Origin of the sequence: Saccharopolyspora kobensis (assembly GCF_900108315.1) — a bacterium.
Classification (GTDB): Bacteria; Actinomycetota; Actinomycetes; order Mycobacteriales; family Pseudonocardiaceae; genus Saccharopolyspora; species Saccharopolyspora kobensis.
Genome location: NZ_FNVB01000006.1, coordinates 82,180 through 192,623 on the forward strand (window position 1 = coordinate 82,180; position 110,444 = coordinate 192,623).

Annotated in this window: 111 protein-coding genes, 3 tRNA genes and 1 other RNA gene; 52 read left to right on the top strand and 63 right to left on the bottom strand. The window is 70.8% G+C overall.

Features of this window, described 5'->3' with window-relative positions; all coding sequences use genetic code 11:
- Positions 1–26: 26 nt before the first annotated feature.
- Positions 27–497 carry a GatB/YqeY domain-containing protein gene (locus C4T78_RS20755; protein WP_093356043.1) on the bottom strand — a complete coding sequence of 157 codons (471 nt, stop codon included), beginning with the start codon at positions 495–497 and terminating at the stop codon, positions 27–29.
- Positions 498–566: 69 nt separating this feature from the next.
- Between C4T78_RS20755 and C4T78_RS20760 the strand changes: the two genes are divergently transcribed.
- Both C4T78_RS20760 and C4T78_RS20765 read left to right on the top strand, forming a co-directional pair.
- Positions 567–1,529, top strand: coding sequence for a metallophosphoesterase (locus C4T78_RS20760; RefSeq protein ID WP_093356045.1), 963 nt, complete (start codon positions 567–569; stop codon positions 1,527–1,529).
- 52 nt (positions 1,530–1,581) lie between these two features.
- Positions 1,582–1,655: transfer RNA gene (locus C4T78_RS20765), tRNA-Pro, on the top strand.
- A gap of 49 nt (positions 1,656–1,704) precedes the next feature.
- On the opposite strand, the gene C4T78_RS20770 is transcribed toward C4T78_RS20765, so the two are convergent.
- Positions 1,705–2,115, bottom strand: a complete 411-nt coding sequence (locus tag C4T78_RS20770; RefSeq protein ID WP_093356047.1) for a hypothetical protein — start codon at positions 2,113–2,115, stop codon at positions 1,705–1,707.
- A 119-nt stretch (positions 2,116–2,234) separates the two neighbouring features.
- On the opposite strand from C4T78_RS20770, the gene C4T78_RS20775 reads away from it, so the two are divergent.
- The 3 genes from C4T78_RS20775 (at position 2,235) to C4T78_RS20785 (ending at position 3,979) form a co-directional block, all read left to right on the top strand.
- Positions 2,235–2,861, top strand: a complete 627-nt coding sequence (locus C4T78_RS20775; protein ID WP_093356048.1) for a TetR/AcrR family transcriptional regulator — start codon at positions 2,235–2,237, stop codon at positions 2,859–2,861.
- 115 nt (positions 2,862–2,976) lie between these two features.
- A complete protein-coding gene (locus C4T78_RS20780; protein WP_093356316.1) occupies positions 2,977–3,402 on the top strand; it encodes a VOC family protein in 426 nt (141 codons plus the stop codon).
- A 10-nt stretch (positions 3,403–3,412) separates the two neighbouring features.
- Positions 3,413–3,979, top strand: coding sequence for a TetR/AcrR family transcriptional regulator (locus C4T78_RS20785; protein ID WP_093356051.1), 567 nt, complete (start codon positions 3,413–3,415; stop codon positions 3,977–3,979).
- Between the two features lie 38 nt (positions 3,980–4,017).
- Here the strand turns inward: C4T78_RS20785 and C4T78_RS20790 are convergent, their stop codons facing one another.
- Positions 4,018–4,875, bottom strand: a complete 858-nt coding sequence (locus C4T78_RS20790; protein ID WP_143185944.1) for a hypothetical protein — start codon at positions 4,873–4,875, stop codon at positions 4,018–4,020.
- 86 nt (positions 4,876–4,961) lie between these two features.
- Between C4T78_RS20790 and C4T78_RS20795 the strand changes: the two genes are divergently transcribed.
- The 3 genes from C4T78_RS20795 to C4T78_RS20805 all read left to right on the top strand — a co-directional run bounded on the left by C4T78_RS20795 (position 4,962) and on the right by C4T78_RS20805 (position 8,024).
- Positions 4,962–5,594 carry a TetR/AcrR family transcriptional regulator gene (locus C4T78_RS20795; RefSeq protein ID WP_093356056.1) on the top strand — a complete coding sequence of 211 codons (633 nt, stop codon included), beginning with the start codon at positions 4,962–4,964 and terminating at the stop codon, positions 5,592–5,594.
- Between the two features lie 65 nt (positions 5,595–5,659).
- Complete coding sequence (locus C4T78_RS20800) at positions 5,660–6,142, top strand: DUF1203 domain-containing protein (RefSeq protein WP_093356060.1); 483 nt, start codon at positions 5,660–5,662, stop codon at positions 6,140–6,142.
- Positions 6,143–6,191: 49 nt separating this feature from the next.
- Positions 6,192–8,024, top strand: coding sequence for a prolyl oligopeptidase family serine peptidase (locus C4T78_RS20805; RefSeq protein WP_093356062.1), 1,833 nt, complete (start codon positions 6,192–6,194; stop codon positions 8,022–8,024).
- Between the two features lie 47 nt (positions 8,025–8,071).
- Here the strand turns inward: C4T78_RS20805 and C4T78_RS20810 are convergent, their stop codons facing one another.
- Positions 8,072–8,566 (bottom strand): DUF1059 domain-containing protein, encoded by a 495-nt coding sequence (locus C4T78_RS20810; protein WP_093356063.1) that lies wholly within the window; start codon positions 8,564–8,566, stop codon positions 8,072–8,074.
- Complete coding sequence (locus C4T78_RS20815; RefSeq protein WP_235863705.1) at positions 8,551–9,309, bottom strand: class I SAM-dependent methyltransferase; 759 nt, start codon at positions 9,307–9,309, stop codon at positions 8,551–8,553. Before C4T78_RS20815 ends, C4T78_RS20810 begins: the two co-directional genes overlap by 16 nt.
- A 64-nt stretch (positions 9,310–9,373) precedes the next feature.
- On the opposite strand from C4T78_RS20815, the gene C4T78_RS20820 reads away from it, so the two are divergent.
- Entirely contained in the window at positions 9,374–11,224 is a 1,851-nt protein-coding gene (locus C4T78_RS20820; protein ID WP_093356069.1) for a glycoside hydrolase family 35 protein, read from the top strand.
- Positions 11,225–11,228: 4 nt separating this feature from the next.
- Here C4T78_RS20820 and C4T78_RS20825 read toward each other — a convergent pair whose 3' ends face one another.
- Entirely contained in the window at positions 11,229–11,741 is a 513-nt protein-coding gene (locus C4T78_RS20825) for a GNAT family N-acetyltransferase (protein WP_093356071.1), read from the bottom strand.
- 75 nt (positions 11,742–11,816) lie between these two features.
- Between C4T78_RS20825 and C4T78_RS20830 the strand changes: the two genes are divergently transcribed.
- From C4T78_RS20830 to C4T78_RS20840, 3 genes are all read left to right on the top strand, one after another.
- Positions 11,817–12,347, top strand: coding sequence for a TetR/AcrR family transcriptional regulator (locus tag C4T78_RS20830; RefSeq protein WP_093356072.1), 531 nt, complete (start codon positions 11,817–11,819; stop codon positions 12,345–12,347).
- Between the two features lie 51 nt (positions 12,348–12,398).
- Positions 12,399–13,463: an NADH:flavin oxidoreductase/NADH oxidase gene (locus C4T78_RS20835; RefSeq protein ID WP_093356073.1), complete on the top strand. Its 1,065-nt coding sequence runs from the start codon at positions 12,399–12,401 to the stop codon at positions 13,461–13,463.
- Positions 13,464–13,633: 170 nt separating this feature from the next.
- Positions 13,634–14,167: a DUF3558 family protein gene (locus C4T78_RS20840; RefSeq protein ID WP_177247711.1), complete on the top strand. Its 534-nt coding sequence runs from the start codon at positions 13,634–13,636 to the stop codon at positions 14,165–14,167.
- Between the two features lie 24 nt (positions 14,168–14,191).
- Here the strand turns inward: C4T78_RS20840 and C4T78_RS20845 are convergent, their stop codons facing one another.
- Together C4T78_RS20845 and C4T78_RS20850 are read right to left on the bottom strand one after the other, a co-directional pair.
- The gene (locus C4T78_RS20845) at positions 14,192–14,665 is read right to left on the bottom strand and encodes a Dps family protein (RefSeq protein WP_093356077.1); all 474 of its coding nucleotides are present in this window, start codon (positions 14,663–14,665) and stop codon (positions 14,192–14,194) included.
- Positions 14,666–14,817: 152 nt separating this feature from the next.
- A complete protein-coding gene (locus C4T78_RS20850; RefSeq protein WP_093356082.1) occupies positions 14,818–15,366 on the bottom strand; it encodes an NADPH-dependent FMN reductase in 549 nt (182 codons plus the stop codon).
- Between the two features lie 162 nt (positions 15,367–15,528).
- Here C4T78_RS20850 and C4T78_RS20855 point away from each other — a divergent pair, with 162 nt between their 5' ends.
- Positions 15,529–16,584 carry an alpha/beta hydrolase gene (locus C4T78_RS20855; RefSeq protein ID WP_093356085.1) on the top strand — a complete coding sequence of 352 codons (1,056 nt, stop codon included), beginning with the start codon at positions 15,529–15,531 and terminating at the stop codon, positions 16,582–16,584.
- 41 nt (positions 16,585–16,625) lie between these two features.
- On the opposite strand, the gene C4T78_RS20860 is transcribed toward C4T78_RS20855, so the two are convergent.
- Positions 16,626–17,120 carry an RrF2 family transcriptional regulator gene (locus C4T78_RS20860; RefSeq protein ID WP_093356088.1) on the bottom strand — a complete coding sequence of 165 codons (495 nt, stop codon included), beginning with the start codon at positions 17,118–17,120 and terminating at the stop codon, positions 16,626–16,628.
- A gap of 60 nt (positions 17,121–17,180) precedes the next feature.
- Between C4T78_RS20860 and C4T78_RS20865 the strand changes: the two genes are divergently transcribed.
- Positions 17,181–18,608, top strand: coding sequence for an MFS transporter (locus C4T78_RS20865; RefSeq protein WP_093356090.1), 1,428 nt, complete (start codon positions 17,181–17,183; stop codon positions 18,606–18,608).
- Positions 18,608–19,705, top strand: coding sequence for an FAD-dependent monooxygenase (locus tag C4T78_RS20870; RefSeq protein WP_093356094.1), 1,098 nt, complete (start codon positions 18,608–18,610; stop codon positions 19,703–19,705). The genes C4T78_RS20865 and C4T78_RS20870 overlap by 1 nt, the downstream gene beginning before the upstream one ends.
- 1,077 nt (positions 19,706–20,782) lie before the next feature.
- Here C4T78_RS20870 and C4T78_RS20875 read toward each other — a convergent pair.
- A complete protein-coding gene (locus C4T78_RS20875; protein ID WP_235863706.1) occupies positions 20,783–23,215 on the bottom strand; it encodes a LuxR C-terminal-related transcriptional regulator in 2,433 nt (810 codons plus the stop codon).
- A gap of 22 nt (positions 23,216–23,237) precedes the next feature.
- Positions 23,238–24,602: an Hsp70 family protein gene (locus tag C4T78_RS20880; protein ID WP_093356095.1), complete on the bottom strand. Its 1,365-nt coding sequence runs from the start codon at positions 24,600–24,602 to the stop codon at positions 23,238–23,240.
- Between the two features lie 286 nt (positions 24,603–24,888).
- On the opposite strand from C4T78_RS20880, the gene C4T78_RS20885 reads away from it, so the two are divergent.
- The 4 genes from C4T78_RS20885 (at position 24,889) to C4T78_RS20900 (ending at position 30,306) form a co-directional block, all read left to right on the top strand.
- The gene (locus tag C4T78_RS20885) at positions 24,889–26,136 is read left to right on the top strand and encodes an IniB N-terminal domain-containing protein (protein ID WP_093356098.1); all 1,248 of its coding nucleotides are present in this window, start codon (positions 24,889–24,891) and stop codon (positions 26,134–26,136) included.
- A gap of 153 nt (positions 26,137–26,289) precedes the next feature.
- Complete coding sequence (locus tag C4T78_RS20890; protein WP_093356100.1) at positions 26,290–28,101, top strand: dynamin family protein; 1,812 nt, start codon at positions 26,290–26,292, stop codon at positions 28,099–28,101.
- Positions 28,098–29,807 carry a dynamin family protein gene (locus C4T78_RS20895; RefSeq protein WP_093356103.1) on the top strand — a complete coding sequence of 570 codons (1,710 nt, stop codon included), beginning with the start codon at positions 28,098–28,100 and terminating at the stop codon, positions 29,805–29,807. Before C4T78_RS20890 ends, C4T78_RS20895 begins: the two co-directional genes overlap by 4 nt.
- A 37-nt stretch (positions 29,808–29,844) precedes the next feature.
- The gene (locus C4T78_RS20900) at positions 29,845–30,306 is read left to right on the top strand and encodes a GNAT family N-acetyltransferase (RefSeq protein WP_093356105.1); all 462 of its coding nucleotides are present in this window, start codon (positions 29,845–29,847) and stop codon (positions 30,304–30,306) included.
- 6 nt (positions 30,307–30,312) lie between these two features.
- Here C4T78_RS20900 and C4T78_RS20905 read toward each other — a convergent pair whose 3' ends face one another.
- On the bottom strand, positions 30,313–31,098 hold the full coding sequence (locus tag C4T78_RS20905; RefSeq protein WP_093356107.1) for a DUF1963 domain-containing protein: 786 nt from the start codon (positions 31,096–31,098) through the stop codon (positions 30,313–30,315).
- 150 nt (positions 31,099–31,248) lie between these two features.
- Between C4T78_RS20905 and C4T78_RS20910 the strand changes: the two genes are divergently transcribed.
- Both C4T78_RS20910 and C4T78_RS20915 read left to right on the top strand, forming a co-directional pair.
- On the top strand, positions 31,249–31,857 hold the full coding sequence (locus tag C4T78_RS20910; RefSeq protein WP_093356110.1) for an RNA polymerase sigma factor: 609 nt from the start codon (positions 31,249–31,251) through the stop codon (positions 31,855–31,857).
- Positions 31,847–32,749, top strand: coding sequence for a CU044_5270 family protein (locus C4T78_RS20915; RefSeq protein WP_093356112.1), 903 nt, complete (start codon positions 31,847–31,849; stop codon positions 32,747–32,749). The genes C4T78_RS20910 and C4T78_RS20915 overlap by 11 nt, the downstream gene beginning before the upstream one ends.
- A gap of 245 nt (positions 32,750–32,994) precedes the next feature.
- Here C4T78_RS20915 and C4T78_RS20920 read toward each other — a convergent pair whose 3' ends face one another.
- From C4T78_RS20920 to C4T78_RS20935, 4 genes are all read right to left on the bottom strand, one after another.
- Positions 32,995–34,440 (bottom strand): catalase, encoded by a 1,446-nt coding sequence (locus tag C4T78_RS20920; protein WP_093356115.1) that lies wholly within the window; start codon positions 34,438–34,440, stop codon positions 32,995–32,997.
- Positions 34,441–34,543: 103 nt separating this feature from the next.
- Entirely contained in the window at positions 34,544–36,019 is a 1,476-nt protein-coding gene (locus C4T78_RS20925) for a gluconokinase (protein WP_093356117.1), read from the bottom strand.
- Between the two features lie 449 nt (positions 36,020–36,468).
- Complete coding sequence (locus C4T78_RS20930) at positions 36,469–37,521, bottom strand: aspartate-semialdehyde dehydrogenase (protein WP_093356119.1); 1,053 nt, start codon at positions 37,519–37,521, stop codon at positions 36,469–36,471.
- Positions 37,521–38,786 (bottom strand): aspartate kinase, encoded by a 1,266-nt coding sequence (locus C4T78_RS20935; RefSeq protein WP_093158057.1) that lies wholly within the window; start codon positions 38,784–38,786, stop codon positions 37,521–37,523. Before C4T78_RS20935 ends, C4T78_RS20930 begins: the two co-directional genes overlap by 1 nt.
- A gap of 425 nt (positions 38,787–39,211) precedes the next feature.
- Here C4T78_RS20935 and C4T78_RS20940 point away from each other — a divergent pair, with 425 nt between their 5' ends.
- On the top strand, positions 39,212–40,300 hold the full coding sequence (locus C4T78_RS20940; RefSeq protein ID WP_235863707.1) for a putative hexosyltransferase: 1,089 nt from the start codon (positions 39,212–39,214) through the stop codon (positions 40,298–40,300).
- Between the two features lie 65 nt (positions 40,301–40,365).
- Complete coding sequence (locus tag C4T78_RS20945) at positions 40,366–40,986, top strand: nitroreductase family protein (protein WP_093356124.1); 621 nt, start codon at positions 40,366–40,368, stop codon at positions 40,984–40,986.
- A 27-nt stretch (positions 40,987–41,013) separates the two neighbouring features.
- Here C4T78_RS20945 and C4T78_RS36795 read toward each other — a convergent pair whose 3' ends face one another.
- Together C4T78_RS36795 and C4T78_RS36800 are read right to left on the bottom strand one after the other, a co-directional pair.
- Positions 41,014–41,685 carry a response regulator transcription factor gene (locus C4T78_RS36795; protein ID WP_218161662.1) on the bottom strand — a complete coding sequence of 224 codons (672 nt, stop codon included), beginning with the start codon at positions 41,683–41,685 and terminating at the stop codon, positions 41,014–41,016.
- On the bottom strand, positions 41,682–42,812 hold the full coding sequence (locus C4T78_RS36800; RefSeq protein WP_235863708.1) for a sensor histidine kinase: 1,131 nt from the start codon (positions 42,810–42,812) through the stop codon (positions 41,682–41,684). Before C4T78_RS36800 ends, C4T78_RS36795 begins: the two co-directional genes overlap by 4 nt.
- Before the next feature lie 142 nt (positions 42,813–42,954).
- On the opposite strand from C4T78_RS36800, the gene C4T78_RS20955 reads away from it, so the two are divergent.
- Positions 42,955–43,638, top strand: coding sequence for a hypothetical protein (locus tag C4T78_RS20955; RefSeq protein ID WP_218161663.1), 684 nt, complete (start codon positions 42,955–42,957; stop codon positions 43,636–43,638).
- Between the two features lie 73 nt (positions 43,639–43,711).
- On the opposite strand, the gene C4T78_RS20960 is transcribed toward C4T78_RS20955, so the two are convergent.
- Positions 43,712–43,951 carry a DUF3817 domain-containing protein gene (locus tag C4T78_RS20960; protein WP_093356129.1) on the bottom strand — a complete coding sequence of 80 codons (240 nt, stop codon included), beginning with the start codon at positions 43,949–43,951 and terminating at the stop codon, positions 43,712–43,714.
- Positions 43,952–44,398, bottom strand: coding sequence for a hypothetical protein (locus C4T78_RS20965; RefSeq protein WP_093356130.1), 447 nt, complete (start codon positions 44,396–44,398; stop codon positions 43,952–43,954). It lies immediately after the preceding gene.
- Positions 44,399–44,473: 75 nt separating this feature from the next.
- On the opposite strand from C4T78_RS20965, the gene C4T78_RS20970 reads away from it, so the two are divergent.
- Positions 44,474–44,803, top strand: a complete 330-nt coding sequence (locus C4T78_RS20970) for a helix-turn-helix transcriptional regulator (protein ID WP_093158067.1) — start codon at positions 44,474–44,476, stop codon at positions 44,801–44,803.
- Positions 44,800–45,441, top strand: a complete 642-nt coding sequence (locus C4T78_RS20975) for a permease prefix domain 1-containing protein (protein WP_093356133.1) — start codon at positions 44,800–44,802, stop codon at positions 45,439–45,441. The genes C4T78_RS20970 and C4T78_RS20975 overlap by 4 nt, the downstream gene beginning before the upstream one ends.
- Positions 45,442–45,521: 80 nt before the next feature.
- Here C4T78_RS20975 and C4T78_RS20980 read toward each other — a convergent pair whose 3' ends face one another.
- The gene (locus C4T78_RS20980; protein ID WP_093356320.1) at positions 45,522–46,472 is read right to left on the bottom strand and encodes a helix-turn-helix transcriptional regulator; all 951 of its coding nucleotides are present in this window, start codon (positions 46,470–46,472) and stop codon (positions 45,522–45,524) included.
- Positions 46,473–46,534: 62 nt separating this feature from the next.
- Between C4T78_RS20980 and C4T78_RS20985 the strand changes: the two genes are divergently transcribed.
- Together C4T78_RS20985 and C4T78_RS20990 are read left to right on the top strand one after the other, a co-directional pair.
- Positions 46,535–47,089, top strand: a complete 555-nt coding sequence (locus C4T78_RS20985; protein WP_093356136.1) for a DinB family protein — start codon at positions 46,535–46,537, stop codon at positions 47,087–47,089.
- A 17-nt stretch (positions 47,090–47,106) separates the two neighbouring features.
- Positions 47,107–48,198, top strand: coding sequence for a winged helix DNA-binding domain-containing protein (locus C4T78_RS20990; protein ID WP_093356139.1), 1,092 nt, complete (start codon positions 47,107–47,109; stop codon positions 48,196–48,198).
- A 350-nt stretch (positions 48,199–48,548) separates the two neighbouring features.
- On the opposite strand, the gene C4T78_RS21000 is transcribed toward C4T78_RS20990, so the two are convergent.
- Both C4T78_RS21000 and C4T78_RS36120 read right to left on the bottom strand, forming a co-directional pair.
- A complete protein-coding gene (locus C4T78_RS21000) occupies positions 48,549–48,869 on the bottom strand; it encodes a hypothetical protein (protein WP_177247701.1) in 321 nt (106 codons plus the stop codon).
- Positions 48,773–49,015, bottom strand: a complete 243-nt coding sequence (locus tag C4T78_RS36120; RefSeq protein WP_107916097.1) for an HC3 family zinc finger protein — start codon at positions 49,013–49,015, stop codon at positions 48,773–48,775. The genes C4T78_RS21000 and C4T78_RS36120 overlap by 97 nt, the downstream gene beginning before the upstream one ends.
- A gap of 131 nt (positions 49,016–49,146) precedes the next feature.
- Between C4T78_RS36120 and C4T78_RS21005 the strand changes: the two genes are divergently transcribed.
- Together C4T78_RS21005 and C4T78_RS21010 are read left to right on the top strand one after the other, a co-directional pair.
- Positions 49,147–50,004, top strand: a complete 858-nt coding sequence (locus C4T78_RS21005) for a helix-turn-helix domain-containing protein (protein ID WP_093356143.1) — start codon at positions 49,147–49,149, stop codon at positions 50,002–50,004.
- Positions 50,001–50,189, top strand: coding sequence for a DUF397 domain-containing protein (locus C4T78_RS21010; protein ID WP_093158078.1), 189 nt, complete (start codon positions 50,001–50,003; stop codon positions 50,187–50,189). Before C4T78_RS21005 ends, C4T78_RS21010 begins: the two co-directional genes overlap by 4 nt.
- A gap of 114 nt (positions 50,190–50,303) precedes the next feature.
- Here C4T78_RS21010 and C4T78_RS21015 read toward each other — a convergent pair whose 3' ends face one another.
- The 6 genes from C4T78_RS21015 to C4T78_RS21040 form a co-directional block, all read right to left on the bottom strand.
- On the bottom strand, positions 50,304–51,515 hold the full coding sequence (locus C4T78_RS21015; RefSeq protein WP_093356146.1) for an RNA polymerase sigma factor: 1,212 nt from the start codon (positions 51,513–51,515) through the stop codon (positions 50,304–50,306).
- Entirely contained in the window at positions 51,512–51,874 is a 363-nt protein-coding gene (locus tag C4T78_RS21020; protein WP_093356148.1) for a YciI family protein, read from the bottom strand. Before C4T78_RS21020 ends, C4T78_RS21015 begins: the two co-directional genes overlap by 4 nt.
- Before the next feature lie 132 nt (positions 51,875–52,006).
- Positions 52,007–52,402 (bottom strand): DUF3224 domain-containing protein, encoded by a 396-nt coding sequence (locus C4T78_RS21025; RefSeq protein ID WP_093356151.1) that lies wholly within the window; start codon positions 52,400–52,402, stop codon positions 52,007–52,009.
- Positions 52,403–52,413: 11 nt separating this feature from the next.
- Entirely contained in the window at positions 52,414–53,265 is an 852-nt protein-coding gene (locus C4T78_RS21030; protein ID WP_093356152.1) for a Vgb family protein, read from the bottom strand.
- Entirely contained in the window at positions 53,262–53,903 is a 642-nt protein-coding gene (locus C4T78_RS21035) for a CatB-related O-acetyltransferase (RefSeq protein WP_093356155.1), read from the bottom strand. Before C4T78_RS21035 ends, C4T78_RS21030 begins: the two co-directional genes overlap by 4 nt.
- A complete protein-coding gene (locus C4T78_RS21040; protein ID WP_093356157.1) occupies positions 53,900–54,268 on the bottom strand; it encodes a nuclear transport factor 2 family protein in 369 nt (122 codons plus the stop codon). The genes C4T78_RS21035 and C4T78_RS21040 overlap by 4 nt, the downstream gene beginning before the upstream one ends.
- Before the next feature lie 85 nt (positions 54,269–54,353).
- Between C4T78_RS21040 and C4T78_RS21045 the strand changes: the two genes are divergently transcribed.
- On the top strand, positions 54,354–57,014 hold the full coding sequence (locus C4T78_RS21045) for an AAA family ATPase (protein ID WP_235863709.1): 2,661 nt from the start codon (positions 54,354–54,356) through the stop codon (positions 57,012–57,014).
- Between the two features lie 20 nt (positions 57,015–57,034).
- On the opposite strand, the gene C4T78_RS21050 is transcribed toward C4T78_RS21045, so the two are convergent.
- On the bottom strand, positions 57,035–57,916 hold the full coding sequence (locus C4T78_RS21050) for an NAD(P)-dependent oxidoreductase (protein WP_093356161.1): 882 nt from the start codon (positions 57,914–57,916) through the stop codon (positions 57,035–57,037).
- Between the two features lie 49 nt (positions 57,917–57,965).
- Here C4T78_RS21050 and C4T78_RS21055 point away from each other — a divergent pair, with 49 nt between their 5' ends.
- A complete protein-coding gene (locus tag C4T78_RS21055) occupies positions 57,966–58,367 on the top strand; it encodes a MerR family transcriptional regulator (RefSeq protein WP_093356164.1) in 402 nt (133 codons plus the stop codon).
- Here the strand turns inward: C4T78_RS21055 and C4T78_RS21060 are convergent.
- The gene (locus tag C4T78_RS21060) at positions 58,364–59,533 is read right to left on the bottom strand and encodes an FAD-dependent oxidoreductase (RefSeq protein ID WP_093356166.1); all 1,170 of its coding nucleotides are present in this window, start codon (positions 59,531–59,533) and stop codon (positions 58,364–58,366) included. The two genes, C4T78_RS21055 and C4T78_RS21060, sit on opposite strands and share 4 nt — an antisense overlap.
- Positions 59,534–59,587: 54 nt before the next feature.
- On the opposite strand from C4T78_RS21060, the gene C4T78_RS21065 reads away from it, so the two are divergent.
- Positions 59,588–60,190: a PadR family transcriptional regulator gene (locus tag C4T78_RS21065; RefSeq protein ID WP_093356169.1), complete on the top strand. Its 603-nt coding sequence runs from the start codon at positions 59,588–59,590 to the stop codon at positions 60,188–60,190.
- Positions 60,191–60,199: 9 nt separating this feature from the next.
- On the opposite strand, the gene C4T78_RS21070 is transcribed toward C4T78_RS21065, so the two are convergent.
- The 3 genes from C4T78_RS21070 to C4T78_RS21080 form a co-directional block, all read right to left on the bottom strand.
- Complete coding sequence (locus C4T78_RS21070) at positions 60,200–60,532, bottom strand: nucleoside triphosphate pyrophosphohydrolase family protein (protein ID WP_093356171.1); 333 nt, start codon at positions 60,530–60,532, stop codon at positions 60,200–60,202.
- 67 nt (positions 60,533–60,599) lie between these two features.
- Positions 60,600–62,294 carry an adenine deaminase gene (locus C4T78_RS21075; protein ID WP_093356173.1) on the bottom strand — a complete coding sequence of 565 codons (1,695 nt, stop codon included), beginning with the start codon at positions 62,292–62,294 and terminating at the stop codon, positions 60,600–60,602.
- A 55-nt stretch (positions 62,295–62,349) separates the two neighbouring features.
- Entirely contained in the window at positions 62,350–63,666 is a 1,317-nt protein-coding gene (locus tag C4T78_RS21080; protein ID WP_093356176.1) for an NCS2 family permease, read from the bottom strand.
- A 106-nt stretch (positions 63,667–63,772) separates the two neighbouring features.
- On the opposite strand from C4T78_RS21080, the gene C4T78_RS21085 reads away from it, so the two are divergent.
- Positions 63,773–64,735, top strand: coding sequence for a LacI family DNA-binding transcriptional regulator (locus tag C4T78_RS21085; RefSeq protein ID WP_177247712.1), 963 nt, complete (start codon positions 63,773–63,775; stop codon positions 64,733–64,735).
- A gap of 93 nt (positions 64,736–64,828) precedes the next feature.
- A complete protein-coding gene (locus C4T78_RS21090) occupies positions 64,829–65,977 on the top strand; it encodes an aminotransferase class V-fold PLP-dependent enzyme (RefSeq protein ID WP_093356178.1) in 1,149 nt (382 codons plus the stop codon).
- Positions 65,978–65,984: 7 nt separating this feature from the next.
- Here C4T78_RS21090 and C4T78_RS21095 read toward each other — a convergent pair whose 3' ends face one another.
- On the bottom strand, positions 65,985–67,088 hold the full coding sequence (locus C4T78_RS21095) for a hypothetical protein (protein WP_093356179.1): 1,104 nt from the start codon (positions 67,086–67,088) through the stop codon (positions 65,985–65,987).
- Between the two features lie 630 nt (positions 67,089–67,718).
- Between C4T78_RS21095 and C4T78_RS21100 the strand changes: the two genes are divergently transcribed.
- Positions 67,719–68,390, top strand: coding sequence for an L-2-amino-thiazoline-4-carboxylic acid hydrolase (locus tag C4T78_RS21100; protein WP_093356181.1), 672 nt, complete (start codon positions 67,719–67,721; stop codon positions 68,388–68,390).
- A 122-nt stretch (positions 68,391–68,512) separates the two neighbouring features.
- On the opposite strand, the gene C4T78_RS21105 is transcribed toward C4T78_RS21100, so the two are convergent.
- The 3 genes from C4T78_RS21105 to C4T78_RS21115 form a co-directional block, all read right to left on the bottom strand.
- Positions 68,513–70,345, bottom strand: coding sequence for an FUSC family protein (locus tag C4T78_RS21105; RefSeq protein ID WP_235863710.1), 1,833 nt, complete (start codon positions 70,343–70,345; stop codon positions 68,513–68,515).
- Positions 70,346–70,563: 218 nt separating this feature from the next.
- Entirely contained in the window at positions 70,564–70,926 is a 363-nt protein-coding gene (locus tag C4T78_RS21110) for a hypothetical protein (RefSeq protein WP_093356182.1), read from the bottom strand.
- Between the two features lie 27 nt (positions 70,927–70,953).
- Positions 70,954–71,235, bottom strand: a complete 282-nt coding sequence (locus tag C4T78_RS21115; protein WP_093158091.1) for a hypothetical protein — start codon at positions 71,233–71,235, stop codon at positions 70,954–70,956.
- Between the two features lie 249 nt (positions 71,236–71,484).
- On the opposite strand from C4T78_RS21115, the gene leuA reads away from it, so the two are divergent.
- The gene (gene leuA, locus C4T78_RS21120) at positions 71,485–73,278 is read left to right on the top strand and encodes a 2-isopropylmalate synthase (RefSeq protein ID WP_093356183.1); all 1,794 of its coding nucleotides are present in this window, start codon (positions 71,485–71,487) and stop codon (positions 73,276–73,278) included.
- Between the two features lie 189 nt (positions 73,279–73,467).
- Here leuA and C4T78_RS21130 read toward each other — a convergent pair whose 3' ends face one another.
- Positions 73,468–74,109: a DedA family protein gene (locus C4T78_RS21130; RefSeq protein WP_093356324.1), complete on the bottom strand. Its 642-nt coding sequence runs from the start codon at positions 74,107–74,109 to the stop codon at positions 73,468–73,470.
- 192 nt (positions 74,110–74,301) lie between these two features.
- Here C4T78_RS21130 and C4T78_RS21135 point away from each other — a divergent pair, with 192 nt between their 5' ends.
- The 4 genes from C4T78_RS21135 to C4T78_RS21150 all read left to right on the top strand — a co-directional run bounded on the left by C4T78_RS21135 (position 74,302) and on the right by C4T78_RS21150 (position 78,635).
- Positions 74,302–75,426 carry a mandelate racemase/muconate lactonizing enzyme family protein gene (locus tag C4T78_RS21135; RefSeq protein WP_093356184.1) on the top strand — a complete coding sequence of 375 codons (1,125 nt, stop codon included), beginning with the start codon at positions 74,302–74,304 and terminating at the stop codon, positions 75,424–75,426.
- Between the two features lie 650 nt (positions 75,427–76,076).
- On the top strand, positions 76,077–76,631 hold the full coding sequence (locus C4T78_RS21140) for a sugar O-acetyltransferase (protein WP_093356186.1): 555 nt from the start codon (positions 76,077–76,079) through the stop codon (positions 76,629–76,631).
- A 151-nt stretch (positions 76,632–76,782) separates the two neighbouring features.
- Complete coding sequence (locus C4T78_RS21145; protein ID WP_235863711.1) at positions 76,783–76,989, top strand: hypothetical protein; 207 nt, start codon at positions 76,783–76,785, stop codon at positions 76,987–76,989.
- Between the two features lie 11 nt (positions 76,990–77,000).
- Positions 77,001–78,635: an alpha-amylase family protein gene (locus C4T78_RS21150; RefSeq protein ID WP_093356188.1), complete on the top strand. Its 1,635-nt coding sequence runs from the start codon at positions 77,001–77,003 to the stop codon at positions 78,633–78,635.
- Positions 78,636–78,879: 244 nt separating this feature from the next.
- Here C4T78_RS21150 and C4T78_RS21155 read toward each other — a convergent pair whose 3' ends face one another.
- Positions 78,880–79,482 carry a TetR/AcrR family transcriptional regulator gene (locus C4T78_RS21155; protein ID WP_093356189.1) on the bottom strand — a complete coding sequence of 201 codons (603 nt, stop codon included), beginning with the start codon at positions 79,480–79,482 and terminating at the stop codon, positions 78,880–78,882.
- Positions 79,483–79,542: 60 nt separating this feature from the next.
- Here C4T78_RS21155 and C4T78_RS21160 point away from each other — a divergent pair, with 60 nt between their 5' ends.
- Positions 79,543–79,950 (top strand): RidA family protein, encoded by a 408-nt coding sequence (locus tag C4T78_RS21160; protein WP_093356191.1) that lies wholly within the window; start codon positions 79,543–79,545, stop codon positions 79,948–79,950.
- On the opposite strand, the gene C4T78_RS21165 is transcribed toward C4T78_RS21160, so the two are convergent.
- Positions 79,951–80,850: a LysR family transcriptional regulator gene (locus C4T78_RS21165; RefSeq protein ID WP_093356192.1), complete on the bottom strand. Its 900-nt coding sequence runs from the start codon at positions 80,848–80,850 to the stop codon at positions 79,951–79,953.
- Positions 80,851–81,035: 185 nt separating this feature from the next.
- Between C4T78_RS21165 and C4T78_RS21170 the strand changes: the two genes are divergently transcribed.
- Complete coding sequence (locus C4T78_RS21170) at positions 81,036–81,938, top strand: EamA family transporter (protein ID WP_177247713.1); 903 nt, start codon at positions 81,036–81,038, stop codon at positions 81,936–81,938.
- A gap of 123 nt (positions 81,939–82,061) precedes the next feature.
- Here the strand turns inward: C4T78_RS21170 and C4T78_RS37075 are convergent, their stop codons facing one another.
- The 8 genes from C4T78_RS37075 to C4T78_RS21210 all read right to left on the bottom strand — a co-directional run bounded on the left by C4T78_RS37075 (position 82,062) and on the right by C4T78_RS21210 (position 89,933).
- Positions 82,062–82,190, bottom strand: a complete 129-nt coding sequence (locus C4T78_RS37075; RefSeq protein WP_258958353.1) for a hypothetical protein — start codon at positions 82,188–82,190, stop codon at positions 82,062–82,064.
- 123 nt (positions 82,191–82,313) lie between these two features.
- A complete protein-coding gene (locus C4T78_RS21180) occupies positions 82,314–83,420 on the bottom strand; it encodes an ABC transporter ATP-binding protein (RefSeq protein ID WP_093356195.1) in 1,107 nt (368 codons plus the stop codon).
- A 217-nt stretch (positions 83,421–83,637) separates the two neighbouring features.
- The gene (locus C4T78_RS21185; protein ID WP_093356196.1) at positions 83,638–84,633 is read right to left on the bottom strand and encodes an ABC transporter ATP-binding protein; all 996 of its coding nucleotides are present in this window, start codon (positions 84,631–84,633) and stop codon (positions 83,638–83,640) included.
- Between the two features lie 12 nt (positions 84,634–84,645).
- Positions 84,646–85,578 (bottom strand): ABC transporter permease, encoded by a 933-nt coding sequence (locus C4T78_RS21190; protein WP_093158113.1) that lies wholly within the window; start codon positions 85,576–85,578, stop codon positions 84,646–84,648.
- A gap of 4 nt (positions 85,579–85,582) precedes the next feature.
- The gene (locus C4T78_RS21195; protein WP_093158114.1) at positions 85,583–86,593 is read right to left on the bottom strand and encodes an ABC transporter permease; all 1,011 of its coding nucleotides are present in this window, start codon (positions 86,591–86,593) and stop codon (positions 85,583–85,585) included.
- Positions 86,594–86,691: 98 nt separating this feature from the next.
- Positions 86,692–88,386 (bottom strand): ABC transporter substrate-binding protein, encoded by a 1,695-nt coding sequence (locus tag C4T78_RS21200; RefSeq protein ID WP_093356197.1) that lies wholly within the window; start codon positions 88,384–88,386, stop codon positions 86,692–86,694.
- A 289-nt stretch (positions 88,387–88,675) separates the two neighbouring features.
- Positions 88,676–89,272 carry a recombination mediator RecR gene (gene recR, locus C4T78_RS21205; RefSeq protein ID WP_093158117.1) on the bottom strand — a complete coding sequence of 199 codons (597 nt, stop codon included), beginning with the start codon at positions 89,270–89,272 and terminating at the stop codon, positions 88,676–88,678.
- A 325-nt stretch (positions 89,273–89,597) separates the two neighbouring features.
- Entirely contained in the window at positions 89,598–89,933 is a 336-nt protein-coding gene (locus C4T78_RS21210) for a YbaB/EbfC family nucleoid-associated protein (RefSeq protein ID WP_093356199.1), read from the bottom strand.
- 171 nt (positions 89,934–90,104) lie between these two features.
- Between C4T78_RS21210 and C4T78_RS21215 the strand changes: the two genes are divergently transcribed.
- Complete coding sequence (locus C4T78_RS21215; RefSeq protein ID WP_093356200.1) at positions 90,105–91,907, top strand: alpha/beta hydrolase family protein; 1,803 nt, start codon at positions 90,105–90,107, stop codon at positions 91,905–91,907.
- 223 nt (positions 91,908–92,130) lie between these two features.
- On the opposite strand, the gene C4T78_RS21220 is transcribed toward C4T78_RS21215, so the two are convergent.
- The 3 genes from C4T78_RS21220 to C4T78_RS21230 all read right to left on the bottom strand — a co-directional run bounded on the left by C4T78_RS21220 (position 92,131) and on the right by C4T78_RS21230 (position 95,086).
- On the bottom strand, positions 92,131–94,449 hold the full coding sequence (locus C4T78_RS21220; RefSeq protein ID WP_093356201.1) for a DNA polymerase III subunit gamma and tau: 2,319 nt from the start codon (positions 94,447–94,449) through the stop codon (positions 92,131–92,133).
- A gap of 60 nt (positions 94,450–94,509) precedes the next feature.
- An RNA gene (gene ffs, locus C4T78_RS21225) (signal recognition particle sRNA small type) lies at positions 94,510–94,604 on the bottom strand.
- 113 nt (positions 94,605–94,717) lie between these two features.
- Positions 94,718–95,086: a hypothetical protein gene (locus C4T78_RS21230; RefSeq protein WP_143185949.1), complete on the bottom strand. Its 369-nt coding sequence runs from the start codon at positions 95,084–95,086 to the stop codon at positions 94,718–94,720.
- A gap of 132 nt (positions 95,087–95,218) precedes the next feature.
- On the opposite strand from C4T78_RS21230, the gene C4T78_RS21235 reads away from it, so the two are divergent.
- Positions 95,219–95,304: transfer RNA gene (locus tag C4T78_RS21235), tRNA-Ser, on the top strand.
- Positions 95,305–95,405: 101 nt separating this feature from the next.
- On the opposite strand, the gene C4T78_RS21240 is transcribed toward C4T78_RS21235, so the two are convergent.
- A complete protein-coding gene (locus C4T78_RS21240; protein WP_093356204.1) occupies positions 95,406–97,196 on the bottom strand; it encodes a DUF8508 domain-containing protein in 1,791 nt (596 codons plus the stop codon).
- Positions 97,197–97,345: 149 nt separating this feature from the next.
- On the opposite strand from C4T78_RS21240, the gene C4T78_RS21245 reads away from it, so the two are divergent.
- Positions 97,346–97,675, top strand: a complete 330-nt coding sequence (locus C4T78_RS21245) for a hypothetical protein (protein ID WP_093356205.1) — start codon at positions 97,346–97,348, stop codon at positions 97,673–97,675.
- A 40-nt stretch (positions 97,676–97,715) separates the two neighbouring features.
- Here the strand turns inward: C4T78_RS21245 and C4T78_RS21250 are convergent.
- The 5 genes from C4T78_RS21250 to C4T78_RS21270 form a co-directional block, all read right to left on the bottom strand.
- A tRNA-Ser gene (locus tag C4T78_RS21250) sits at positions 97,716–97,801 on the bottom strand.
- Between the two features lie 44 nt (positions 97,802–97,845).
- Positions 97,846–98,403, bottom strand: a complete 558-nt coding sequence (locus tag C4T78_RS21255) for an RNA polymerase sigma factor (RefSeq protein WP_235863712.1) — start codon at positions 98,401–98,403, stop codon at positions 97,846–97,848.
- Between the two features lie 113 nt (positions 98,404–98,516).
- Entirely contained in the window at positions 98,517–98,732 is a 216-nt protein-coding gene (locus C4T78_RS21260; RefSeq protein WP_093356206.1) for a CsbD family protein, read from the bottom strand.
- A 69-nt stretch (positions 98,733–98,801) separates the two neighbouring features.
- Entirely contained in the window at positions 98,802–99,290 is a 489-nt protein-coding gene (locus tag C4T78_RS21265) for a nucleoside deaminase (protein WP_093356207.1), read from the bottom strand.
- A complete protein-coding gene (locus C4T78_RS21270) occupies positions 99,287–99,775 on the bottom strand; it encodes a tRNA adenosine deaminase-associated protein (RefSeq protein ID WP_093158132.1) in 489 nt (162 codons plus the stop codon). Before C4T78_RS21270 ends, C4T78_RS21265 begins: the two co-directional genes overlap by 4 nt.
- A 123-nt stretch (positions 99,776–99,898) precedes the next feature.
- On the opposite strand from C4T78_RS21270, the gene C4T78_RS21275 reads away from it, so the two are divergent.
- Entirely contained in the window at positions 99,899–100,870 is a 972-nt protein-coding gene (locus C4T78_RS21275) for a prephenate dehydrogenase (RefSeq protein WP_093356208.1), read from the top strand.
- 499 nt (positions 100,871–101,369) lie between these two features.
- Here the strand turns inward: C4T78_RS21275 and C4T78_RS21280 are convergent, their stop codons facing one another.
- The gene (locus C4T78_RS21280) at positions 101,370–101,552 is read right to left on the bottom strand and encodes an antitoxin (RefSeq protein ID WP_093356216.1); all 183 of its coding nucleotides are present in this window, start codon (positions 101,550–101,552) and stop codon (positions 101,370–101,372) included.
- Between the two features lie 206 nt (positions 101,553–101,758).
- Here C4T78_RS21280 and C4T78_RS21285 point away from each other — a divergent pair, with 206 nt between their 5' ends.
- Together C4T78_RS21285 and C4T78_RS21290 are read left to right on the top strand one after the other, a co-directional pair.
- Positions 101,759–102,448, top strand: a complete 690-nt coding sequence (locus C4T78_RS21285) for a TetR/AcrR family transcriptional regulator (protein WP_093356217.1) — start codon at positions 101,759–101,761, stop codon at positions 102,446–102,448.
- Positions 102,449–102,482: 34 nt separating this feature from the next.
- The gene (locus C4T78_RS21290) at positions 102,483–103,667 is read left to right on the top strand and encodes a cytochrome P450 (RefSeq protein WP_093356219.1); all 1,185 of its coding nucleotides are present in this window, start codon (positions 102,483–102,485) and stop codon (positions 103,665–103,667) included.
- Here the strand turns inward: C4T78_RS21290 and C4T78_RS21295 are convergent.
- Complete coding sequence (locus C4T78_RS21295; protein WP_093356220.1) at positions 103,642–104,892, bottom strand: MFS transporter; 1,251 nt, start codon at positions 104,890–104,892, stop codon at positions 103,642–103,644. The two genes, C4T78_RS21290 and C4T78_RS21295, sit on opposite strands and share 26 nt — an antisense overlap.
- Positions 104,893–105,350: 458 nt before the next feature.
- On the opposite strand from C4T78_RS21295, the gene C4T78_RS21300 reads away from it, so the two are divergent.
- Together C4T78_RS21300 and C4T78_RS21305 are read left to right on the top strand one after the other, a co-directional pair.
- Entirely contained in the window at positions 105,351–105,947 is a 597-nt protein-coding gene (locus C4T78_RS21300) for a class I SAM-dependent methyltransferase (protein ID WP_093356221.1), read from the top strand.
- Between the two features lie 55 nt (positions 105,948–106,002).
- Positions 106,003–106,473: a YbaK/EbsC family protein gene (locus C4T78_RS21305; protein ID WP_093356223.1), complete on the top strand. Its 471-nt coding sequence runs from the start codon at positions 106,003–106,005 to the stop codon at positions 106,471–106,473.
- 113 nt (positions 106,474–106,586) lie between these two features.
- Here C4T78_RS21305 and C4T78_RS21310 read toward each other — a convergent pair whose 3' ends face one another.
- The 3 genes from C4T78_RS21310 to C4T78_RS21320 are packed head-to-tail and all read right to left on the bottom strand — an operon-like array spanning position 106,587 to position 109,111.
- Positions 106,587–107,363 (bottom strand): SDR family NAD(P)-dependent oxidoreductase, encoded by a 777-nt coding sequence (locus C4T78_RS21310; RefSeq protein WP_093356224.1) that lies wholly within the window; start codon positions 107,361–107,363, stop codon positions 106,587–106,589.
- A gap of 55 nt (positions 107,364–107,418) precedes the next feature.
- Positions 107,419–108,084 (bottom strand): O-methyltransferase, encoded by a 666-nt coding sequence (locus C4T78_RS21315; protein ID WP_093356225.1) that lies wholly within the window; start codon positions 108,082–108,084, stop codon positions 107,419–107,421.
- Between the two features lie 22 nt (positions 108,085–108,106).
- Positions 108,107–109,111, bottom strand: coding sequence for a GlxA family transcriptional regulator (locus C4T78_RS21320; RefSeq protein ID WP_218161664.1), 1,005 nt, complete (start codon positions 109,109–109,111; stop codon positions 108,107–108,109).
- 45 nt (positions 109,112–109,156) lie between these two features.
- Between C4T78_RS21320 and C4T78_RS21325 the strand changes: the two genes are divergently transcribed.
- Positions 109,157–110,404 carry an MFS transporter gene (locus C4T78_RS21325; RefSeq protein ID WP_093356227.1) on the top strand — a complete coding sequence of 416 codons (1,248 nt, stop codon included), beginning with the start codon at positions 109,157–109,159 and terminating at the stop codon, positions 110,402–110,404.
- Positions 110,405–110,444: the final 40 nt, after the last annotated feature.

The following is a 110,444-nucleotide window of genomic DNA, read 5'->3' on the forward strand; positions in this document are numbered from 1 at the left end:
TCAGCCGGAGGGATCAGCCGGAGGGATCAGCCGGCGAGCTTGGCCTTGACGAGGGCCGCGACCTTGCCGCCTTCCGCGCGGCCCGCGGCCTTGGCGTTGGCGGCCTTCATGACCTGGCCCATCTGCTTCATGCCCGGGCGCTCGCCCAGTTCGGCCTCGACCTCGCCGATGGCGTCGGTGACCAGCTGCGCCAGCTCGTCGTCGCCGAGCGGCTTCGGCAGGTAGCGGCGCAGGATCTCCGCCTCGCGCTCCTCGGCGTCGGCCTGCTCCGCGCGCCCGGCGCCGCGGAAGGCCTCGGCGGCCTCGTCGCGCTTCTTGGCCTCCTTGCTCACCACGCGCAGCACCTCCTCGTCGGAGAGCTCGCGCGCCTGCTTGCCGGCCACCTCCTCCTTGCCGACCGCGGCCAGCGTCATCCGCAGCACGCCGGTGACGACGGTGTCGCGTTCCTTCATCGCGGCGGAGAGGTCCGCCCGCAGCTTGTCCTTGAGCTCGGCCATGTGTTGATTATCGCGCTGAGCGCGCACGCGGTCCGCCGCGGGCACGCGTGTCGTCGTAGGGTTGGTGGGGTGAAAAAGTTCGGGCGATTTCTGCTCAGCGCGAGCGCTCTCGGCGCCGCGACGGTCACCTACTCGGCCGCGATCGAACGGCGGCACTGGACGCTGCGGCAGGTCTCGCTGCCGGTGCTCGACGAGGGCACTGCCCCGCTGCGGGTGCTGCACATCTCCGACCTGCACATGACGCCGAACCAGCGGTCCAAGCAGCGGTGGGTGTCCGACCTGGTGGACCTCGACCCGGACCTGGTGGTCAACACCGGCGACAACCTCGCGCACCCGCAGGCGGTGCCCGCGGCGCTGCGCGCGATGGGGCCGCTGCTGGACCGGCCCGGCGTGTTCGTCTTCGGCAGCAACGACTACTTCGGTCCGACCGCGAAGAACCCGGCCCGCTACCTGCTGCCCTCGGCCAAGACCAAGCGCATCCACGGCGAACCGCTGCCGTGGCGGGACCTGCGCGCGGCGATGGCCGAGCGCGGCTGGCTGGACGCCACGCACCGGCGCCACGAGATCGAGGTCGCCGGAGTCCGCATCCACATCGCGGGCCTGGACGACCCGCACCTGCACGCGGACCGCTACGACCTGATCTCCGGCCCGCTGCCCGAAGGTGTGCAGCTGCGCCTCGGCGTGACGCACTCCCCCGAGCCGCGCGTGCTGGACAGCTTCGCCGAGGACGGCTACGACCTGGTGCTGGCCGGGCACACCCACGGCGGCCAGCTGCGCCTGCCGGGCTACGGCGCGCTGGTGACCAACTGCGATCTCGATCGCGCCCGGGCGCGCGGCGCGTCCACCTGGGGCGAGCGGATGCACCTGCACGTCTCGGCCGGGCTGGGCACGTCGCCGTACGCCCCGGTGCGCTTCGCCTGCCCGCCGGAGGCGACCTTGCTGACTCTGCTGCCCCGCTCCGAAAAACCGGCCCTGAACAGCGAAAACGCCAGTAAGAGGACCCCCTTCGGAACCGGCGAAAGCGTCCGGTAAGCTATCTTCAGCGGTTGGGGCGAGCACCCGAGATGCTCCTCCGCTGAAGGATCGGGGTGTGGCGCAGCTTGGGAGCGCGCTTCGTTCGGGTCGAAGAGGTCGTGGGTTCAAATCCCGCCACCCCGACGCAGAGAAGGGCCTTGGCCGGAAACCGGCCAAGGCCCTTCTCCTGTTTCTAGGCAGGTTCGGCCAGGAAGGTTCGGGCTGCTTCTCTGATGGCCGGTGGGTCGAAGCGGCTCTGTTGCCAGGTTTTCGTGCGGAGGGCTCCTCGGTCGCGGTAGGCGCGCATGATGCGGACGTGATCCGCTCGGGCCACGAAGCGGTGGAGGTCCGCTTCGGTTCGCCACACCGAGATCGCGCCTGATCGGGGGCGCCGGAGGTCGGGCGTCAGCCACAGCCACATCCCGATCGCGCCTTCGAGGCCCGGCCACGTCTTGCGGAGGGCCATCCCGCGGGTTGCGACGCCGAAGGCCGTCCGCGGTCGGTGCGGCGTGAACTCGGTGACGCTCACGATCACCGGATCGCCGCTGCTCGCGAAGGCCCTCGCAGCCCCGGGCTTCCAGCGCGCGAACCAGATGTCGGTCATGGTGGCTCCTCGGCAAAAGAAACAGCACGGTCGTTCGTGCTTGTTTATACGCAAGTGACCGCACGGTCGTCCACCTTTTCTCGCTAGACTCGGCCGCTCCCGAGGCAGGAGGTGGGCACGTGGCCGATCGGCGGATCGAGCGCGGCAACCGGACCCGTCAGCTGGTCCTGCGGCGCGCCGTGGACCTGGCTTCCGTCGAGGGCTTGGACGGGCTGTCGCTCGGGCGCCTCGCCGGCGAGCTCGAACTGAGCAAGAGCGGCGTGTTCGCGCTGTTCGGATCCAAGGAGGACCTGCAGCTCGCCACCATCGGCGCCGCCACCGAGGTCTTCGTCGAGCACGTGATCGAGCCCGCCAACGCCGCACCGCCGGGCATCGACCGGTTGTGGCGCACCTGCGACGGCTGGCTGACCTACTCCCGGGACCGGGTCTTCCCCGGCGGCTGCTTCTTCTACGCCGCCTCGGCCGAGTTCGACGCGCGCAGCGGCAAGGTCCACGACGCGCTGGTCGCCGCCCGCGCCAACTGGTCCCGCCACCTCGAACGGACCGCGCGGGACGCGCAGCGGGCAGGCGAAGTGGCACCCGGCACCGACATCCCGCAGCTGGTCTTCGAGCTCGCCGCGTTCCTGGAGATGGCCAACGCCGAATCGGTGCTGCACGACGAATTCACCTGCTACGACAAGGCTTCCCGCGCCGTGCTGAACCGCCTGCGCGCCGCGGCGACCGACCCGGCGGCGCTCCCGGAGTGACGGCGGTTCCGGCACGTCCGCGTGCTGCCCGTCGAACAGCCGCGACGGCGAACGCCGACCCGGGAACAGCCGAATCTCCACCAACCATATCGGTACACCATGTACCGTTATGGTCATGACCACGACACCCGCCGAATGGCCGTCCGGACTCGACGTCGCGCAGGTCCGGGTGGCCCGGCCCACCGACCGGCTCGCCGAAGTCGAGCAGTTCTACGCCGAGGTCATCGGCCTGCCGGTGATCGGCCGGTTCGAGAACCACGCCGGTTACGACGGTGTGATGCTCGGCCTGCCCGGCACCGGCCACCACCTGGAGTTCACCTCGCACGCCGACGGCAGCCCGTGCCCGGCACCGACCGCGGAGAACCTGCTGGTCCTGTACTTCCACGGCGACGCGCGGATGTACGACGTGGTCGAGCGACTGGCCGAGGCCGGGCACGAACCGGTCCCGGCGGAGAACCCGTACTGGGCCGGCGTCGGCGCCCTGACCTTCGAGGATCCGGACGGCTGGCGGGTCGTCCTGGTACCCGCACCGGTCTTCTAGGGTCCGGCGCATGGCCCGCACCAGAGAAGCCCGGATCGACGACGCCGTCCTGGCCGCCGCGGTCGATCTGCTCAGCGACGTCGGCTACCGGCAGCTGACCATGGGTGCGGTGGCGGCCAGAGCCGGCGTCCACCGGCCCGCGGTGTACCGGCGGTGGCCGTCCAAAACGCACCTGGTCGTCGACGCGGTGGCCCGCCGGATGGGGCTGACTCCCACGCCCGACACCGGAGACCTGCGCAACGACCTCGTCACCGGCATGTCGACGCTGGTGCGCGCGCTGTCGGGAACACCGCTGGGTCATGCGCTGCCCGGGCTGATCGCCGACCTCGCCTCGGACACCGAGCTGGCCACCGAGTTCCGCCGCCGCGTCTTCGACGCGCGCCGGGAAACGACCGCCAACGCCTTGCGCTCGGCGATCCGGCGGGGCGAGATCCAGCCCGACACCGATGTGGAGTTCGTCCTCGACGCCCTGGCCGCGCCCCTGTACTACAGCGTGCTGTTCGGGCACCGGCCGCTCACCGACGACCTCGCCGAGCAGTCCGTCGACCTCGTCCTGGCGGCCATCCGCGTGCGATGACACCCCGGTGCGGCCACCGGCCTGGTCGCCATTCCGGGTCATTCCTCCTGGGCCGGTGCGCTCAGCGCGGCGAGAACGGCCTGGATGGCCAGGGCCACCGGCCCGATCGGTGGCAGATCGGGCCCGGCTCCGAACGCGATCGCACCGGCCCACGACACCCCCAGGGCAGCCACCAGCACGGCGAGGTAGCGGAGGAGGAACCGGCAGGCCGCCGAGGAGGTCCGCAGCGACCGGGCCATGGTCACCGCGACCGCGCAGAACAGCACGCAGCTGAACAACCACATCGCGTACAGCGTCAGCTTGGGGCCGGTAGCGGTGTCGCTCGCCAGCAGCTCGGCGGGCCAGGACATCAGCGTGCCTTCGACGGTGTGGAAGACCGCGTTGAACACGGCGTTGACCAGCGCGACCCACAGCAGCACCAGTCGTCCTCGACCGCGGCGGGGCCGAGTCGCCGGAGCACCTGGAGATCGGGCCGGGCGGGCCAGCCAGGCCAGGACCGCGACCGCTGCGGGCAACGCCCATTCCGGAACCGAAAGCGGCCCGCGCACCACCCAGAGGCCGGTCACCGCGTACAGCACCGCTTGGGATCCGTTCAGCAGCGCAAGACAGCCGAGCACCGGCCTGGTCACGGACGCCGACCGGTTCCGCAGCAGCACGAGGACCAGGGGGTAGGTCCAGAAGATCGCCGTCATGCCGTGCCACATCATGCGCAGCGCCTGCCGGGACTCGGCGGGAGCGTCGCTTGCCATCAGCGCTTCGATGACCGGTTCGGTCTGCACGAACGTGCGCAGCACCGCGGTCACCGTCGCCAGGGCCACGGCGGTGACCAGCGCCCACATCCGCAGAAGAGACGCCGCCTCGCTCGAATCCGCCCTCGTCTTCAGCGGGTTGCTCATGTCATCCCCTCGATCCGACCGACAAGGCGGAACCGCTAGTTACGGAACCAACGGTTTCGATACTCGTGGTCTCGTATGATGCACACATGCCTGCGCGGAATCAAGCTCGGAACCAGGGGGGCCGCCCTCGGGACAGCCGCGTCGACGACGCCATCGCCTCCGCTGTTCTGGAGCTGCTGAGCGAGGTGGGGTACGCGCGGCTCACGATCGCCGAGGTGGCCGCAAGAGCCGGCGTGGGCAAGGCCGCGATCTACCGGCGCCACGCCACGAAGCAGGAAATGATCTTCGACGTCCTCGTGCAGGGCCAGTTCCTGGACGTGGCGCCCGACAACGGATCCCTCCGCGCCGACCTGGCGGCCGTGCTCGCCGACATCGCGGACAAGATGGCCGCCCCGCCACCGGGAACGCTTCCCGGCCTGCTCGCCGACATCCACGCCGACCCCGTGCTGCTCGACCGGTTCGACGAGAAGTACCTCGGAGCCCAGCGCCGGACGCTCGCGGAGATCCTGGACCGCGCGGCCGCGCGCGGCGAGGTCGCCACCCGGCCCGACCCGACCGCCCTCAACGCCCTGCTCGTCGGCCCCGTCTTCGCCTGGCTGTTCCTGCTGTCCGAATCCCCCGACCGGCTCCCCGCGCTCACCTCCGCGCTCCTCGACGCGGCACTCGCCCTCACCGGGCCTTCCGGCAGCGGGACGCCCGACCCCGGTCCGCCGGACTAGACCCGCGACCACGCGACGGCGGTTTCCCGCCAGCTTCCGCACTGTTCCGGCGCGACGATCGAGGCATGACATTCCGCGTGCTGCCCATCGAAACCGGCGTGCTGGACGAGCTCCGCAAGTCCGATGACGCCGGGCGGGAACCACGGGTCCACATCGAGGACGACGAGTACGGACAGCCGCTGCGGTGCTGCTTGCGGCGGAGCAAGCCCGGCGAGCGGCTGATGCTCGTCGCCTACGCCCCGCTGCGGCGCTGGGCCCGGGACAACGGCGCCGAACCCGGACCGTACGAAGAAGTCGGGCCGGTCTTCATCCACGCCGAGACCTGCGACGGGCCGGAGAACCCGGAGTGGCCGGAGGCGCTGCGCGGCAGCCGCCGGGTGCTCCGCGCCTACAACGGCAACGGCGAGATCCTCGGCGGCAGCCTGCTCGACGGGCGGACCGAGCTCTCCGAGCGCACCGCCGACGACCTGCTGCGGGACCCGGAGGTCGCGCTGGTGCACGTGCGGGCCGTCGAATTCGGCTGCTTCCTGTTCGAAGTTCGGCGCTGATCGCCTGTCGCGTCCGCAGGTCGTGGGGCCATCGGGCACTATCGACGGGGTGAGCACCTACCCCGAGGCGAAGATCCCCGAGAAGCTTTTCGACGACCCCGAGCGGGAGGCTCGGTGGCGGGCCCGCTTCAGCGCGCCGCGCGTGTCGTTGCCGGACTGGGCGCGCGATGCCCCGCAGCGCAGCCTGTACGTGTCGAACTTCAGCGGCACCTGGGAGCTCTACGCGTGGGACCGCGACGCGGACAAGCACCGCCAGGTCACCGACCGCCCGAACGGGACGTTCCACGGCACGCTGTCCGCCGACGGCGAGCAGATCTGGTGGTTCGACGACACCGACGGCGACGAGTTCGGCAGCTGGCGGGTCGAGCCGTTCGCCTCGGGCGAGGCCCGGCCCGCGCTGCCCGGCACGCACCCCGGCTACCCGGCAGGCCTGGAGCTCGGCCGGTCGGTGATCGGCATGGGCATGTCCACCGATGACGGCGTGACGGTCTGGGTGGTGCGCGACGGCAAGCCCGAGGTGCTCTACGAGCACGAGCAGGACGGCGGGCTGTCCGCGATGTCCTGGGACGAGTCGATGCTGGTGATCTCGCACTCCGAGCACGGCGACAGCCGCCACCCGGCGCTGCGGGTACTGCGCACCGACGGTTCCGAGGTGGCCGAGAAGTGGGACGGGCCGGGCAAGGGGCTGGACGCGCTCGCCTTCGCGCCGGTCACCGGCGATCCCCGGCTGCTGGTGCTGCACGAGCGCCGCGGCAAGGAGGAGCTGCTGATCTGGGACGTCGTCGCGGACAGCGAGACGGAGATCGAGCTCGACCTGCCCGGTGAGGTCTCGGCCGACTGGTACCCGGACGGCGAGGCGCTGCTGATCGCGCACACCCACCACGCGCGCACCACCATGCACCGCTACGACCTGGCCGCGAAGACCCTCACCGAGCTCGCCACGCCGCCGGGCACGGTGGCGGGCGCGTCGGTGCGGCCGGACCACGCCGTGGAGTACGTGTGGTCGTCAGCGGCGACGCCGTCGCTGATCCGCACGGTCTCCGCCGACGGCGAGGACCGCGTCCTGCTGACGCCGCCCGGTGACCGGCCGCCGGGTTCGGAGGCCCTCACCGACGTGTTCGTGGAGGTCCCGTACGGGCCGAACGACACGGTGCACGCGCTGGTGGCGCGCCCGGCCGGTGCTCCCGACGGGCCGCTGCCGACGGTGTTCAACCTGCACGGCGGCCCGCACGCGGCGGACGAGGACCGGTTCTCGGCCTACCGCGCGGCCTGGCTGGACGCCGGGTTCGCCGTGGTGGAGATCAACTACCGGGGCTCCACCGGGTACGGCTCGGCCTGGCGCGACGCCATCGAGGGGCGGCCGGGGCTGACCGAGCTGGAGGACGTCGCGCGGGTGCACGACTGGGCGATCGAGGCCGGGCTCACGACGCCGGCGCAGAGCGTGGTCGCCGGCGCGTCCTGGGGCGGGTACCTGACGCTGCTGGCGCTGGGCACGCAGCCGGAGCGCTGGGCGGGCGGTGTCGCCGGGGTCCCGGTGGCCGACTACGTCTCCGCCTACGCCGACGAGATGGAACCGCTGCGGGCCTACGACCGCGCGCTGTTCGGCGGCTCGCCGGAGGACGTGCCGGACGTGTACGAGAAGGCGTCGCCGATCACCTACGTCGACCAGGTGAGGGTGCCGACGCTGGTGCTGGCCGGGGACAACGACCCGCGCTGCCCGATCCAGCAGATCCTGAACTACCTGGACCGGCTGGGGCAGCGGGACGTCCCGTTCGAGTTCTACCGCTACGACGCGGGCCACGGCTCGCTCGTGGTGTCGGAGACGCTGCGCCAGGTCGCGGCGGAGATCCACTTCGCCCGCCGCGCCGTCGGCCTGGGCTGAGCGCTGAGCGGTGGGCCGCGGTTCCGATCGCGGCCCACCGCGGGCAGTCACAGGGCTTCGGCCCGGACGACGTCGAGGTCGTGGAAGGTGGGCCCCTCCTCGCAGAGGTCGCGCATCTTCCGGGACAGCGCGTCGGTCTCCGGCAAGCGCGAGTTGCGCATCGCTTCCTCGTAGGACGGGAACTCCACGAACTCGTAGTAGATCCCCGGCTTCTCGTGCTCCTGGGTGAGCACCGTCCGCGTCGCGGTGCGCTTGCCGCCGGTGGCCTCCTCCCACTCGTCGAGCAGGTCGCCCAGCTGCTCGCGCTTGCCCGTCTTGAACTCGATGAGCTGCACGAAGTTCATGCCGTCCGGTCCCGTGGCGTGCTCGTCCTCCAGCAGCCCCCGGATCTGCTCGCGCAGCTGCGGGGTGTCGTCGTGCTGGTGCACCGACACGGCGTGCTCCACCGCGGCGCGGAGCACCTCCGCCTCCTCCCCGACGAGGGTGAGCGTGCAGCCGGACTCGCTGGGGAACCTGCGGCAATCGGCTACCTTCCTGGCCATGGCGGCTCTCCTGTCCTGCGGCCGGAGTGGCGCAGCCATCCCAGCTCGCGCTCGTACTGCGGGTCGGGGTGGGTCGCGACGCCCTGCACCAGCGGGGCGCGCACGTGCGCGGCGGGCCAGAACCACTCGGCTCGGCGCACCACCAGCCCGGCCAGCTGCACCTGGATCAGCACTTCGACGTTGAGGCGGCAGCGGCGAGTTCCGCGGAGCATCTCCTGCGCCTTGTCCTGGGCCTGCCCGACCACGCCTGGCGCACGGGTGTGCTCGAGGAAGAGCAGCTGGCCGATCGGGCGGAGCACGCGGCTGATCTCCAGCAGCACTGCGCGCGGTTCTTCCGCGCAGCACAGCGAGAACCGGTTGACGACCACGTCGAAGGCGCCGTCCGGGAACGGCAGCCGAGCCGGGTCCGCTTCGACCTGATCCGCCGCGAGGTCACCTCGGGCGCGGCGCGCTTCGGGCGTGGCGCCGAGCAGGGCCAGGTACCGGATGTGGCGGTAGCCGAGCAGGTCTTCGGGGGCGAACGCGCCGATGTCGAGCACCTGGCCGGCCGCGCGCTTGCCGGTGAGGGCCCGGAACCGGTGGAGCACCCCGACCGGTGCGGGCACGTCCGCCCGCTTGTAGTGGCACCGCACGCGCACGGCGCGGGCCTGCGACTCCATGTCCGCAGCATGCGCGCCGCGCAGGTCTCCTACCAGGGGATTCCGGCCCACCGACTGGTCCGTTCCGGTGGTGGTGCTGGTCAAGTTTTGATCGAAAACGCAAGAATGGTGGCCATTTCACTCAACACCGAGCAGGCGAGGTGGGGAAATGGCAGGCGTCAGCAGACGGGGCTTCCTGGGCGCGGTCGGCGTCGGTGGTCTCGCCCTCGGCATGTCCGTCGGCACCAACCGGGTGCTCGCGCAGGCGCAGGAGCGGACCGGGTTGACCGTGCGCGGCGACGAGTTCCTGCTCGGCGGCGAACCGTTCCGGATCATCGCCGGGGAGTTCCACTACTTCCGCACCCACCCCGACCAGTGGCGGGACCGGCTGCTCCGGATGCGCGCGCTCGGCCTCAACACCGTGGACACCTACGTCGCGTGGAACTTCCACGAGCCGCGGCGCGGCGAGGTGGACTTCACCGGCTGGCGCGACGTGGTGCGCTTCGCCGAGCTCGCCGGCGAGGTCGGGCTGAAGGTCGTCATCCGGCCCGGCCCGTACGTCTGCGCCGAGTGGGACTTCGGCGGCCTGCCCGCCTGGCTGCTCGCCGACCCCGACCTGCCGCTGCGCTGCGACGATCCGGCCTACCGGGAGCTGGTCGACGCGTGGTTCGGCGAACTGCTGCCGCGGCTGGCACCGCTGCAGGCCACCCGCGGCGGCCCGGTGATCGCGTTCCAGGTGGAGAACGAGTACGGCAGCTACGGCAACGAGCAGCAGCACCTCGCGCACCTGCAGAAGACGCTGCGCGGCAACGGGATCGACAGCCTGCTGTTCTGCTCGAACGGCCCGTCGGAGTACATGCTGCGCGGCGGGAACCTGCCGGACGTGCTGGCCACGGTCAACTTCAGCGGCGATCCGACCGAGCCGTTCGCCGCGCTGCGCCGCTACCAGCCCGAAGGCCCGATCTGGTGCACGGAGTTCTGGGACGGCTGGTTCGACCACTGGGGCGAGCAGCACCACACCACCGATCCCGTCCAGACCGCCGCGGACGTGTCGAAGATGCTGGCCGCCAACGCCTCCGTGACGCTGTACATGGGCGTCGGCGGCACCAACTTCGGCTGGTGGGCGGGCGCGAACTACGACGACGCCGCCGACCGGTACCAGCCGACGATCACCAGCTACGACTACGACTCCCCCATCGGCGAGGCCGGGGAGCTGACCGAGAAGTTCCACCGGATCCGCGAAGCGATCGCCGAGCACGCGCCGGTGCCCGGCGAACCGCTGCCAGCGCTGCCGCCCCGGCTCCGCGCGCAGAGCGTGCGGCCCGACGCCTCGGTCGGCCTGCTGGAATCCCTCGACGTGCTGAGCGAACCGGTGCACCGGTCGGCGCCGGTGCACATGGAGGCGCTGGGGCAACCGCACGGCCTGATCCACTACCGCACGCGCATCCAGGGCCCGCGCGAGACGGCGGGGATCAAGGTGCGCGGGCTGGCCGACCGGGCGCTGGTGTTCGCCGACGGCGAGCTGCTCGGCACGCTGGACCGCAACGAGCCGCAGGGATCGGTGGAGGTGCCGGTGCCCGGCGAGTCCGTGCGGCTGGACCTGCTGGTCGACCCCGGCGGCCGGATCAACTTCGGGCACCGGCTCAACGATCCCAAGGGCATCACCGACCGCGTGCTGCACGGCGCGCAGGCCCTGTTCGGCTGGGAGATCCGCCCGCTGCCGCTCGACGACCTCACCGGCCTGCGCTTCCGCCCCGGCACCACCACCGGGCCCGCCTTCCACCGCGCGACGCTGCGGATCGGCGAGCCCGCGGACGGGTTCCTCGCGCTGCCGGGCTGGACGAAGGGACTGGTGTGGCTGAACGGGTTCCTGCTCGGCCGCTACTGGTCGATCGGCCCGCAGCGCACCCTGTACGCACCGAGTCCACTGTGGAGGAACGGGGACAACGAGCTCGTGGTGCTCGAACTCCACGAACCCGGCAGCACCCTCGAACTCCGCTCCGAGCCCGACCTCGGTTGAGCGGTCAGCGCAGGTCGAGGCGGTAGTCCAGCTCGTCGAGGTGCTGGCCCCACTGGCGGACGGACCTCCGCTCGGTGCAGCGGAAACCGGCGTCGAGGTAGAGGTGCGCGGCGGCTTCCAGCTGACCGACGGTCGAGAGCAGGATCCGCTCGAAGTCGCGTTCCCGCGCGTACTCCAGCAAGGCGCGGATCAGGCGCTTGCCGACGCCGGAACCGCGCACCTCGGGCGAGACCAGGAACCACCGCAGCTTCGCGGTGCCCGCCCCTTCGTCGGTGAGGCCGACGGTGCCCACGACCTCGCCGTCGCGCTCGGCGAGCCAGAGCCGCCCCGGTTCGGCACCCGGCTCGTCGCGGGCTTCGCCCAGCGCCTCGGCGAAAGCGGCCAGGCCCTTGGCGACGTGCGCTTCGAAGCGTTCGTCGAAGGAGTGCTCGCGCGCGTAGAAGCTGCCGTGCATGGCCAGCACGGTGCCGAGGTCGCCGGGCCTCGGGCCGACGCGAACGGTGATCTCGGAAGGCATCTCAACTCCCGCCGGTGAAACAGTCGTTTCACTCGTACGCTAGCAGTCCGACCGACACCGGAACAGAAGGCGACGATGACCGAGCGGGACACGGGACGCCGGAGCGAACTGCTCGCGAAGCTCCTGGACTACTCCGCCACGCACGGCCTGTCCGAGGTCTCGCTGCGCCCGCTCGCAGCCGCGGTCGGTTCCAGCCCGCGGATGCTGCTGTACTTCTTCGGATCGAAGGAAGGCCTGGTCCGCGAGGTGCACCGGCACGCACGCGACGTCCAGCTCCAGCTGCTCGCCGACACCCTCGCCGACTGCCACGACCGCACCGAGGCGCTGCGCGCGCTGTGGCGGTGGCTGAGCTCCGCAGCGCACCACGACGTGATCCGGTTCTTCTTCGAGAGCTACGCGCGCTCGCTGCGGGGCGGCGCCTGGGAGGGCTTCGGCGAGGCCAGCGTCCGCGAGTGGCTGCCGCCGCTCCAGCGCGCGCTCGGCGGCTCAGAGGCGGAGGCCACGCTGGTGCTGGCCGCGCTGCGCGGGCTGGTCCTCGACCTGCTGGCCACCGGTGACGCGGCGCGCGTGGACAGCGCGTTCGAGGCCCTGCTCGCCAACATGTGAAATAGTCGCTGACGCGGAATATCTGCCTCCGCGTGCTTGTCCGTGTCTGACGTGAGCCATCTCTTCGAACCGATCAAGCTGCGCGACCTCGTCATCCGCAACCGCGTGTGGGTCTCCCCGATGTGCCAGTACTCGGCGACCGACGGCGTGCCCAACGACTGGCACCTGGTGCACCTCGGCCAGTTCGCCACCGGCGGTGCCGGGCTGGTCATCTCCGAGGCGACCGCCGTGGTCCCGGAAGGCCGGATCAGCCCGCAGGACACCGGCCTGTGGAACGACGAGCAGGTCGCCGCCTGGCGGCGCATCAACGACTTCCTGCACGCGCAGGGCGCGGCCACCGGCGTGCAGCTCGCGCATGCCGGGCGCAAGGCGTCCACCTCCGCGCCGTGGGAGGGCGGCCAGACCGTTCCGGCGTCCGAGGGCGGCTGGGAGACCGTGAGCTCCACCGCCAACGCCTTCGGCACCAACGCCGCGCCGCGCGCCCTGACCGAAGCCGAGGTCGCGGAGCTGCCCGCCCAGTTCGCGGCCGCCGCACGCCGGGCCGAGGAGGCCGGCTTCGACGTGGTCGAGCTGCACTTCGCGCACGGCTACCTGGCGCACCAGTTCTACTCGCCGCTGGTCAACGACCGCACCGACCGCTACGGCGGCGACTTCGACAACCGGGTGCGGGTGCTGCTGGAGATCACCGAGGCGGTCCGCGAGGCGTGGCCGGCGGACCGGCCGCTGTTCGTCCGGATCTCGGCGACCGACTGGGTCGAGGGCGGCTGGACCGGCGAGGACTCGGTGCGGCTGTCCCGGCTGCTGGCCGAGCGCGGCGTGGACCTGGTGGACGCCTCCACCGGTGGCGCGGTGCCGAAGGCGGACATCCCGATCAGCGCGGGCTACCAGGTGCGGTTCGCGCGCCAGGTGCGCAACGAGGCGGACGTCCCGACGGCGGCCGTCGGCCTGATCACCTCGCCCGAGCAGGCCGAGGAGATCGTCGCATCGGGTTCGGCGGACGCGGTCCTGCTCGGCCGCGAGCTGCTCCGGGACCCGCACTGGCCGCTGCGCGCGGCCGACCGCCTGCACGCGGACAACATCTGGCCGAAGCAGTACGAGCGCGCCCGCCGCATCTGACCGGCGGTTCGAGGGGATATTCCGAGGTGGCGGGCGCCTTCGCCGGCGGCGCCCGCCACCGCACAGCACGTCCATTGTGGATTCACCCGGGAGCTTTCCGCCGAAGTTGACCGGGCTGGGCCCGACTCGCGTAATCTCGGCTCAGGAATCCGCCGGACGTGAAGATGGACATGCGTACAACACCAGTCACAGCAGCCGCGGCGCTGGCCCTGACCGGCCTGCTGCTCTCGGGGTGCGCGACCGCGGACAGCGACGCTCCTGAATCGGAGGCGGAACCGCTGGTCGGACCGTCGCTGACCGGGTTCGACCCGTGCTCGGCGCTCTCCCAGAGCGATCTCCAGCACGTCGGCGTCACCCAGCCCGGGGAGCAGGTCGACGAGAACGGCGAGATCGGCTGCGACTTCCGCGGCGACGACGAGTTCCTGCTGCGCATCTCGAAGGCGGAGACCACCGACATCGCGGCCTGGAAGCAGCAGCGCGGTGGGTTCAGCAGCTTCGAGCCGAACACCGTCGGCGCCCGCGAGGCGATCAGCGCGGTGCCCGCCGGAGCACCGGAGTTCTCCTGGTGCAGGCAGATCATCGCCGTCGGCGACGGCTCGGTCTCGGTGGAGATCAAGTACAACGCCGACACCGGGCGGGCGGACCCGGAAACCTGCGCGAAGGCACTGGACATCGCGCAGGTCCTGGAGCCCGCCCTGCCCTGACCCGGGATCAGCGTCCCGGAGCGGTCACGACGCGAGCTGCGACTGCCACATCCAGTGCGCCTTCTCCAGCTCCGCGGCGATGGCGATGAGCAGGTCCTGGGTCACCAGGTCGGTCTTGTCGGACTCGTCGATGCGGGCGCGCAGGCGGCGGATCAGCTCGCCGAGCGACTGGACCATCGCCTCGATCACGGCCTTGTCGCTGCGCCAGTCCGACTCGAACTTCGGCAGGCCGGAACCCGACGCCACCGTCGCCGCGCGGCCGTCCGGCGATACGCCGATGGCCGCGGCGCGCTCCGCGACGTCGTCGGCGAAGCCGCGCGCGGTGGTGACCAGTTCGTCGAGGTGCAGGTGCACGTCGCGGAAGAAGCGCCCGACGACGTTCCAGTGCGCCTGCTTGGCCACCAGGTGCAGGTCGATCAGGTCGAGCAGCGTCGCCTGCAGCAGCTTGCCGGTGATGTCCTGGTCCTGGTCGTTGAGCGGGCTGGTGATCGGAGCCATGAGCGGTACAACCTCCTCGGACGCGAGGTGCTTCACCTCTGAGGGTGCTGCCTCCCGGGCACCGACGCACTTCGAGGAGCAGTCACGTGCGTCACGGCCACTCCGCTACCCGCACCGCCACGCAGGACGAGCCCGGAAACTCCGGAGGGAGATCAAGAGGCGAAGTCGACGACTTGGCGGCCGATGGTGCGCAGGACGTTGGCGACCTTCTGGTCGGCGCACTCGCCGCCGGACTCGAACTGCGTCTCCGCCGAGTTGACCGCGCCGCCGAGCGGCGTCGGCCAGCCGCGCAGCGCGTGCACGACGGAGCGCAGCGCTTGCAGCGTGGTGACGGTGGCCTGCCAGCCGTGCGCGATGCCGATGCAGCCGACCGCGCGTCCGTCCAGGTAGGGGCGCTCGTCGCCGCGCAGGTCCTCGGCGTAGTCCAGGGCGTTCTTGATCAGGCCGGAGACGGTGCCGTGGTAGCCGGGCGAGGCGAGGATGACTCCGTCCGCGTTGCGCAGTGCGTCCACCAGCTCCAGCGCGTTGTCGGTGCGCTCGGTCAGCTGCGGGTCGTAGAACGGCAGCACGAGGCTGCTGCCGGTGATCGCGTGGACCTTCGCACCTGCTTCGCGGGCGCCCGCCAGCGCGGCGTGCAGGGCGCGCTCGGACTGCGAGTCCGGTCGTACCGAGCCACCGATTCCCACCACGGTCAGCGTCATGCGCAAATCCTTCCACCCGCTCGCCGCGCCTGTCTTCCGGCGGACGGGGTCACGCTACGACTTCGAGTCCGGTCGAGGTCAAAGCGGAACGTCGGTGTCTTGAAACACACCTACTTGCAGGTAACCTCAAGGACGCCCTGCTGCCTCCCGGGAAGGCCCACGATGTCCAAGGTCCGCGAACTCGTGGAGGCCGCGGCGCTGCGCGGCGTCTTCGCGCTGCCCCGCCCCGCCCGACGACTCATCGCCGGGCGGCCCATCCGCCTGGACGGCCAGGAGCTCGCGCTGGACGCGCAGCTGCTGCTCAAGCTGCAGAAGCTCAGCGGGCAGGAGCGGCTGTCCGCGCCCACTCCGGAGCTCGCGCGCGAGGGCATGCGCCGGGCCACCCGCCTCGTCACCACGTCACAGGTGAGCGGCGTCGTCGTCGCCGACCGGACGATCCCGACCGAGGACGGCTCCCTGCCCGCCCGGCTGTACCGGCCGCGCGAGCTCACCGGCACCAGCCCGCTGCTGGTGTTCTTCCACGGCGGCGGCTGGGTCATCGGCGACCTGAACAGCCACGACGACGTGTGCCGGTTCCTGGCCAAGCACGCGGGCATCCGGGTGCTGTCGGTCGGCTACCGGCTGGCCCCGGAGTTCCGGTTCCCGACCGCGCTGGACGACAGCCTCGCCGCCTACCGGTACGCCGTCGACAACGCCGCCGAGCTGGGCACCAGCCGCGATTCGATCGCGGTCGGCGGGGACAGCGCGGGCGGCAACCTGGCGACCTCGGTCGCCCTGCACGCCACCCGCTCGGAGCTGGCCGACCCGGTGTTCCAGCTGCTGATCTACCCGACGGCGGACGGCACCACGCGCCGCCGCTCGCGGGAGCTCTTCGGCACCGGTTTCCTGCTCACCGACGCGGACATGACCTGGTTCATCGACCACTACCAGCCCGACGTGGAGCTGCGCGCCGATCCGCGCCTGTCGGTGCTGCTGGCCGAGGACCTGAGCGGGATGCCGCCGGCCTACGTGGCCACGGCCGGGTTCGACCCGCTGCGCGACGAGGGCGAGGAGTACGCGCAGCGGCTTGCCGACTCGGGCGTGCCGGTGATCAGCCGCCGGTTCGAGGACCTGATCCACGGCTTCGTCAACGCGCGCCAGGTGGCTCCCCGGTTCCAGGAGGCGCTCTTCGAGATCGTCGGCGCGCTCCGCGCGGGGCTGTCGCTGCGGAAGGCCTGAGAACCGTGAGCGCTTCGGGGTGCTGCAACACCCCGAAGCACTCACGACAAGGGCGGCGGAGGCGTGGAGGGGTCTGCCAGCCACGCCCTCGCCCGAGCGCGTGCGGATTCGGATATCCGATCGCTGATGTCGGCGAGCGTGACCGCGCGCAGCGAATCCCGCCAGGCCCGATCCGCGTCGAGCATGATCCGCGCAACGGGGCACGGCTCCGCGCACCGCTCCCGCGGCACCGCGCAGACACCGCGCTGCCGGATCTCGGTGCACACGAACGAAGGCGTGGCACCCTCGATCGCTTCGACGACGTCGAGCACGGTGATCTGCTCCGGCGCCCGGGCCAGGCGGAAGCCACCGCGCGGCCCCGGACTGGCGACCAGCACACCCGCGCGCACCAGTGATTTCAGGTGCTTGGCGAGGTAGGCCTCCGGCAGGTCGTAGTACCCGGCCAGGGTGCGGCGCGAAGCCAGATCGCCGGCGTCGGCCTCCGCGAGGGTCACCGCGCAGTGCAGCGCCCACTCCACGCCCTGCGACAGCTTCATACCCGGAACCCTACTTGGCCGACATCATGGATAACGAATATCCATGATATCTATCTATCCATGATCCGAAGCGCCGAGCGCTCGCAGCTCGCTCCGCGGGCAGGCCGCCCCGCCGCACGCCAGTGGTTCGCCCTGGGAGTCGCCCTGACCGGCACCTTCCTGGCGACGTTCGACCTGTTCGTGGTGAACATCGCCGTTCCGTCGCTGCGCGCGGACCTGCGCGCCGGTGACGCGGCCGTCGAGCTCGTCGTGTCCGGCTACGCCTTCGCCTACGCGGCCGGTCTGGTGACCGGTGGGCGCCTCGGCGACCGGTTCGGCTACCGGCGGACGTTCGCGCTCGGCATGGTGGCCTTCACCGCCGCCTCGCTGCTGTGCGGGATCGCCGCGACGCCCGGTCAGCTCGTCGCCGCGCGACTGCTCCAGGGACTCGCCGCCGCCGCGATGGTTCCGCAGGTGCTCTCGCTGATCACGGTGACGTTCCCGGCCGAGCACCGGGGCCGCGCCACCGCCTGGTACGGCGCGGTGAGCGGGATCGCCGCGCTGGCCGGGCAGATCCTCGGCGGGATGCTGCTGGCCTCCGGGCTCGGCTGGCGGATGATCTTCCTGGTCAACGTCCCGTTCGGACTGGTCGCCGCGGCGCTGGCGGCACGCCGGCTGCCCGCGGGCAGCGGCCGGATGGCGCGGTTCGACCCGATCGGCGCGGTCACGGTGTCGCTGACCCTGGCAGTGGTGCTGGTGCCGTTGGCGGTCGGCCGCGAAGCCGGTTGGCCCTGGTGGACGTGGGCGTGCCTGGTCGCGGCCGCACCGATCGGCCTGCTGGCGGTGCGCACGCAGCTGGGCCTGGCGCGGCGCGGCGGGGAGCCGATCATCGACCCGCGGCTGTTCGGCAACCGGCGATACCTCGCGCTGCTCGTCGCGAGCGCCCTGTTCCAGCTCTACTTCGGGGCGCTGATGTTCACGCTGACCATGCTGCTGCAGGGCAAGCTCGGGAACAGCCCGGTGACCGCAGCGCTGGTCTTCCTGCCGCAGGGCGTGCTCTTCACCATCAGTTCGATGCTCGGCGGACGGCTGGCCGCCCGGTACGGTGTCCGGGTGCTGCTGAGCGGTGGGGGCATGGCGATGGCCGGGCTGGTCGCGCTCGCCGGAACGCTGGCGGCCACCGACGGGCAACTGCCGAGCTGGTGGCTGGCACCGCCGCTGGCGCTCGTCGGGCTGGGCAACGGTTTCCTGCTGCCTCCGCTGATCGGCGCGGCGTTGGCCCAGGTGCGACCGGAGCAGGCCGGTGCGGCGTCCGGCGCGTTCACGACCACCCAGCAGTTCGCGAACGCGCTCGGCGTCACCGTGCTCGGGACGCTGTTCTTCGCCCTGGCCGGGCCCCGGTTGGTCACCGCCGACATGGCCACGGAGGTCCTGTGCGCGGTGTACGTCGTGCTCATCGCAGCCGCACTCGTGCTCATCGGAGCCCGCGGCAGGGAGGGAGCAGCCTGATGCGCAAGGCCGTCGTCGTCGGTGGCGGGATCGGGGGTCTGGCCACCGCCGCCGCGCTGGTCCGGCACGGCTGGCGGGTGGAGGTGCTGGAACGGGCACCGGAGTTCGCCGAGGTCGGCGCCGGGATCTCGGTGTGGCCGAACGCGTTGCGCGCCTTGGACGCGCTGGGGCTGGGCGATGCGGTGCGCGAACGCTCGGTGCTGTCCGGGCAAGCGGGTTTCAAAGACTCCGACGGCCGTTGGCTCTCGCGCGTGGACACCGCCGAGGTCCAAGCGCGCTTCGGGCCGATGGTGATGCTGCACCGCGCCGAGCTGCTCGACGTTCTGCGCGCCGCAGTCCCGCCTGAAGCTCTGCGCAGCGGGATCGAGGTGCAGCGGGTGCGGGCGGACGGGACCGTCGTGCATTCCGCCGGGGAATCCGGGGCCGATCTGATCGTGGGAGCCGACGGCATCCGCAGCGCCGTCCGCACCTCGGTCTGGGGCGGTTCTCCCGCTCCGCGCTACGCCGGTTACGCCGCCTGGCGGATGATCACCGCGCCGGTCGAGATCGAGGACAGCGGTGAGTCCTGGGGTCGCGGCGAGCGGTTCGGATTCGCGTCGCTGCCGGACGGGCGGGTCTACTGCTTCGCGGTGGCCAACGCCCCGGAGGGCGCCGCTCGCACCGGATTGGCCGAGCTGGAGCGGCGATTCGGGTCGTGGCACGAACCGATCCCGGCTCTCCTCGCCGCCACGAGCGAGGATTCGGTGCTGCACCACGACCTGTACGAGATGCCGCCGCTGCGCACCTACGTGGCGGGCCGGGTCGCGCTCGTCGGCGACGCGGCACACGCGATGACGCCCAACCTCGGCCAAGGAGCCTGCCAGGCGCTGGAAGATGCGGTCGTCCTCGCGGAGACCGCGACCGGCGCAGACCTTTCGGCCTACGACCGGGAGCGCCGTCCTCGCACGCAGCAGATCGCGAAGCGCTCCCGGCAGATCGGCGCGATCGCGCAGTGGTCGTCGCGGCCCGCCGTGGCGCTGCGCAACGCGGCCCTGCGCTTGGCACCGAACTCGGCCTCGCTCCGCTCGCTGGAGCCGGTCCTCGACTGGCACCGCTGAAGCCACTGCAGACACCTGCCGCGCTCGTCCAGCCCCGTTCCCAGGAAGATTCCGCCCTGGAACGGAGACGCTTGCAGCGCTGCGCGGGCGCCGGTATCAGAGGGCGCTTTGGCGTGCTCGCACGTCGATTCGCCCATTCACAACAGCGATCACACATCGGTGATCAGAATTTCGCCGCTCCTGGTGATCCGAGATATTTTTCCGAGCTCTCGGGTTTCTCGGTGCGCTCCGCAGCCGCCGCGCATCCCACGAGTCGACCTGGCCGTCAGGCTCGGTTGTCTCTGCTAACCCGGCATTCTCGGCCGTCGTTGTCCTTGTGCGCGGGGAATTTGCCGTTCCGATTCAGGGTGAACCGCCGGTCGCAGCCTGGGCACCGCCGACGGCTGCGAGGGCGAGCGCACCGCTCCACACGGACGGCGAACCGCGTAGTTCCCGAGGCCGGGCAGCGTTTCTGCGCCCAGCCGATCAGGGGGATGTCTTCGAGGTAGTGGACCGGCACCGTGCCGGCCTTGGTCTTCCGCATCGGCAGGCAGCATTCCGAACAGTGCACCCCGGCCCCCTTGTCCCGTCGACACCTGCCTTTCGGATCATGCCCGGTTCGGTCGCGGTCGAGCAGCGGCCAAAGGGGGGACTACGGTCGAGTGCCCATGCAGCAGCTCAGGCTGATCTCGGGCGGATTTGGCTCGACCAGTGGGTTTGGTTCTGTGCTGTCGTACAGCAGCGTCCCTGGCCGACCTGTGGCCCGTGTTGGACGCGGTGCACGACCATGCGAGCGTCCCTGCGGTCGACTGACCATGAGGTGGGACTCGCTGGTCGTTCCCGCCCAGAGCATCGCCGACCTCCTGCCCGCCCTGGACGACTGATGATCTTAGTGAACCCGTGCGCCATCCGGGCCGAGTCCTCGCCGGCTCAGGGACGTGGTTCGACCGCGTTCGGCGGAGGCCGTCCAGAACCCTTTGACAGGTCGGGTGCGCCGCCGTAAGCGACCGCAGGTCACCAAATACGGCGACGCTATGGCGCCACGAAGCGCTCACGGTTCCTGCGGGAACCGGAGCCGACGGTGGCGGCGTTCGGTCGCTACTGGCCGAGGAGTTGGCGGAGGCGGTTCAGGAGGTCTTCCCTGCTGGTCGCGCCCAGGCGTTGCTTGATGCGGCTGATGTGGTGCTCCACCGTTTTCGCCGAGATGAAAAGGCGCTTGCCGACCTGCTTGTAGGTCAGGCCCGCCAGGACCAGCTCTGCGACTTCCTTCTCCCGCTCGCTGAGCATTCCGTTCTCGTCGCCGCCAACCGCTCGCGGGCGAGGAGGTTTGCCCTGCAGCGCCCGGGCGCATTCCAGCAGCGCCAGCATCGCGCGGCGGTCTGCGGTCCGGATCGCCGCTTGCCCCGCCAGCCTCGCTCCGTCCCAGGCGAGCCCGGCCGCGTGGAGGGCTCGGGCGGTTCGCTCCGCTTCGTCCTGGTCCACCCGACCGTCGAGGATTCCCAGCCACACCCGGGCCGCTTCGGCCATCGCCGCCGCCAGCGGGTTGTGGTGGGCCATGCCGGCGAGTTCCGCCGCGCGCTGCTGGGCCGTGTCCAGCTCGTCGAGGACGATCGACGCCTGGAGGCGCTTCCAGGTCAGCATCGAGGTCCACAGCGGCGGGTTGCCCAGGCGGTCGAGCAGGGCCAGCGCTTCGGTCAGGTAGGGCTCGATCCACTCCTGGTCGCGCAGGCGGGCCGCGGCGATCAGGAGTTCGCCCAGCGGGAGCAGGGAGAACAGGTCCACCGAGTGCTCCGCGACGACCTGGCGGGCTTGCCCGCGGGCGGCCGCGAGGGCGGCCATGTCGTTGTCGCGGCTGGCGATCCCGGCTTCGATCGCCGTCGCGACCAGGCGGTCGCGGGCGGTCATCTCGCCCTTCGGGAGCTTCGCCCGCGCGGCCACCGTGTCGCCTCGCACCAGCGGCAGCCACGCCGCCAGCAGGCGGTGCCGGTGGTGCAGCAGCGGGCCTCCCGTGCCGGTGTCGATCGCCCGGTCCAATGTGGACTGAGCGACGTCCAGCTCACCGCAGTGCAGGGCGACCAGGGCGGCCACCGAGGCAGGCGAGTCGGGCAGCAGCACGCCGCGCCCCACCGGTTCCGACAGCGACGCCGAGCGCACCAGCGTGGAAAGCGCGATGGAAGCCGATCCGGTGACGGACTCCCGCACGCCGGCGGCCAGTTGCACAGCGGCGCCGGTCATCGACGTCGGCGGCCCGGCGTCGTCGGAGGAGTTCAGCAGCTCGTCGGCATCGGCCAGCCGACCGGACCCGATCAGGCCGACGGCCGCGAAAGCCCGGTCGCCCGGCCAGCGCAGCCGCCCGACCGACCAGCGGCACATCTCCGCCGAGCGCTCCAGCAATCCGCGCTGGGCCAGCACGCTCGCCGCGACCTGCACGCCCAGCTCGCGGTCCGGCACCGCCGCGTCGACGATCACCTGATCCGCCAGCCGCAGCGCCTCGTCCAGCTCACCCGCCACGGCCGCGGCCCGCGCCCGCCGCGCAGCGACAGAAGTGGCGGGAGCACCCGCCGACACCGCCGCGTCGAACAGGCGCGGGGCCAGCTTCGGCGCATCCAGCATCGCCTCTTCGCCGGCCTGCTCGAACGCCTTGGCCAGCGTCGCTTCCGGGAGCAGCGCTATCTCGGCGCCCAGCAGCGGACTGACCAGGGGCAGCACCGGGCCGCCCCGGGCCAGCTGCGTTTCGACCAGGCGGCGGGTCACCCGGAGCCGCCGCTCCCACGGCGTCAACCGCAGCACGGCAGCGCGCACGATCGGCAGCAGCACGTCGTTCGCCGCCACCAGCCCACCGGCGCGCACCGCCAGCAGCGCGGCGCCGACCGCGGCGGCGTCGAGGTCGAGCAGCGACGCGAGCAGATCCGGGTGCGGTGTCGCGCCGACGGCCATCGCCGTCACGCACGCCTGCCCGGCCTCGCCGAGCTGGTCCAGGTCGTGCTGGAACTGGTCGAGCGCCCGCGCGGGCAGCTGCATGACGCCCGGTTCGACGGTGCTCAGCACGCGGCTGACGTAGCGGGGAACGCCGCCGGTCTGCGCGTGCAGCCAGCGGATCCAGTCCGCGGAGGCGGTCCCGACCTGCATCGCCAGCTCTTCCGGGCTGAGCGCGGAGAGCAGCACCGGCGCACCGAGTTCGCCGATCAGCTCGGCGAGCGCATCGGGCCGCGGGCCCGGCCGGTAGGCGACCAGCAGGCGGGCCCCCGGCTGCCGGGCGAGCTCGACCAGCCGGGCGAGCACGGGCTCGTCGAGGCGGTGCGCGTCGTCGACCAGCACCGCGCCCTCGTCCGCGCGGTCCAGGTCGGTCGCGCCGAGCACCGGGACGCCGGCGGCGCGGTAGGCGTGCGCCAGCTCGGCCAGCAGCGCGGTCTTGCCGTAGCCGCCGGGGCCTTGGACACCTGCGGTGATCGGCGCGGACGGGGAGGTGGCGACCGCCGACCGGAGCCCGGTCGCGTGCCCGTCGAGCAGGGAGGTCGTCGAGTGGTTCACGCCTGCCGTCCTTGTCGGCCAGTCATTGGCTCATCAGCTGGAAGAGGCCCAGCATTCCGCCGCCCTTGGAGGAATCCGGCCAGAGGAAGGTGAGCAGCAGGCCGACGATCACCAGCACCGCCGCCGCGGACAGCTTAATGATCTTGATTCGCCGCGCGCGATCCTCGTCGGGGGGCTCCAGCGGCAGCGGCTCCACGTCGATCGGCGGACGCGGCGCGTCCGGGATCTCGGGTTCCTCCTCATCGAAGTCCGAGCCCTCGATGCGCACCAGCACGCTGGTCTCCGAGATCGACCCCTCATCGCTGTCGGTCGAAAGCAGCTGCACCGCCGCCGAAGCCGCACCGCAGGCGGCCGCCAGCTCCGGCGAGACGTCGACCTGCGGCGGCACCTTCAGCCGCTCGGCGACCAGCTGCTTGAGCAGCGGAACCCGCGCCGTGCCGCCGGCCAGCACCAGCGCGTCCAGGTCGTCCGGGGCCAGCGTCGCCGACTGCACCGCCTGCAGGACCAGCTCCGGCACCCGCTCGAGGTGCGGGCGGGCGAGCTGCTCGTAGCGCGATCGGGACAAAGCGAATTCGGTTCGCACACCGGGCAATTCCACCCGGATCTGCGCGCCGGACCGCTGCGACAGCGCCTCCTTCGCCCGGACGCATTCGGCGCGCAGGTGCGCCAGCGCGGCCCGCTGGTTCAGGTCGGCGAGGTCCAGCGCTTCCAGCTGATCGCCGAACTCCGCGCGCACCGCCGCGAAGATCTCGTCGTCCAGGTCCTGACCGCTGGGGTGATCGGCGGCCAGCGTGGAACCGACCACTTCGAAGCCGCGCTGCCTGCGGCGCAGCACCGTGGCGTCCATCCCGCTGCCGCCGATGTTGGCCACCGCGATCGGCTCGTGCTCGGGAACGCGCTGCTTGGCCGCGTAGTCCAGGGCCACCGCCAACGGCTCCGGCACCATCGTGACCTCGTTCAGCCCGAGCTGCGCCAAGGCCTGCTGCACCAGGCGGATCCGGTGCGGGCCCCAGGTGGCGCTGTGCGCGATCGCGATGTGCTCGGCCGGGTGCCCCTGCCTGCCCGCCACCACGTCGGCGACCCACTCGACCATGGCCGCCACCAGGCGCTGGGCCGGGACGAACTCGCTGCCGACCAGCAGCGGCAGGTCGTCGCCGAGGCGCGCGGTGAAGCCGCGCACCACCCACTCGTGGTGGGCGGTCTCCTGCCGCTGGGCGGCCTCTCCCGCCACGAACGAACCGTCCTGCACCTTGCACAGCACGGTCGGCACCACCGGCCCGGCGGCCAGCGGAACCGGCGTCGCCGCCGCCCACCTGCTGCCGTCGCGGCGGGCGATGGCGGCCGTGGTGGCCGTCGCACCCAGGTGAACGCCCAGGACGTAAGGCATGCAATCCCTTCGTGTCACGGGTCGGCCACCATCGGGCGATACCGGTGGCGGCGCAGGGTGGACACAATTTAGCGCGCGCTCGGTTACTCAGAGGTATGAGATGCCCCATGCAAGCCCCTAACGGGCCACCTAGTGAATCCCCTAATAGAGATTTGAGTAACTAGGAGTCGTACCCGATGGCTAGGGGCGCTTCACCCCATAGCGTGATCGACACAGGGGTGAGGACCGCGCGACCTCACTCGGAAACCCCAGCCGAGAACCGCTGAGCACATCGGGAGGCCCAACGATGATGAACCCTCAGCACGCGACCGGTCGGGCCGAGTCCTCCACTCCAGACCCCGGGACGCATTCCGCCGGCCTTCCGGAAGAGCCGACGCTGTACGAGTTCCTCACGCGCCTCGTCAGCGACCCGGCCGCCCGGTCGGCCTTCGACACCGATCCGCAAGCCACGCTGGATCAGGCCGGACTCGGGGGAATGAGCGCGACGGACGTACTGCACGCATCGTCGCTCGTCCTCGACTACGCGCCGGTCGAGGTGGTGACGGAATACGGGCGCTCACTCCAGAGCAGCGTCGAGAAGTTCGCTGCGAGCTCCCAGGCCGTCGCGTTCAACCAACTGCATCCCGCACATCCACTAGATCAGGAAGAGCAGAGCATGCTGCAGAACACCCCCGCCCAGCCCGAAGACTTCGGCAAGGACAACGACGTCGACGCCACCCTGCCGGCTCCGGCCCCGGCCCCGTCGAACAACACCGACGTGGACGTCGACATCGAGCAGAACGACTCGCACAACCTGATCAGCATCCACCACGTGCTGAGCGACAACAGCGTCGGCAACGACAACATCATCGGCTCCGTGGTGGGCAACACCGTCGGCCAGGTCGGCGACAGCCTGGACCTCGGCGACGTCACCAACACCGTCGGCAACGCGGTCACCGAGGTCAACTCGACCGCCACCCACGTCTTCGACACCAGCGTCGACCTGACCGCCGGTGCGGGCTCCCTGGTCTACGGCGACGTGACCAACGTGGTCGGCAGCACCATCAGCGGCGACACCCTGAACATCGTCGGCGACCTCAACGTCGGCAACGTGCTGGGCAACGTCACCAACGGCGACGTGACCGAGATCGTCTCCAACGCCCCGGTCGTCGGCGACGTCGTCACCAACGTCGGTGACACCGTCACCAACGCCCCGCTCGTGGGCGACGTCGTGGGCAACGTCGCCGGTGGCGACATCTCCAGCGTGACCGGCGTCGTCGGTGACGTGACCAGCGTTGCGGGCGACCTGCCGGTCGTCGGCGACGTGGCCGGTGTGGCCGGCGGCGTCGTGGGCGAGGTCCCGGTCGTGGGCGACGCGCTGGGCGGCGTCACCGGTGGCGACGTCAGCGCCCTGCCGGTCGACGACGTGACCGCCGCGGTTCCGGCCGCCCCGGTCGAGGCCGTCACCGACACCGTCGGCAGCCTGCCGGTCGTCGGCGAGGTCGCCGACACCGCCACCTCGGCCCTGCCGCTGGACCTGGACGGCCTGCTCTGAACGCAGTGAGCGACTGAATGCCGGGATCCGCCGAGCGCGGATCCCGGCATTTCGCGCATTTCCGAGGAATTTCGACGACAGCGGGCGACCGAAACTGTGTGAGTTCAGCCGTTCGGGTTTATCTCTTCGCGATGTCAGGCCACAATCGACGCCGTGATCGAGACGGCGTTGGTGGAACTGATCGATCGCGCGACTGCGGAATGCGCCGAGCAGCAGCGCGCTGATCTGCACAACCGCCTGCGCCAAATCCGGACCAGGGTGCTCGACCCGACGCAGCTGGTGCTGGTCGTCGGCGAATCGAAGCAGGGCAAGAGCGCGCTGGTCAACGCGATAGTGAACGCCCCGGTCTGCGCTTCCGGCGACGACGTCACCACCGTCGTGCCGACCCTGGTGCGGTACGCCGATGAACCGACCGCGCTGCTCATCGAGCACGAGCCCCGGCAGGGCCCGGCCGCGCTGGACCGGATGCCGGTGCCCATCGAGCAGGTCCGCGAGCACCTGGACCGCGCCCTGGCGCTCGGCCGCCCGGTCACCAGGGGCGAAGTGGGCATTCCGCGCGCCGTGCTGCAGAACGGGCTCGCGCTGATGGACACCCCCGGCGTCGGCAGCGTGTCCTCCTCGCTGACCGCCACCACGCTGGCCGTGGTCGCCGAGGCCGATGCGCTGCTGATGGTCTCCGACGCCACCCAGGAACTGACCACCAACGAGCTCTCCTTCCTCAAGCAGGCCACCGCGCTGTGCCCGAACGTCGCGCTGGTGCTGCCCAAGATCGACCGCACGCCGCACTGGCGGAAAGTGCTGGAGACCAACCGCAAGCACCTGGAGAACGCCGGTATCGCGGCCAAGATCTTCCCGGTGTCGGCCAGCATCCGGATGCGCGCGATGCAGGCCAAGAACACCGCGCTGAACACCGAATCCGGTTTTCCGCCGCTGCTGGAATTCCTGCAGACCGAACTGGCGGGCAAGCACGAGCAATCCACCCGGCGGCTGGTCGCGCACAACGTTTCCGAAGCCCTCACCCAGGTCAACGACGCGCTGAAAGCCGAACTCGCCGCGCAGAACCCGCGCACCGCGGCGGAAACCCTGGTCGAGCTGGAAACCGCGCAGCGCCGCGCCGAAGACCTGCGCCGCGTCTCCAACCGCTGGCAGAAGGCGCTCAACGACGGCATCGCCGAGCTCTACGCCGACATCGAGTTCGACTTCCGCGAGCGCGCCTGGGCGATCCTGCACGAGGTCAACGAGATCTTCGAGGTCGCGGACCCGCTCAAGGTCTGGGACGAGTTCCGCGAGTGGCTCGCCGACCGGCTCACCGACGCGATCGTCGACACCTTCGAGTGGATGGAGGCCCGGCAGGACCAGCTCGCCGAGCTGGTCGCCGCGGAGATGCGCGCCGACCACAGCGTGGACATCCCGGAGCTGGACCGCATCCGCCCGCCCGCCCCGCTGGAGGAGGTGCCGGAGCCGAAGCTGCCGAGCCGCAGCGAGTACAAGCGGTTCGACCAGTTCCTCACCGGCCTGCGCGGCTCCTACGGCGGCGTGCTGATGTTCGGCATGATCACCTCCTTCGCGCTGGGCGGGCTGTTCAACGTGGTGTCGATCTCGGCGGGCGTGCTGCTGGGCATCAAGAGCCTCGACGAGGAGAAGGACGCGCGGCTGCGGCGCCGCCAGACCGAGGTGAAGAGCGCCGTGCAGCGCCACGTGGAGCAGGTCATCTTCCACGTGAACCGGGAGGCCAAGACCGCCATCCGCACCGTGCACCGCGGCCTGCACGCGCACTACATGCAGATCACCGAGGACGCGCAGATGGAGATCAGCCGGGCCATCCAGGAGATCAAGCGCTCCGCCGAGCGCAGCGCGGTGGACCGCGACCAGCGGGCCCGGGAGATCCGGCAGAAGATGGAAGACCTCACCTCGCTGCGCCGCCGCGTCGCCGTGCTCACCCAGAACCGGATCACCGCGGCATGACCGGCGAAGCCCTGCTGGACCGCGCCCGCGCGCTGCTGATCCGCACGATGACGTTCTACCGCGACGACCCGCGCACCTCGACCTGGCTGCGCGGCCGGCTGGAACGGCTCGAACAGCCGCTGCGCATCGCGGTCAGCGGCCGGGTCAAGGCGGGCAAGTCGACGCTGATCAACGCGCTGGTCGGGGCCGAGCTCGCACCTACCGACGCCGAGGAGCGCACCCAGGTCACCACGTTCTACCAGTACGGGCCCGAACCGAAGATCATGGTGCACACGCCGCAGGGCACGGTGCAGAACGTTCCGGTGTCCACATTGGACGCGGGCACCATCCGCGACCTGCAGCACTGGCGCCCGGACGAGGTGTCGCGGCTGGTCATCGAATCGCCCACGCCCGGGCTGCAGGCCATCACGCTGATCGAGACGCCGGGCGTGGCCTCGGCGGCGGTGCAGGAGACCGGGCGCTCGGCGCTGGCGCAGATCCTGTCCGAGGCCGACGCCGTGCTGTACCTGACGCGCTACCCGCGGCAGACCGATCTGCAGTTCCTCCAGTCGGTCAACGAGCTGCACACCGCCCGCAGCGTCCCGATCAGCACGATCGTCGCGTTCTCCCGCGCCGACGAGACCGGCAGCGGCGGACCGGACGGGCTGCAGGCCGCCGAGCGGATCGCCGAGAAGTTCCGCAACGACCCGACGCTGCGCTCCTTCGCCCAGCACCTGATCCCGGTGGTCGGACTGCTCGGGCAGGCGGTGACCACCATGACCGACGAGGACTTCAACGCGCTGGCCAACCTGGCCCGGCTGTCCCAGAACGACCTGGAAGCGCTGCTGCTGTCGGCCGACCGGTTCGTCAACAGCAAGATCGAATCGATCCCCGGCCCCGTTCGGCAGCGGCTCTTCGAGCGGTTCGGGCAGTTCGGGCTGGGCCGCGCGCTGACGCTCCTGCGCAGCGGAGTCACGGAACCGAAGAAGCTGCGCACGGCGCTGCTCGACGAGAGCGGCCTCAACTCGCTGCACGAGACCGTGCACCAGCAGTTCGTGGAACGCCAGGACGCGCTGCGGGCTCGATCCGCCCTGTTGGCGGTGGACATGGTGCTGCGCGCCAACCCGCGCCCTGGTGTGCAGCAGCTGCAGGGCGAGTTCGAGCGCATGCTGGCCAACGCGCACGAGTGGGACGAGCTGCGGCTGCTGTCGGCGCTGGATTCCGGCCAGGTGCGTTTCACGCGGCCGCTCCAGGCCGAGGCGAAGCGGCTGCTCGGCGCATTCGGGAGCAGCCCGCAGGAGCGGCTGGGCAGCGATGACGGAGCGCTGGCGGAGGCGGCGGCGGCCGCACTCGCCCGCTGGCGCCAGCAGTCGGTGAACCCGCTGCACGACCGGGTCCACCGCGACGCGGTGCGGACCGTTCTGCGCAGCTGCGAGCGCCTGGTGGTCCACCAGGCGAACGCGCCGCAGCGGCCCGCCCAGCCGCACCCTTCGCAGCAACAGCCCGTTCAGCAACCTGCGCAGCAGCAGACCGGGCAGCACCAGCAACCTGCGCAGCAACAGCGAGGGCGACGTTCCTCCGAGGGCCAGCACCGCTCGGGGCATCACCAGGTGGTGCAGCCCCAGCAGGTGCAGCAGCCTCGCCGTCGGCGCGCGGCGCACCAGGCCCCGCCGCAGCAGCAGGCTCAGCACCCGCAAGATCCGCCCGGTGCGCACTCCCGCCCCTAGGAATTCCCCTTCCGGACATGGGATTTGGAGAGATCCGGTGCACATCGTCCAGCGCGCGTACGACCACCCCGACGTGACCGCGCTCGTGGAGCGGCTGCAGGCCGAGTACACGCGGATCTACGGCGGCCCCGACGAATCCCCCGCCGACGCCGGTCAGTTCAGCCCGCCGAACGGAGGCTTCTGCGTCGGTTACGAAGGCGGAACCGCGGTGGCGATGGGCGGTTGGCGCCGACGGGACGGCGGACGTGCCGAGCTCAAGCGCATGTACGTGCCCGACGAGCACCGGGGCAACGGCCACTCCCGCGCGATCCTCACCTGGTTGGAGAACGCGGCCGCGGCGGACGGAGCTGTGGAGATGGTGCTGGAGACCAACCAGCGACATCCGGCGGCACTCGCCCTGTACCGCTCGGCCGGGTACGCCGAGGTCGAGCCGTTCGGCTACTACGCGGACGACCCGCTCACGGTCTACCTCGGCGTCCCGCTGCCCCGACGGGCCTGATCCCCGCTAGCCGTCGTCGAAAGCGACGAGCACCTCGGAGAAGTCACCTTCGCGAAGCGCCTGCCTCGGGATGAGGAAGTGCAGCGAACCGCCTTCCGGGAACTCCCACCCGCCGATGTTGCTGGAGAGCCGGAGGAGGTGCGCGTACTCGCCCCGGCGATCCGGGAGCGGATCGCCCGGCTGCACCGACAGCGGCCAGCCGAAGGCCTGGTCGACACCGCCTGCCGGGTACTCGTCACCCAGGTGCTCCCCGGTGAACAGGTCGATCACCTGCTCCTCCGGGTCGCAGATGCTCGTGAGGTCAGGGCCCGGATCGAGCCCGAAGCCCTCGATGAGATCTTCCAGCGATGCGCCCCACCACACATCGGGAAGGGCCAGCCTCGGTTCGGCGTGCAGCGGGACGCTTGCGAACGAAGCGCCCGGCGGCTCCACCTCGACGGCGCGCTCCGGGTCCGCGGGAACGACCTCACAGCAGTCGGAGTACTCGAGGCCGAAGAAGTTCAGCAGTCCCGGGCGAATGGGCAGCTCGTCCTGGAGCCACGGCGCGAGTTCGTCGGTGTCCAGCACCGCGAACAGCACGAGCGGGACGCCGTCCGCATCGTGCGGCCACGTCGTTCCCGGTTCCAGCAGGGCGGGACCGCCCATCCGGCTGCTTCCGGCCGGATGGGATTCGTCGGCCGGCCTGAGTTCGAACCCGGGCCTGGCCAGCGCGGCCAGCTGGGGTCCCAGGTGCTCACCGACGAACTCAACGCACGCCTCCCTGATGACGGCGGCTTGGTACTCGCGGTCCATCCGCACATCCCAGCACAGCGACGCGACAGGATCGGCGCTTTCCGGAAGAGCCGCTTCAGCGGAGGTGCGCCGCCGTCGGATCACTCGTGAACCCGTTTCCGCTCTCGTGCGGAGAACAGGATGTACGAGGACGGACGGCGAAGGGCATCCATGAGTTCACCAGCGCTCGACGGCGACGTCGAGGACGACGCTTCGATCATCGGGAGATCGAAGCGCGATCCCGACCACTTCGCCGCGATATTCGACCGGCACGCGCCGCTGATCCACCGGTACCTCGCCCGCCGCGTCGGCGGCGACATGGCCGATGACCTGGTGGCCGAGACGTTCCTGATCGCCTTCCGCAAGCGGCAGGGCTACGACCCGGGCAGGACGGACGCCAGGCCGTGGCTGTACGGGATCGCGACGAAGGTGGTCAGCCAGCACCGCCGCCAGGAAGAGCGCACCTACCGGTACCGCAACGCCATCACTCCGGTGCCGGACGAGCTCGGTCACGCGGACCGGGTCGCCGCGCAGGTCAGCGCGCAGGCCATGGGCCCGCTGCTCGGCACCGCGCTGGCGAAGCTGTCCCAGAAGGACCGCGACGTGCTGCTGCTCGTCGCCTGGGAAGACCTGTCGTACGAGGAAGTCGCGACCGCGCTGGGCATTCCGGTCGGCACCGTGCGGTCGCGCCTGAACCGGGCCCGGAAGAAGACCCGCGCCGTGCTCACCGCCGCGGGCAGCACCTCGAACCACCAGGAGGTCGTTCGCAATGGACGTTGACGAGATGAAGCTGATCAAGGAGTTCGGCGACTCCACTCCCCTTCCCGACCGGAGGCAGCTCCGGCCGGGGCGAAACCGGCTTATCGTCGCCGCGGCCGCCGAACGCGCCGGTTCAGCGCCCGCGAAGCGGAGCTGGGGGCGGCGCTGGGCCTGGCCGACCGGGATGACCGTCGGCCTCGCCGCAGCGATCTCCGGTGTTCTCGCGCTCACCCCGGCGGGCGAAGTCGGCGGCGGAGCCCCGGTCGCGAGCGCCGAGGCGGCCCAGGTGCTGCACAGCGCGGCCGACGCGGCGCTGAAGGCCCCCTTCACCCCGCCACGGCCGGACCAGTTCGTCTACACGCGGTCCGAGAACGTCTACGGCACTCACGAGTCCTGGAGTTCGGTCGACGGGACGCACGACGGCCGCTACGCGCAGTACGGGGAGGAGCCAGGAACGCATCCCGGCTGCCGGGACGGCAAAGCCGCTGTTTACAAGGGCCCGGAACCCGTCCCGGGCGAGTTCGAGGCCTGCACTCCGGATCCCAGCTACATCCCGGACCTGCCCACCGATGCCGACGCGATGCTGGCCTACCTGAAGGAGCCGGGGCACACGCGCGATCCGAACAGCGCCTACCACATGGGCGAGGCTGTTCGGAACCTCATCTCCAGGCAGTACATGCGGCCGGAGTCGCGAGCGGCGCTCTTCGAAGCCGCCGCCGAGATCCCCGGCATCACGGTGGTCCGGGACGTGGCGGATCCGAGCGGCAGGCCTGGCATCGGGATCTCCTTCCCCAGCTCGGACGGCACCCCGCAGATGCTGATCTTCGACCGCGACAGCTACGCCTTCCTGGGCACGGAGTTCGAGGCGCGGATGGAGTACGCGATCGTGGACCAGGTCGGTCAGCTTCCCTGATCCGCCCCGCGGCGGTCGCACGCGGGGCGCCGAGAACCGGCTCGGCCCGGCTGGTTCTCAGCGGAATCGGCTCGATTCCGGAAGTCGCGATTGCCCGGGAGCTGGAGATCCCGGGCGATCGCGAACCACCGATCGTCCACTGTGGAGATGACTGCGCGGTTGCTGAGATCTGCGGGAAGAGCTGATGTCCTGGGAGCCGCCGGCTCCCAGGACATCAGCACGTGGTCGGGTTCCGCGATCGGCGGTCAGCCCCGGACCTTGGCGGCGATCTTGTCGCCGGTGTCCTTGTCGACGCTGCGCCAGTAGTCCAGCGCCCGCTCCAGGACCGGTTCGGACACGCCGTCGGAGAGGTGACCGGCCACGTTGTCCACGAACCGCGCCCGCTCGTCGTCGTTGAAGACGTTGCGGACCATCGCCCCGGGCTGACCGAAGTCGTCGTCCTCGGAGTGCAGCCGGTACGCCGAGCGGATCACCTCGTGCTCGATCCCGGCGGCCGAGTCGTCGATGCCGCAGGCCGGGTCGGCGCGCGGCCCGTCGTAGGAGTTCGGCACGTACACCGGGTCCTGGCCGATGCTGAACCGCATCGCGCCGTCCTTGGAGTAGCTGTTCACCGGCGCGATCGGCTGGTTGACCGGGAGGTCCATGTAGTTGGTGCCGATCCGGTAGCGGTGCGCGTCCGGGTAGGAGAACAGCCTGCCCTGCAGCATCTTGTCCGGGGACGCACCCACACCGGGCACCATGTTGGACGGCTCGAAGGCGGCCTGCTCGATCTGGGCGAAGTAGTTGTCGGGGTTGCGGTTCAGCACGAACCGCCCGACCTGGATCAACGGGTAGTCGCCGTGCGGCCACACCTTGGTCAGGTCGAACGGGTTGAAGCGGTAGTCGGCGGCGTCCTCGAACGGCATGACCTGGACGTGCAGCGTCCAGCTCGGGTGCTCGCCCGACTTGATCGCGGTCCACAGGTCGCGGATGTGGTGGTCGGCGTCCTCACCGGCCAGCCTGTCCGCCTCGGCCTGGGTCAGGAAGTCGTGGCCCTGGTCGGTCTTGAAGTGGTACTTCACCCAGAACTTCTCGCCCGCCCCGTTGATCCACGAGTAGGTGTGCGAGCCGTACATGTTCATGTTGCGCCAGGTGCGCGGGATGCCGCGGTCGCCCATCAGCCAGGTCACCTGGTGCGCCGACTCCGGGCACCGGCTCCAGAAGTCCCACTGCATGTCGTGGTCGCGCAGGTGGTTGTCGGCGCGGCGCTTCTGCGAGTGGATGAAGTCCGGGAACTTGATCGCGTCGCGGATGAAGAACACCGGGGTGTTGTTGCCGACGATGTCGTAGTTGCCCTCGCTGGTGTAGAACTTCATCGCGGTGCCGCGCGGATCGCGCCAGGTGTCCGGCGAGCCGAGCTCACCGGCGACCGAGGAGTAGCGCACCAGCGTGTCGGTCCTCGTTCCCGGCTGGAACACCGCGGCCCTGGTGAACTGGCTGACGTCCTCGGTGACCTCGAAGAAGCCGAACGCACCGCCGCCCTTGGCGTGCACCACGCGCTCGGGCACCCGCTCGCGGTTGAACTGCGCGTTCTTCTCGATCAGGTAGTGGTCCTGCAGCAGAACGGGGCCGTTCGGACCGGCGGTCAGCGAGTGGTCGTCGCTGGCCACCCGGATGCCTGCGTTGGTCGTCGTGGGTCGTGCCGAACTCACGATCGTCCTCCTCGTGGTGGTGGCTGAGGCCCTGCGGGCCTGGTATCGAGGACCGGCAGTCGGGGCAGCGCGCCACCACGCGGGAGGAGTCCGGAGACCGCCCCTACATCGGCAGGTCGCGCAGGGTTTCGTAGATCCGCTCGACCACCGCTCGGCGACGCGCCATCAAGCGCGCGGCCGCCGGGTCGGGAGTCGCCCTTCCTTCCGGCACGACCAGTTCGGCGGCGCGCTCCAGTGAAGCGAACTCGCCCAGAGCCCGCCACCCGAGCAGCACGGCACCGAGCCCGGAGCCGCCGCTGCCCTCCGCCAGGTCCAGGTCGATGTCGAGCGCCGCCGCGATGGCGTCCGCCCAGACCCGGCTCCGGAAGGCACCGCCGGTGGCCCGCACCGCGCGGACCTCAGCACCGGAGTCGCGCACCGCGTCGAGCACCAGCGCGAGCTGCTGCGCCACGCCCTCGATGACCGCACGGGTCATCTCGGCGCGGCCGTGCGAACGCCGCAGGCCCAGGAACGAGCCGGTCAGGCCCGGTTCCCACCACGGCGCCCGCTCGCCGAGCAGGTACGGCAGGGCGATCAGCCCCTCCGCGCCGGGCGGCACGGCCGCCGCTTCGTCGAGCAGCTCGGCCACGTCCACGCCGAACGCCTCGGAAGCCCACTGGGCGGCGACCCCGCCGTTGCTCACGGCACCGCCGATCACCCACAGCCCGTCGGCCAGCGCGTAGCTGAACGTCCGGCAGCGCTCGTCGACGCCGGGCTTGTCCCGGGTCACGCGGAGCGCCCCGCTGGTGCCCAGCGAGAGCGCGGCCACGCCCGGCTGCACCGCACCGACGCCGAGGTTGGCCAGCGGACCGTCGCCACCGCCGAGCACCACCGGTAAGCCCTCGGGCAGCCCGACGGCATGGGCCACCTGCGCCGTCAGCGGCATGGTCGTCGTCGGCGAGTGGATCTCCGGCAGCTGCTCGGCGCGGACGCCCGCGACCTCCAGCGCCGGTTCGTGCCACTGCAACGTCGACATGCTCTGCAGCCCGCTCCCGGAGCTCAGCGAGTACTCGGTGACGAGCTCCCCGACGAAGTCCGCGACCACGAAGTCTTTCAGCGCGCACCAGCGCACCACGTCACGGGTGAGGTCGGCCTGGCTCCCGGTCAGCCAGGCCAGCTTGACCATGACCGACTGGGTGTGGACCGGAGTACCGGTCGCGCGGTGCAGCGCCGAAGCCGCGTCGTGGTCGGACCGGATCCGCGCCGCGACGTCGGCCGCACGGGTGTCCGCCCAGTTGAAGGCCGGCGTGGCCGGGGCACCGGACGAGTCGAGCCCGACCAGCGTGTGCATGGCGGTGCTGAACGACAGCCCGGCCACCTCGTGCCCGTGCTCCTTCGCCCATGCCACGCACTCGGCCAACGCCTCGATGGCGGCGTCCCGCACCTGCACGGCGTCTTGCGTCGCCTCACCGGACTCGTCGGTCCGCAGCGGGTAACCGCGCTCGGTCTGGTGCAGCACCCGAGCGTCGGTGCCAGCCGCGACGACCTTCGTCGCCGTGGTGCCGAGATCGATGCCGAGGACAACCGGGGCAGAGCTCATGCCCACAACCTATCCGCCGAACGCAGCAACGGATTCGCTCAGGGCACGCCCACGCCCCTCCGATGCCCGGACAACGCCAGGTCGAGGCGCCTGCGCACAGGTGCGGTCGAAGCGAGCAGACCGCCACCCCGCCAGGAGATGCGGTAAACGTCACCCACCATCCGGTGGCCGCGCGGGTCGGGAGCAAGGCGTCGGCGAGAACATCTCGAACCTCGTTTCGTGCAGTGACGCGAGCGATCTTCTTGAAGCGCCGCGAATTCGGCCGTGGTCGTCAGGTGGTCGGGGCAGGTGTTGGTGTTCATGGGTCCACTGTGGCGAACGGGGCGCGACGGTCTCAAGGAGAATTAGCCATGAACACACGTTCGAATGAATCTTGAATCTGTTGCGGCGCAACGAAAAGGCGCCTCCCTCCCGAAGCCGGGAGGAAGGCGCCCTGTCGAGCCGGGGGCTTACTTCGCGAGGGTTTCGGCGATCTCGTAGGTGTTGAGCGCCGCGCCCTTGCGGAGGTTGTCACCGCAGACGAAGAAGTCCAGCGTGTTCGGGAAGTCCAGCGCCTGGCGGACGCGGCCCACGTAGGTCGGGTCCTCGCCGACCACGCCGGCCGGGGTCGGGAACACGCCGTTGTCGTGGTCGTCCTGCAGGACGATCGTCGGCTGCGCCTCGAACAACCGGTGCGCCTGCGCCACGGTCACCTCGCGCTCGAAGGTGGCGTGCACCGCCAGCGAGTGCGTGGTCACCACCGGCACCCGGACGCAGGTCGCGGAGACCTTCAGGTCCGGGATGCCCAGGATCTTGCGGGACTCGTTGCGGACCTTGAGCTCCTCGGAGGTCCAGCCGTCGTCCTTGCGCGAACCGGCCCACGGCACCACGTTCAGCGCCAGCGGGGCCTTGAACGGCGTCTCCGCGGGCAGCCCGGCCGCGGCCAGCGCCTCGGCGACGTCACCGGCGCGCTCCCCGACGCCCTTGCCCGCCACCGCGGCGATCTCCGCCTGCAGCCGGTCGATGCCTTCCTGACCAGCACCGGAAGCGGCCTGGTAGGAGGAGACGACCAGCTCGCGCAGGCCGAACTCGCGGTGCAGCGCGCCCAGCGCCGCCATCATCGACAGCGTGGTGCAGTTCGGGTTGGCGATGATGCCCTTGGGGCGCTCGTTCACCTGCTCCGCGTTGACCTCGGGCACCACCAGCGGCACCTCGGGGTCCATCCGGAACGCACCGGAGTTGTCCACCGCGATCGCGCCGCGCTCGGCCGCCACCGGGGCCCACTGCGCGGAGACCTCGTCCGGCACGTCGAACAGCGCGATGTCCACGCCGTCGAACGCCTCCGGCGCGAGCTCCACCACGGTGTGCTCCCGGCCGCGCACGGTGATCTTCTTGCCCGCCGACCGCGCGGAGGCGATCAACCGGATCTCGCCCCACGGCACGGAGTCGCGGTTGTTGATGATGTCGATCATCACGGTGCCGACCGCGCCGGTCGCACCCACGATTGCCAGCGTCGGCGCCATCAGCGACCACTCCCCGCGTACACGACGGCCTCTTCATCGCCACCGAGCTCGAACGCCTCGTGCAGCGCGCGCACGGCGTCGTCGAGCTGGGTGTCCTGGATCAGCACCGAGATCCGGATCTCCGAGGTGTTGATGATGTCGATGTTCACCCCGGCGTTGGACAGCGCCTCGCAGAACGTCGCGGTGACGCCCGGGTGCGACCGCATCCCGGCGCCGACCAGCGAGACCTTGCCGACCTCGTCGTCGTAGACGACCTTGTAGAAGCCGACCTCCTCCTGGATCTTCTCCAGCTCGGCGACCGCCACCGCACCGTTGCTGCGCGCCACGGTGAAGGTGATGTCGGTGAGACCGGAGTCGGTGCTGGAGACGTTCTGCAGCACCATGTCGATGTCGATCTCGGCGTCGGCGACCACGCGGAAGATGCGGCCCGCGACGCCGGGGTTGTCGGGCACACCGCGCACGGTGACCTTCGCCTCGGACCGGTCGTGCGAGACACCGGTGATCATGGCCTGTTCCACGGAAAGATCCTCCACTGAGCCGGACACGGTCGTACCGGGCTTGGGCGAGTAAGAAGAGCGGACGTGCAGCGGGACGCCGTAGCGGCGCGCGTACTCCACCGCGCGCAGGTGCAGCACCTTCGCGCCGGTGGCCGCCATCTCCAGCATCTCCTCGTAGGTGATGTGCTCGAGGTGCTTGGCGTTGGGCACGATGCGCGGGTCGGCGGTGTAGATGCCGTCGACGTCGGTGTAGATCTCGCACACGTCGGCGTTCATGGCCGCGGCCACCGCGACCGCGGTGGTGTCCGAGCCGCCCCGGCCGAGCGTCGTGATGTCCTTGGTGTCCTGCGCCACACCCTGGAAACCGGCGACCAGGACGACCTGGCCCTGGTCCAGCGCCTCCTGCACGCGTCCGGGCGTGACGTCGATGATCCGGGCGTTCTGATGCGCCGAGGTGGTGATCACCCCGGCCTGCGACCCGGAGAACGAGCGGGCTTCCGCACCGAGCGACTCGATGGCCATCGCGACCAGCGCGTTGGAGATCCTCTCCCCGGCGGTCAGCAGCATGTCGAGTTCGCGCTCCGGTGGAGCTGGGTTGACCTGTTTGGCGAGGTCGAGCAGCTCGTCAGTGGTGTCTCCCATCGCCGAGCACACGACCACGACGTCGTTGCCCGCCTTGCGGGTCTCGACGATGCGTTCGGCGACCCGTTTGATGCGATCGGCACTCTCAAGCGAGGATCCGCCGTACTTCTGGACGACGAGCGCCACGTGAAACAAACCTCCTCGACCGCTGCGGTCGCCCCGGGCACGGGTTGTCCCCGCACTGACACCGGTGGACGAAGAGCGCCAACGCGCCGCGGGCGCGCAGGTTGCCCCAGCGACCGAGCAGTCGGCAGCGTCGGCCGCTACCGGCCGAAACGGCCTTCTACCAGGTCGCTCCGCTGCCGGACTAGCCTACCGAACCGACACCGCCCGACCCCAGCCCCAGCGGCCGCCACTACCCTGTGAGACTCGATTGTCGACAAGCGCGGAGGACTGGGTTGCCCACCACTCCAGGTGCGATCGAGCCGCCCATGGGAAATCTCGGAAACAGCCCCGCTACCCAGCGGAAACAATCCCGAGGCACAGCGCTGGACCGGCTGTTGGACGGCTCGCCGCAACGGCGTCGGCTGATCGTCGCCGTCGCGCCGGCTGTGGTTTACCTCGCAATCCGTCTGGTCGGCCTGCTGGTGCTCGCCTGGCTGTCCGCGGCCAACGACGAAGCGATCCTGGACAACCTGCGCGCCTGGGACGGGCAGTGGTACCTGGAGATCGCCCAGAACGGCTACGGCGGCGTGGACCCGAGCATGGTCGACGGCTTCGGGAACCGGTATCCGGAGACGCCGCTGGCCTTCTTCCCCGGCTACCCGCTGCTGATCATGGCGTTCGCGCTGATCCCGGGCGTCAGCGCGACCGGCGGCGCGATCACCGCGAGCCTGGCCTGCGGGGTGGCCGCCGCCTACGGGCTGGCGCGGCTGGGCCGCCGGATCGGCGGTTCCGAGGGCGTCGGGCTGCTGCTGGTGGTGCTGTTCGCCGCGGCGCCGATGTCGGTGGTGCTGTCGATGGCCTACTCGGAGGCGCTGTTCTGCGCGCTGGCGATCTGGGCGCTGATCGGGGTCATCGAGCGGAACTGGCTGCTGGCCGGGCTGTGCTGCGCGGCCGCGGGCCTGGTCCGGCCGACCGCCGCGGCGCTGATCGGCGTGATCGGGCTCGCCGCGCTGGTCGCCGTCGTGCAGCGGAAGGACACCTGGCGCCCGTGGCTGGCGATGCTGCTCGCGCCCAGCGGGATGCTGCTCTACATCGGCTGGGTGGGCGTCCAGACCGGCAACCCGACCGGCTACTTCGCCCTCCAGCAGCGCGGCTGGTCGTCGCAGTTCGACGGCGGTGTCGCCACCGGTCAGTTCCTGCTGGAGTCGCTGACCACGGAGAAGTCGGTCTTCGAGACGTTCACGACGTGGGTCGTGCTGGCCGCGCTGGTGCTGATGGTGCTCTGCCTGCGGCAGCGGATGCCGTGGCCGCTGCTGGTGTTCGCCGCCGCGGTGCTGGTGCTGGACCTGGGCTCGGACGGCTTGATGTACTCGAAGGTGCGCCTGATGCTGCCGGCGTTCCCGCTGCTCATCCCGGTGGCGATCGGGTTGGCGCGGCGCCGGACGACCACGGCGGTGACGACCGCGGTGCTGCTGGTGTTCTTCGGCTCGTGGTTCGGCGCCTACTCGCTGACGGCCTGGCAGTACGCGATCTGAGCCTGCGGTGGACAGCGGCGGGCGCGGTCGACAGACTCGCTGGGCGACGACCTGGGAGGTGGCCCGTGACCGCTGAGGACTACACGGTCGAGGTTCCGGCGAGCAAGCCCGCGCAGACGTCCGTGCCGGTGCACCCGCTGCTGGCGGAGCGCTGGAGCCCGCGCGCGATGGATCCGTCGACGGAGTTGAGCGACGAGCAGTTCACCGCGCTGTTCGAGGCGGCCCGGTGGGCGCCGTCGTGGGGCAACACCCAGCCCGCGCGCTACATCGCGGCGCGGCGCGGCGAGTCCGCCTTCGACCGCATCCACGGCACGCTGTCGCGCGGCAACAAGGGCTGGACCAGCAACGCCGCCGCACTGGCGATCGGCGTGGCGCAGCTGATCGACGAGGACGGCGAGCCGCTGCCCTACGGCGAGTACGGCGTGGCGCTGGCGACGGAGAACCTCGTGCTGCAGGCCGTCGCCGAGGGCCTCCACGGGCACCAGATGGCCGGGTTCGACCGGGACGCGGTGCGCGCGGAGTTCGGCGTCCCGGCCGAGTTCGAGCCGGTCGTGGCCGTCGCGGTCGGCGGCCTGGGAACGTTGGCGGGCATGCCCGAGCGGCTGCAGGAGAAGGAGCTCCGCCCCCGCATCCGCAAGCCCCTGGCGGAGCTGGTCTTCACCGACTGGGGCCAGCCGCGGTTCTGAGCCCGCGAGCAGCGCCAGTGCTGCGCGTCAGCGCGGGGCTTGCGGCGTGATCAGGCCGGTTTCGTAGGCCGCGATCACGAGTTGCGCCCGGTCCCGGGCGTGCAGCTTGGCGAGCAGGCGACCGATGTGGGTCTTCACCGTCGGCATCGTCAGGTGCAGGCGTTCGGTCAGTTCGGCGTTGGACAAGCCGCGGGCCACCAGCGCGAGCACTTCCAGCTCCCGGCCGGTCAGCGAGCTCAGGGCGCGGTCCGGGATCGCGGGCGGCTTCGGGCTCCGGGCGAACTCCTCGATCAGCCGCCGGGTCACCGACGGCGCCAGCAGCCCGTCGCCCGCCGCCACCACCCGGATCGCGGCGAGCAGGTCGGCGGGCGGGGTGTCCTTGAGCAGGAACCCGCTGGCCCCGGCGCGCAGCGCGGCGTACACGTACTCGTCGAGGTCGAACGTGGTGAGGATCAGCACCCGCACGCCGGGCAGTTCGGGATCGCCGCAGATCCGCCGGGTCGCCTCGATGCCGTCGACATCGGGCATCCGGACGTCCATCAGCACCACGTCCGGCCGTTCCCGACGCGCGGCCGCGACGGCTTCGCCGCCGGTGGCGGCCTCCCCGACGGCCGACAGGTCGGCAGCGGTGTCCACGAGCAGCCGGAAGCTGCCGCGCACCAGGGCCTGGTCGTCCACGACCAGCACGCGGACGCTCACCCGCGTTCTCCCCTCTCGCAAGGCAGCCGGGCGGAGACGCCGAATCCGCCGCCGGGCAGCGGTCCGGCGGTGAACTCGCCGCCGTACATCATCACCCGCTCCCGCATCCCCACCAGCCCGTGCCCGCCACCGGACCGGGCCGGTCGCGTCCCGTCGTCCACGACCTGCACGCCGACGGATTCCTCGCCGGCATCGACGCGAACGGCGCAGTTCGCCGGAGCGGCGTGCTTGACGACGTTGGTGAGCGATTCCTGCACGATCCGGTAGACCGCCAGCGCAACGCCGGGCGGCGGATTCCCGGTCCCGGTGATCTCCAGGTCGACGGCCACTCCGGCGTCGATCGTGCGATCGACGAGCCCGCGCAGCGCCGCGAGGTCCGGAACCGGTTGGCGGGGCAGCGGTTCGGCGGGCGCGGAGCGGAGCACGCCGAGCATGCCGCGCATCTCCAGCAGCGCGCTGCGACTGGTGCTCTCGATGCTGCGCAGCGCTTCCCGGGCCTCGGCGGGCCGCTGCTCGGCGATGTGGTTGGCGACGCCCGCCTGCACCGCGATGAGGCTCAGGTTGTGCGAGACGATGTCGTGCAGTTCCCGAGCGATCCGCAGCCGTTCCTCGGCTCGGATGCGCTGCGTCTCGCGTTCGGCGGCGGCGTCGCGCTGCCGGAAGTGCGCACCGGCGGCCCAGGCGCCACCGGACAGCAGCCAGAAGAGGCCGACCAGACCGGCTGAATCGGCGATGCTGCCGGAAGGCGTGAGGAACGCCTCTCCCACGACGAGTCCGATCGCGCCCGCGAGCAGCGCGATGAGCGCTGCGGGCAACGCGCGCCGCGGCGGCTCGTACCGTCCCACGGCGTGCAGAGCGAGGGCCGTGGCGATGTAGGGCTCGCGGGTGATGTCGAGCAACGTCGCCGACGCGGAAGCCACCACCACGACCGCGAGCACCGGCAACGGCCGTCTTCGGCGGGCGGCTACCGGCAGGCCGACCGCCGCCGCGACCACCCAGCCGAGCCATGCCGGGCCGCCGAAGACCGGCAGCCCGTCGGTGGCCTCCAGCATCGCGAACGAGACGTATGCGGCGGTGATCGCCACGCCCGCAGCGGCATCGACTAGGACGAGGCGATCGGCGAGCACATCGCGACACTAATCGCGCCGCCGACGGTGGTCATCGGACCGAGGCAGGCGCGTTCCCGCGACAGGTCATACCCGGGTACGACGTGGGAGTCCGTACCTCGGCCCGATGCCCGGGCGGGCCCGGCGGCCGAGAGTTCACGGCATGACGCACACTCGCTTCCCCGGCGGGCTCGCACTGGTTCTCGGCCCGCTGTTCATGCTGGCCGGAGCTCTGCTTCGAGCCGGGCACGACTTCTTCTTCCCGGACCAGCTCGCGGCCTTCGCCGCCGAACCGGTGCTGATCCAGTTCGCCTACGGCGCGTTCCTGATCGGCGACGTGGTGCTGTGGCCGGGTGTCGTGCTGCTGGCGGTGCGGATCGGCGAAACCCGTCCCGGCTGGGCGCTGTGGGGCGGGATGCTGACCGTTTTCGGGCTTTTCGCCCGCGCGTTCCACGCCGGCGTCGACCACCTGGCCTTCCAGCTGGTGGACCTGCGGGGCGTGGCTTCCGCGACGAGCCTGGTGAGCGACGCCTACGGCGCCTACCACGTGATGAGCGCGCTGAACCCGGCGATCATGGCCGGGTGGGTGGTGCTGGCGTTCGGCGCGTGGCGGGCCGGGGTGCTCGGGCCGTTCCGGGCGGTGGCGCTGGGTCTGATGGCAGCGCTGCCGATCGGTGTCCTCAAGGGAACCACCGCGATGTCGGTGGTCGCGCTGGCCGGGCTCGCGGTGGCCCTGGTGTCGCTGGGACACCAGGAGCTGCGCGCCGCGCCCCGCCCGCCGGCCCGGCGAATCGCCCTCACCGCAGCGGCGATCGCCGCGATGGCATTCGTCGGAACGCTCGGCTGATGCCGAACCGCTCGTGAGCGTTTTGGGGCGCTATGACGCCCCAAAACGCTCACGGTCTCTGATGACCCGAGCGCTAGTGGTCGCGCAGGCGGCGCAGGGCGAGCAGGCCGCCGATACCGGGGATGAGTGCGAGCCAGCGGGCCGCGGGCGGCGCCGGGACCAGGAACGTGGCCGCGATGACGACCAGGTAGGCCATCCCGTGCAGCGGGCCGACCAGCGACGACACCCCGTCGATGTGCACCGTGAACAGGTTGATCAGCAGCAGCGCCAGGGATGCGGCCTCGGCCGCGGCGGAGATCCGGAGGGTGCGCACTCAGGCTCCCGTGGTCGAGCCGGGGCGGACGATCATGAGGACCACGACGATCGCCCAGAGCACGTTGAAGACACCGGTGATCATGGCCAGCCGGCCCACCGCGCCGAGCATCTCGCGCGGCTCGTCGAGCAGCCGGCGCTGGGCGGGCAGGATCACCAGGGCGAGGATCGCGGCGGCGACGGCGGTGAGCGCGATCGACACCAGCAGCCAGGCGTCGGTCAGCACGCCGAGCTGGGCGCCGGTGGCGACGCCGAACACCGGGACGGCGATCCCGAACACCGCGTAGCCGCGGCAGATCCGGTGCAGCACCGCGGCGATCGCGGCGGAACGCTCCTGGTCGTCGACGGCTTGGCGGGCGAAGCGGGGGAACATCGAGGCGGCGACGGCGATCGGCCCGACCGCCAGGATCGCCGCGATCACGTGCATCGACAGCAGCAGCTTGGTCACGCTGGCCCCTCTCGGCTCTATATGTTGCCTGCCAACATATACGCAGCCGATGGTCGATGTGTAGGCTCTCGACTTATGAGGGCTGATGCGGTGCGAGGGCACCTGGACGGGCTGCTGCTCGCGGTGCTCGAATCCGGCCCGCTGCACGGCTACGCGATCATCACCGCTGTGCAGCGCCGCAGCGGCGGTGCGCTGGCGCTGCGCACGGGCACGATCTACCCGGCGCTGAACCGGCTGGAGCGCCTCGGGTTCCTGCGCAGCACCTGGCAGTCCATCGGCGAGCGACGACGGCGCTGCTACGAGCTCACCGACTCCGGTCGCCGCGGTCTGGACACCGAGCGCAGCGCGTGGGACGAGTTCACCAGCGCGATCGGTTCGGTGCTCAACCCCGGGCGCGCCATATGAGCGATCCCGTCGAGCACTACGTCGCAGACCTCGCAGCAACGCTTCGCGGACCGGCCCGGGCCAAGGCCCGGATGGTCGACGAGATCCGCGACGGCCTCGCCGAGACCATCGCCGCCCACTCCGACCACGGCCTGCCGCACGAGCAGGCCGTCGAGCGCGCGCTGCGCGAGTTCGGCACCGTCGAGGAGCTCGTGCCCAGCTGCCAGCAGGAACTGACCATCGCGCAGACCCGGCTCACCGCGGCCAAGCTCGTCATCGTGGTCGGATTCCTGATCGCCTGCGGCCACGTGGTCTGGACGGTCGGCGGCTGGCAGCTCCCGGCAGCGGCGCAGATCATGATCGGCATCGCGGCGACGGCGGCCACGCTCGCCGCGGCGGCCTTCGCCGCGACCGGGTTCCTCACCCGCTGGGTTCCGGCGCCGGAAGGCCTGCCGACCCTGGTGGGCTGGGCGAGCAGCACGGCCAGCGTCGCGATGCCGTTCGCGGCGCTCGCGCTGGCCACGACCTCACCGCTGGACAGCACGTGGCCGTCGATCGCGCTCACGGCGGTGGTCGCGGTCGGATCGCACGTGGTGCTGGCGGCATCGGCCCGCACCTGCCGCGAATGCGCCCGGCTCCCGGTCGAAGAACCCAGCTGATCGATCACGGCGGACTGCGGATCGGGTTTCGCGCGAATCGCCACAGCTCACCCACCTGACCGGGTGCGACCGGCGATGGCTCAGAGCGCAGCGCTGGTCGCGGCCTTGGTGCAGCGGCGGGCCAGGCGGGCGAAGGCTTCTTTGAGCTCTGGTGGGCCGATCACCTCGATGTCCGCGTCGAATCTGGTGATGGTGGCCGCCAGGCCTGGCCAGGACCAGGAACCCAGGACGAGGCGGCAGCGGTTCGGGCCGAGCTCCTCCACCACCCCGTCCCTGGTGAAGCGGGAGACCGCGGCCGCCGGGAGGTCGAGGATCACTTCGCCGCGACAGGGCCAGGTTCCGGTGCCGTCGGCTCCTTTGAAGCGGTTGATGACGAATGCCGCGACGTCTCCGCCGGGCACTTCTCGCGGCGTGAAGCGGGGGCCGGTCGGGATGCGCGGGGTGATCCGGTCCGCGCGGAAGGTGCGCCAGTCGTCGCGTTCGAGGTCCCAGGCGACGAGGTACCAGCGCCTGGCCCAGGTGACGAGGTGGTGGGGTTCCACCCGGCGCGGCTCTCCCGAGGCGTAGTCGAAGCGCAGGATCTCGCGGGCGCGGACGGCGGCTCCGAGCGCGAGCAGGACGTTGCTGTCGACCTGCGGGATCGAGCTGGGAACGGCCGTCACCTGGAGCGCGTCGATGCGGGTGCGAAGGCGCGCGGGCATGACCTGCCGGACGGTGTTCAGCGCGCGCACGGCGGCTTCGTCGATGCCGGCTCCGCTGGTGGTGGCGATCTGGAGCGCGATGGCCAGCGCCACGGCCTGCTCGTCGTCGAACAGCAGCGGCGGCAGCTCGGCGCCGGGTTCGAGCCGGTACCCGCCGTCGGGGCCCTTGGCGGCCGCGATGGGGTAGCCGAGTTCGCGCAGCCGGTCGACATCGCGGCGCACGGTGCGCTGGCTGACCTCCAGCCGCTCGGCCAGCACCGCGCCCGGCCAGTCCCGGCGGGCTTGGAGCAGCGAGAGCAACGCGAGCAGTCGCGCCGATGTCTTCGGCATGTCTTCCATACTGCCCGTAGAAGAGGACACACCCTGTCCTCTTCGCCTGAAATGGTCGTGCCATGAACAACCTCGACGCCGAGCGCACCGCGCTGGTCACCATGCTCACCACCGTCCGATCCACCCTGACCGACACCGTTCGCGGGCTCAGCGATGACCAGCTCGGCGAGCGGCCGACGGTCAGCGAGCTGTGCCTGGGCGGTGTCATCAAGCACGTCGCAGCCGTGGAGGAGATGTGGCTGCGCTTCGCCGTCGAAGGCCCGTCCGCGATGAGCTACGCGCTGCCCGACGGTGTGACCTGGGCGGACATCGCCGCCGGCACCGCGCGCGAGTTCCCGCAGTGGATGATCGACCACCAGAACAACTTCAAGATGCTGCCCGGCGACACGCTGGCCTCGATCGTCGAGCGCTACGAGAAGGTCGCCGCTCGCAGCGAGGAGATCATCGCCGACATCGACTTGTCGACGTCGCACCCGCTGCCGGAAGCGCCGTGGCACGAGCCCGGTGCGGCGTGGAGCGTGCGCCAGGTGCTGTTGCACGTCATCGTCGAAACCGCCCAGCACGCCGGGCACGCCGACATCCTGCGCGAGACGATCGACGGCCGCAAGGCGTTCTGAACGGGAGAAACCGCTCCATGACAGTCCTCGACGCCCGCGCGCTCAACCGCGCGACGCTCGCCCGGCAGCTGCTGCTCGACCACTCCGATGCGACGGCGATCGACGCGGTTTCGCACTTGTGCGGCCTGCAAGCGCAGGAACCGCAGGAGCCGTTCGTCGGACTCTGGTCGCGGCTGCGCGCGTTCGACCCGGCACAGCTCTCGGAGCTGCTGGTCGAGCGGCGCGTGGTGCGGCTGCACCTGATGCGGCGCACCGTTCACCTCGTCACCGCCGACGACGCCGTGGCCTGGCGGGCCCGCCACGATGCCATGCTGCGCCAACGGGTTCTCGGCGTTTACCGCGACGATCTGGCCGGGATCGACCTGGCGGAACTCACCGCCGCGGGCCTCGAGGTCATGGCCGACGGCGAGCCGCGTTCGATGCCGGAGATCGCGCGCGAACTCGCCGACCGCTGGCCGGATGCGGGAACGCGGGCGTTGGGCGAGATGCTGTTCGCCGCCCTCATCCCGGTGGTGCAGCTGCCACCGCGAGGGCTGTGGCGGCAGAAGGGCGGAGTCCGCAACGCGCTGCTGTCTTCCTGGCTGGGCCGCGAAATCGACCCGCCGTCCGCGAACGGTGCCGACCCGGTCGGTGAGGAGCTGGTGCGGCGCTACCTCGCGGCGTTCGGGCCCGCGACCTCCACCGACCTGCGCACTTGGTGCGGCTTGGCCGGACTGCCGCGCGCGGTGGCCGCGATCCGGGAGGAGCTCGTCTCCTTCCGCGACGAGCGGGGCCGAGAACTGCTGGATCTCCCCGACGCCCCGCGCCCCGATCCTGGCACTCCCGCGCCGGTGCGGTTCCTGCCCGCGTTCGACAACGCGATCCTCGGCTACCACGACCGGAGCCGGATCATCGACGACGAGCACCGCGGCCTGTCGGTCGCCGGTGAACGCGTCGTCCTGGTCGACGGCAGGGTCGCCGCGACCTGGACCGTCGACGACGGGACAGTGCAGGTCAGCCCGCTGCGCGCGCTTTCCCGGACCGATCGCACCGAAGTCGTCGACCAAGGCCGGGAACTCGCGGCCTTCCTCTCCGACGGCGAGAGCGACCGCGTCACCATCGCGGCGTAAGGGCGATCAGTCCAGGAAAGCTTGGGTCCGTTGCGGGGTGGCCGGTCGGTGCACGGGGAGGGGAGGTGCACCGACCGGCCGGGGCGGGCCGATGCCATCGGTCGGGGGCAATCGGCATCGGCCCGGGCTTCAGAGGCCTTGGAGGAGCTGGTGGATCCGGCGTTGGACCTCGATCGATGGGCCTGGTTCCGGGCTTGGTGGAGCTGGTTCGCGGAGGCGGTGGCGGCCGGTTCGCTCGCGTTGTCGCCGCTCGGCTTCGGCTTCTTCGATGAGTTGCCACACCGTCAGCGCGCCTTCACCGCCACCGGCGTGCTGCGGGCGGTAGGTGCACCAGGTCAAGGTGATCAGGATCAGGGCTGTCGTGGAGACGGCAGCGAGATACGGGAGGGCGCTGAGCATTCTGTTCCTTCCGAGAGGGCTTTTTCCTTCAGCAGCACGGCGAGTTCGTCCAGCGCGTCGGCGGTGTCGGTGAGTTCTCCGGCGTCGAACCGGCCGCCGACGATGCGGTAGGCCAGGTCGTCGAGCAGCCACTGCGCCCGCCGGAGCAGCACGGCAAGCGCGACCGCTTCTGCGCTCATGGCAAGGCTTTTCGAGTGGTGGCGGACCTCGGAGCGGGTGCCGAGCCGGTGATCCGGTGCGCCTCGGCGTTGCATGCGCTGCAGGTGGACCACAGCCACCCGAACTCGGAGTTGTCCGCCAGCAACTCCTTCCCGCACAACGTGGTCACCTCCATCCCGGTCGGATAACCACCGCCAGGCCGGGAATCCGGACTCGCGTGCCGCTCACCTTCCCCAGGAACCCAGTGGAACGGATGCATCGATGCCGCCTCTCTGGCTCGAAGCCGAACTTCCTCGGTGTCTGTAGCCAGAGTGCCCGTCTAGTAGACACCTGATCAATTACACGATCAGGCGAAGTGCCTGGTAAGCCGAGCTGCCTACGATGTGTCTCGTGCCTGTAGACACCAATGGCGTGACACCACGCGCTCGCGCGCTTGCCGCTGCAATCCGCTCTGTACGGGAGCAATCCGGCATCAGCGGACGCGAGTTGAGCAGACGACTTGGCCTGAGCCATGGAACGGTGTCGCACTGGGAAACCGGGCGTCGGGTCCCAACGCCGGAAGACGTGGCCTCACTGCTGACCGCTGCCGGAGTCACCGGCAAGGAGAAGCAGCGATTGATCGAGCTAGCGCGGCACGCCAGTGAACCGAACTGGCTTACCGTTGGCATGCCAGGGATTCCGCACCAGCTCGCTGGCGCTGTGGAGTGCGAGCGGTCAGCGTCATCGATCGTTGAGTGGGCACCGTTGGGACTTCCTGGGCTACTGCAAACGCCCGACTATGCAAGGACTATTTCTGTAGCTGCAGGGATTTCACCGCAGGACGTTGAACAACGCGTGACTCTGCGCATAGCGCGCCGAGAAGTAATCACACGCAGAGATCCTGTCACGTTCACCGCACTGATCGGCGAAGACGCTCTTCGCGATCAGATCGGATCTCCTGAAACCATGACCGAGCAGCTCAACTACCTGCTTGAACTTGGCGCCCGCGACAACATCACCCTGTACGTGGTGCCACCCAGGATCGGTTGGCATCCTGGACTTAGCGGGCCCTTCGTTCTCTACGAGTTTCCAGACGCTCCGTCGGTGGTCCACTTCGAGCATTACAGCTCCGGAGCGTTCGTCCCTGACATTGATGACGTACAGGCGTACAGAGAAGCTGTGGATAGCATCCGCAAGGTTTCTCTAAGCCCAGCTGCAACAGCAAAGCGCATCATGAAGATCATCGACGAGACGGAGCACACACGATGAACTCCTTTTCCTGGCGAAAGTCCAGCTACAGCCAGCCGAACGGCAACTGCGTTGAGGTTGGGTCGTTATCCGGTGGGGCTGCTGTTCGGGATACCAAGGACCGGGACGGCGGGTACTTCGTGACCACGCCCGCGCAGTGGTCGTCGTTCGTCTCCGCCATCAAGCACGGGCGCTTCGAGCGCTGACGTCCCGTTTCAGGCCCGTGAGTGTTTTGGGGTGCTATGACGCCCCAAAACACTCACGGGTTTGAAAGGCGCAGCCGGGGGCCTTCGCCGGGGGGCGCTCCCCGGCGGCCCGAACTATCGCCTACCAAGGCGTTTCGCCTGGTCGGTGAGGTAGCGGCGTTCGGGTGCGCTGGTCGTGCGGCGGGCCGCTTCGCGGTACGTCTCCGCTGCCGCTTCGTCCTGGCCGAGCCGTTCGAGCAGGTGGGCGCGGGTGGCCAGGAGGCGGTGGTGGCGGGCCGTGCGCTTGTCCGATTCCAGGGTTTCCAGGAGTTCGAGCGCCGTTGCCGGGCCGTGGACTTCGGCGACCGCGACCGCTCGGTTGAGGGTGACCACCGGGTTCGGGCCGAACTGCTCCAGGATATCGTACAGGGCCAGGATCTGCGGCCAGTCCGTGCTCGCCGCGTCCGCCGCTTCGTCGTGCACCGCCGCGATCGCTGCTTGCAGCTGGTACGGGCCCGGTCGGCCGCGCGGGAGGGTCCGGCTGATCAGGTCGATTCCCTCGGCGATCAGCTCGTGGTTCCAGGCGGCGCGGTCCTGCTCCGCCAGGGGGATCAGTTCGCCGTGCGGGCCGGTCCGGGCCGGTCGGCGGGCGTCCGTCAGCAGCATCAGGGCCAGCAGACCTGCGGTTTCGGCGTCGTCGGGCACCAGGCGGTGCAGCATGCGGGTGAGGCGGATCGCTTCGGTGGACAGCTCCGGGGCCGTCAGGTCAGCACCGCCCGTGGCCGTGTAGCCCTCGTTGAAGATCAGGTACAGCACGTGCCGCACCTCGGCCAGCCGCTCCTCGCGTTGCTCCTCGGGCATCGCGAGCGCCAAGCCCCTGATGCTCTGCTTCGCACGGCTGATGCGCTGCGCCATCGTCGCTTCGGGCACCAGGAACGCGGCAGCGATCTGGGCCGTGGTCAGGCCGCCGACCGCGCGCAAGGTCAGCGCGATCTTGCTGGGCCCGGACAGAACCGGGTGGCAGCACAGGAACAGCAGCGCCAGCGAATCGTCCTGGTCGGCTTCGGGTGTGGCATCGCTGACCAGCGCGGATTGCGGCGTGGCGAGGGCGTCCTCGCGGCGTCGTCGTGCTGTGTCGCTGCGGATCTGGTCGACGAGCTTGCGGGACGCCACGGTGACGAGCCAGCCGCGCGGGTTCTCCGGCACGCCCGCGTCCGGCCATTGGAGAGCGGCTGCGATCAGCGCCTCCTGCACGGCGTCCTCGCACAGGTCGAAGACGCCGTACCGGCGGACGAGCGCGGTGAGGACCTGCGGCGCCAGCTCGCGCAGCAGGTCCTCAACGCTCACATGTCCCCCGCGGCTTCGTGCAGCACCGGCCACAGCTCGATCGGCTGGTCGTCGGCGAACGGCATTTCCGCCACGATCTGCTGCGCTCGCTCCAGGCTCTCGCAGTCGAGCAAGTAGAAGCTGGCCAGGTACTCCTTGGTCTCCAGGTAAGGGCCGTCGGTGACCGCCGGAGCGCCGTCGACGCGGCGGACGAGCTGGGCGTTGGCCGCATCCGCCAGCCCGTAGGCGCCGAGCAGCTCGCCCGTCTCGCGGTACCTGGTGTTGAAGGCATCCTGCTTGGCGATCGCCTCCGGCCACTTCTCCGCCGGGTAGGAGTCCCACTTCTCCTGGTTGCCGTAGATCATCGCGACGTACTTCATGCCGGGTGTCCTCCCCGTCCCGCGCGCCCCGCCGGCGCGCTCTCACCCATCAGTCGGAGCGCGGACGCCCTCCTCTACATCTCCGGGACACTTTTCCAGATTTCTTCCGGCATGACGGCTGACCAGGGACGACTACGAGTCGAAGGTGTAGACGAGGGTCAGGACGCCGTGGGCCGCTTCGGTGGCGTGGCCGGAGAGCCCGGCGAGACCAGCCGTGCCCGAGTGCGGGACCACGGTGCCGAACGTGCTCTGGTCGTCACCGTCGGCCAGGCCTCCGTGCTGGATCACGAAGGTGCCCTGCTTGCCTTCCAACGTCGCCTCGATGCGCTCGGAAGCGACGTAGCCCGCACCCGCGGCGCCCTGCGCGGTGAGCACTTCGGCAACGCCGGTTCCTCGCAGCGCACCTCGGTAGGTCTTGCGGATCACGATCCTGGTCAGCTTCGGGCCTTCGCTCGGTTCCTCGTAGGGAACCTCGTCCCAGCTGTCGATCTCGAACTCGGCCTGGACGGTGGTCGTGGTGTCGTTCAACGTCGCTTCCTTCAGCTGGTGATTCGGGCGAGCGCGCCGTGTTCCAGGGCGGTCCACAGCGCTCCGTCGGGGCCGAGGGCGATGCCGTGCGGCTCGCTGGCCGGGGTGGGCAGGTCGTGGGTGGTGATCGCGCCTTCGGTGGTGATGGAGCCGACGCGGTTGCCGCCCCACTCGGTGAACCACAGCGCGTCGCCGGCCGGGGTGATGGCGTGCGGGCGGGCGGTCCGATCGGGCAGCGGGAACTCGGTCACCTCGCCATCGACGGTGATGCGCCCGATCTGACCTGCGGCGATCTCGACGAACCACAGCGCGCCGTCCGGTCCTGCGGTGATGCCGACCGGGGCGGCCGCCTCGGTGGGGAGCGGGTGGACGACGACCTCGCCGTCCATGGCGATCCGGCCGATCGCGTTGGCCTGGTTCAGGGTGAACCACATGGCGTCGTCCGGGCCCGCGGTGATCGCGGACGGGAACGCGCCTGCCGACGGGAATCCGGTCACCTCCCCGTCGGTGGTGATCCGGCCGATGCGGTCGGCGGTGGTCTCGGTGAACCACAGCGCACCGTCGGGCCCTGCGGCGATGCCGTACGGCCCGCACTCCGGCAGCGGGAACTCGGTGATGTCACCAGCGGTGGTGATCCGGCCGATCCGGTGGCCCTTGTACTCGGTGAACCACAGCGCGCCGTCCGGGCCGGGGGCGATGATCGTCGGGCCGGACGCGGGATCGAGCTCGTAGTTGGTCGGCTGCTCACCGGGCACCAGCCGGCCAATGTGTCCACTTTGGACCAAAGTGAACCACAGCGCGCCGTCCGGGCCGGTGGTGAGGGCGTACGGGCCGCTTCCGGGCACGGTGTGTTCCTGAATCATCGGATCCCTTCCGCGATGCGGGCGATGTCGGCCGGAGTTCCGGCCATGATGGTGCGAGCGTGCTCGGTGACCAACTCGACGGGCCAGTCCCACCAGGCCGCGCTCCGCAGCAGGTCGACGTCAGCGTCGTCGAAGCGCTGCCGGATCGGCCGCGCCGGGTTGCCGCCGACGATCGCGTACGGCGGCACGTCGGCGGTGACCACCGCTCCCGCCGCGATGATGGCGCCGTCCCCGATCGTCACGCCGGGCATGACGGTGGCGCGGTAGCCGAACCAGACGTCGTTGCCGATCACCGTGTCGCCCCGGCTGGGCATGCCGGTGACGATGTCGAGCGTCTTCTCCGCCCACTCGCCGCCGAACATCGTGAACGGATAGGTGGACACGCCCATCGTCGGGTGCTCGGCACCTGCCATCAGGAACCGGGTTTCCGCGGCGATCGCGCAGTACTTGCCGATGACCAGGCGTTCCGGCCCGTAGGCGTAGAGCACGTTGCGGTGCTCGAACTCGGTCGCTGCGTCCGGGTCGTCGTAGTAGGTGTAGTCGCCCACCACGATCTGCGGTGCGCTGATCAGCGGTTTCAGGAACACCACGCGCTCGTGGGCGGGCAGCGGGTGTCGGGTCATCGGGTCGGGTGTCACCGTCGAGCTCCTGGTGGTGGGGTGTGGTCGAGGAAGCCGTAGACGCGGCGCAAGCGGGCCTGCTCGGTGATCAGCACGGCGAGGCCGATGATCACCGGTGGGCCGTCCGGCGGCGCGAGTTCCCAGGTCAGGCGCGCCACGTGGTGGTGGCTGTCGACGCTTCCGGCCAGCCGGTACACCAGGCCGGGGAACTGCTGCTGAGCTGTGGCCACCACGTCGTCGATCGCGGCGCGACCGTCGGCCGTCGCGATCGGGTCGACGTAGCCGGCGTCCTCGGTCCACAGCTCGTCGATGAGCGCACGGCGCCTGGCCGGATCGCGCTCGTTCCAGGTGGCCAGGTACCTCCTGGCCAGTTCATCGGGCATGGCGCTCACGCTATGGCCGCCGGCGAGCTGCGGAATCTGTCACAGCCAGGCAATCTGCTCCGTTCGGCTTAAGTACTGTCGCCAGGTGTTGCACGGACGAGGTGCCGAGATATCGGTCATCGACCGGTTGCTGGCGGACTGCCGGACCGGTCGCAGCGGAAGTCTGCTGATCACCGGCGAGCCCGGCATCGGCAAGACCGCGCTGCTGGAGCACGCGGCGACGGCCGACGGGCTGCGGATCGTGCGCAGCACCGGGATCGAGTCCGAGGCGCACCTGCCGTTCGCGGGCCTGCACCTGCTGCTGCGGCCCGCTCTCGACCGGATCGATGCCCTCCCCGCGCCGCAGGCACGCGCCCTGCGCGGCGCTTTCGGCCTCACCCCGGCCGAGCCCGGCGACCGCATGCTCGTCGGCCTCGCGGTCCTCTCGCTGCTCGCCGAGTTCGCCGACGGCGGGCCCGTCCTGTGCCTGGTCGACGACGCGCAATGGCTGGACCGGGCCTCGTCCGAAGCCCTGCTGTTCGCCGCGCGGCGGCTCGACGCCGAGGGCATCGCGCTGATCATCGCGGCGCGAGAGGGCTTCGCCGCGCCCGGGCTCGATCAGCTGCCGCTGACCGGGATCGACGCGCCCGCCGCCGCCGAACTGCTGGCCGAGCACGCTGCTCTGTCCCCCACCGACCGGTACCGGGTGCTGGCCGAGGCGCGGGGCAATCCGCTCGCGCTCCTGGAACTTCCGGCCGCTCTCGCCGCGCACGAACCCAGCACCGTCGGTTCGCTGCCCATGCCCGCCACCGTCCAGGCGGCGTTCCTCGACCAGGTGCGGCAGCTTCCCGAGGCCAGCCAGCACGTGCTGCTCGTCTCGGCGGCCGAAGACACCGGTGATCGCGGCGTCGTCCTGCGCGCGGCCGCCGCGCTCGGTTGCCGACCAGCGGATCTGGTGCCCGCGGAAACGGCCGGGTTGATCCGGGTGGACAACCACACCGTGCGGTTCCGCCATCCCCTGGTGCGATCCGCCGTCTACCAGGCGGCGCCGGTCAGCCTCCGGCTCGTCGTGCACACCGCTCTCGCCGACGCCCTCGACCAGCCCGACGACGCCGACCGGCGCGCCTGGCACCGCGCCGTGGTGGCCACCGGACCCGACGAGCAGGTGGCCGCGGAACTGGAACGCACCGCTCAGCGGGCCGCAGCGCGCAGTGGTTACGCCGCCGCTTCGGCCGCCTACGAGCGCGCGGCGCAGCTGACGCCTCCCGGCGCGGACCACTCCCGGCGCCTCGTGCTGGCCGCCGAAGCGGCGGCCGAGGAGGGCGATGTCGAGCGCATGGCCGAACTCGCCACCACCGACGACCAGGCCTTGGCCGTCCGAGCGATCCGGGTGCGCGCCACCGCGGCTTTCCACCGCGGCTCGCTCCGCACGGCCCGCCGGCTGCTGACCGAGGCCGCTTCGCTCACCGATGACCTGGAGCTGACCACTCACCTGCTGCTCGACGCGGTGCACGCCGCCTGGTACCTCGGGGAGCACGAGATCGCGGACGCCGCGGACCGGCTCGCCGCGCTGCCGCTGCCGAGCGACGATCCGCTCACCCACGTCGCCCGCCTGCTGACCTGGGCCGTCCGATTCGCGATCGGGCAGCCGGCCCCGGACGCCCTCGCGGAGCGGATCGCGGACGCCCGGCGGACCGGATTCGGCGACACGATCCTGGTCGGCGCCACCAGCTTGCAGGCCACCGGCCAGGACGCCGAAGCCCACCAGGTGGCTCGCGAACTGCTCGCCCAGTGCCGCGACCAGGGCTGGATCGGCCGAACACCGCCGGTGCTGATCTGCCTCGCCCGGGCGTCGACCTTCCGCGGCAGGCACTCCGACGCCTGGAACGAGGCGACCCAGGCGTTGCAGATCGCGCAGGAACTCGGGCACCGGCAGTGGATCGGCGACACCAGCGGCGTGCTGGCCTACCTGGCCGCCGTGACAGGTGACGAGCAGCGCTGCCACGCCTTCGCCGACGACGCGCTCACCGCACCGGAACCCGGCTCACCGGCGCCCGGCATGTCCTGGGCCCAGTGGGCGCTGGCGCTGCTCGACCTCGGCAACGCCCGGTGGGATTCCGCCCTCGCCCGGCTGACCGCGCTGCACACCGGACCGGTCCGGCACCAGCTCCCCGGCCTGCGCAGCATTCCCGACCTGGTCGAAGCAGCAGCACGGCTCGGCCGAACAGCCGACGTCCAGGAACCGCTCGCCCAGCTCACTTCCTGGGCGCACCACGCCGAGCAGCCGTGGATCGACGCGCACGTCCACCGCTGCCGCGCACTGCTCGCGCCCGACGAGGACGCGGCCGAGCTGTACCTCGCCGCGCTGCGGTGCCATCCCGACGACCGGCCGTTCGAGCGCGCTCGGACAGCCCTGCTGTACGGCGAATGGCTGCGGCGCGCGCGCCGGAAATCCGAGGCCAGGACTCAACTCCGCGACGCGTTCGAGACGTTCCGCAGGCTCGACTCCGCCGCGTGGGCGGAGCGAGCCCGCACCGAGCTCGATGCGACGGGCGAGACCGTGCCGGAGCCCACGGGCAGCGCGCTCGCCGTGCTCACCCCGCAGGAGCGGAAGATCATCCGGCTGGCGGCGCGCGGGCTGTCCAACAGGGACATCGCCGCCCAGCTCTTCCTCAGCCCGCGCACCGTCGGATACCACCTCTACAAGGCCTTCCCCAAGCTCGGAGTCACCGCCCGAACCGAACTCGCCGACCTCGCCGAGCTCTGAGCCGCGGGCCGGGAACGGGATCAGCTTCCGGGGCGGGCGAACTCCTCGATCAGGACCGGGTACTGCTCCCCGCCGTGCCCGGCGGCGATCGCGCGGTCGGCCATCGCCTTGATCAGCTTCGGCAGTTCGGCGTTGACGCCCACCGCTTCGGCCTCCTCGACCAGGTGCCCGATGGCCCGCGCCTCCGTTTCCAGCGTTGCCACCTCGGCCGGGAACGAGCCGCGGTCGATCTGCTCGGCGTAGCCCGGCAGCCAGTCGGCCACGCCGACGGCGATCTGCTGCGCGAACGGCGCGTACGTCGCGGCGTCGACACCGGCCGTCCGGAGCATGGCGGTGCCCTGGAGCCAGGCGTTCAGAACGCTCCACATCATCGCCAGGCCTGCCACGTCGTACAGCGACGCCAGGCCGGCGTCCTCGCCGAGGTAGGTGGCAACGCCGAGCTCGGCGAGCGTTGCTTCGTGCGCCTCGAAGTCCGGCTTCGGCCCGCTGGTGAGGATGATCCCGTCCGGCGTTCCGATCGTCGCGGGAATGGCCATGATCGCGCCGTCCAGGTAGCGGGCACCGCGCTCCCGCGCCCAGCGGGCGGTTTCCCTGGCCTGGGTGGAGTCGCCCGAGGTCAGGTTGATCAGCGTCGTGCCCTCCAGCTCGACATCGCTGGCACCGAGCAGCTCGTGCACGGCTTCGTAGTCGGTGACGCAGAGGATGGCCGCGGAACCGGCCTTGATCGCCTCGCCCACCGTCGGCGCGAGGTGTGCGCCGTCGGCCACCAGCTGATCGGCCTTGGACGTCGTCCGGTTCCATACAGTTGTGGGGCGCCCCGCTTTCAGCAGCGCGCCGGCGAGCGCCTGGCCCATCAGGCCGAGTCCGATGACTGTCACGGGAGTGCTGGTCTTGTCGTTCACAACAGCATCGTCAACGTTGATACCGGTATGAAGGTCAAGTGAGGATTCGATGCGAATCGGGGAACTGAGCCGTCGGACGGGCGTCAACGCCCACCAGCTGCGCTACTACGAAGCTCAAGGCCTGCTGGAGGCCGACCGCGGCGCGAACGGCTACCGCGATTACGACGAATCCGCCGTTGTGCGCGTGAAGCAGATCCGGCACCTGCTCGACGCCGGGCTCTCCACCGAGGACATCGCCTTCCTGCTGCCCTGCGCGGTCGGCGAAACCCCGGAACTGCTGGGATGCCCCGAACTGCTGGCCGGGATGCGGTCCCGCCTGCGGCGGATCGACGACCAGATGGACCGGCTCGCCCGATCCCGCAGCGCGCTCGTCGACTACATCGACGCGGCCGAGCGGGTGGGCGCCGAGCACTACCCGCCCTTCGACAGCTCGGAGCCCGTGTCCGCCTAGTCCCAGTCGATGCGGTGCCCGTACATCCAGTCCATCGCGTCCGGAGTCGGCTTGCGCAGCTTGAAGATCAGCGGCAGCACGTGCCGCATCACCGGGCCGAGAGTCTTGCCGTCGCCGTTGCGCTTGCCTTGCGCCACAACGCGTTCCACCCTCGTGCGGCGCAGCGACTCGTAGGCGGTGAAGGCGGCGGGCACGTCGGCAGCGTCGCGCAGGCACTTCGCCAGCGTGACCGCGTCCTCGATCGCCATCGACGCGCCCTGGCCCGAAGCCGGTGAGGTGGCGTGCGCCGCGTCGCCGATGATGATCATCCGATCGCGGTGCCAGGTCGGCACGCTCGGGAAGTCGTAGGTGTTCCAGCCGGCGAAGATCTCATCGCTCGCGTCGACCAGGTCGCGGGCCGGGCCGTCTTCCCCGGCGAACAGGTCGAGCAGCTTGGCGCGCCACTGCTCCTCGCCGACCGCGGCGAGCTCCTGCTTCGACAGCTCCTCCGGCTGGCGCGGGTTGGCGAACCACCACACGTCGCCGCCCGGATGCACGACGTAGCTGTAGAAGCAGCCGCGGCCGAAGATCATGTGCATGTGGCCGGGCTCGGCGTCGAGCCGCAGGCCTTTGGCGTAGCCGCCGGTGTTGAGCAGCGGCACGTAGCGCGGTGGCGGCGCTTTCGGATCGATGATCGTGCGAACCGTGGAGCGCAGGCCGTCCGCCCCGATGAGCAGGTCGGCGTGCGCGGAGCTTCCGTCGGCGAAGGCGGCGGTCACGCCATCGCCCTCCGGCGCCGCGTTCACCAGCCGCTTCCCGTACTCGATCGGGATGCCGCGCCGGACGGCCTCGTCGCGCAGCGCCCCGTAGAGCGCGGCGCGGGTGATGGTCTGCGTGCCGGTTCCGTCGGGTAGCGCTGCACCGAAGCCGAACTCCGCCATGGGTCTCTTCCCGCCCATGCCGAGGGACATCTTCGTGGTCGCGAACCCCTTGTCGCGCACTGCCGCGTGCAGGTCGAGCGCGCCGAGCGCGGCGATGCCGTTGACCGCCAGGGTCAGGAACGCGCCGACACCGTCCGCGCCTCGGTCGTACGCCTCGCAGATGGTCGCGTCGATGCCGGACTTCTGGAGCGCCATCGCGGTGACCGGCCCGGCCACGCCACCGCCGACGATCAATGCTTTAGTCATATTATGACTATACATAGTATGACCTGTTGAACAAGGGGCATTAGGGTTCATGCCATGGCGAGGAGCATCCATCGGCGGTCCGTGCTGGCACTCGTGCTGCTTTCCCTGCTGGCGGAAGAGCCGATGCACCCGTACCGGATGCGCGAGGTGATCAAGGAGCGCAACAAGGACCGGATCGCGAACGTGGCGCAGCGCAACAGCGTCTACCAGACGATCGACCGACTGCTGCGCGCCGAACTCATCGCCGTCCGGGAGACGACTCGCGACGAGCGCAGGCCGGAACGCACGGTCTACGAGATCACCGAAGCCGGCCAGGACGCGCTGCGCACCTGGACCGCCGAGATGCTCGCGAACCCGGCCCGCGAGTTCCCGGAGTTCCCGGCCGCGCTCGCCACCGCGATGGTCCTCGCTCCGGAGGAGGTGACGGCGAGGTTGGCGGAGCGGGCGGCCGACCTGGCCACGGCGTTGGCCGCCGACCGCGAAGCCCTGCAAGCCGTCCCGGAGCTGCCGCGGCTGTTCCTGCTGGACGACGAGTACTCGATCGCGATCCGGGAGGCCGAGCTCAAGTGGATCGAGGACGTGCTGGCGGCGCTGCGATCCGGGGAGATCACGTGGTCGGAGGAATGGCTTCGCGCAGTGGCGCAGAAGTTCTCCTGACCGGGCCGGTCACGCACCGCCGCGACGGGCCGAGGGGTCCGGATTCCGCGCCAGCCACTTGTCGGCGATCGCGGCCTCCAGGTCGATGCCGTGGAACCTGGCCAGCAGCAACGCCTGGCACACCACGTCGGCCACCTCCGCGCGGAAGTCCCGGTCCAGCTCCTCCGCGCTCTTGCCCTTGGTGCGGGCCTGCCCGGCCCTCATCAGGAACGCCTGGTTGAGCTCGCCGACTTCCTCGTTCAGCTTCAACAGGAACCACGCCGCGTCCCGTTCGAAACCGAGCCTGCGCGCGTAGCGCTCCGAAACCGCCTCGACCTCATCGGTCAACTCGCTCAGATGCACGGCGGCACGCTAGCCGCGCACCCCGACGCCACTGGCCCGATCCGGTGAAGCGTGAACATCGCCCGGCTCAGTGGCAGCAGTCGAGCACCTGCGGGGTCCAGTCCCGGGCGAGGACGTCCACCAGACCCAGATCGGTGATCTTGACGCTCGGCGAGACCGCCAGGGTCAGCGTCGACACGCTCATGAACGGGTTCGCGTGCCGCCAGCCCCACGCCTCGAGCGCTTCGCGCACTCGGCGGCTGCCCGCCACCGCCTTCGGCGTCGGCTCCGCCGACATGACGCCGCCGACCGCCAGCGGCAGTCGCGCGACCACGCCTTCGGCGTGCGCGACCGCCACGCCGCCGTCGTCGGCCAGGACCGCTTCCGCGGTGGCTCGCATCGCTCGCCGGGAGGTGCCCAGGGTGACGAAGTTGTGGCTGTCGTGGGCGTACGTCGTGGTCAGCGCGCCTTCGGCGAGATTCATGCCGATCACCGGAACGCACGAGGTGTTCGGCCGTCCGTGGCGGTTGCGCACCCAGAGGAGCGCGACCTCGCCCTCCCACCGGACCTCGCCGCCTACGACCTCCAGCGAGACCTCGGCCGCCTGGGTGTAGGTGTCGACCGGATTCACCTGGAGGGCGCGGAACCGGTGCGCGCCGTCGGGCAGGTCGAGGCGCCAGCGGAACTCGTCCGGCTCGATCTCGGCGATCTGCACCGAGCCGGCGAACGGGTGGGTGACTTCGGGTTCGGGGTAGGTCGCGGTGCCGCCGCGCGCCACCACCGCCCCGCCCGCGATCACCGTGTGCACCGCGAAGTCCGCCAGTTCTCCGTCGAGCAGCAGCAGGTCCGCGCGCTTGGACGGCGCGACCACGCCTCGGTCGTGCTTGCGCAGGCGTTGCGCGGGGTTCCAGGTCAGGGCGCGCAAGGCGTCCAGCGCCGGGAGCCCGGCCTCGACCGCCTTGCGCCCGATGTGGTCGAGGTGGCCCTCGGCGGCGATGTGGTCGGCGGCGAGGTCGTCGGTGACCAGGCACAGCGGCGGAAGTTGCGGCAGCGCCGTCAACGCGCCGACGACCTCCGGGAGCAGGCACTTCTCCTGCAGCATCACCGTCATGCCGAGGCGGGCCTTCTCCACCGCGACCTCGGGCGTGTTCTTGGTGTGGTCGGAGTCGATGCCGGTGGCCAGGTAGGCGCTGAGCTCCTCGCCGGAGAGGTTCGGGCAGTGGCCGTCGAGGATCGTGCCGCGCTCCCGCGCGACGCGCACGATGTCGTGCATGCGCTGGTCACCGGCCACCACGGCGCGGTAGTCCATCACCTCGGCGAGCGCGGAAACCCCGTCCCAGCCGAGGAGTTCGTCGATGTCCTCGGGGTCCAGGTGCGCGCCGGAGTACTCCATCCCGGCCAGCGCGGGGACGCACGACGGCACGCCCCAGAGCTGGGTCTGCGGGCTGCGCGCGCCCTCCTCGATCATCCACCGCATCGCGGCCTTGCCCGCGACGTTGACGATCTCGTGCGGGTCGGCGAGAACCGTGGTGGTGCCGCGCGGCAGCGTCAGCCAGGCGAAGGCGGCCGGGGTGGTGAACGAGCTCTCGACGTGCATGTGCGCGTCGACGAACCCGGGGACGACCAGCCTGCCACCCGCGTCGATCACCTCGGCGGCCTCCGGCCCGGCGCCCGGCGGCACGACGCCGCTGATCACCTCACCGGTGACCAGCACATCGGCCTCGAAGACCTCCCCGGTGAACGTGGACACCACGCGTCCCCCGGAAATCCGCAGGTCAGCCATACCTCTCCCTCTCGTCACCAGGTGCGCGATCTCGCGCGCTGCCCGGGTGAAGCGGTCAGTGGGCGTTGGTCGCGAAGAAGAACACCAGGAACGGCAGCAGGATCCACATGCCCAGGTGGACGTCCCGGAACCGGCCGGCCACCACCTTGATCAGCACGTACGCGGTCAGCGCCGCGGCGATGCCGTTGCCGAAGTTGCCCCAGAAGATCGTGCACGCCACCAGCAGCGTCGCCGGGACCGCCTCGGTCAGGTCGCTCAGGTCGACCTTCTGGAACCCGCGCATCATGCCGAGCCCGACCACCACCAGCACCGGCGCGGTCGCCGCCGACGGGATCATGGTGGCGAACGGCGTCAACAGCAGCAGAACGAGGAACAGCCCGGCGGTGGTCAGCGACGTCAGCCCGGTGCGCCCGCCCGCGTCGGACCCGGCCGCGGACTCGGCGTAGGTGGTGACCGACGGGGCGCCGACCAGCGAACCACCGGTGATGGCCAGCGAGTCGACCAGGAACGTCCGGTTGATGTCGGACTTCTGCCCGGCGCGCTCGGCCAGCCCGATCCGCTCGGTGACCGCGAGCACCACACCCGTCGCGGAGAACAGCTCCGAGGCGAAGAACGCGAACAGGTACTGCAGGTACTCCGGTCGCAGCGCGCCCCAGAGATCGATGTCGAAGGCGACCGGGCCGAGCCCGGCCGGGGCCTGGAACCAGTGGTCCGGCAGCTCCGTGACGCCCAGCGGGATGCCGATGACGGTGAGCACCACGATGCCGATCACGAAGGCGCCGGGCACCTTGCGCGCCTGCAGCGCCGCGACCAGGACGATGCCGCCCAGCGCGAGCAGCACCTCGGCCGAACCGAGGTCGCCGATCTCCAGGCCGCTCTTGGTCGGTTCGAGCATGCCGGAGAGCTTGAACCCGACGTAGACGATGAACAGGCCGATCGCGGTGCCGATGGCCTTGCGGATGTTGTCCGGGATGACCTTGGCGAGCAGACCTCGCAGCCCGAGCAGCGACAGCACGAGGATCGCCACGCCGGACCAGAACACCATGCCCATCGCCACCGGGTACGGCACGTGCTCCTGCTGGATCAACGTGGCGGCGACCAGCGCCGTGCCACCCAGGCCCGGCGCGAGCACGAACGGCATGTTCGCGAAGAAGCCGACCGCGGCCGTGGCCAGCACGATCGTCAGGATCGTGCCGGTGGTGGCCGCCTCGTGCGGCACCCCTGCCTTGGCGAGCATGCCGGGGATCACCACGACCGCGTAGGCCGAGGCGAAGAACATGCTCAACCCGGCCAGCAGTTCGGTGCGCACTGAACTGCCCCGCTCGGCCAGCCCGAACCAGCGGTCCAGCCGAGCCTGCTTCACATCGACCATCGGCAGCGACTCCCTGGTGAGGATTGCAAGCGCTTGCAGTGCAAGCGATTGCAGGGAGGTTAAGCAGCACGGTATGAAGGTGTCAAACAAGGTGAGGGAGGACTCGATGGCGCGGCTTGCCGACGTGGCCCGCAAGGCCGGGGTGTCGGTGGCGACCGCGTCGCGCGCGCTGGTGCGTCCGGAGATGGTCGCCGAGCGCACCCGGCAGCGGGTCCGGGACGCCGCGATCGAGCTCGGCTTCCGCTACCACCCGTCGGCCCAGGCCCTGGCGACCGGCCGGAGCCGACTGCTCGCGCTGCTGGTGCCGGACCTGACGAACCCCTTCTACGCACCGATCATCGCCGGGGCCCAGCGCGCCGCCGAAGGATCGGGCAACGACCTGCTGGTCGTGGTCACCGAAGAATCGCCGGAGCGCGAACGGCTGCTGATCGACCGGCTGCGCGACCGGGTGGACGGTTTCCTCGCGATCGCACCGCGCGGCGCGAGCTCGCTGTTCACCTCGCTGGACGTGCCCCTGGTGCTGGTCGACCGGCGGGTGCGCGGAGTGCCGTCGGTGGTCGTCGACACCCCGGGCGGGCTGGCCGAACTCGGCGCGCACCTGGCCGAGCTCGGACACCGGCGGATCGCCTACCTCGGTGGGCCGCGCGGATCGTGGGCCGACCCGCGGCGCTTGGAGGGGTTGCAGCGCGGGCTGGCGCACGAGGTGATCGCCTTCGGACCGCTGCCGCCGACTTTCGAAGCAGGCAGCGACATCGTCGACGAGCTGCTGTCGAGCGAATGCACCGCGGCAGTCGCCTACAACAGCGCGCTCTTCCTCGGCCTGCTGTACCGCTTGGCGCAGTTGGGCGTCCAGGTGCCCGAGGCGTTGAGCGTCTGCTGCGCGGACAACCTCGCCGGTCTCGGCCTGGCCGTCCCGGAAGCGACCGCGCTGCACGTTCCGGCCGAAGAAGCCGGCTCGTCGGCCGTCGAGATGGTGCTCGCCGCCGTCGACGGTCGATCGCCCGAACCGAGGCATCGTTCGGTGCCGGTGCAGCTGGTCATCGGGAAAACAACCGCCATGCCACGTTGAGCAGCCGAGCGCCAGGTGCGAATTCACCTGAAGTTCCGGGTTCAGCAGCCTCCGTCGTTACATTGCGTGCGCCGATGAGGTAAGAATTCACACGTGTGGACCAGCCCCAGATCCGTCGCCGAAGCGCTCGACCATGCCGACGCGCTCGCCGATCTGCGCGTCCGCTACGACCTGCCGCCCGGCCTGATCCGACTCGACGGCGACAGCGGCGGGCCGCTGCGCACCACCCCGGCCCGGCTGCGCCGGTTCGTCATGCACCGGCACGGCCCGCACACCGGGCGCCCGCTCGGTGAATCCGAGTGGCGGCGGGAAGCCCGTCTCGTCGCCATCGCGCTCGCCCCGCTGATCGGCGCCGCACCAAAGGAACTCACCGTCGGCGAATCGACGTCGATCAACCTGTTCAAGGCGCTGCTCGCGGCCGCCCGGCTGCGCCCCGGTCGCCGGATCCTGGCCGTGGGCCGGGATTGCTTCGCCGCGGACCGCTTCCTGGCGCAGTCCGCCGCCGACTTCATCGGTGGCCGCCTGCGCCTGTTCAACGACGTGTCCGAGCTCGCCGCGCTCCCGGCCGACGACGTGGCCGTCGTGGCGCTGTCGCACACCGACCTGCGCACCGGCGCGGTGCGCGATTCCGCGGCCATCACCGCCGAAATCCACCGCCGCGGTGCGCTGGCGCTGTGGGACCTGAGCCACTCGGCAGGCGCACTGCACGTCGACCTGCACGGCTGGCAGGCGGACTTCGCCATCGGTTGCGGGCACAAGTACCTCGGCGGCGGTGCCGGAGCACCGGCCTACTCCTACGTCGCCAGCCGCCACCGCGGCGCCTTCCCGGTGTGCACGACCGCCGGAGTGCTGCACCCGCTGGCGAACGGCTTCACCGGCTCGGCGTCGACGTTGTCGGTGTCCGAACTGCGCACCGGCCTGTCCCTGCTGGCGGGCATCGCCGTGGAGGAGCTGGCCGCGAAGACCGCGAGCCTCGTGAAGCTGTTCCTGGACCGCCTCGACAGCAACTGCGCGGACACCAGGATCGAGCTGCTCCGGCCGCCTGGCCCGCCCGGTGCCCAGGTCGTGCTCCGCCACGAGCGCGCCCAGCAGATCGCGAACGCTCTCTTCGACCGCGACATCGTCGTGGAGAACCCGGCCTCCGATCTGCTGCGCCTGCACTTCGCGCCGTCCTGGCTGCGCTACGTCGACGCCTGGGAAGCAGCCGAGCAGCTCCACTCGGCCCTCCACGACATCGCCTGATCGCTCGTCACTCACGATCCGTTCCGCGGCAACCGGTGCCGGGCACCAGCGAGACGGCGCTGGATACGACCTTGCTCGGAAGCCGCACCTGCGGATCCCACAGCGCGTAGCGGCCGTCGGCGTGCCCCAGGACCATGACCGGCCGGTCGAGAGGCGGTGGCGTTCCTTCGAAGGGAACGGGTTTGTCCCGCTCGACCGGTCGGATGCAGACCGAGGTGGGAACTGCACCGAACCACGGCAGGTGAGCCGCAGCGCGGTTCAGCGTGAGCGAGTACGCCTGGAATCCGGCGAACGGGATCAGCAGCACGGTCGAGAAGAGCAGAGCCAGCGCGAACGGTGCCGTACTCGCGGCGGAAGCTCCCATCCGCCGCACCGCACCCCAGGCCGCGACCACGAACACCAGCGCCAGCAGCAGCAAGCCCACTCCCACAGCACCGGAGAGCACGGTGTCCGCCAGCCCGACCTTGACGTCGACCGGCGCCAAGCCGAACGGAAGCAGGTAGATCGACAGCAGGTGATCGCCCACGAACGGGATCAAGACGGTCAAGCCCAACGGGATGACCCAGCCCAGGAACCGCCGCAACGATTCGCTGCTGACCGACCTCAACGCGATCGCACCGAAGAATCCGCAGAACAAGGCCATCACAACGGCTGCGACAGGCAGGAAGAAGACCGCGAGCCACTCGACCACGGCGAGCAGGCCGATGAAGCCGAGCATGCCGCTCACCACGTACAACGAGGCCAAACCCGCCGGCTCCAGGATCCCGTGCAACCGCCACAACGACCGCCGATCTGTCCGCTGCGCCACGACGTGAACGACGTGACCGGCTGCCCACGGCACGAGGGCCCCGGCAGCGGCGAGCATCCCACCAGGCCACAGCCAGCTCACCGATACCTGCGGCAATCCGGACGGAGGCAACAGGTTCCACAACGCCTGCAAGACGAAAGGCGCCACCGCCACAGCCATGATGCCCACCGCGAAGGCCTCGTCGACGTTCAAGGTCCTGCGGAACACCCGAGGCCGCTGGTGCGGAGCGTAGGAGAGCGACCACACCCGCTTCGCGAGGCCGTAGTGGCGATCCACCTCGGCCTGGTCAACGGTCGCCAGCACCGTCGTACCAGGACGCCGAGCACGCCCATCACGCCGCACCGCCCAAGCACGGTCGGGCGATCGAACCTCGATACCGGCATCGGGCTCGTCGATCGCGATCGGTCGTCCTCGCACGCCGACCGATGCGAGCGTGCCCCGGACCCTTCTGATCGCGATATCGCGGGCCGAATCCCGCATGCCGACCGCGGAAAGCTCGACCTCCACGAGCGGTGACTCCCAACCGAGTTCCGCGTGGCCGACTTCGCGAGTGGCCCACCGGCGACCGGTGCACGCATCGCGAAACCGCTCGACCTCGACTTCACCCGGGAGTTCGACCAAGACCCGGAACTCGTGCTCACCCAGCAGGAGCCGCCGCCCCAGGGTTCGAAAACTCATGGCTCGTCCCTATCAAGTGCCTCCCTCCCATTGAGTCGTTATGGCCGGAAACAAGCTCTTCGTCCGCTTCAAGAGGAAAGCTGGACGGTGAGCCGAATTCGGTGCGATGGTGAGCCGGTCAGTTTTCAGTTGTAGTTCGTCGGCGCCTGGTTGGTCGGTGGAGCGCGTCGGCGTACTCGCTCGTGCGGGTACGGCCGGCTTGCCACCAGGCATTGCTGCGTCCGTTCCCGATCGAGCCGGATCGGAAGGACGATCATGGACACCGACCCCTTCGACCTCACCTCCGAAAACCACTCGCCGGACCCGGAACGGGACACCGCACTGCTGCTCGACGGCTTCTTCGAGCACCTCGGCGCGACGCTCGCCGGACACCGCTTGCCCGCTGAGCTGCTCGGCCTCGTGCGGGAACGTCATGCGGAACTGCTGGTCACCAATCTCCCTTCTGCCGTCGACGACCTGGCCCGCCAGCACCTGCGGCTGACGTTGGCGCTGATCGCCGCTTTCGAGCTGCTCCGGCCGCCGCTCGGTTCGACGGCCGCTGTCGACGCGGTCCGGCGAGCCTTCGTCGAACCGTTCGGCTCCACCGTGCGCGAGGCGACCCGGGCGATGCTGGACGCCGCCGAAGACCCGTTCCGGGCCATGGTCGGCGTGGCACGCACCCGCGAAAACCAATACTACGGCGCCGCTTTCGAGTTCCGGCACGCCGCGGACGACGACCGGCACTTCCACCAGGACGTGCACCGGTGCTTCTACCAGGAAGTTCTCGCCGAGAACTCCGCGTCCGAACTGGGGCCGGTGCTCTGCGCCTTCGACGAGAGCTGGATCGGGGCCGTCGATCCGGCGGTGCACGGCTTCCGCTTCGAACGTGCCACCACGTTAGCGCTCGGCGGAGCCCACTGCCCCTTCCATTTCAGCCGGGAGAGCTAAGCCGAAAGGCCGGAAAACCTTGGCCTGCAAGCCGATCCGAGCGGCATGAAGGCTGGCCGAACGGCCGATCCGCGCGGTCGGTCCCGTCCGGCATCGTCGACATCGCACCCGGCGTGCAGGACCTATCCCCCACCCGGCGCGCCGGGTGCGCTCGGGGCGGCCACGCCCGCGTAGATCCGCTCCAGCTCGTCGTGCAGTCGGGCCGGGCGCACTTCGGTGGAGCGGAGCTGGCGGGTGGTGGTGCGCATGGTCGACACCAGGCGCTGGGCCTGCTGGAGGTCTTGGGGGTTGTCGCGGACCGCCTTCTCGGTGGCCGCGTCGACCACCCGCTCCAGCACGCTGATCGTCGGCCACCAGCGTTCGGCCTGCGGTGCTGTCGCGGGGTTCATCAGCTGCTGTTGGAGAGCCCCGCGGAGGTCGGCGAGCTGGCGGTAGGTGCGGCGGCGCAGTGCGGGGCGACCGTGCCGCACTCCGGCCAGCGACTGGGAGACGTACTCCGCCACCGCCGCGACGGCGTCGGCGAACCTGGTCTCCAGCTCCGGCCCGCGGTGCAACGGGCGGAGCAGGAAACCCACGGCCAGCACGATCGCGCACCCGACGAGGGTGTCGACCAGGCGGGCCACCGCGTGGAACTCCGCGCCCTGGTTCATCTGCAGCAGGACCAGGGCCGTCACGACCGCGCTGAACAGGCCGTAGTGGCGGTCGACCGCGACCGGCAGCTTGGCGGCCAGCAGGACGATGAACGGCAACGACCACCAACCGGGAGGTACTAGGGAGAGCAGCAAGAAGGCGATCAGGACACCGACGACGGTGCCGATGGCGCGCAGCACGGTGCGGGCGAAGACCGACCCGGAGTTCGGCTTGAGCACCAGCGCAGCGGTAAGTGCGATCCAGTACGGCTGGTCGAGGCCTGCGAGCAGGCCGACCCCCTCGGCCAGCGCCAGGCACAGCACCATCCGCAGCACCTGGGCCCAGGTCGATCGACCGAAGGTCAGACGCACGCGCTCGCGCTCACGGGACACCTCGGCTCGCTTGGCGATCCGGAACGCGCTGACCAGCTCGCCGATGCCTTGGTCGAGGGCCCGCGCCAGCGGTGAATCGGCGCTGCCCGGCTGGTAGGGCGGCGGCACCTCGCCGGTGCGCATGCAGCGGGCCAGCGTGCGCAGGGCTTCACGGGCGCGCGGCGGAGGACGTTCTCCTGCGTGTGCCAGGGAGACCGAGGCCTCCACGATCGGTGTGGCGTGGGTGTAGACGAGGTAGAGGCGGTCGCGCACGCGGCTGCGGGACATCGACCCGCCGCCGACCAGCACGTCGTGCGCGGTGTTCAGCGCCTTGGTCAGCTCCTGGCGCGCGGTCACCGGTGTCTCGGCGTCGAGCATGCGCAGCGTCGCGTCGAAGATCCTGGCGACGGCGCTGCGCGCAGGTGCCGTGCCGCGGAACGGCCACGTCGCCATGACCAGTGCGAACAGCAGCAGCTCGCCGACCGCGAACCAGGCGATCTGCTCGCCGGCCGGCAGGCTCGCCGACTGCTCACCGGTCGCGACGATGCAGAACGTCAGCATGTGCGCGCCGCCAGAGGACCACAGGTCGCCCATCCGGCTGGACAGGACCGACGGCACCGCCACCGCGAGCACGACGGCTGCCGCCCACCACGGGCCGGGTGCGGCGGCTCCGGCGGCGAACCCGAGCGCGCCGAGGACCACGGCCACTCCGACCCGGCGCAGCCGGTAGCGGTAGGAGCCGGTCACGTCCGAGAAGCTCGCGCACAGCGCGCCGATCGAGGCGAGGACCGCTTCCTCGATGCGGCCGGTGAGCAGCCCGACCAGCTGCGGCACGCCGATGCCCAGACCGACCGCGCAAACACGCGTCCAGTCGGCCGGGATGGGCATCGGACGCAGCTGCCGCAGCAACCAGTCCGGTAGGAGGAGGTGGCGCAGCGCTCGGCTCGTCAACACGCACCGCCCTTCGGGAGGAGGGGACACGCGCTCCACGCCGAGCGGCTGGGATCTGCGTTCGATTGTCGCGCGGTGCGGGCCGGCGCACCGCCGATCGACGCCCGCATCACACCGCGGGTTCGATCACACCCGCCGGAACAAGATTCACCCGAAAGCAGAACACCACGGGATGGAGGTCACCAAGAACGGGCCGGGCAGCGGCCAGCCGCCGGGAAGTCCTAAATGGACCTTCCGTTCAGGGTGGTCAGGATTCTCGTCGCGAGAGAGGTGATGATCAGCCAGAACAGCGCCGCCGCACCGTAGTTGAGGAGCACCTCGGCCTTCGGGTCCGCGGGCATGAACAGGTCCTGGAAGCCCAGTGCCAGCCAGTCCGCCCAGGACGCCACGAAGCGCGTGATGCCGTTGTCCGGGTTGGCGTTGCCGATCGTCAGGACGACGTGCACCGCCAGCAGCGCGGCAGCCGCCGTGCCGACCCACCGGACGACCGTGGTGAGCACCCGGAGCCCGCGGTGCCAGGCCCGGCGGACATCAGCGCGCCGCACACCGCCCTCGTGCGCCCCGGAGCCGACTTCTTCCGCCACGAACCCAGTGTGGCACGGAGAACGCGATCAGCCGAAGACCCGGCCGAGCAGTCCACCCACCAGCACCCAGAAACACGCGGCCAGGCCGTAGTCGAGCAACACCTGGAGCACCGGGAAGTCCACCGACAGCAGTCCGGGGAAGAACAGAGCCAGCGGCTCGGCGGCCTGCGCCACCGATCCGACGAACTTCCCGTCGCCGGCGAACCCGGTCAGGATGAACAGCAGGTGCATCACCAGCACCGCGGCGAACAGGAAGCCCGCGCCCTGGAACAAAACGGCGATCCCGCCGCTGCCCTTCTTCGCCGCCATCAACCCGCTCCCTTCGCGTGAGTCCGCTCTCACTCTGCCAGCTCCCGCGCAGCGGACCGACACCACCGCTCCCACGATGTGGAAAGGGTGGTTGCATGTTGGGCGGCCCTTGGGTTTAGCCTGGGTCCGTGGCTCGCGTTCTCCTGCTTCGCCGCCGCGACGGGGTCTGACCGACCGGCCCCTCGTCGCGGGGTTCGAACGCGCCGGTCGTCGGTCCAGACCCGGAAACCGTGCAGGAGATCCACTCGCATGAGCAACACTTCCCCCGAACCGCAGGCCTCGTTCGCCGACCGGGTGCGCAAGCCGTCCCGCCCCGCGCCCGCCGACCAGCAGCCGTGGAACCCGCAGCAGGGCAGCTCGATGCCGCACCACCGCTACCGCCCGTTCCACGAACTGGTCGAGAACGTCTCGCTGCCGGACCGGACCTGGCCGGACAACCGGATCACCCGGGCCCCGCTGTGGTGCGCCGTCGACCTGCGCGACGGCAACCAGGCGCTGATCGACCCGATGTCGCCCGCCCGCAAGCGCCGCATGTTCGACCTGCTGGTGCAGATGGGCTTCAAGGAGATCGAGGTCGGATTCCCGGCGGCCAGCCAGACCGACTACGACTTCGTCCGGGAGATCATCGAGGACGGCGCGATCCCCGAGGACGTGCGCATCCAGGTGCTCACCCAGTGCCGCCCGGAGCTGATCGAGCGCACCTTCCAGTCCCTGGAGGGCGCGCCGCAGGCGATCGTGCACATCTACAACTCGACCTCGATCCTGCAGCGCCGCGTGGTGTTCCGGGAGGAGCGCGAGGGCATCAAGAAGATCGCCACCTCGGCCGCTGAGATGACGCTGGAGCTGGCGGGCAAGTACTCCGACACCGACTTCCGCTTCCAGTACTCGCCGGAGTCCTACACCGGCACCGAGCTGTCCTACGCCGCCGAGGTGTGCGACGCGGTCACCGAGATCTGGCAGCCGACCCCGGAGCGGCCGGTGATCCTGAACCTGCCCGCCACCGTCGAGATGGCCACGCCGAACGTCTACGCCGACTCCATCGAGTGGATGCACCGCAACCTGGCCCGCCGCGACTCGGTGATCCTGTCGCTGCACCCGCACAACGACCGCGGCACCGGCATCGCCGCCGCCGAGCTGGGCTACCAGGCCGGGGCGGACCGGATCGAGGGCTGCCTGTTCGGCAACGGCGAGCGCACCGGCAACGTCGACCTGGTGGCGCTGGGCATGAACCTGTTCAGCCAGGGCATCGACCCGCAGATCGACTTCTCCGACATCGACTTCATCAAGCGCACCGTCGAGCACTGCAACCAGCTGCCGGTGCACGAGCGGCACCCGTGGGGCGGCGAGCTGGTCTACACCGCCTTCTCCGGCAGCCACCAGGACGCCATCAACAAGGGCCTGGACGCGCTGCGCGACGAGGCGAGCAAGGCCGGTGTCCCGGTGGACGACCACCCGTGGGAGGTCCCGTACCTGCCGATCGACCCGAAGGACGTGGGCCGCACCTACGAGGCGGTCATCCGGGTCAACTCGCAGTCCGGCAAGGGTGGCGTCGCCTACATCATGAAGACCGAGCACCAGCTGGACCTGCCGCGCAAGCTGCAGATCGAGTTCTCCAAGGTGGTGCAGGCGCGCACCGACTCCGCGGGCGGCGAGGTCAGCCCGACCGAGATGTGGGACGCCTTCGCCGCGGAGTACCTGGACGCCACCGCGCCGGTGAAGCTGGTGCGGCAGCGGGTCGCCGGGGAGGACGGCAACGAGACCATCACCGCGACCGTGGTCGTGGACGGTGAGGAGCAGGAGATCACCGGCACGGGCAACGGCCCGGTGTCGGCGTTCGTGGACGCGCTGAGCAGCATCGGCTACGACGTGCGGGTCATGGACTACAACGAGCACGCGCTGACCGCCGGCGACGACGCCCGGGCCGCGGCGTACCTGGAGTGCGCGGTGGGCGACAAGATCTTCTGGGGCGTCGGCGTGGACACCTCGACGATCACCGCGATGCTGCGCGCGGTGGTATCCGCGGTGAACCGCGCGAACCGCTGACCGACTACACGAACGGCCTGCTCGCCTCGGTGGTGAGCAGGCCGTTCATTTTCTCCACAGGCCTGTGGAGAACTGTGCACAGGCTGTGGACAACTTGGGGAGAAGTTGGGGACGGATCGTCCGACCCGATGTTCGGCACGGCGCTCCACCAGCGGTGATACCGGGAAGCGCCCTCGTCGAGGTGGACCGTCACGGAACCTTCGCGTCGGTGTCGACCTGATCCTGTTCGTCGGCTTCGTCCGCCTTCTCCGCACGACGGCGCACCACGCGCACGATCAGCCAGCCGATCACCACCGTGACCAGCAGGGCGATCCAGGAGAACCGGTGGAACCACTGCCCCGCGACCAGGCCGAACACGTACGACAGGGTGGTCACCGTGCCCGCCCAGGCGATGCCGCCGGTCGCGTTCGCGATCAGGAACTTGCGGTACGGCATGCCGAGGATGCCGGCCAGCGGACCGGCCAGGATGCGCAGCAGCGCGACGAACCGCCCGCCGAACACCGCCCAGGCGCCCCAGCGGTCGAACATCCGCTCGGCCTGCCGCACCGGCTTCGGCCCGAAGTGCTTCGGCAGCTTGCGCCCGAGCCAGCCCAGCAGGTTCCGCCCGTAGCGCTTGCCGACCGCGTAGCCGACCGAATCGCCGATGATCGCCCCGCTCGCCGCGACGACGCCGAGCGCGATCGGGTTGACGATGCCCTGCGAGGCGGCGACACCCGCGCTGACCAGCATGATCTCGCCGGGCAGTGGGATCCCCACGCTCTCCAGGCCGATGATCAACCCCACCACCAGGTAGATCACCCCTGGTGGGATCGAGTCCAGCAGTTCGATCATCGAGGTCCGTTCCGGGTCGGGTTCCGCGCGGTCGTCGAGGCTGCGACCGGCCACCGGCCAGAGTACGTATCCGCAGCAGGCGCCGTCGCCGGGAACCTGGCTTCCGAGCACACGTCTGGCGCGGTCGCGCGTCGAGTGTGACCGTAACCACACGGAGCACCCGCTTGCGAATGTCCGCAGGGGGAGGGCATTTTGCGCATCATCGGCATTCGGCACATACCGGTCGTCGTGCCGTTCCGCGACGCGGAGCAGTGGCCGCCCGGACGGCGCGGCCTGGTCAGCGTGCTGATCGAGATCGACACCGACGAGGGGATCACCGGCATCGGCGAGGCTCCGGCGCACCCGTCGGCGGACATCGTGCTCGCCGTGCTGCGCTCGGTCGAGCGCTTCGCCATCGGCGAGGACCCGTTCCGCACCGAGCGCATCGCGCGGCTCGGCGAGGTGGTCGGCACCTGGCACGCGGTGGGCACCACCAGCCCCGCACTGGCAGCCATCGACATGGCCTGCTGGGACATCGTCGGCAAGGCCTGCGGCCAACCGCTGGTCAACCTCTTCGGCGGTGCGCTGCGCGAGGACGTCGAATACCTGCACCAGATCCCGCCCGGCCCGCCGGACCGGATGCGGGACCTGGCCGCGCTGGGTGCCGCTGCCGGCTCCGAGAGCTTCCACGTGCAGGTCGGCGCCGACCTCGACACCGACGTGGAGCGGGTCGCGGCCGTCCGGGACGGCATCGGACCTGGCCGGTCGATCCGCGTCGACGCAGGCGAAGCCTGGTCGCCCGCGACGGCGTTGCGGGCGCTGCGCGCCTTGGCTCCCTACGGCATCGAGTTCGCCGGGCAACCGGTGTCCGCCCGCAACATCCCGGAGATGGCCCGCCTCCGCGCGCACACCGGGACTCCGCTGCTCGCGGGCCCGCTGTGCCGCGCCCAGCAGCTCGAGGTGATCCGGCACGGCGCGGCCGACGCGATCTCGGCGGACAACGCGCTGGACGGCGGCCTGCTGAACCTGAAGCGCTCGGCGGGCATCTGCCAGGCGGCGGGCCTCCCGATCGTCAAGCACAGCCTCGGCGAGCTGGGCGTGGCCACCTGCGCGGCGGCGCACCTGATCGCGGCCACCCCGGGCTTCGACCACGCCAACCAGTCCTACCGCGCGCTGCTGTCCGATGACGTGCTCGAAGGCGGCCCGCTGCCGCACCGCAACGGCAGGCTGCGGATCCCGGACGCGCCGGGCATCGGCGTCGAGCTGGACCGCGACCGCCTGGCCCGCTACGCGGAGCTGCACCAGACCGCGGGCGAGGAGTTCGAGCCCGGGCTCTGAAGCGGGCGGGTCATACTGCGGTCGTAGTCGATGACCACTGGAATCAACGTCCAGACCGGCCAACACACTCGACCAAAGACGGTACTGCGCGCGCCGTCCGTTCGGCAGCATGTTGTTACGTCGCGGGATGCCGAGCGACGCCCCTGGGGAACGGGGTCAGGGGGACGGGCCGGAGGGGCGGGGGAACAACGTCGGGGACCGGCCCTCCCTCTGCATCCGTCTCGCCGCCCGCGGAACCGGCGGTGGCACCACTGATCGAACGGCGGTGACACCCGCTCGGACGAGGTGCAGTGCCGCGAGGCGGGGGTCAGGTTCAAAGCGGTAGGTGGCTGGTTTTGGGGTGCAGCGATTTCAATTGAAATTGGCTTGGTCGCGCTTTCGGCGGAGGCCGCGGTGCCGAGCAGCCAATTTCAAGTGAAATCGCAGAGGTTCGTCACCGAGGTCGTGGGGGAGCTGGCGCGGCGGGACTGAGGTCGTTGTGGCGGCGTCAGTTTCTCTTGGAATTGGATCCGGAACCGACCGCGCCTGTACACCGAAAGCAAGGGCGAAGGACCCATCGCCGCGCGGTGACATCGCGGATCTTGCTCTTGAGGACTCCTGCTGGAAGATTCGGTGACCGATCCGATCACTCTGGTCCCGGGAGCTGGCGCATGGGCGAGCAGAAGGACCGGATGCTGCGCGGTGAGTGGTACCTCGACGACCCGGAGCTGGTCGCGGATAGGAAGCGCTGCTGGCGGGTGCTCGACAGGTTCAACGCGACCGGCGCCGACGACGACGCCGAGCGCCGTCGGCTCTTGGAATCGCTGTTCGCCGAGTTCGGCCCAGGCGCCTGCGTCCTGCCGCGCTTCCTGTGCAGCTACGGCTCGCAGATCAGCATCGGCGCCAACAGCTTCGTCAACAACGACGCCCTCTTCATGGACGACGCCGCGATCTCAATCGGCGAGGACGTCCGGATCGGCCCGCGCGCGCAGTTTCTCACCGCCCTGCACCCGCTGGAGGAGCACGAACGGCGCCGCGCCGGGTGGGAGCGCCCCGAACCCATCACGATCGGCGACAACGCCTGGCTCGGTGGCGGCGTGATCGTCTGCCCCGGCGTCAGCATCGGCGCGGACGCGGTCGTCGGGGCGGGAAGCGTGGTCGTCCGCGATGTTCCTGAGCGCGTGTTCGCCGCGGGCAACGCGGCTCGGGTGATCCGGCAGCTCTGAGCGCGCGGCGTTCGGGTTGTCGTGCTGGGCGAGGCGTGTGAAGTTGCGGTGGTCTCCGTTGCCCGGACCACCCGATCGGTGTACCGAACTTGATGATGGGTGGTGCACGGGGTTCAGTCAGGCACCGGAAGACAGCAGTGCCGAGGTGAACATGTGGCCGATCGAAGACCCGTGCGAGCAGTTGCGGTGGCGCATCCCGTGCCGACCGCCCGCGACCGGGAGCGTGTCCGTGCTGGTGGTGGGTGATCGGGTCGCCGTCGTGCTGCCGCCCGGGGAAACGCTGGTGTTCACCGCGGACGAGGCCGACGGGCTCGCCGCGCTGCTGGACAAGGCCGTCGGGTTCGTGACGAACCGGTAGGAGGGTGCCGCGTGGGACTGATCGACACCGACCTCAGCTTCGATCCGCGCGACCCCTACTTCCCCGCTCCCGGCGCGACCGGCGTCGAATGGGCACTGCAGGTGTTCACCACCACCAATGGATACGGCCTCGACGCCGGCGCCCGGCTCAGCGATGACCGGCGGCACCTGCGCGCCGACCGGTACTCCCGGCTCGGCCAGCAGCAGCCGGTGGAGGCCGGTTCGGTCGACGTCGAGGTCAGCGACAGCGGCGGCGTGCTCCAGTGGTCGATCACGGCCCGCCACGCCGAGCCGATCAAGTCCGTCAAGCTGCTGCTGCGCGGTCTGCCGCCCGATCAGCTGCGCGCCGGGTGGTGGGCGCCGAACACCGGTCGCGGCTGGGCGCACGGCGTCAACGGCCAGCGGTTCCAGCTCGAATACCCGGGCCCGGACTGGGCGACGCCGTGGGTGGCCGCGGGCACCGAGCAGAGCGGGTTCGTCCTCAGCGTCCGGGATCCGCTGGTGCGGCGGCAGATCCTGCACGTCCACCAGCCGCGCTACGCGCCGGGTCCGATCGCGGAGCTGGTGCACCTGCCGATGGCCAGCGCGCGCCGGAGCAGCTACCAGGTCCCGCCGATCCGCCTCCGGCTCGGCACCGACGCGCGGACCGCGGACGCCGACCTCGACGAGCACATGGCCTTCGTGGAGCGCGTCCACGACCTGCGGCCCTGGAGCACCCGCCCGGACGTGCCGGCGTGGATGCGCGACATCGCGCTGGTGGTGACGCTGCACGGCCAGCACTGGACGGGTTACGTGTTCAACACGTTCCCGCGGATGGCCGAGGCGCTGGGGTTCGTCGCGCAGCACATCGAACCGCACCGCGTGCTGGCGTACCTGCCGGGCTGGGAGGGCCGCTACTACTACGCCTACCCGCAGTACCGCCCCGGTGAGGACATGGGCGGCGCCGAGGGATTCGCCGCGCTCACCCGCACCGCGCGGGAGCTGGGCGTGCGGCTGATGCCGATGTACGGCGGGCACGGCGCGAACGTCGTCCAGTACCCGCCGTGGGAGCAGGCCGTGCTGCGCAACGACACCGACCGGTACGTGGAGCTGCTGAACCGGCCGGACTGGGACGGCGACCGGGTCGGCGAGGGCGATCAGGTGTTCCTCAACCCCGGTGAACCGCGGTTCCGCGAGCACCTGGTGGAGTCGATCTCCGCGACGGTGCGCGACTTCGGCGTCGATGCGGCGTTCCTGGACACCCTCGGCTTCTGGTTCAACGACCCGCGCCACGACGTGGTCGACGGCTACCGGCAGCTGGTCGGCGAGCTGCGCGACCGCCACCCGGAGCTGGTGCTGGCGGTGGAGGGCTGGTGGGACGCCCTGTCGGCGGTCTTCCCGCTGAGCCAGCAGTGGTACGGCATGGATCGCGACCTGCGCGCTCCCCGCGTGCTCACGCGCTACGCCCGCACCACCGCCCACCTCGCGGAGGGCACTCCCGGCCCGGGCAGCACGGGCGTGCACGAGAAGGGCTTCCTGCACCGCCCGGCCGACGTCTTCCACGAGGGCCACATCCCGGTCGTCGGCATCGTGGACACGACGCTGCCCGCCCAGGCCGACGAGGTCGCCGCGATCTGCCGCTGGGCCGCCGAGCACGCCCCGAGGTAGCGCGCGGCGTCGTCGACGCGTGTTACGAGATCCGGACATCGTCCCAACGCCGCCAAGACATCCGCTCGCGAGCATCGAGTGCACGAGACGCCGAGCGAACGATCGGAGGCGGTCGAGCATGAAGCACAACATCATCGAGCGGGGCACCTTCGCGTCCTCGGAGTGACGCCCTGATCGTCACCGGGTGGGTCTTCGACCTGCCCCGGTCGAGAACACCGGCCGACCGATCGGTCGCCGCATCGCGCTAAGCCCAGCCCGCTTCCACCGACCGCCGGCATTCCTCCGGATCGTCGCCCGCGCTGACGAACAGCGCGGTCAGCATGGGCACCGCGTCGGCGAGCACCTGCTGCGGCAGCGGGCCGGTGGTGACCAGCGAGGCGAGCCCGTGGCCGATCACCCAGCCCTGCCTCGCCAACCGCGCGGAATCGACGTCGGCCCGGAAGCGGCCGATCTCCTTCGCCCGGTCGGCGGCGCGCACGAGGCTGTGCAGGGTCTCGTCCGCGGCGGCGGCGTCCTCGAGCTCGAAGCCCGCGTCGAACATGACCCGGTAGAGGTCGGGGTTCTCGACGGCGTTGGCCGCGTAGGCGGCGCCCAGCGCGGCGAGGTCGCGCACCGGGTCCGAGGTCGTCGGCACTTCGGAGAGCTTGGCCGCGAGGCGGGTGAAGCCCTCCTGCCGCAGCGATTTCCACAGGCCGTCCATGCCGCCGAAGTAGGTGTAGACGGCCATCGTCGACACACCGGTGCCCTCGACCAGCGCGCGGAGCGTGACCGGCTGCCGGGTGCGGAGCATGTGCGCGGCCCGTTCCAGCAGCCGGGCGCGAACCTCGGGATCCTTCGCCCTCGCCATGGCACCAGATTACATAGCATCGCTATGCTTTCGCCGTTGGCATCTCCCGAGGAGGAAACCGTGGCCGTGGAACTGGTCAACCCCGACTGCCTGCCCAAGCCCGACGTGTACCGCCAGCTGTCCATCGCCAGCGGGTCGAAGCTCGTGTTCCTCGCCGGGCAGGTCGCCCGCGACGCCGACGGCACACCGGTCGGCGGCGGCGACTTCGCCGCGCAGGTCGAGCAGTGCTACCTCAACATCGGCCGGGCCCTGACCGAGATCGGCGGGTCCTTCGACGACGTCGCGAAGCTCACCGTCTACGTCGTGGACTGGACGCCCGAGAAGATGCCGCTGCTGGGCGAGGGCGTGAGCCGGGCGGCCGCGAAGCTCGGCATCGACCCGGTCAAGCCGATCACCCTGCTCGGCGTCGCGGCGCTGGGCGAACCGGACCTGATGGTCGAGGTCGAGGCCACCGCGGTCATCGAATAGCTAGCGGCCGGCGACGGTCTCGGCTTCGGCCACCAAGGCGTCGAGAACCAGCTGGACCGCCGGGCGTTCCGTGGCTCCTCGCCGGGAGACGACCTCGATGTTGCGGCCCGCTCGGACTCCGCTGAGCGGGCGCAGCGCCACCGCGCGGAGGTTCGCCGAGTACCGGGGCAGCAGCGCGACGCCGAAGCCGTCGGCGACCAGCACTTCGGTGATCCTGAAGTCGTTGATCCGCTGCACGACCTCCGGCCGCACGCCGGTGCGGACGGCCAGCGAGCGCAGCACGTCGTCCACCGGGAACCCGACGTCCACGCTCAGCCACGGCTCGCCCACCAGCTCGGCGGGTTCGACGCGCTCCTTCGCGGCCAGCGGATGGCCGAGCGGGAGCGCGACGTCAAGCGGTTCGCGCAGCAGCGGCGTGATCGTCGTGCGCTCGCTGTCGAACGGCGGCGCCTGGTCGTCCCGGTGCGCGACCACCAGGTCGAAGTCCGCGGTCAGCTCCGGGACCTCCACCGGCGTCATGTCCACGTCGCGGCACTCCACCCGCACCTTGGGGTGCGCCCGCATCCGCCGCAGCAGGCCGGAGAGCAGCAGGAACGCCCCGGACGGGAAGATCGCCACCCGCACCACGCCCCGCGGCGTCGACCGGTAGCTGTCCAGCTCCGCCTCGGCGCGGTCCAGCGCGGCCAGCACCTCGTCCGCCCGCGCCGCCAGGCTCCAGCCGGCATCGGTGAGCCGCAGGCCGCGACCCGCGGGCTCGGTCAGCTGGACACCGACCTCGGCCTGCAGCGCCCGGATCTGCTGCGAGACGGCGGACGGCGTGTAGGAGAGGGCCTTGGCGACAGCGGTGACGGTCCCCCGGTCGGCCAGCTCGCGCAAGAGCCGCAACCTGCGAACGTCCATGGATGGAGGTTACGCACCCCCTGATCGGCCCTGGTCAGGACACCGAATGCGGCCAACCGCGCCGGCGCTGGTCGCGTGACCGGCGCCTCCTCGTCCCGGATGCTGGATGTCCATGAAGGACTACTACACGCTTGATGCAATTAGTGTTGCTTGTTCTACACAGTTGGGCGGCGCAAGCTTGGTGCGTGAATCCCCGGGATCGTTCGCTGGCCGTCCTCGTCGCCGTGCTGTGGGGCGCCAACTTCATCGCCCTCGACTTCGGGCTCGGCCACTTCCCGCCGTTCTTCTTCGCCGCGCTGCGCTTCGCCGTGCTGCTGCCGGTGCTGTTCTTCGTGCCCCGGCCGGACGTGCCGTGGAAGTGGCTGCTCGGCTACGGGTTCTTCTTCGGCGCCATGCAGTTCGCGTTCCTGTTCGTGGCGATGAACATCGGGATGCCGACCGGCCTGGCCTCGCTGGTGCAGCAGGCCTCCGCGCCGTTCACCGTGGCGCTCGGGGCGCTGCTGCTGCGGGAGCGGATCACCTCGGTGCAGATCGTCGGCATCCTCACCGCGGTGCTCGGGATGGTGGTGATCGGCTGGAACCGCGCGCAGAGCGCCGCCCTGCTGCCGATGCTGATCACCGTGTGCGGCGCCTTCTCGTGGGCGCTGGGCAACCTGTGCGCGCGGAAGGCCAACCCGCCGAACCCGCTGCACCTGACGCTGTGGATCGCGATCGTGCCGCCGCTGCCGATGTTCGCGATGTCCGCCGCCTTCGAAGGGCCGACCGCCGGGTTGCGGGCGCTGACGACGGTCTTCGACTCGACCACCGGTTGGTACGCGCTCGCCGGCCTCGCCTACACCTCGCTGCTGGCGTCGGTCATCGGCTCCGGGCTGTGGACGACCCTGATGGGCCGCTACCCGGCGAGCCGGGTGGCACCGTTCTCGCTGCTGGTGCCGGTCGTCGGGTTCACCACCGCGTGGCTGGTCCTGGGCGAGCACCCGGACCCGGTCGAGCTCGCCGCGGGCGCGGTGGTGGTCACCGGCGTCCTGCTCGGCAGCCTCAACCTGAAGAAGCGCCGAGTCCAGGAACCGGTCCTGGAACGGGTGTGAGTTCGTGGTCGCTCTGCCGGGGTGGTCGCCCAGCGGAATGCGCCGGACCGCGGGTGCATGCCCAATGCGCGGCGGAGAGGCCGTCGCTCAGAACCGCTTGCACGAGCGCGGACGACAGTGTTCTCAGGCCCGGCGGGAGCCGGTGCGCTCGAAGTCCGGGTTGCAGACGTGGACGCCGTTGCCCTCCGGGCAGTCGTAGGACACCAGTGCGCGGCCGGACTCGGCCACCAGGCGATCCGCTGTCGCGGCCACCAAGATCGCCCGATGGTCGCAAGCCGTGCACCGCTGCGCGCTGCTGTACCTCACCCGTAACCTCCCGTTCACACCTGACCGAGGATCCTATGTGGACGGGATCGGCCGCGGGGACGGAACCGGTCAACTCGCCGGGCTGATGTCCAGATCGCCGAAGTCCGACGGGTCGACCGCCTCGGCGACCACCTCGTGCGGCTGCAAGGTGCCGTCGCGGATCTCCTCCGCGTAGTGGCACGCCACCCGGTGGCCGGGCTTCAGCTCGCGCAGCGCGGGGCGCTCGGTGTCGCAGCGGCTCGGCTGGCGCCACGGGCAGCGGGTGTGGAAGCGGCAGCCCGCGGGCGGGTTGGCGGGCGAGGGCAGATCGCCGGAGAGCAGGATCTGCTCGCGCTCGTCCTCCACCGTCGGATCCGGCACCGGGACCGCCGACAGCAGCGCCTTCGAGTACGGGTGCAGCGGCTCCGCGTAGAGGTCGTCCGATGTGGACTCCTCCACGATGCCGCCCAGGTACATCACGCCGACCCGGTCGGCGATGTGCCGCACCACCGCCAGGTCGTGCGCGATCACCAGGTAGGTCAGGCCGAACTCGGCCTGCAGGTCCTCCAGCAGGTTCACCACCTGCGCCTGCACCGAGACGTCCAGCGCGGACACCGGCTCGTCGGCCACCACCAGCTCCGGCCCCACCGACAGCGCGCGGGCGATGCCGATGCGCTGCCGCTGACCGCCGGAGAACTCGTGCGGGTACTTGCGCAGCGAGGTCGTCGGCAGGCCCACTGCGGAGAGCAGCTCGCGCAGCTTCTTGTCGGTGGCCTCCCGGTCGGCGCCCATGCCGTGCGCGCGCATGCCCTCGACCAGCAGCGACTGCACCGACTGCCGGGGATCCAGCGAGGACAGCGGGTCCTGGAAGACCATCTGCATCCGGCGGCGCATCCGGCGCAGCGGCTCGCCCTTCATCCCGGACAGGTCGACGCCGTCGAACACCACCTTGCCGCCGGTCGGCTTCTCCAGCCGCAGCACCGCGCGCCCGAGCGTCGACTTGCCGCAGCCGGACTCCCCGACCAGGCCGTAGGTCTCACCGCGCCGGATGCGCAGCGACACGCCGTCCACGGCGTAGACGTACCCGACCGTGCGGTCCAGCACCACGCCGCGCTTGATCGGGAAGTGCACCGCGACGTCCTCGACGTCGACCAGCACGTCCTCGGAATCCCCGGCGGTGTCCAGGGTTTCGGTCATGACGCCTCCGCCGTGCTAGTTCCCGCCGCAATTTCCATTGAAATCAGACGTCCAATTTCCATTGAACTTGCGCCAGGTTCTCCACAGGAACCGGCTCGTTGTCCACAGACACCGGCGTGTCGGGCACCGACACACCGGTGGTCCGCAAGTTCCATTGAAATCAGACATCCGATTTCCATTGAAATCTGAGGCCTGATTTCCATTGAAATCGCGGAAGTCATGAGGCCTCCACCGGGGTTCGTGCTTCTCGCACCGGGTTGTGGCAGCGCAGCAGGCGCGCGCCGACGTCGATGCTCACGTCCGGGGTCTGCTGCTCGCAGACCTCCAGGGCGTTCGGGCAGCGCGGGCAGAACGCGCAGCCCGCGTCCCACGGGATGTTGTCGCTGACCGAGCCCTTGATCGGCGAAAGCCGCTGGCCGCGCGGGGCGTCCAGCCTCGGGATCGAGGCCAGCAGCCCAGCGGTGTACGGGTGCCGCGGGCGCGCGAACAGCTCGTGCCGCGCGGCGCGCTCCACCACCCGGCCCGCGTAGAGCACGTTGACCTCGTCGCACAGGCCTGCCACCACGCCCAGGTCGTGCGTGATCATGATCAGCGCGGTCTCGGTCTCGGCGACCAGCTCCGACAGCAGCCGCAGAATCTGCGCCTGGATCGTCACGTCCAGCGCGGTGGTGGGCTCGTCGGCGATCAGCAGCCGCGGCTTGCAGGCCAGCGCCATCGCGATCAGCGCGCGCTGGCGCATCCCGCCGGAGAGCTGGTGCGGGTACTCGTTGAGCCGTCGCTTCGGGTCCGGGATGCCCACCCGGCGCAGCAGGTCCTCGGCCTCCGGCATCGCCTCCTTGCGCGAGAGACCGCGGTGCCGCTCGATCACCTCCGAGACCTGCAGCCCGATCGACACCACCGGGTTCAGCGAGGTCAGCGGGTCCTGGAACACCATGCTCAGGTCGCTGCCGCGACGCTGGTCCAGCTCCCGGCGGGACAGCGACAGCAGATCGGTGCCGTCGAAGCGCACCGAACCGGAGACCTCCGCACCGCGCGTCGGCAGCAGGCCCATGATCGCCAGCGAGGTGACCGACTTCCCGCAACCGGACTCGCCGACCAGGCCGACGGTGCGGCCGGGTTCGACGTCGAAGGAGATGCCGTCCACGGCGGTCACCGGCGGCTCGCCCTTGCGGGCGAAGACGACCGAGAGGTCGCGGACTTCCAGCAGTGCCATGATTTTCCTCCGTCAGCGCCGGCGCTTCGGGTCCAGCGCGTCCCGCAGGGACTCGCCGACCAGGGTGAAGCCGAGGGCGACCAGGATGATGCAGCTCGCCGGCCAGAACGCCAGCTGCGGGTGCGAGTCGATGATGTTCTGCGCGCCGCCGAGCATCTGGCCCCACTCCGGGACCGAGTCGTCGGCCGCGCCGAGGCCGAGGAAGGACAGCGCCGCCGCGTCGATGATCGCCACCGCCAGCACCAGCGTGGCCTGCACGATCACCGGGCCGAGCGCGTTCGGCAGCATGTGCCGGAACACGATCGAGCTCTCCTTCACGCCCAGCGCCCGCGCCGCCAGCACGTGATCGCTGGCGCGCTGCGCGAGCATCGTGCCGCGCAGCAGGCGGCCGAAGATCGGCACCTGCACGATCGCCACCGCCAGGATCACGGTGAACTGGCTCTGCTGCGCGAACAGCGCGCCGATCGACACCGCCAGCAGCAGCGACGGCACCGACAGCATCACGTCCACGACCCGCATGACCAGCGAGTCCACCCAGCCGCCGAACGCACCGGCCACCACACCCAGCACCAGGCCGCCGCCGAGGCCGATCACGGTGGCCAGCACGGCGACCAGCAGCGTCTGCTGAGAACCCAGCAGCAGCCGGGAGAACAGGTCGCGGCCGTACTGGTCACCGCCGAGCGGGAAGCCCTCCTGCGGCGGCGGGATGGTGTTCTCCGCGCGGGAGACCTGGTCGACCAGGACCCGCAACGCCGGGTCGTGCGGCGCCAGCAGCGGGGCGAGCAGCGCCACCAGCACGAACACCGCGATGATCACCGCGCCGACCACGAACACCGGGTTGCGCTTGAGCCGCCGCCACGCCGACGCCGCCAGGCTCACCCCGGCGTCCGCCGAGGCCTCCGCCAGCGCGTCGATGCGCTCCTTGCGCTGCGATTTCAGAGCCATGACCTCACCGTGTCCGCAGTCGTGGGTCGATCAACGCGTACGAGAGGTCGACCAGCAGGTTGACCAGCACGTACATCATCGCCGAAGCCAGGATCACCACCTGGAGCACCGGGAAGTCCTTGCGCTCGAAGCCCAGCGCGACCGCCTGCCCGATGCCCGCGATGTTGAACACCCGCTCGGTCAGCACCGCACCGGCCAGCAGCGCACCGGTCTGCAGACCGATCGTGGTGACCACCGGCAGCATCGCGTTGTGCAGGATGTGCCTGCGGCGGATGACCATCGAGGCCAGGCCCTTCGCCCGCGCGGTGCGCACGTAGTCCTCGTCCATCACGTCCAGCACCGCGGCCCGGGTGATCCGGAAGATCACCGCGAACGGGATGGTGGACAGCGCGATGGCGGGCAGGATCAGGTGCACGAAGGAGTTCCACGCGGCATCCCACTCGCGGGTCAGCAGCCCGTCGAGGATGTAGAAGCCGGTGACCCTGGTGGCGTCCAGCCCGGCGTCCTGGCGGCCGGATGCGGGCAGCACGCCCAGCTGGACGGCGAACACGAACTTCAGCAGGAAAGCCAGGAAGAACACCGGCACCGCGACGCCGACCAGCGACCAGGTGATGCTCAGGTTGTCCAGCCAGCTGCCGCGCTTGCGGGCGGCCAGGTAGCCCAGCGGGATGCCGATGGCCACGGCCAGCAGCAGCGCCAGGACGGACAGCTCCAGCGTCGCCGGGAAGCGGGTCAGGAACACCTCCATCGCGGGCGTGCCGGGCTGCACGCCGGTGGAGGTGCCGAAGTCACCGGTGGCGGCGCGGCCCAGGAACCGCAGGTACTGCACGAAGAGCGGCTGGTCCATGCCGAGATCTGCTTCGAGCTGCGCCCGCGCCTCCGGCGTGGCGCGGTCGCCCAGCATCGCCGACACCGGCCCGCCGGGCAGCGAGCGCAGCCAGGCGAACAGCAGGATCGACAGGACGAAGACGACCAGCACCAGCTGCGCCAGTCGCCGGATCGTGTAGCGGAGCACGCGAACCCCCGTTGCTCAGTTCGGCAGCGAGCGCGATTTCGCGCGAAACCGACGGACCCCGTGCGGGAGCCGCGCCGGTTTCGCGCGAAATCGTCAACTCACTGGCCCGAGATGCTCACCGAGGCGAACTCTTCGGCGGTCAGCGGCGAGGTCTGCAGACCCTCCACCTCGGCGCTCGTGACGATCGCCGGCGGCGAGTGCGACAGCGGGATGGCAGGCAGGTACTCGGACATCAGCTTGCGGTTGATGTCCTGGTACATCTGCTCGCGCTTGGCCTCGTCCGGCTCGGCGTCGGCGGCCTTCAGCTGGTTCGCCAGGTCCGCGCCCCACGGCGAGCCCGCCGTGTAGAAGCGGTTCTCCGTGGTGCCGAAGAAGGTGCCGATGAAGTTGTCCGGCGTGTTGTAGTCACCGGTCCAGCCGAGCAGGAAGATGTCGGCCCTGGCGTTGTCGACGTCGTCGATGTAGCCGCCGTTCCACGGCTTGCTGACCGGGTTCACGGTGATGCCCGCGGCGCGCAGGTTCTCGGCGAGCGCGTTGTAGATGCCCTGCGGGTCCGGCATGTACGGCCGGGTCACCTCGGTGGGCCAGTAGAAGTTCACCGTCAGGTTCGGCACGCCCGCCTCGGCGAGCAGCTGCTTGGCCTTCGCCGGGTCGTGCGGGTACTTCTGCACGTCGTCGGCGTAACCGTCCACTGTGTCCGGGTAGAACTGGGTGGCGACCGAGGCGCCCTCCGGCAGGTTCGCCTTGACCAGCGTCTCGCGGTCCAGCGCGTAAGCCAGCGCCTGGCGCACCTTCACGTCCTTCAGCGCCGGGTTGTTCTTCTGGGTGATGCCCAGGTACATGATGTTGAACGGGTCGCGGACCTGGACGTTGTGCCCGGCGTCGCGCAGGGCCTTGAGGTCGGCGGCGTTCGGGAAGTCGTAGCCGTCGATGGCGCCCGACTCCAGCTCCTGCTTGCGCACCGTCTCGTCCGGGATGATGCGGAAGATCAGCTCGTTGAGCTTGGCCTTCTCGCCCCAGTACTCCTCGTTGCGGACCAGCTTGATGGTGCCGTTGCCCTCGTCGTAGGAGGCGAACTTGAACGGACCGGTGCCGGTCGGCTGCGAGCGCGAGTACTCCGGGTAGACGAAGCTGTCGCCCTGGGCCTGCACGTCGTTTGCCTTGTACTTCTCCATCGCCGTCGGCGACTGCATGCTGAACGACGGGAGCCCGAGGATGTCCGGGAACTTCGAGCTGGCGCGGGTCAGGTGCACCACCGCGGTCGTCGGGTCGGGCGACTCGCAGGACTGGTACAGCGACGGCGTCTTGCCGTCGGAGAACCCGCCGAAGTTCTCGATCCAGTAGTACGACAGCGCCTGGTTCTGCCCGGCGCCGGTCTGGTCGAACATGCGCTGGAAGTTCTTGCACACCGCTTCGGCGTTGAAGTCGGTGCCGTCGTGGAACTTCACGCCGGTGCGCAGCTTGAACGTCCAGGACTTGCCGTCCGGGCTGTGCTCCCAGCTCTCCGCGAGCTCCGGTTCGACGTCGGCGGATCCGGGCTTGAACCCGACCAGGCCCTCCATGATCTGCCGGCTGACCCGGAAGGTCTCGCCGTCGGAGGCGTAGAAGGGGTCGAACCCGTCGGGAGCACCGGCCGCGCCGAAGGTGAGCGTGCCGCCCTCTCCGCCCCCGGCCTCGCGCTGCGACTGCGCGCACGCGGCCAGCGAAGTGGCCGCGACGAGCGCGACGCCGACAGTGGCGACACGGCGCCGCGTGGTGAACGCGCGGCGTGGCGCCGATGGAGCTCTACTCATGGAAGCACCTCAGTGTGTCTCAGGTCTCAGAGTGCCGTGAGACTAACCCGCACCACGCGTTCGATGGAGTCCCAGAGGTTACGATCCGACTACTTAGGGCTACCTAATGAACCCGATCGATAACTATCGATCACCCGCCCGTACCAGCGAATTCGACTACTTGCCGTCATGGCAACTCCGCTGCGGAGTTCCGGCAAATACGGGAAAAACGTAAACACCCGGCGAACGCGGATGTGAAGAAGCCGCCCGGCGACGGCGTGCGTCACCGGGCGGCTTCAGAGGTTCGGGGCTAGAGCGCCCTGCGTCCGGAGAGCGCCCTGCCGAGGGTGAGCTCGTCGGCGAACTCCAGGTCCCCGCCCATCGGGAGGCCCGACGCGAGCCGGGTGACCGTCAGACCGGGGAAGTCCCGCAGCATCCGGACCAGGTAGGTCGCGGTCGCCTCGCCCTCGGTGTTCGGGTCGGTCGCGATGATCACCTCGGTGATGTCGTCCTTGCCGATGCGGGCCAGCAGCTCGCGCACCCGCAGCTGGTCCGGGCCCACCCCGGACAACGGGTCCAGCGCCCCGCCGAGGACGTGGTAACGCCCCTTGAACTCGCGGGTGCGCTCGACGGCCAGCACGTCCTTGGGCTCCTCGACGACGCACACCAGCGCCTTGTCGCGGCGGACGTCCCGGCAGATGCGGCAGGTGGTCTCCTCGGAGACGTTGCCGCAGACGTCGCAGAACACCACGCCTTCCTTGACCTTCTGCAGCACTTCCTGCAGCCGGGTCACGTCCGCGGGCTCGGCCGCGAGCAGGTGGAAGGCGATGCGCTGCGCGCTCTTCGGACCGATGCCCGGCAACCTGCCGAGCTCGTCGATCAAATCCTGTACCGGACCTTCGTACACTTCTCGCTCGTTTCCGGGGCCTGCGCGGTCCCAAGCGAACCGCGCTCGAAGCCGGCTCGACCGCACAGCTCCGACTGAGGTTCTTTCGTCTTGATCGGCCACCGCAGCCGCGACGCCTGGTGCGCCGCGGGCTGTCGCAAGCGCCGAAGGCGCTTTCGGATCCGCCCTCGCGAACTCGCACCGGCGCGGGTTCTGAGAGGTTTCCCGGCGAGGACGGCCCAGCCGCCGTGCACCGGTCGTGCACCAGGCTGGGCAGCCGCAGTCCAGGGGACCTCTCCGGTTCGCCACCCGCACCGCCGCGCAGAACGAGGCCGGAATCCCGTGATCACATGCCCGGCAGGGACAGGCCGCCGCCGAGGCCGCTGGTCAGCGGTCCCATCTTCGCCGCCTGCAGCTCCTGCGCCGCGCGGTTGGCGTCGCGCACCGCGGCGACCACCAGATCCGCCAGCGTCTCGGTGTCCTCCGGGTCGGCCGCCTTCGGGTCGATGGTGAGGCCCTTCAGCTCACCGGCGCCGGTGACCGTCGCGGTCACCAGGCCGCCACCGGCGCTACCGGTGACCTCCGCCTCGGCGAGCTCCTGCTGCGCGGTCATCAGCTGCTGCTGCATCTTCTGCGCCTGTTCCATGATCTGCTGCATGTTCGGCTGGCCACCTGGCTGCACGGTGCTCCTCCTCGTCTCGCGGGACCCGCGCCCGATCGGGCGGCACGAGCACGGGGTACACCACCCAGCCTAGAGCCTGCTGGTGCCCGGTCTGCGTGCGTGGTCGCCTCGGGAACGAGCGCCCCCGGTCGGCCCCTGGGCTCAGCGGGTCGCGCGTGACAGGGTGTCGGCATGGCGCTGGACATCGTGCGGTTGCTGGAGCTCACCAGCTGGCGGGCATTCGACGTGACCGGCACCGGCCGGGTGCTGGCCGGCTCCGACGAGTCCGGCTCGACGCAGCTGGTCGAGCTCGCCGACGGCGCGAGCACCCGGCTCACCGCGCTGTCCGGTGCCGTGACCGGCCGCTACTTACCGGGCGAGCGCGCGGTGGTGGTGCAGCACGACACCGACGGCGACGAGCGCGGCCAGCTGTCGCTGCTGCGCCTGGACCAGCCGCGACCGGGACCGGTGCGGCTGCCCGAGCTGTGCCCGCTGGTCCGCGATCCCGAGCACGTGCACCGGCTGCTGGACGTGCTGCCGGGCCGGATCGTCTACAGCACCAACCGCCGCAACGGCGTCGACTTCGACGTGATCGTCCGCGAGGTGGCCACCGGCGAGGAGCACGTCGTCTACGACCAGGGCGGCATGGTGCTGGAGGTCGCGGCCGACGGCGACCGCACCGCGGTCACCGTGCCCGGCGGGCCGCCCATGTCCGACCAGCTGGTGGTCGTCGACGCGGGCCGGGTGCGGACGCTGACCGGTCGCGAAGTGGCCGCCCGGCACACCAACGTCCACTGGCTGCCCGGCGGTTCCGGGCTGATCACCACCACGAACTTCGAGCGCGACCGCACCGGCGTGGCCCGCATCGACCCGGACACCGGAAACCGGACCTGGCTGGTGACCTCCGACGAACACGACCTGACCGGCTGGCCGTCGCCGGACGGCTCGACGCTGCTCGTGCAGGCCAACGACGACGGAGCCAGCCGACTGGCGCTGCACGACGCGGCGACCGGTCGGCGGCGGCACGAGGTGCGCCTGCCCGCGGACGGCTGGTGCGCGTTCCCGCTGCCGCAACCGGTGTGGTCCCCGGACTCGCGGTTCGTCGCGCTGACCTTCACCGCACCGGCGGTTCCGGGCGATGTGCTCCTGGTGGACGCGACCACCGGCGAATGCCGCGCGCTGACCGACTCCGCCGCGCAGCTCGCCGGCGAACTGCCGGTGCAGCCGACCACCCACCGGGTGCCGACCCGCGACGGCGAACGGCTGCCGTGCTTCCGGTACTCGCCTGCGGAACCCGATCCGCAGCTGGCCGGATCCGCCGTGCTGATCGTCCACGGTGGACCGGAGAGCCAGTCGGTGCGCGGCTTCAACCCGATCGTCCAAGCGCTCGTCGCGCAGGGCCACGAGGTGCTGGTGCCGAACGTGCGCGGCTCCACCGGCTACGGCAAGCGGTGGTACTCCGCCGACGACGGGCGCAACCGGCTGGAAGCGGTGGCCGACCTCGCCGACCTGCACGACTGGCTGCCCGCGATCGGCCTGGACCCGCGCCGCGCGGCGCTGTGGGGCGGCTCGTACGGCGGCTACATGGTGCTGGCGGGGCTGGCGTTCCAGCCGGAGCGCTGGGCGGCGGGCGTCGACATCGTCGGCATCTCGTCGCTGGTGACGTTCCTGCAGAACACCGCGCCCTACCGGCGAGCCCACCGCGAGCGCGAGTACGGCTCGCTGGCCGCCGACGCGGACTTCCTGCACGAGGCCTCGCCGCTGACCGAGGTCGCGGCGATCGCGGCGCCGCTGTTCGTCCTGCACGGCGCGAACGACCCGAGGGTGCCGCTGTCGGAAGCGGAGCAGATCGCGGCCGCGGTCCGCGCGAAGGGCCTGGAGTGCGAGCTGCTGGTCTACCCGGACGAAGGCCACGGCCTGGCGAAGCGCCCCAACCGCCTCGACGCCTACCCGAAGGTCCTCGCCTTCCTCGCACGCCACCTAGCAAGGCCCTGACGACCTCCGACCGGACGCAATTTCAATTGAAATCAGATGTCAAATTTCAATTGAAATTGCGGATCACCGGCGTGTTGGTGCCCGACACGCCGGGGCCTGTGGACAACCACCCGGTCCCTGTGGATGACCTGACGCAATTTCAATTGAAATCGGAGGTCCGATTTCAATTGAAATTGCGGAAATCCGGGGTGGGGCGGGTGGTCGTGACCGCCGTGCCGGTGGGTCAGTTGTCGATTCGGCGGGCGCCGAGCTCGCGCTCGAAGAGCTCGACCGCGGCTGCTTCCGGGTCCGGGCCGATGGGGGTGCTGGCGTCGTACGGGGAGGACTCGGCGAGCATCGCCTCCGGGTCTTCCTCGTCGTCGCTGGGCGACGGCTTCGGCGCGGGCTCCGGTTCCGGCGGCTTGACCGGCTCCGGCGGCGGGACGTAGTCCGGCGGCGGGGGCTCCTCGTCCGGCGGCTCAGGTGGCGGCGGAATGTCGTCGGGTTCCGGCGGACGCGGCACCGTGCCCTGCCGGGGCGCCTGCGCGCGGGCCTGCTGCGACGGACGAGTCGGCTGAGCGCTCGGACGGCCACCGGGGGCCTGGCTGTTCGGCTGCTCGCCCGCCGCCTCGGCGGCCGCGGTCGACCGGCGCTGCAGAGGCTGCTTGGGCGCGGCCGGGCGCGCCGGAGCGGGCGGCGGAGCCGCACCGGCCTCGACGCACTGGATCTCCCACTCGCCGGGGTGGCTGATGATCTGGCCCAGCGCCTGCCGCACGAAGTCCAGCCGCCGCTGCTGGGCGAACTGCTTGACCAGCCCGGAGGTCGGCATCGACAGCACGACCACGCCGTCGTCGACCCGGATCTCCTGCACGGTGGCGTTGAGCAGCAGAGCCTGCGTCGGCCGGTTCAGCTTCGCGACGGCCTGCAGCACGTCGTTCCACACCTGCCGCGTCTTCGCCGCGTCGAACGCCGCTGGCGCGGCTCCCGCCGCTCCGCCGCCCGACGGCTCCGCCTGAGCTGCGCCGCGCTGCGGCTCCGCACCGACGGCACTCCGCTGCTCCGCAGCTCCGTTCGGCTGCGCTGCCGCAACGCTCCGCTGCTCCGCAGCTCCGCCTTGCTCCGCACGCCCAGCGCCTTGCGGCTGCGCCGCAACGGCACCCTGCGCCGCACCGGTGCTCCGCTGCTCCGCAGCTGCACCCGGCTCCGCCGCACCGCCGCTCCGCTGCTCCGCAGCTGCGCTCGGCACCGCCGCTCCACCCTGCGCCGCTCCGTCGCTGCGCTCGGCGGCTTCCGCCGCTGCGCGCTCGTGCGGGCGCTGGAAGACCCGGCGCGGCCGGGAGTCGCCGTCCGCCGCTGCCGCGGCTTCCGGCTGCGGTGCGGGCGCTCCGCCGCCGCTCGGCGCGATGACGCCTCGGCGTTCGATCGACTCGAGTCGTTGCAGCAGTGCGGTTTCGGAGTCCGAGACCGCCGGGAGCATCATCCGGGCGCAGAGGAGCTCCAGCAGGAGGCGGGGCGCGGTGGCGCCGCGCATCTCGGAGAGTCCGGTGTGGACGATCTCGGCGAAGCGGGACAGGGTGGCCGGGCCGAGCTGCTCGGCCTGGCGCCGCATCCGCTCCAGCTCGTCGCCCGCCGCTTCCACCAAGCCGCGGTCGGCGGCGTCCGGCACCGAGCAGAGCAGGATCAGGTCGCGGAGCCGGTCGAGCAGGTCGGAGCCGAAGCGGCGCGGGTCGTGACCGGCTTCCACCAATCGGTCGACGGTGGCGTAGACGGAGGCGGCGTCGCCGCCGGCGAGCGCGTCGACCATGTCGTCGATCATGGCCACGTCGGTGACGCCGAGCAGCGCGATCGCCCGCTCGTAGGTGACGCCCTGGTCGGTCGCGCCCGCCAGCAGCTGGTCGAGCACGCTCAGCGTGTCGCGCGCCGAGCCACCACCGGCCCGGATGACCAGCGGGAACACCGCGGGCTCCACCTGCACGCCCTCGTCGGCGCAGATCCGCTCGACGAGCTCGCGCATCACGCCCGGCGGCATCAGCCGGAACGGGTAGTGGTGGGTCCGGGACCGGATGGTGGTGAGCACCTTGTCCGGCTCGGTGGTGGCGAAGACGAAGATCAGGTGTTCGGGCGGCTCTTCGACGATCTTCAGCAGGGCGTTGAAGCCCTGCGTGGTGACCATGTGGGCCTCGTCGATGATGAAGATCCGGTACCGCGACTGGGCGGGCGCGTAGAAGGCCCGGTCGCGCAGTTCGCGGGTGTCGTCGACGCCGCCGTGGCTGGCCGCGTCGAGCTCCACGACGTCGACGCTGCCGCCGCCCTCCGGGGCCAGCGCGACGCAGGAGTCGCACTCGCCGCACGGGTCGGCCGTCGGGCCCTGCGCGCAGTTCAGCGAGCGCGCGAGGATGCGCGCGCTGGAGGTCTTGCCGCAGCCGCGCGGCCCGGAGAACAGGTAGGCGTGGTTGATCCGGCCGGAGGACAGCGCGGTCCGCAGCGGCTCGGTGACGTGTTCCTGCCCGACGACCTCAGCGAAGGTCGCCGGCCGGTACTTGCGGTAGAGGGCGAGCGCCACGAGCAGAACCCTACGCGGTACGGCTGACACAGCGGACAGGACCCGAAGGCCCCCGGAAAAGTAAGGGGACCCCGTGCACCCGCCAGAGCCCGCTTACCCTTGCTGCCTTCCGGCCCTGGGGGAGTTCACAGGATGGACGTCGCACGAGGTCCACGGACAGTGTAACCCGACTACCCGGGCGCTCCGCGAGGAGGCCTCGGTCACTGATCGCCGCGCAGCTCGCCGCAGGCCCCGAGCCCGGCGACCGACCTGCGCATTCGGCACTCGCCTAGCGCTGGTGGGCGAACCGGCGCGCATCGGCCACCAGCGAACTGGTGTACGAGTCCGGAGCGAGGCGGAGCTGCACGCTGCGCATCCAAGTCGCCGCCGTCTGGCGACTGCCCCCCGCGCCGGCGGACAACATCACCAGCGGGATGATCAGGACGTAGGAGAACTGCTGCCAGTACTGGGCCGCGTCCGGCGGCAGCAGTCCCGTCGTCCACGCGATCGTCGCGGCGAGCCACGCCGCCGCGTTGAGGATCACCGCGGCCATGCCGATCCAGAACCAGCGACGAGCGTTGAGGTAGGCACGAGCGGCTTCACCGAGGACGGCTCCGAATCCGGCTGCCGGATCACCGTGGGAATCGTTGATCGACATGGGAGCGAGCCTGACATCCAGCACGCCCTCCCGTGGCCCGTTCGCGCACATCCGCACCTCGCCCGAAAGATCGTCCGTCCAGGTCATGACCCTTATCCGCTGCTCAGGAAGCCCTCTGCTAGGCTTCCGCACGGAGGATTGGCCGAGCGGCCTAAGGCGCACGATTGGAAATCGTGTTGGGTTAATAGCCCTCACGGGTTCGAATCCCGTATCCTCCGCGCTGAGACGGATGCCCCCGCGAGATGTTCGCGGGGGCATCCGTCGTTTCGCGCGCGAAAAGGACGCCCCGGCCGGGGCCGGGGCGTCTTCGCGGTCGTGGTCAGCGGACGGTGAAGCGGGCGATCTGGGGGTCGTGGTCGCTGGCCTGGTCGGCGAACTCCGCGTTGATGTGCACCAGGTCGTAGTCGGCGCGGAGCGACGGCGTGGCCAGGATGTGGTCCAGCTGCTGGGAATTGCCCTCGTAGACGTAGCTGTAGCGCTCGAGCGGGGGCAGCGCGCCGGCCAGCGGCACGAGCGCGCCGCCCTCGGTCAGGCGCTGCACCGCCGGGGCGAAGCCGTAGTCGTTGAGGTCGCCGAGGACGACCACGCGGGCCTGGTCGTCGATGGCCAGCGCTTCGTCGACGAAACCGCGCACCGCCTGCGCCTGCTTCTCGCGCTGCAGCTCGGAAACGCGCTCCGGCGGCTGCAAGCGGCCGTGCAGCGGCTGGTCGCCGCCCTTGGAGTTGAAGTGGTTGGCCACCACGAGCACGGTGCGGCCGCGGAAGACGAACTCGCCGGCCAGCGGCTTCCGGCTGGCCGTCCAGGCGTCGCTGGCCGGGTCGATGCGGCCCGGCGAGGCGCTCAGCCCCAGCCGGTTGCCGCGCTCGACCGGGTGCACCGGGGTGGTCGCGTCGCCGCCCGGCCGGTCCACGAAGGACACCCGCGCCGGGTTGTAGAGGAACGCCACCCGGATGTTGCCGCCGGGCTGGCCGCCGTCGGCGTTGTTCTGCGGGTCGATCTGGCGCCACAGGTAGCGCGGGCCGCCGGCCGCCGCGATCGCGTCGGTGAACCGGCGGAGGGTCTCGTCGGCGGCCACCACGCCGTTGTCGTTCGGGCCGCTGTTGTCCTGGACCTCTTCCAGCGCGAGGACGTCCGGCGCGGCCAGGTGCTCGACGACACCCTGCGCGAGCCGGTCGAACTTCGCCTGATCGTTGTCCGGCGCGAGGTTCTCCACGTTGTAGGTGGCGATCGCCAGCTCGTCATCGCGCTGCGGGCGGGTGGTTTCCGGCCGCAGGCCGCCGGGCCGGTGCTCGCCGAGGCCGGTGGCCTCCAGCACGTAGCCACCGAAGCGGGAGTAGTCCAGCGGACCCTCGGTGCTGCCGCGCAAGCTGTCCCCGACGTTGGCCGCGGGGAACGGGCCGTCGGCCAGCGATTCGACCTTGAGGCGACCCGCGTTGGCATCGGCGTAGTCGGTGTAGGTGGTGCCGCCGCGGCCGTTGGCGTTGTGCTCCGGCTTACTGGTGATCCACAGCGCCCGGTACGAATCGGTCGGCCCGACCACCCGGGCGTCGTCGACCCGCAGCAGCATGCCCTCGCGCGACTCGTAGTAGTCCAGCGCGTAGCGCTGCGGTTCCAGCTCGCGCTTGTCGATGTTGCCCTCCAGCGGCGCGAACTCGCCGGGCACCGCGTCCGGGCCGACCACCTCGGCTGGCACCTCGCCCCTGCCGGTGAGCTGCCAGCTCGCCTCGACCAGCTCGGTGACCGACTGGTTCGCCGTGGTCTCCGGCGTTTCACCGCTCGCGGTCGGGTAGTACTCGGTGACCTTCCCGCCGACCACCACGGCATCTCCGACGGCCACCGCCGGTGTCTGCTTCCCGGTGAAGACGAACAGGCCCTCGCTGGTGCGCGGATCGCCGTCGGGCTCCGGGTCCTGGAACCAGAAGCCGCGCACCGAGCCGTACCCGCGAACCCCGGTGACGACACCGGCGACGCCGGTCACCCGCTGGCCGTCGAGCGGGGACACCCGCGCGGTGCCCTGGATGTCGTGGATCCGAACGACCGGTTCGGCAGCGGCCGCGGGCGCCAGCGACAGCAGCACCCCGGTAGCGACGAGCAGTGACGTGACGCGCACTCCGGCTTCCCCTCGCCAAGCGACATGATCGACGAGAAGCTACCCGCCCGAAGCGACGAGCGACACACGATCAAGTGAACATCGCCGCGCTCGCCGACTGAGTAGTTCCACGCTTCCCGGGTGCGCGGAGGTCGGCTGGACTGAGCGGCGTGATCTCCGAAGGGAACACCACCGCGCCGATCGGCGCGCGGGTCCTGGTCACCCTCGCCACCTGCGCGGTGCTGGTGCCCTGGTCGCTGTTCTGCGCGGTGCTGGTCGGGCTCTCCGCGATGTGCACCGACGACTTCGACAACTCCGACTGCGCCGAGACGATGAGCCTCCCGATCGCGCTCGGCCTCCTGGGCCTGGTGCTGGCCGCGGTCCAGCTGGTCGTGGCGCTTCGCGGCCGGACGACGAAATCGGTGCTGCTGCGCGGCATTCCCGCGCTCGCGCTGGCGCCCGCCGGGCTCTTCGCGCTGTACGTGACCTTCGTGCAATAGCAGAAGGGCCGGTCCCCTGGCGGGAACCGGCCCTTGCGAGCGGTAGCGGTGGGATTCGAACCCACGGTGGCTGTTAACCACACGCGCTTTCGAGGCGCGCTCCTTCGGCCGCTCGGACACGCTACCGCCGACTAGGCTACATGTTCGGGTTCGCGCGGCCCGCAGCGGGGTCAGCGCCAGGCGCGGAGGGCGTCCGCCAGGGCGACCCTGGCCCGGAACAGGCGGCCGCGCACCGCTTGCTCACCTGCACCGACGCGCCGCCCGATCTCCAGGTAGGACAGGCCGTCGATCTCCGCGAGCAGCCAGACCTCGCGCTGCGGGGGCGGCAGGGCGGCCAGCGCGTGCAGCAGGTCCAGCACTCCCGCGGCCGCTTCGGCGGCGCGCTGCGGGTCGGCCAGCGGTGGGCGGCCGGCCATCGACCGCTGCTCCGGCACCGACCACACCGGCTCGGTGCGGCGGGTGCGCCTGGCGCGCAGGACGATCAGGCAGCGGCGGCGGACGATCTGGAACAGCCAGGTCCGCAGCGCCGCGGGCTCGACCAGCTCCCCGGCTCGCCGCCACACCGTGACGAACGCTTCCTGCACCACGTCCTCGGCGTCGGCGCGGTCGCCCAGCATGCGCAGCGCCAGGCGCAGCAGCGGAGCCGAGCAGCGGTGCACCAGTTGTTCGAACGCCTCGTCGTCGCCAGCGGCGATGCGCTCCGCCAGCACCGCATCGGTCGGCTCCACGTCACTCCCTGCAACGCGATGGGTCCGCCCCGGCGAAGCGGAGCGGACCCATCGTCACAGGCCACGGTCCCGACGGCGGCCCGGACAGGCCACCCGAACCGGTGGAATATTCCTTACTTCTTGTCGTCGCGGAAGCGGTCCTTCACGTCGTCCACGGTCCCGGCGGCGCGGTCCTTGATGTCCTGGCCGGTCTCCTTGGCCTCGCCCGACACCTGATCGCTCTTGCCGGAGCGCTTCATCTCGTCGTTCCCGGTGGCCTTGCCGAGGGCTTCCTTCGCCTGCCCGGCCAGTTGCTCCGCCTGGTGCTTGGCCTTGTCGAACACACCCATCGGTCACTCCGTTCCTACGGGGAACACGTGCACCCGGTCGGCTACCCGAACCGCGCCCAACATCACATCTCAGTGGCCCGCGTCACTCCGGTGGGTGGTGAAGAACCGCTCCAGCAGCGCGGCGCACTCGTCGGCCAGCACACCGCCGACCACCTCGGGCCGGTGGTTCTGCCTGCGGTCGCGCACCACGTCCCACAGCGAGCCGACCGCGCCGGTGCGCGGTTCCCACACCCCGAACACCACTCTGGCCACCCTGGCCAGCACCAGCGCACCCGCGCACATCGTGCAGGGCTCGACGGTGACCGCGATCGTGCAGCCCTCCAGCCGCCAGCCGTCGCCGTGCGCGGCGGCCGCGGCGCGCAGCGCGAGGACCTCGGCGTGCGCGGTGGGATCGTTGCGGGCTTCGCGCTGGTTGTGCGCCTCGGCCAGCACCCGGCCGTCCGGACCGACCACCACCGCACCGATCGGGACATCGCCGGTCGACGGCGCTTCGGCGGCGACCCGCAGCGCGGCCCGCACCAGCTCGACGTCACCGGCGCGGAAACCGGACTCGCTCACTGCTCCAACTTCTCCAGCAGCTTCTCGAAGTCGTCCCCGAAGCCGCACCGCTGGGCGATCATGACCAGCTGCTCGTCGGGGTAGAGGTCGACCTCTTCGATGATCACCAGCAGCTCGCCCTCGGGCAGCCCGAGGTCGGCCAGGACGGCCAGATTGCCCTCCGGCCAGACCTCCTCGTCGTCCTCGTCGGGTGGTTCGACGCGGAGCAGGTCGAGCACATCGGCGGCGATGTCGTAGTCCAGCGCCGCGGCCGCGTCCGACAGCAGCAGGTCAACCCCGCCGGGCACCGGCCGGATCAGCACGAAGAACTCGTCGTCCACATTGCACATGCCGAACACCGCGCCGGTGGAACGCAGCTCGCGCAACGCCGTGATCGAGGCGTCCAGGCCGGTCAACGCGGTTCTGTCCATCGCGCTGCACCGCCACCGCCCGTCTTCCCGCACCACGGCGACGGCGAAGCCCGAGACCGGCTCCTGCACCGTCATGTGGACACCGTAGAGCGTGCGAACGCCACCCGAAAGCACTATTGCGCGCTCGTAACCTTCTGAGCACCGAATGCCGCTCAACCGGGTGTGCCTCAACCGGACGGGGTCGGGCAGGATGGGTGAATGCGTGCCGTGTGCGTGATCGGACTGGGACTCATCGGCGGCTCGGTGCTGCGGGCCGCCTCCGCCGCCGGGCGCCCCGTCTGGGGCACCACCACTTCCGAGGACGACGCCGCCGCAGCGCGGGCGGACGGCTTCGACACCGTCGAGGTCGACGAAGCGCTGCGCCGGGCCGCCGCCGAGGACGCGCTGGTCGTCGTGGCCACCCCGCTGACCGCTGTCCGCGGCGTGCTGCGCAAGATCGCCGAGCACGCGCCGGAGGCGTGGCTGACCGACGTGGTCAGCGTCAAGGACCCGGTCGCGGCCGAGGTGCGCAGCGTGCTGCCCGGGGCCCGCTACGCAGGCGGGCACCCGATGGCCGGGCTGTCCAGCTCCGGCTGGGCGGCCGGTTCCGGCGAGCTGTTCTCCGGTGCGGCCTGGGCGGTGACCCTCGATGAGGACACTTCGCTCGAAGCGTGGCGGGAGGCCGCCCAGCTGGCGCTGGACTGCGGGGCGCAGGTGGTGCCCACCTCCGCTGCGGCGCACGACTCCGCCGTCGCCCGGATCTCGCACCTGCCGCACGTGTTCGCCGCGGTGCTCGCGGCCACCGGCGCCGACGGCGGGCCGCTCGCGCTCTCGCTGGCGGCGGGCTCGTTCCGCGACGGCACGCGGGTCGCGGGAAGCTCGCCCGATCTCGTCCGGGCCATGACGGAGGGCAATCGCAGCGCTCTGCTCGACGCGGTCGACGACGCCCTCGGCCGGCTGGGCGCGGCCCGCGGTTCGCTCGCCTCGACCGGCGGCTTGAAGTCCACTGTGGATGCCGGGTACGACGCCCGCCGCTACCTCGACGACCTGTTGACGTCCGACCGGACGAGCACGACCGTCCGCCTCGACGCCACCGCTGCGGAGCGCCTGCGCGAGATCGGCGAGATCGGCGGCCGGGTCGTCGCGCTCACCGCCGACACCGCCGAGATCGAGATCCCGACCGCCGCCTGACGCAATTTCAATTGAAATCACCACCACGATTTCAATTGAAATTGCCGATCATCGGCGTGTCGCCCCACGACACACCGACGACCCCCGCGATTTCAATTGAAATCAGAGGTCCGATTTCCATTGAAATTTCACCCTGGCTGGTAGCCGCGGCCGCGGCACGCGACCGACACCGAGGCGAAGGTGGCGCATGCGCCGCAGGCGCACAACCCGCCCTTGCAACTCGCACCGCCGCGGGTTCTCAGAGGTCGCCTGGCGAGGGCAGCCCTTCGCCGTGCATCGGCACACACATAGGAACGGGATCCCGCAGTCCGGGCGGCGTCTGCGGTTCCTGCCACCGGTACCGCCCGCAAATCAGCCACTGGCAGCCAGGTGGACGCGAAGAGAGGCCGCCCTGTGCGTGGGGCGGCCTCTCCATGATCCGCTCCGACCACTGCCGCACCGGGACGGCCCTCACCAGGTCCCGTGCCGCAGCGTGGGTCGGGCGGCGATGTTCAGGTGTCTACTGCTCGGGCTTCTCCTGACCCAGGAACTCCTTGCCCTTCGCCACGGCCTGATCGATCTTCTCCTCGTGGCCGAACTTCTCCTTGGCCTTGTCCGCGGCCGCGTCCAGCCCCTGCTCGATCTTGTCGCCGTGCTCCCGGCCCGCGTCCTGCAGCCGGTCCTTGAAGTCTCCGAGTCCCATGGTGCTCCCCTCCACGTCGCGGGATAAGTCCTCGGGCTACGCACCGCGAACGTAAGCCCGGTGCGCGCTGCGTGCACCCCGTCAGGATCGCGTTAACACCTTCGAGGGATCTTGCCCGCGCGTGACGGCAGCGCTACGGTTCGTGCATGACCGGATGACCAGATTTCAAATCCGGTCACGGAGTCAGAACCACCCGGAGGTATCCCGTGCCGCAGCCCACCGAACGTGCCGATCGCATCCTCGACGCGGCCGGCGAACTCATGATCCGGCTGGGCTACCGGAAGGTGACCATCGAAGACGTCGCTCGCCAGGCGGGTGTCGGGAAGGGGACCGTCTACCTCCACTGGCGCACCAAGGAGCAGCTGTTCGAGTCGCTCATCCAGCGCGAGGCGCTGGGTCTGCTCGACGAACTGGCGGCGCGCCTGCGGCGCGATCCGCGGGAGATCCAGCCGCACCGCTTCATGCGCGCCGCGTACCTCATCACCCAGCGCCACCCGCTGCTGCGGGCGCTGGCCACCGCGGACGCGGAGCTGCTCGGAAACCTCACGAAGTCCCCGGTGCGAGCCAGGGAGCAGGAGATCGCCGACCGGTACAACGCGCTGATCATCAAGCACGGCCTGGTGCGCGACGACATCCCGCACCTGATCTACGCGATGAACGCGACGAACACCGGCTTCTACGCCATCGGACCCATCCAGCACGACGCGCCCGACATCGACGACGAGACCGCGGCCGACGTCCTGGCCCACACCGTCCGGCACGCCTTCGAACCGGACGACGAGCCCGATGCCGCTTCGCTGACCTCGGCCGCGAACGAGATCGCTGACCTGTTCGACGAGCTGAACAAGACGTACCGGGAGCGGATATACGCCGCCCCCGGGACCGAGCGGGGTTGATCCCACCGCTCGACCACCACGGAAGGGACAACAGATGACGACCCTCGCCGACACCTGGGGAATCAACGAGGCGCAGTTCTGGCTGCGCGGCGTGCGGCCGGAACAGCCGGTGGCGCACGACGAGGCGGCGGGTATCTGGAACGTCTACGGCTACCCCGAGATCCTGCAGGCGCTGAGCGACCACGCCGCCTTCTCCTCCGCCACCCAGCGCTTGGTCCCCGAGACGAACGACAAGTTCTCCGAGGGGAACCTGGTGCAGATGGACCCGCCGGAGCACCACAAGCTGCGCAAGCTGGTCAGCCACGCCTTCACGCCGAAGGTCGTCGCGGACCTGGAGCCCCGCATCGCCAAGCTGACCCACGAGCTGCTCGACGCGATCCCCGGTGACCGCACCGAGCTGGTCACCGACCTCGCCTACCCGCTGCCGGTCATCGTGATCGCCGAGCTGCTCGGCGTGCCCAGCAGCGACCGAGGGCTGTTCAAGAAGTGGGTCGACGCGATGTTCGAGAGCTCCGACCAGTTCTCGCTCAAGGAGCGGACCAAGGAGCAGGAGGAGTACTTCGCCAAGGCGATGGACCAGGTCCAGCAGCTGACCGACTACCTGGTCACGCACGCCCAGGAGCGGCGTCGGCAGCCGCGGGAGGACCTGCTGTCCAAGCTGGTCCTGGCCGAGGTGGACGGGGTGCGGCTCACCGACGCCGAGGTGGCCAACTTCGGGATGGTGCTGCTCGTCGCCGGGCACATCACCACCACGATGCTGCTGGGCAACACGGTGCTGTGCCTGGACGCCCACCCCGACCAGTACGCCAAGCTGCGCGCGGACCGGTCGCTGGTGCCCAGTGCCATCGAGGAATCGCTGCGCTTCTTCAGCCCGTTCGCCGCCGTGTCGCGGGCGACCAGCCACGAGACCGAGCTGGGCGGGCAGGTCATCCCGGCCGACCAGCTGGTGCTGCTCTGGGTGGCGGCGGGCAACCGGGATCCCCGGCAGTTCACCGACCCGGACGCCTTCGACATCACCCGCGAACCGAACTCGCAGATCGCCTTCGGCCGCGGCATCCACTTCTGCCTGGGCGCGCCGCTGGCGCGGCTGGAAGGGCGGGTGGCGCTGAGCATCCTGCTGGAGCGGTTCCCGAACCTGCGGACCGATCCGGCCGACGGCCCGGAGTTCCTCCCGAGCCCGGCGATGACCGGGGTCAAGCGCCTTCCGCTGCTCCTCTGAGACGGGGGTCGGGGGACCCACCGGTGGAGCGGGCGGCCCGGGGACCGTCCGCTCCACCGACCTCGTGCTGCGCGGGCACCGCCTCGGGCTCGGGCGCGGTGGTCGGCATCCGCCAGAACAGGACGAGGGCGAGCACCGCGACCGCGGCCGATGCCGGGCCCAGCGCCCACCAGCCCCACTGCGCGGCGACCGCGCCTCCGGTGATCCCGCCGAAGCCCATGCCCAGGTAGAGCGCGGAGGAGTTGAACGCGATCACCACCGCGGCACCGGACGGCGTCGCCGAGATCAGCCGGTGCTGGACGGCGGGCATGATCCCCCAGCCGCCCAGCCCCCACAGCACCAGCAGCGCTCCGGTGGCCGGCAGCGAACCGCCCGCCAGCGGCAGGAACATCAGGCCGGCGGTGAGCAGCAGCAGCGAACCCGCGATGCCGACGCCGGACCCGAAGCGGTCGGTGATCCGGCCGACCACCGCGTTGCCCATCGCGCCCGCGACGCCGTAGACGAACAGCAGCACGCCGAGCGTGCCCGCGCCCGCGCCGGTCAGCGCGGAGAGCATCGGCGAGGCATAGGTGTAGGCGGCGAAGTCGGCGAGGGAGGCGAGCATCGAGACCACCAGCACCCACACGACGGCCCGGTTGCGCAGCACCGAGATCCGCTCGCCGAGCCGCATCGCGGGCGGGGCCGGGACCGGCGGCAGCGCCAGCAGAGCCGTCGAGGCGAGCACGCCGAGGCCCGCGATCATCCAGAACAAGCCCTGGTAGCCAACGGATTCCTCCAGCAGGACGCCCAGCGGCACGCCGATCACCGTGGCCAGCGTCAGCCCGCCGAGCACCATCGACACCGCGCGGCCGCGGCGGTCCAGCGGCACCAGGTCGGCGGCGATCACCACTGCGGTCGGGGTGAACAGGCTCGCGCCCAGCGCGCCCAGCACGCGCGCGGCGGTGAGGGTGCCGAAGTCCGGTGCGAGCGCGGTGGCGATGTTGCCCACCACGAACAGCGCCAGCGACAGCCACAGCAGCTTCCTGCGCTCCCAACTTCCGACCACAGTGGACAGCACCGGTGCGCTGATCGCGTAGGTGAGGGCGTGCACGGTGACCAGTTGGCCCGCGGTGGTGACCGGCACTCCGACGTGCTCGGCGATCGCCGGGAGCACCCCGGCCACCAGGTAGGAGCCGGTGTTGATGACGAAGGTGCCGACGGCGAGCACCAGGAGCCGGAATTGCATTGGCTTCCCTCGGGATGGCGGGCGGGCAGGGCAGCACGAATCGCGCGACGACCCGCGGGTCGAACGCGTGGAGCTGAGGGACCGCGACCTCGTCAGAGCACGACTCGGTCAGCGGGGTGGAGTGTTCGGTTGGGGATGACCCTGCAACTGCGGACGGCCAAGAAGGCCAGACCCGTTCTCGGTGTCGGGTGGAACAACGACCGCAACTCCGGCCGCACCCGGCATTTCGATCGGGTCCCCGCGCGTGTTAACACGCGTGATCCGGATCACAAGTGACGCGCCGTGACCTCCTCCGCTCCGGCACGAAACAGACTGTGCCGCAACGGTTTCAAGGAAGCGAACACTTCTCGTGACGACCGGCGGTTGCGGGTTTGCGGTTTTCGCAAAGAACTTTGCCGATCAGGCGCGGGCCCGGGCAGATTGGCGGCAGCGAACTCCCGCGACCGAGGTGAGGATTCATGGACCAGCAGTTCTGGGACGACCGGTACCGCAGCCACGACCAGCTGTTCAGCGGAGCGCCCAACCTGGTGCTCGTCGCCGAGGCGAGCGACCTGCCACCCGGGCAGGCGCTCGAAGTGGGTTGCGGCGAGGGCGCCGACGCGATCTGGCTGGCGCGGCGCGGCTGGCGGGTCACCGCGATCGACATCTCCCGGGTGGCCCTGGAGCGAGCCGCCGCGACCGGCGCGGACCTCGGCATCTCGTGGCAGCACGGCGACCCGATGACCACACCACCACCGGCCGGCGCGTTCGACCTGGTCTCCGTCCAGTACTTCCCGCTCCGGCGCCAGCCCGAGCACACCGCGCTGCGCGGCCTGCTGGCCGCCGTCGCCCCGGGCGGCACGCTGCTGTTCGGCAGCCACGACCTCGCCGACGTGCCCCCGGACGCGGACTTCGACCCCGACGACTACTACCGGCCCGCCGAAATCGCGGCGCTGCTCGACGACGACTGGACCGTCCTGGTCAACGAGACCCGCCCGCGCACCACTCCCCCGCCCGCGGGCACGCACCACACCCACGACACGGTCCTGCGGGCCCGCCGCGGCCCGGTCAGGTGACACCGGCGGGCAATTCGCTTGTTCCGGCGGCGCGGCGTGGGGGATTCTGCGCGGCATGAGCAATGCCACCGACACCTTCTCCGCCTGCCTGCGCGAGCTGGACGTGCCCGGTCAGGTCGTCGAGTTCAGCACCGAGGTGCCGACCGCCGCCGCGGCCGCCGAACAGCTCGGCTGCGAGGTCGGCGCGATCGCCAACAGCCTCGTCTTCACCTGCGACGACGAGCCGCTGCTGATCATCGCCAGCGGTGCGCACCGGGTGGACACCAAGCACGTCGCGCGGCTCCTCGGCAGCGGCCGGATCCGGCGCGCCACCCCGGAGTTCGTGCAGGCCGCCACCGGTCAGCCGGTCGGCGGCGTCGGGCCGGTGGGGCACCCGCGGCCGATCCGCACGGTGGTGGACCGGATGCTCGCCGACCACCCGGTGGTGTGGGCGGGCGCGGGGACCAAGCACGCGATGTTCCCGACGACCTTCGACGAGCTGGTGCGGATCACCGGCGGCCTCCCCGCCGAGGTGGAGAAGCGCTGATCGAACGGTTTCCGCTGGTCAGGACTCGTGAGCGCTTCGGGGTGCTATAGCCCCGCAAAGCACTCACGGCCTTTTACCAGCGGAAACCGCGCGCCCAGCGCGGGAGCAGCGGATCAGACACCCGGGTCGAAGCGGCCGTCGATCGCCGTCCAGCCGCCCTCCACCAGCTGCAGGCTGCCGGTCACGTAGGACGAGGCGTCCGAGGCCAGGTACACCACCGCACCCGCGATCTCCTCCGCCTTCGCCCACCGCTGCAACGCGGTCTTGCGCGCGTAAGCGCCGTACCAGGCCTCGTCGGACTTGATCTGCTCGGTCAGCGGCGTCTCGAACGGGCCCGGCGCGATGGCGTTGACCCGCACGCCCCGCGGCCCCAGCTCCGCGGCCAGCGCGCGGGACAGCTGCACCACGCCCGCCTTCGTCGCGGCGTAGATGCCCTGTCCCGGCTCGACCACCTCCGCCCGGAAGCTGGCGAAGGTGATGATGCTGCCGCGCCCGCGCTCGGCCATCCGCGCGCCGAACTCGCGCACCAGCCGGTAGGTGCCCTTCAGGTTGACGTCGACGACGCGGTCGAACTCCTCGTCGGTGGTGTCCACCAGCCGCTTGCGGACGTTGATGCCGGGCGTCACGACCAGCACGTCCGCATCGGGCTCGGCCGCCGCGAGCTCGCGGATCTGCGCGCTCTCGCGCACGTCCAGCTCGCGCCGGACCGCCTCGTGCCCCAGCTGCCGGATCGACTCCGCGGTCTCCTCCGCGCCCGCGGCGTCCACGTCCGCCACGACGACCCGCGCCCCGTACTCGGCCAGGGCGACCGCGCTGGCGCGCCCCAGTCCGCTACCACCGCCGACGACCACGGCCTTGCGCCCGTCGAGCTGGAAGAGATCGGCCGCCATGAACCACCTCCCGACCGTCCACAGAGGACGTGAGTCAGATCCGATCGGCAGATCATCACCCCTCGGACAGCACCAGGGCAAGGGTGAACCCGTCGTGCCCCTTGGCCCCGACGGTCTGGATCGAGGTCGCCATCGCGCGGGGTTCGGCGGCGAGCAGCTCGTGGAACCGGCGCACGCCCCGCAGCTCGGCGTCCAGGTTCGCCTCGTCGACCACCGCGCCCCGGCGCACCACGTTGTCCACGACCACCAGTCCGCCGGGCCGCGTGAGCTCCAGCGCCCACCGGAAGTACTCGGGGACGCTGGGCCGGTCGGCGTCGACGAAGACCAGGTCGAAGACCTCCCCGACCAGCTCCGGCAGGGTGTCCAGCGCCGCCCCGACGCGCACCTCCGCGACCTCGTCGAGCCCGGCGCGGGCCAGGTTGGCGCGCGCGATCTCGGCGTGCGCCGGGTCGTGCTCCAGGGTGACCAGCCGGCCGTCCGCCGGCAGCGCGCGGCCGAGCCAGATGGTGCTGTACCCGGCCAGCGTGCCGATTTCGAGGATCCGACGGGCCTGCACCGTCCGGGCCAGGACCTGCAGGAACCGGCCCTGCAACGGGGAGACCGCGACGCGCGGGAGTCCGGCTTCGTCGGCGGCCCGCCGCGCGGCGATCAGCACCGGGTCCTCCGGCGCGTACCGCTCTCCCAGGTATTCGTCGACCGCTGCCCACTGCTCTTGTGCCATACCGGGTTGCTTACTCCGCTCCTCAGCCGGCGGCGAGGGCATCGGTGCCGCGAAAAGTGTTGCGATAAGCACTCGGCGACACCCCGAGGGCCACCTGCAGGTGCTGGCGCAACGACGCAGCGGTGCCGAAACCGGCGTCGGCCGCGACCCGCTCCACCGGCAGATCGGTCTCCTCCAGCAGTTGTCGCGCCCGCTCGATGCGCTGCTGGGTGAGCCACTGCAGCGGCGAGATCCCCACCTCGTCGCGGAACCGCCGGGTGAAGGTCCGCACGCTCATCGCCTCCTGCGCGGCCAGCTCGCGCAGCGACAGCGGCCGGTCCAGGTGCTCCAGCGCCCAGGCCCGGGCCCGCCGGGTGGACGAGATCTGCGGTTCCGGCACCGGGCGCAGGATGTACTGGGCCTGGCCGCCGTCGCGGTGCGGCGGCACGACGGTCAGGCGCGCGACCTCGTTGGCGACCGCCGCGCCGTGATCGCGCCGGATCATGTGCAGGCACAGGTCGATCCCGGACGCCTCGCCCGCGGAGGTGAGCACGTCGCCGTCGTCGGTGTAGAGCACGTCGGGATCCAGCTGCACCGCGGGGAAGAACTCGCGGAAGCGGTCGCTGGAGATCCAGTGCGTGGTCGCCCGGCGGCCGTCGAGCAGACCTGCGGCGGCCAGCACGAACGCCCCGGTGCAGATGGAGGCGATGCGCGTGCCCGGCCGGATATTGGCGAGCGCGGCGGCCAGCTCCGGGCCGAGTCGCCCTTCGGTCTCGGTCTCGTCGTACTCGTGGGTGGCCAGGACGATCACGGTGTCGGCCGCTCCCAGCGCCTCCGGGCCGTGCTCGACGCGGATCGGGAAGTCCGCGTCGGTGCGCACCTCGCCCGGGACGAGAGCGCAGGTCGTGACCTCGTACAGCGGCTCGCCCGCAAGCGTGCGCGCTCGGCCGAACAGCTGGTGCACCAACCCCAGCTCCATCGGCATGACTCCGTGCCGGACGAGTACCACGATGCGATGCATGGCCCGATTCTTGCACATGTTGGCCATCGGGCCACTCGTTCCGGCGCTCGGCACCGAGCAGGGTCGGAGGGCATGAGAACCGATGTGCACCGCGCCTGGTGGGTAGCCGCCGTCACCGCACTGGTCGTCGTCGCCGCAGGTGCCTGCGCCACCACCGCGGGCCTGCTGGTGACCCCGATGCACCGCGAGTTCGCCTGGTCGCACGGCACGATCGGGATCGCGGTGTCGGTGAACATGGTGCTGTACGGGCTGACCGCGCCGTTCTCCGCCGCACTGGTGGATCGCTTCGGCATCCGGCGCACGGCGGCCGGAGCGCTGTCGCTGATCGCCGCCGGAGCCGCCATCACCACGGCCGTTTCCGCGCCCTGGCAGCTGATCGCGGGCTGGGGCGTGCTGGTCGGCATCGGCTGCGGCGGGCTGGCGACGACGTTCGCGGCGACCGTCGCGCACCGCTGGTTCGCCGCCCGGCGCGGCCTGGTGACCGGCGCCCTGACCGCCGCGACCGTCGTCGGCCAGTTCGCGTTCCTGCCGGTGATGTCCTGGGTGATCGACCGCTTCGCGTGGCGCTCGGCGACCGTGGCGCTCGCGCTGATCGCACTGGCCGCGACACCGCTGGCCTGGTCGGTCTTCCGCGATCACCCGGCCGACCTCGGCCTGCGCCCCTACGGCGCGGCGGCCTTCGAACCGAAGCCGCAACCCGAACCGGGCGCGGCCCGCCGAACGCTCCGGGTGCTGCTCGGCTCCGCGCGCACCGGCCCGTTCTGGCTGCTGGCAGGCACTTTCGCGATCTGCGGCGCCTCCACCAACGGGATCATGTGGACCCACTTCGCCTCCGCCGCGCACGACCACGGCATGCCGACGACGATCGCCGCCTCGGTGCTGGCGATCATCGGCGTGGTCAACGTGGCGGGCACGGTCGCCTCCGGCTGGCTCACCGACCGGTTCAGCCCCCGGCTGCTGCTGGCCGCCTACTACGGCCTGCGCGGCACGTCGCTGCTGTTCCTGCCGTCGCTGCTGGCACCGACGGTGCAGCCCGGGATGCTCGCGTTCGCGGTCCTGTTCGGACTGCTCGACGTCGCGACGGTCCCGCCGACGATCGCCCTGTGCCGCGAGATCTTCGGCGTGGACGGCGCGATCGTCTTCGGCTGGGTGAGCACGGCCCACCAGCTCGGCGCCGGCCTGGTCGCCCTCGGCGGCGGCGTGGCCCGCGACCTCATGGGCAGCTACGACGCGGTGTGGATCAGCGCAGCGGCCCTGTGCGCGATGGGTGCCCTGCTGGCCGCAGCGATCAGGAAGAAGACCGCGGCCCAGCCGGCGTAGCCGGACGTGCGAGAGCGCCCGGCCGGAATGCCGACCGGGC

Excerpts from the sequence above, each read along its gene's own strand:
- C4T78_RS21065 (WP_093356169.1), top strand. The coding sequence starts at position 59,588 with ATGGCGAGGAGCATCCATCGGCGGTCCGTGCTGGCACTCGTGCTGCTT.
- C4T78_RS21275 (WP_093356208.1), top strand. The coding sequence starts at position 99,899 with ATGCGTGCCGTGTGCGTGATCGGACTGGGACTCATCGGCGGCTCGGTG.
- C4T78_RS21140 (WP_093356186.1), top strand. The coding sequence starts at position 76,077 with ATGGGCGAGCAGAAGGACCGGATGCTGCGCGGTGAGTGGTACCTCGAC.
- C4T78_RS20780 (WP_093356316.1), top strand. The coding sequence starts at position 2,977 with ATGACCACGACACCCGCCGAATGGCCGTCCGGACTCGACGTCGCGCAG.
- C4T78_RS21085 (WP_177247712.1), top strand. The coding sequence starts at position 63,773 with ATGGCGCGGCTTGCCGACGTGGCCCGCAAGGCCGGGGTGTCGGTGGCG.
- C4T78_RS21060 (WP_093356166.1), bottom strand. The coding sequence starts at position 59,533 with ATGACTAAAGCATTGATCGTCGGCGGTGGCGTGGCCGGGCCGGTCACC.
- C4T78_RS20955 (WP_218161663.1), top strand. The coding sequence starts at position 42,955 with ATGACGCACACTCGCTTCCCCGGCGGGCTCGCACTGGTTCTCGGCCCG.
- C4T78_RS20975 (WP_093356133.1), top strand. The coding sequence starts at position 44,800 with ATGAGCGATCCCGTCGAGCACTACGTCGCAGACCTCGCAGCAACGCTT.
- C4T78_RS21115 (WP_093158091.1), bottom strand. The coding sequence starts at position 71,235 with ATGGCGGCGAAGAAGGGCAGCGGCGGGATCGCCGTTTTGTTCCAGGGC.
- C4T78_RS21190 (WP_093158113.1), bottom strand. The coding sequence starts at position 85,578 with ATGGCTCTGAAATCGCAGCGCAAGGAGCGCATCGACGCGCTGGCGGAG.
- C4T78_RS21020 (WP_093356148.1), bottom strand. The coding sequence starts at position 51,874 with ATGAAGTACGTCGCGATGATCTACGGCAACCAGGAGAAGTGGGACTCC.
- C4T78_RS21100 (WP_093356181.1), top strand. The coding sequence starts at position 67,719 with ATGGACACCGACCCCTTCGACCTCACCTCCGAAAACCACTCGCCGGAC.
- C4T78_RS20855 (WP_093356085.1), top strand. The coding sequence starts at position 15,529 with ATGTCCAAGGTCCGCGAACTCGTGGAGGCCGCGGCGCTGCGCGGCGTC.
- C4T78_RS20895 (WP_093356103.1), top strand. The coding sequence starts at position 28,098 with ATGACCGGCGAAGCCCTGCTGGACCGCGCCCGCGCGCTGCTGATCCGC.
- C4T78_RS20925 (WP_093356117.1), bottom strand. The coding sequence starts at position 36,019 with ATGAGCTCTGCCCCGGTTGTCCTCGGCATCGATCTCGGCACCACGGCG.
- C4T78_RS21280 (WP_093356216.1), bottom strand. The coding sequence starts at position 101,552 with ATGGGACTCGGAGACTTCAAGGACCGGCTGCAGGACGCGGGCCGGGAG.
- C4T78_RS21310 (WP_093356224.1), bottom strand. The coding sequence starts at position 107,363 with ATGGCGGCCGATCTCTTCCAGCTCGACGGGCGCAAGGCCGTGGTCGTC.
- C4T78_RS20980 (WP_093356320.1), bottom strand. The coding sequence starts at position 46,472 with ATGCCGAAGACATCGGCGCGACTGCTCGCGTTGCTCTCGCTGCTCCAA.
- C4T78_RS20905 (WP_093356107.1), bottom strand. The coding sequence starts at position 31,098 with ATGGACCGCGAGTACCAAGCCGCCGTCATCAGGGAGGCGTGCGTTGAG.
- C4T78_RS20830 (WP_093356072.1), top strand. The coding sequence starts at position 11,817 with ATGACCGAGCGGGACACGGGACGCCGGAGCGAACTGCTCGCGAAGCTC.
- C4T78_RS21320 (WP_218161664.1), bottom strand. The coding sequence starts at position 109,111 with ATGGCCAACATGTGCAAGAATCGGGCCATGCATCGCATCGTGGTACTC.
- C4T78_RS21130 (WP_093356324.1), bottom strand. The coding sequence starts at position 74,109 with ATGATCGAACTGCTGGACTCGATCCCACCAGGGGTGATCTACCTGGTG.
- C4T78_RS20985 (WP_093356136.1), top strand. The coding sequence starts at position 46,535 with ATGAACAACCTCGACGCCGAGCGCACCGCGCTGGTCACCATGCTCACC.
- C4T78_RS21180 (WP_093356195.1), bottom strand. The coding sequence starts at position 83,420 with ATGACCGAAACCCTGGACACCGCCGGGGATTCCGAGGACGTGCTGGTC.
- C4T78_RS20755 (WP_093356043.1), bottom strand. The coding sequence starts at position 497 with ATGGCCGAGCTCAAGGACAAGCTGCGGGCGGACCTCTCCGCCGCGATG.
- C4T78_RS20850 (WP_093356082.1), bottom strand. The coding sequence starts at position 15,366 with ATGACGCTGACCGTGGTGGGAATCGGTGGCTCGGTACGACCGGACTCG.
- C4T78_RS20770 (WP_093356047.1), bottom strand. The coding sequence starts at position 2,115 with ATGACCGACATCTGGTTCGCGCGCTGGAAGCCCGGGGCTGCGAGGGCC.
- C4T78_RS20880 (WP_093356095.1), bottom strand. The coding sequence starts at position 24,602 with ATGCCTTACGTCCTGGGCGTTCACCTGGGTGCGACGGCCACCACGGCC.
- C4T78_RS20915 (WP_093356112.1), top strand. The coding sequence starts at position 31,847 with ATGGACGTTGACGAGATGAAGCTGATCAAGGAGTTCGGCGACTCCACT.
- C4T78_RS20820 (WP_093356069.1), top strand. The coding sequence starts at position 9,374 with ATGGCAGGCGTCAGCAGACGGGGCTTCCTGGGCGCGGTCGGCGTCGGT.
- C4T78_RS21325 (WP_093356227.1), top strand. The coding sequence starts at position 109,157 with ATGAGAACCGATGTGCACCGCGCCTGGTGGGTAGCCGCCGTCACCGCA.
- C4T78_RS21315 (WP_093356225.1), bottom strand. The coding sequence starts at position 108,084 with ATGGCACAAGAGCAGTGGGCAGCGGTCGACGAATACCTGGGAGAGCGG.
- C4T78_RS20990 (WP_093356139.1), top strand. The coding sequence starts at position 47,107 with ATGACAGTCCTCGACGCCCGCGCGCTCAACCGCGCGACGCTCGCCCGG.
- C4T78_RS21075 (WP_093356173.1), bottom strand. The coding sequence starts at position 62,294 with ATGGCTGACCTGCGGATTTCCGGGGGACGCGTGGTGTCCACGTTCACC.
- C4T78_RS21200 (WP_093356197.1), bottom strand. The coding sequence starts at position 88,386 with ATGAGTAGAGCTCCATCGGCGCCACGCCGCGCGTTCACCACGCGGCGC.
- C4T78_RS21260 (WP_093356206.1), bottom strand. The coding sequence starts at position 98,732 with ATGGGTGTGTTCGACAAGGCCAAGCACCAGGCGGAGCAACTGGCCGGG.
- C4T78_RS21010 (WP_093158078.1), top strand. The coding sequence starts at position 50,001 with ATGAACTCCTTTTCCTGGCGAAAGTCCAGCTACAGCCAGCCGAACGGC.
- C4T78_RS20795 (WP_093356056.1), top strand. The coding sequence starts at position 4,962 with ATGCCTGCGCGGAATCAAGCTCGGAACCAGGGGGGCCGCCCTCGGGAC.
- C4T78_RS21055 (WP_093356164.1), top strand. The coding sequence starts at position 57,966 with ATGCGAATCGGGGAACTGAGCCGTCGGACGGGCGTCAACGCCCACCAG.
- C4T78_RS20885 (WP_093356098.1), top strand. The coding sequence starts at position 24,889 with ATGATGAACCCTCAGCACGCGACCGGTCGGGCCGAGTCCTCCACTCCA.
- C4T78_RS21305 (WP_093356223.1), top strand. The coding sequence starts at position 106,003 with ATGAGCAATGCCACCGACACCTTCTCCGCCTGCCTGCGCGAGCTGGAC.
- C4T78_RS20860 (WP_093356088.1), bottom strand. The coding sequence starts at position 17,120 with ATGAAGCTGTCGCAGGGCGTGGAGTGGGCGCTGCACTGCGCGGTGACC.
- C4T78_RS21155 (WP_093356189.1), bottom strand. The coding sequence starts at position 79,482 with ATGGCGAGGGCGAAGGATCCCGAGGTTCGCGCCCGGCTGCTGGAACGG.
- C4T78_RS20810 (WP_093356063.1), bottom strand. The coding sequence starts at position 8,566 with ATGGCCAGGAAGGTAGCCGATTGCCGCAGGTTCCCCAGCGAGTCCGGC.
- C4T78_RS21300 (WP_093356221.1), top strand. The coding sequence starts at position 105,351 with ATGGACCAGCAGTTCTGGGACGACCGGTACCGCAGCCACGACCAGCTG.
- C4T78_RS21270 (WP_093158132.1), bottom strand. The coding sequence starts at position 99,775 with ATGACGGTGCAGGAGCCGGTCTCGGGCTTCGCCGTCGCCGTGGTGCGG.
- C4T78_RS21290 (WP_093356219.1), top strand. The coding sequence starts at position 102,483 with ATGACGACCCTCGCCGACACCTGGGGAATCAACGAGGCGCAGTTCTGG.
- C4T78_RS20870 (WP_093356094.1), top strand. The coding sequence starts at position 18,608 with ATGCGCAAGGCCGTCGTCGTCGGTGGCGGGATCGGGGGTCTGGCCACC.
- C4T78_RS20840 (WP_177247711.1), top strand. The coding sequence starts at position 13,634 with ATGCGTACAACACCAGTCACAGCAGCCGCGGCGCTGGCCCTGACCGGC.
- C4T78_RS21215 (WP_093356200.1), top strand. The coding sequence starts at position 90,105 with ATGGCGCTGGACATCGTGCGGTTGCTGGAGCTCACCAGCTGGCGGGCA.
- C4T78_RS21145 (WP_235863711.1), top strand. The coding sequence starts at position 76,783 with ATGTGGCCGATCGAAGACCCGTGCGAGCAGTTGCGGTGGCGCATCCCG.
- C4T78_RS21165 (WP_093356192.1), bottom strand. The coding sequence starts at position 80,850 with ATGGACGTTCGCAGGTTGCGGCTCTTGCGCGAGCTGGCCGACCGGGGG.
- C4T78_RS21080 (WP_093356176.1), bottom strand. The coding sequence starts at position 63,666 with ATGGTCGATGTGAAGCAGGCTCGGCTGGACCGCTGGTTCGGGCTGGCC.
- C4T78_RS36120 (WP_107916097.1), bottom strand. The coding sequence starts at position 49,015 with ATGCATCCGTTCCACTGGGTTCCTGGGGAAGGTGAGCGGCACGCGAGT.
- C4T78_RS20800 (WP_093356060.1), top strand. The coding sequence starts at position 5,660 with ATGACATTCCGCGTGCTGCCCATCGAAACCGGCGTGCTGGACGAGCTC.
- C4T78_RS20930 (WP_093356119.1), bottom strand. The coding sequence starts at position 37,521 with ATGGCGCCGACGCTGGCAATCGTGGGTGCGACCGGCGCGGTCGGCACC.
- C4T78_RS21185 (WP_093356196.1), bottom strand. The coding sequence starts at position 84,633 with ATGGCACTGCTGGAAGTCCGCGACCTCTCGGTCGTCTTCGCCCGCAAG.
- C4T78_RS21295 (WP_093356220.1), bottom strand. The coding sequence starts at position 104,892 with ATGCAATTCCGGCTCCTGGTGCTCGCCGTCGGCACCTTCGTCATCAAC.
- C4T78_RS21230 (WP_143185949.1), bottom strand. The coding sequence starts at position 95,086 with ATGTCGATCAACGATTCCCACGGTGATCCGGCAGCCGGATTCGGAGCC.
- leuA (WP_093356183.1), top strand. The coding sequence starts at position 71,485 with ATGAGCAACACTTCCCCCGAACCGCAGGCCTCGTTCGCCGACCGGGTG.
- C4T78_RS20845 (WP_093356077.1), bottom strand. The coding sequence starts at position 14,665 with ATGGCTCCGATCACCAGCCCGCTCAACGACCAGGACCAGGACATCACC.
- C4T78_RS21040 (WP_093356157.1), bottom strand. The coding sequence starts at position 54,268 with ATGCCCGATGAACTGGCCAGGAGGTACCTGGCCACCTGGAACGAGCGC.
- C4T78_RS21030 (WP_093356152.1), bottom strand. The coding sequence starts at position 53,265 with ATGATTCAGGAACACACCGTGCCCGGAAGCGGCCCGTACGCCCTCACC.
- C4T78_RS20825 (WP_093356071.1), bottom strand. The coding sequence starts at position 11,741 with ATGCCTTCCGAGATCACCGTTCGCGTCGGCCCGAGGCCCGGCGACCTC.
- C4T78_RS20785 (WP_093356051.1), top strand. The coding sequence starts at position 3,413 with ATGGCCCGCACCAGAGAAGCCCGGATCGACGACGCCGTCCTGGCCGCC.
- C4T78_RS20865 (WP_093356090.1), top strand. The coding sequence starts at position 17,181 with ATGATCCGAAGCGCCGAGCGCTCGCAGCTCGCTCCGCGGGCAGGCCGC.
- C4T78_RS20910 (WP_093356110.1), top strand. The coding sequence starts at position 31,249 with ATGAGTTCACCAGCGCTCGACGGCGACGTCGAGGACGACGCTTCGATC.
- C4T78_RS20790 (WP_143185944.1), bottom strand. The coding sequence starts at position 4,875 with ATGAGCAACCCGCTGAAGACGAGGGCGGATTCGAGCGAGGCGGCGTCT.
- C4T78_RS20970 (WP_093158067.1), top strand. The coding sequence starts at position 44,474 with ATGAGGGCTGATGCGGTGCGAGGGCACCTGGACGGGCTGCTGCTCGCG.